Annotated in this window: 97 protein-coding genes, 3 tRNA genes, 1 other RNA gene and 1 pseudogene (2 of these 102 running past the window's edge); 48 read left to right on the top strand and 54 right to left on the bottom strand. The window is 32.5% G+C overall.

Translation table 11 applies throughout. The annotated features are described in order from the left end of the window. A protein-coding gene (locus H3S74_RS03505) for a LysR family transcriptional regulator (RefSeq protein WP_198247226.1) crosses the window boundary here: on the bottom strand, positions 1-128 show its 5' end (the start). Its footprint begins 754 nt before the window's first position; only the first 128 of its 882 coding nucleotides appear in the window; it begins with the start codon at positions 126-128; the stop codon falls past the left edge of the window. Between the two features lie 160 nt (positions 129-288). On the opposite strand from H3S74_RS03505, the gene H3S74_RS03500 reads away from it, so the two are divergent. Next, on the top strand, positions 289-1,251 hold the full coding sequence (locus H3S74_RS03500; RefSeq protein ID WP_198247225.1) for an aldo/keto reductase: 963 nt from the start codon (positions 289-291) through the stop codon (positions 1,249-1,251). 66 nt (positions 1,252-1,317) lie between these two features. Here H3S74_RS03500 and dsdA read toward each other — a convergent pair whose 3' ends face one another. Next, the gene (gene dsdA, locus H3S74_RS03495) at positions 1,318-2,649 is read right to left on the bottom strand and encodes a D-serine ammonia-lyase (protein ID WP_198247224.1); all 1,332 of its coding nucleotides are present in this window, start codon (positions 2,647-2,649) and stop codon (positions 1,318-1,320) included. A 19-nt stretch (positions 2,650-2,668) separates the two neighbouring features. Next, complete coding sequence (gene dsdX, locus H3S74_RS03490) at positions 2,669-4,006, bottom strand: D-serine transporter DsdX (protein WP_198199946.1); 1,338 nt, start codon at positions 4,004-4,006, stop codon at positions 2,669-2,671. 214 nt (positions 4,007-4,220) lie between these two features. On the opposite strand from dsdX, the gene dsdC reads away from it, so the two are divergent. The 5 genes from dsdC (at position 4,221) to H3S74_RS03465 (ending at position 9,570) form a co-directional block, all read left to right on the top strand. Further along, positions 4,221-5,183, top strand: a complete 963-nt coding sequence (dsdC, locus tag H3S74_RS03485) for a DNA-binding transcriptional regulator DsdC (RefSeq protein ID WP_198199938.1) — start codon at positions 4,221-4,223, stop codon at positions 5,181-5,183. Between the two features lie 162 nt (positions 5,184-5,345). After that, positions 5,346-6,170, top strand: a complete 825-nt coding sequence (locus tag H3S74_RS03480) for a MetQ/NlpA family ABC transporter substrate-binding protein (RefSeq protein ID WP_198247223.1) — start codon at positions 5,346-5,348, stop codon at positions 6,168-6,170. A gap of 247 nt (positions 6,171-6,417) precedes the next feature. After that, positions 6,418-7,353 carry a hypothetical protein gene (locus H3S74_RS03475; RefSeq protein WP_198247222.1) on the top strand — a complete coding sequence of 312 codons (936 nt, stop codon included), beginning with the start codon at positions 6,418-6,420 and terminating at the stop codon, positions 7,351-7,353. A gap of 151 nt (positions 7,354-7,504) precedes the next feature. Beyond that, a complete protein-coding gene (locus H3S74_RS03470; protein WP_146208323.1) occupies positions 7,505-8,431 on the top strand; it encodes a hypothetical protein in 927 nt (308 codons plus the stop codon). A 239-nt stretch (positions 8,432-8,670) separates the two neighbouring features. Beyond that, entirely contained in the window at positions 8,671-9,570 is a 900-nt protein-coding gene (locus H3S74_RS03465; RefSeq protein ID WP_198199931.1) for an endonuclease/exonuclease/phosphatase family protein, read from the top strand. Between the two features lie 132 nt (positions 9,571-9,702). Here H3S74_RS03465 and cmoB read toward each other — a convergent pair whose 3' ends face one another. After that, positions 9,703-10,671 carry a tRNA 5-methoxyuridine(34)/uridine 5-oxyacetic acid(34) synthase CmoB gene (gene cmoB, locus H3S74_RS03460; RefSeq protein ID WP_198247221.1) on the bottom strand — a complete coding sequence of 323 codons (969 nt, stop codon included), beginning with the start codon at positions 10,669-10,671 and terminating at the stop codon, positions 9,703-9,705. Positions 10,672-10,706: 35 nt separating this feature from the next. Beyond that, complete coding sequence (gene cmoA / locus H3S74_RS03455) at positions 10,707-11,477, bottom strand: carboxy-S-adenosyl-L-methionine synthase CmoA (RefSeq protein ID WP_232354826.1); 771 nt, start codon at positions 11,475-11,477, stop codon at positions 10,707-10,709. 32 nt (positions 11,478-11,509) lie between these two features. On the opposite strand from cmoA, the gene H3S74_RS03450 reads away from it, so the two are divergent. Both H3S74_RS03450 and rnd read left to right on the top strand, forming a co-directional pair. Continuing rightward, entirely contained in the window at positions 11,510-12,664 is a 1,155-nt protein-coding gene (locus H3S74_RS03450) for a metallophosphoesterase (RefSeq protein ID WP_198247220.1), read from the top strand. Positions 12,665-12,688: 24 nt separating this feature from the next. Continuing rightward, positions 12,689-13,777, top strand: a complete 1,089-nt coding sequence (gene rnd, locus H3S74_RS03445; RefSeq protein WP_198247219.1) for a ribonuclease D — start codon at positions 12,689-12,691, stop codon at positions 13,775-13,777. 71 nt (positions 13,778-13,848) lie between these two features. On the opposite strand, the gene H3S74_RS03440 is transcribed toward rnd, so the two are convergent. Next, positions 13,849-14,541, bottom strand: coding sequence for a 5'-methylthioadenosine/adenosylhomocysteine nucleosidase (locus H3S74_RS03440; RefSeq protein ID WP_198199927.1), 693 nt, complete (start codon positions 14,539-14,541; stop codon positions 13,849-13,851). Between the two features lie 99 nt (positions 14,542-14,640). On the opposite strand from H3S74_RS03440, the gene H3S74_RS03435 reads away from it, so the two are divergent. Next, complete coding sequence (locus H3S74_RS03435) at positions 14,641-15,411, top strand: SDR family oxidoreductase (RefSeq protein ID WP_110447834.1); 771 nt, start codon at positions 14,641-14,643, stop codon at positions 15,409-15,411. A 28-nt stretch (positions 15,412-15,439) separates the two neighbouring features. After that, positions 15,440-16,309, top strand: coding sequence for a co-chaperone YbbN (locus H3S74_RS03430; protein ID WP_198199924.1), 870 nt, complete (start codon positions 15,440-15,442; stop codon positions 16,307-16,309). Positions 16,310-16,512: 203 nt separating this feature from the next. Here H3S74_RS03430 and map read toward each other — a convergent pair whose 3' ends face one another. Beyond that, positions 16,513-17,301, bottom strand: a complete 789-nt coding sequence (gene map, locus H3S74_RS03425) for a type I methionyl aminopeptidase (protein WP_110447836.1) — start codon at positions 17,299-17,301, stop codon at positions 16,513-16,515. Between the two features lie 214 nt (positions 17,302-17,515). On the opposite strand from map, the gene rlmC reads away from it, so the two are divergent. From rlmC to H3S74_RS03395, 6 genes are all read left to right on the top strand, one after another. After that, positions 17,516-18,661, top strand: coding sequence for a 23S rRNA (uracil(747)-C(5))-methyltransferase RlmC (rlmC, locus tag H3S74_RS03420; RefSeq protein ID WP_198199919.1), 1,146 nt, complete (start codon positions 17,516-17,518; stop codon positions 18,659-18,661). A gap of 300 nt (positions 18,662-18,961) precedes the next feature. Further along, complete coding sequence (locus tag H3S74_RS03415; protein ID WP_198247218.1) at positions 18,962-21,157, top strand: TonB-dependent hemoglobin/transferrin/lactoferrin family receptor; 2,196 nt, start codon at positions 18,962-18,964, stop codon at positions 21,155-21,157. A gap of 119 nt (positions 21,158-21,276) precedes the next feature. Continuing rightward, complete coding sequence (locus tag H3S74_RS03410; protein ID WP_232354843.1) at positions 21,277-22,923, top strand: ABC transporter ATP-binding protein/permease; 1,647 nt, start codon at positions 21,277-21,279, stop codon at positions 22,921-22,923. Positions 22,924-22,974: 51 nt separating this feature from the next. After that, positions 22,975-23,499 carry a HugZ family protein gene (locus H3S74_RS03405; protein WP_198247216.1) on the top strand — a complete coding sequence of 175 codons (525 nt, stop codon included), beginning with the start codon at positions 22,975-22,977 and terminating at the stop codon, positions 23,497-23,499. Positions 23,500-23,729: 230 nt separating this feature from the next. Beyond that, on the top strand, positions 23,730-25,292 hold the full coding sequence (gene gshA, locus H3S74_RS03400) for a glutamate--cysteine ligase (RefSeq protein ID WP_198247215.1): 1,563 nt from the start codon (positions 23,730-23,732) through the stop codon (positions 25,290-25,292). 1 nt (position 25,293) lies between these two features. Then, positions 25,294-26,067, top strand: a complete 774-nt coding sequence (locus H3S74_RS03395; RefSeq protein WP_110447842.1) for an endonuclease/exonuclease/phosphatase family protein — start codon at positions 25,294-25,296, stop codon at positions 26,065-26,067. On the opposite strand, the gene H3S74_RS03390 is transcribed toward H3S74_RS03395, so the two are convergent. Genes H3S74_RS03390 through rnhA form a run of 3 tightly spaced genes read right to left on the bottom strand, consistent with a single transcriptional unit; the run spans position 26,054 to position 28,575 of the window. Beyond that, positions 26,054-27,304 carry a transglycosylase SLT domain-containing protein gene (locus H3S74_RS03390; protein WP_198247214.1) on the bottom strand — a complete coding sequence of 417 codons (1,251 nt, stop codon included), beginning with the start codon at positions 27,302-27,304 and terminating at the stop codon, positions 26,054-26,056. The genes H3S74_RS03395 and H3S74_RS03390 overlap by 14 nt on opposite strands. A gap of 42 nt (positions 27,305-27,346) precedes the next feature. Next, positions 27,347-28,075 carry a hydroxyacylglutathione hydrolase gene (gloB, locus tag H3S74_RS03385; protein WP_198247213.1) on the bottom strand — a complete coding sequence of 243 codons (729 nt, stop codon included), beginning with the start codon at positions 28,073-28,075 and terminating at the stop codon, positions 27,347-27,349. Between the two features lie 26 nt (positions 28,076-28,101). Further along, positions 28,102-28,575: a ribonuclease HI gene (gene rnhA / locus H3S74_RS03380; protein WP_110447845.1), complete on the bottom strand. Its 474-nt coding sequence runs from the start codon at positions 28,573-28,575 to the stop codon at positions 28,102-28,104. A 196-nt stretch (positions 28,576-28,771) separates the two neighbouring features. Between rnhA and dnaQ the strand changes: the two genes are divergently transcribed. From dnaQ to H3S74_RS03365, 3 genes are all read left to right on the top strand, one after another. Beyond that, entirely contained in the window at positions 28,772-29,506 is a 735-nt protein-coding gene (gene dnaQ, locus H3S74_RS03375) for a DNA polymerase III subunit epsilon (protein ID WP_086358940.1), read from the top strand. Positions 29,507-29,619: 113 nt separating this feature from the next. Next, positions 29,620-29,696: transfer RNA gene (locus H3S74_RS03370), tRNA-Asp, on the top strand. Between the two features lie 341 nt (positions 29,697-30,037). Then, on the top strand, positions 30,038-30,403 hold the full coding sequence (locus H3S74_RS03365; RefSeq protein ID WP_198247212.1) for a YbaN family protein: 366 nt from the start codon (positions 30,038-30,040) through the stop codon (positions 30,401-30,403). Between the two features lie 84 nt (positions 30,404-30,487). On the opposite strand, the gene H3S74_RS03360 is transcribed toward H3S74_RS03365, so the two are convergent. Then, a complete protein-coding gene (locus H3S74_RS03360; protein ID WP_198247211.1) occupies positions 30,488-31,540 on the bottom strand; it encodes a hypothetical protein in 1,053 nt (350 codons plus the stop codon). A gap of 524 nt (positions 31,541-32,064) precedes the next feature. Between H3S74_RS03360 and H3S74_RS03355 the strand changes: the two genes are divergently transcribed. The 3 genes from H3S74_RS03355 to H3S74_RS03345 all read left to right on the top strand — a co-directional run bounded on the left by H3S74_RS03355 (position 32,065) and on the right by H3S74_RS03345 (position 37,362). After that, a complete protein-coding gene (locus tag H3S74_RS03355) occupies positions 32,065-34,833 on the top strand; it encodes a flavocytochrome c (protein ID WP_110447849.1) in 2,769 nt (922 codons plus the stop codon). A gap of 18 nt (positions 34,834-34,851) precedes the next feature. Beyond that, positions 34,852-35,814 carry an FAD:protein FMN transferase gene (locus H3S74_RS03350; RefSeq protein ID WP_110447850.1) on the top strand — a complete coding sequence of 321 codons (963 nt, stop codon included), beginning with the start codon at positions 34,852-34,854 and terminating at the stop codon, positions 35,812-35,814. An 87-nt stretch (positions 35,815-35,901) separates the two neighbouring features. Further along, positions 35,902-37,362 (top strand): DASS family sodium-coupled anion symporter, encoded by a 1,461-nt coding sequence (locus tag H3S74_RS03345; RefSeq protein ID WP_110447851.1) that lies wholly within the window; start codon positions 35,902-35,904, stop codon positions 37,360-37,362. A gap of 80 nt (positions 37,363-37,442) precedes the next feature. On the opposite strand, the gene H3S74_RS03340 is transcribed toward H3S74_RS03345, so the two are convergent. The 4 genes from H3S74_RS03340 to H3S74_RS03325 all read right to left on the bottom strand — a co-directional run bounded on the left by H3S74_RS03340 (position 37,443) and on the right by H3S74_RS03325 (position 43,307). Next, on the bottom strand, positions 37,443-38,966 hold the full coding sequence (locus H3S74_RS03340; protein WP_198247210.1) for an exopolyphosphatase: 1,524 nt from the start codon (positions 38,964-38,966) through the stop codon (positions 37,443-37,445). 10 nt (positions 38,967-38,976) lie between these two features. Beyond that, the gene (gene ppk1 / locus H3S74_RS03335) at positions 38,977-41,034 is read right to left on the bottom strand and encodes a polyphosphate kinase 1 (RefSeq protein ID WP_110447852.1); all 2,058 of its coding nucleotides are present in this window, start codon (positions 41,032-41,034) and stop codon (positions 38,977-38,979) included. A gap of 111 nt (positions 41,035-41,145) precedes the next feature. Further along, positions 41,146-42,558 (bottom strand): pyruvate kinase PykF, encoded by a 1,413-nt coding sequence (pykF, locus tag H3S74_RS03330; RefSeq protein ID WP_086358947.1) that lies wholly within the window; start codon positions 42,556-42,558, stop codon positions 41,146-41,148. Between the two features lie 332 nt (positions 42,559-42,890). Then, entirely contained in the window at positions 42,891-43,307 is a 417-nt protein-coding gene (locus H3S74_RS03325) for an META domain-containing protein (protein WP_144187794.1), read from the bottom strand. Between the two features lie 75 nt (positions 43,308-43,382). On the opposite strand from H3S74_RS03325, the gene hrpA reads away from it, so the two are divergent. Beyond that, on the top strand, positions 43,383-47,252 hold the full coding sequence (gene hrpA / locus H3S74_RS03320) for an ATP-dependent RNA helicase HrpA (RefSeq protein WP_198247209.1): 3,870 nt from the start codon (positions 43,383-43,385) through the stop codon (positions 47,250-47,252). Between the two features lie 66 nt (positions 47,253-47,318). Here hrpA and H3S74_RS03315 read toward each other — a convergent pair whose 3' ends face one another. The 17 genes from H3S74_RS03315 to H3S74_RS03235 all read right to left on the bottom strand — a co-directional run bounded on the left by H3S74_RS03315 (position 47,319) and on the right by H3S74_RS03235 (position 67,160). Further along, positions 47,319-48,368, bottom strand: coding sequence for a YdgH/BhsA/McbA-like domain containing protein (locus H3S74_RS03315; protein WP_198247208.1), 1,050 nt, complete (start codon positions 48,366-48,368; stop codon positions 47,319-47,321). Positions 48,369-48,414: 46 nt separating this feature from the next. Next, positions 48,415-49,128 carry a helix-turn-helix domain-containing protein gene (locus H3S74_RS03310; protein ID WP_110447856.1) on the bottom strand — a complete coding sequence of 238 codons (714 nt, stop codon included), beginning with the start codon at positions 49,126-49,128 and terminating at the stop codon, positions 48,415-48,417. Between the two features lie 1,454 nt (positions 49,129-50,582). Beyond that, the gene (locus H3S74_RS03305; RefSeq protein ID WP_198247207.1) at positions 50,583-52,523 is read right to left on the bottom strand and encodes a U32 family peptidase; all 1,941 of its coding nucleotides are present in this window, start codon (positions 52,521-52,523) and stop codon (positions 50,583-50,585) included. A gap of 105 nt (positions 52,524-52,628) precedes the next feature. Further along, complete coding sequence (gene htpX / locus H3S74_RS03300) at positions 52,629-53,498, bottom strand: protease HtpX (RefSeq protein WP_198247206.1); 870 nt, start codon at positions 53,496-53,498, stop codon at positions 52,629-52,631. A 201-nt stretch (positions 53,499-53,699) separates the two neighbouring features. After that, positions 53,700-53,795: signal recognition particle sRNA small type (gene ffs / locus H3S74_RS03295), an RNA gene on the bottom strand. 139 nt (positions 53,796-53,934) lie between these two features. Next, positions 53,935-54,228, bottom strand: a complete 294-nt coding sequence (locus tag H3S74_RS03290) for an integration host factor subunit alpha (protein ID WP_034882129.1) — start codon at positions 54,226-54,228, stop codon at positions 53,935-53,937. A 5-nt stretch (positions 54,229-54,233) separates the two neighbouring features. Then, the gene (pheT, locus tag H3S74_RS03285; RefSeq protein ID WP_198247205.1) at positions 54,234-56,621 is read right to left on the bottom strand and encodes a phenylalanine--tRNA ligase subunit beta; all 2,388 of its coding nucleotides are present in this window, start codon (positions 56,619-56,621) and stop codon (positions 54,234-54,236) included. A gap of 16 nt (positions 56,622-56,637) precedes the next feature. Further along, the gene (pheS, locus tag H3S74_RS03280) at positions 56,638-57,621 is read right to left on the bottom strand and encodes a phenylalanine--tRNA ligase subunit alpha (RefSeq protein WP_198247204.1); all 984 of its coding nucleotides are present in this window, start codon (positions 57,619-57,621) and stop codon (positions 56,638-56,640) included. A 204-nt stretch (positions 57,622-57,825) separates the two neighbouring features. Next, complete coding sequence (gene rplT / locus H3S74_RS03275) at positions 57,826-58,179, bottom strand: 50S ribosomal protein L20 (protein WP_024496189.1); 354 nt, start codon at positions 58,177-58,179, stop codon at positions 57,826-57,828. A gap of 32 nt (positions 58,180-58,211) precedes the next feature. Further along, complete coding sequence (gene rpmI / locus H3S74_RS03270; RefSeq protein ID WP_065557738.1) at positions 58,212-58,409, bottom strand: 50S ribosomal protein L35; 198 nt, start codon at positions 58,407-58,409, stop codon at positions 58,212-58,214. An 84-nt stretch (positions 58,410-58,493) separates the two neighbouring features. After that, the gene (gene infC, locus H3S74_RS03265; protein WP_065612958.1) at positions 58,494-59,033 is read right to left on the bottom strand and encodes a translation initiation factor IF-3; all 540 of its coding nucleotides are present in this window, start codon (positions 59,031-59,033) and stop codon (positions 58,494-58,496) included. Positions 59,034-59,060: 27 nt separating this feature from the next. Beyond that, on the bottom strand, positions 59,061-60,986 hold the full coding sequence (thrS, locus tag H3S74_RS03260) for a threonine--tRNA ligase (protein ID WP_198199884.1): 1,926 nt from the start codon (positions 60,984-60,986) through the stop codon (positions 59,061-59,063). A 320-nt stretch (positions 60,987-61,306) separates the two neighbouring features. Further along, positions 61,307-62,194, bottom strand: coding sequence for a carbohydrate kinase (locus H3S74_RS03255; RefSeq protein ID WP_110447864.1), 888 nt, complete (start codon positions 62,192-62,194; stop codon positions 61,307-61,309). After that, positions 62,187-63,593, bottom strand: coding sequence for a hypothetical protein (locus H3S74_RS03250; protein ID WP_198247203.1), 1,407 nt, complete (start codon positions 63,591-63,593; stop codon positions 62,187-62,189). The genes H3S74_RS03255 and H3S74_RS03250 overlap by 8 nt, the downstream gene beginning before the upstream one ends. Before the next feature lie 61 nt (positions 63,594-63,654). Next, complete coding sequence (locus H3S74_RS03245; protein ID WP_370527360.1) at positions 63,655-64,638, bottom strand: ABC transporter permease; 984 nt, start codon at positions 64,636-64,638, stop codon at positions 63,655-63,657. 34 nt (positions 64,639-64,672) lie between these two features. After that, positions 64,673-66,163: a sugar ABC transporter ATP-binding protein gene (locus H3S74_RS03240; protein ID WP_110447866.1), complete on the bottom strand. Its 1,491-nt coding sequence runs from the start codon at positions 66,161-66,163 to the stop codon at positions 64,673-64,675. Positions 66,164-66,215: 52 nt separating this feature from the next. Then, positions 66,216-67,160 (bottom strand): sugar ABC transporter substrate-binding protein, encoded by a 945-nt coding sequence (locus H3S74_RS03235; RefSeq protein ID WP_110447867.1) that lies wholly within the window; start codon positions 67,158-67,160, stop codon positions 66,216-66,218. A 252-nt stretch (positions 67,161-67,412) separates the two neighbouring features. Between H3S74_RS03235 and H3S74_RS03230 the strand changes: the two genes are divergently transcribed. Then, positions 67,413-68,507 (top strand): GntR family transcriptional regulator, encoded by a 1,095-nt coding sequence (locus tag H3S74_RS03230; RefSeq protein WP_181414663.1) that lies wholly within the window; start codon positions 67,413-67,415, stop codon positions 68,505-68,507. A 119-nt stretch (positions 68,508-68,626) separates the two neighbouring features. Further along, on the top strand, positions 68,627-69,364 hold the full coding sequence (locus H3S74_RS03225) for a hypothetical protein (RefSeq protein ID WP_198247202.1): 738 nt from the start codon (positions 68,627-68,629) through the stop codon (positions 69,362-69,364). Positions 69,365-69,437: 73 nt separating this feature from the next. On the opposite strand, the gene recO is transcribed toward H3S74_RS03225, so the two are convergent. Beyond that, a complete protein-coding gene (gene recO, locus H3S74_RS03220) occupies positions 69,438-70,130 on the bottom strand; it encodes a DNA repair protein RecO (RefSeq protein ID WP_198247201.1) in 693 nt (230 codons plus the stop codon). A gap of 151 nt (positions 70,131-70,281) precedes the next feature. Here recO and H3S74_RS03215 point away from each other — a divergent pair, with 151 nt between their 5' ends. The 3 genes from H3S74_RS03215 to H3S74_RS03205 all read left to right on the top strand — a co-directional run bounded on the left by H3S74_RS03215 (position 70,282) and on the right by H3S74_RS03205 (position 73,708). Further along, positions 70,282-71,910: a Na+/H+ antiporter gene (locus tag H3S74_RS03215; RefSeq protein ID WP_198192049.1), complete on the top strand. Its 1,629-nt coding sequence runs from the start codon at positions 70,282-70,284 to the stop codon at positions 71,908-71,910. Beyond that, a complete protein-coding gene (locus tag H3S74_RS03210) occupies positions 71,911-72,417 on the top strand; it encodes an SCP2 domain-containing protein (protein ID WP_110447872.1) in 507 nt (168 codons plus the stop codon). It begins immediately after the preceding gene. Positions 72,418-72,646: 229 nt separating this feature from the next. Next, positions 72,647-73,708, top strand: coding sequence for an alpha/beta fold hydrolase (locus H3S74_RS03205; protein ID WP_198247200.1), 1,062 nt, complete (start codon positions 72,647-72,649; stop codon positions 73,706-73,708). A gap of 312 nt (positions 73,709-74,020) precedes the next feature. Here H3S74_RS03205 and H3S74_RS03200 read toward each other — a convergent pair whose 3' ends face one another. The 3 genes from H3S74_RS03200 to H3S74_RS03190 form a co-directional block, all read right to left on the bottom strand. Then, on the bottom strand, positions 74,021-74,407 hold the full coding sequence (locus tag H3S74_RS03200) for a hypothetical protein (protein ID WP_198247199.1): 387 nt from the start codon (positions 74,405-74,407) through the stop codon (positions 74,021-74,023). Beyond that, positions 74,407-75,273, bottom strand: coding sequence for an endonuclease (locus tag H3S74_RS03195; RefSeq protein ID WP_198247198.1), 867 nt, complete (start codon positions 75,271-75,273; stop codon positions 74,407-74,409). Before H3S74_RS03195 ends, H3S74_RS03200 begins: the two co-directional genes overlap by 1 nt. 540 nt (positions 75,274-75,813) lie before the next feature. Next, complete coding sequence (locus tag H3S74_RS03190; RefSeq protein ID WP_110447876.1) at positions 75,814-76,206, bottom strand: hypothetical protein; 393 nt, start codon at positions 76,204-76,206, stop codon at positions 75,814-75,816. Positions 76,207-76,631: 425 nt separating this feature from the next. On the opposite strand from H3S74_RS03190, the gene sbcB reads away from it, so the two are divergent. From sbcB to H3S74_RS03130, 12 genes are all read left to right on the top strand, one after another. Beyond that, the gene (sbcB, locus tag H3S74_RS03185; protein WP_198247197.1) at positions 76,632-78,065 is read left to right on the top strand and encodes an exodeoxyribonuclease I; all 1,434 of its coding nucleotides are present in this window, start codon (positions 76,632-76,634) and stop codon (positions 78,063-78,065) included. A gap of 106 nt (positions 78,066-78,171) precedes the next feature. After that, positions 78,172-78,615: a CidA/LrgA family protein gene (locus tag H3S74_RS03180; protein WP_110447878.1), complete on the top strand. Its 444-nt coding sequence runs from the start codon at positions 78,172-78,174 to the stop codon at positions 78,613-78,615. Continuing rightward, a complete protein-coding gene (locus tag H3S74_RS03175; protein WP_110447879.1) occupies positions 78,612-79,301 on the top strand; it encodes a CidB/LrgB family autolysis modulator in 690 nt (229 codons plus the stop codon). The genes H3S74_RS03180 and H3S74_RS03175 overlap by 4 nt, the downstream gene beginning before the upstream one ends. Position 79,302: 1 nt before the next feature. Continuing rightward, positions 79,303-79,950, top strand: a complete 648-nt coding sequence (locus H3S74_RS03170) for a vancomycin high temperature exclusion protein (RefSeq protein ID WP_110447880.1) — start codon at positions 79,303-79,305, stop codon at positions 79,948-79,950. A 296-nt stretch (positions 79,951-80,246) separates the two neighbouring features. Beyond that, the gene (gene artP / locus H3S74_RS03165) at positions 80,247-80,975 is read left to right on the top strand and encodes an arginine ABC transporter ATP-binding protein ArtP (RefSeq protein WP_086360008.1); all 729 of its coding nucleotides are present in this window, start codon (positions 80,247-80,249) and stop codon (positions 80,973-80,975) included. A 29-nt stretch (positions 80,976-81,004) separates the two neighbouring features. Then, entirely contained in the window at positions 81,005-81,739 is a 735-nt protein-coding gene (locus H3S74_RS03160) for a transporter substrate-binding domain-containing protein (protein WP_198247196.1), read from the top strand. Positions 81,740-81,822: 83 nt separating this feature from the next. Next, positions 81,823-82,599 carry an arginine ABC transporter permease ArtQ gene (artQ, locus tag H3S74_RS03155; protein ID WP_216819478.1) on the top strand — a complete coding sequence of 259 codons (777 nt, stop codon included), beginning with the start codon at positions 81,823-81,825 and terminating at the stop codon, positions 82,597-82,599. A gap of 9 nt (positions 82,600-82,608) precedes the next feature. Next, positions 82,609-83,286 carry an arginine ABC transporter permease ArtM gene (gene artM, locus H3S74_RS03150; RefSeq protein ID WP_086354161.1) on the top strand — a complete coding sequence of 226 codons (678 nt, stop codon included), beginning with the start codon at positions 82,609-82,611 and terminating at the stop codon, positions 83,284-83,286. 1 nt (position 83,287) lies between these two features. Beyond that, the gene (gene uvrC / locus H3S74_RS03145; protein WP_198247195.1) at positions 83,288-85,123 is read left to right on the top strand and encodes an excinuclease ABC subunit UvrC; all 1,836 of its coding nucleotides are present in this window, start codon (positions 83,288-83,290) and stop codon (positions 85,121-85,123) included. Positions 85,124-85,230: 107 nt separating this feature from the next. Then, a complete protein-coding gene (pgsA, locus tag H3S74_RS03140; RefSeq protein ID WP_198247194.1) occupies positions 85,231-85,785 on the top strand; it encodes a CDP-diacylglycerol--glycerol-3-phosphate 3-phosphatidyltransferase in 555 nt (184 codons plus the stop codon). 213 nt (positions 85,786-85,998) lie between these two features. Then, positions 85,999-86,086 (top strand) — tRNA-Leu (locus H3S74_RS03135). 17 nt (positions 86,087-86,103) lie between these two features. Then, a tRNA-Gly gene (locus H3S74_RS03130) sits at positions 86,104-86,179 on the top strand. A 237-nt stretch (positions 86,180-86,416) separates the two neighbouring features. On the opposite strand, the gene H3S74_RS03125 is transcribed toward H3S74_RS03130, so the two are convergent. From H3S74_RS03125 to H3S74_RS12645, 3 genes and pseudogenes are all read right to left on the bottom strand, one after another. Continuing rightward, positions 86,417-86,647: a LysR substrate-binding domain-containing protein gene (locus tag H3S74_RS03125; RefSeq protein ID WP_198247193.1), complete on the bottom strand. Its 231-nt coding sequence runs from the start codon at positions 86,645-86,647 to the stop codon at positions 86,417-86,419. A gap of 207 nt (positions 86,648-86,854) precedes the next feature. Then, entirely contained in the window at positions 86,855-87,946 is a 1,092-nt protein-coding gene (locus tag H3S74_RS03120; RefSeq protein WP_198247192.1) for a hypothetical protein, read from the bottom strand. A gap of 269 nt (positions 87,947-88,215) precedes the next feature. Then, positions 88,216-88,537 (bottom strand): annotated as a pseudogene (locus H3S74_RS12645) (carboxymuconolactone decarboxylase family protein); the annotation flags it as partial. A gap of 824 nt (positions 88,538-89,361) precedes the next feature. Between H3S74_RS12645 and H3S74_RS03110 the strand changes: the two are divergent. Next, positions 89,362-91,578: a TonB-dependent receptor gene (locus tag H3S74_RS03110; RefSeq protein ID WP_198247191.1), complete on the top strand. Its 2,217-nt coding sequence runs from the start codon at positions 89,362-89,364 to the stop codon at positions 91,576-91,578. Positions 91,579-91,641: 63 nt separating this feature from the next. On the opposite strand, the gene H3S74_RS03105 is transcribed toward H3S74_RS03110, so the two are convergent. Beyond that, positions 91,642-92,553, bottom strand: coding sequence for a helix-turn-helix transcriptional regulator (locus H3S74_RS03105; protein ID WP_110447887.1), 912 nt, complete (start codon positions 92,551-92,553; stop codon positions 91,642-91,644). A gap of 138 nt (positions 92,554-92,691) precedes the next feature. On the opposite strand from H3S74_RS03105, the gene H3S74_RS03100 reads away from it, so the two are divergent. Next, positions 92,692-93,900, top strand: coding sequence for an MFS transporter (locus H3S74_RS03100; protein ID WP_198199855.1), 1,209 nt, complete (start codon positions 92,692-92,694; stop codon positions 93,898-93,900). A 212-nt stretch (positions 93,901-94,112) separates the two neighbouring features. On the opposite strand, the gene H3S74_RS03095 is transcribed toward H3S74_RS03100, so the two are convergent. Continuing rightward, positions 94,113-94,538, bottom strand: coding sequence for a hypothetical protein (locus tag H3S74_RS03095; protein WP_198247190.1), 426 nt, complete (start codon positions 94,536-94,538; stop codon positions 94,113-94,115). Positions 94,539-94,847: 309 nt separating this feature from the next. On the opposite strand from H3S74_RS03095, the gene H3S74_RS03090 reads away from it, so the two are divergent. After that, complete coding sequence (locus H3S74_RS03090; RefSeq protein WP_198247189.1) at positions 94,848-95,669, top strand: DeoR/GlpR family DNA-binding transcription regulator; 822 nt, start codon at positions 94,848-94,850, stop codon at positions 95,667-95,669. A 354-nt stretch (positions 95,670-96,023) separates the two neighbouring features. Here the strand turns inward: H3S74_RS03090 and H3S74_RS03085 are convergent, their stop codons facing one another. From H3S74_RS03085 to H3S74_RS03070, 4 genes are read right to left on the bottom strand one after another with little or no spacing between them, the layout of a single operon-like run. Beyond that, entirely contained in the window at positions 96,024-96,956 is a 933-nt protein-coding gene (locus H3S74_RS03085; protein ID WP_198221360.1) for a sugar kinase, read from the bottom strand. A 16-nt stretch (positions 96,957-96,972) separates the two neighbouring features. After that, positions 96,973-97,956 (bottom strand): ABC transporter permease, encoded by a 984-nt coding sequence (locus H3S74_RS03080; protein WP_198199851.1) that lies wholly within the window; start codon positions 97,954-97,956, stop codon positions 96,973-96,975. Beyond that, positions 97,953-99,446 carry a sugar ABC transporter ATP-binding protein gene (locus H3S74_RS03075; RefSeq protein WP_198247188.1) on the bottom strand — a complete coding sequence of 498 codons (1,494 nt, stop codon included), beginning with the start codon at positions 99,444-99,446 and terminating at the stop codon, positions 97,953-97,955. The genes H3S74_RS03080 and H3S74_RS03075 overlap by 4 nt, the downstream gene beginning before the upstream one ends. A gap of 51 nt (positions 99,447-99,497) precedes the next feature. Further along, the gene (locus tag H3S74_RS03070; protein WP_198247187.1) at positions 99,498-100,385 is read right to left on the bottom strand and encodes a substrate-binding domain-containing protein; all 888 of its coding nucleotides are present in this window, start codon (positions 100,383-100,385) and stop codon (positions 99,498-99,500) included. A 508-nt stretch (positions 100,386-100,893) separates the two neighbouring features. Here H3S74_RS03070 and H3S74_RS03065 point away from each other — a divergent pair. Both H3S74_RS03065 and H3S74_RS03060 read left to right on the top strand, forming a co-directional pair. Next, positions 100,894-101,634, top strand: coding sequence for an Imm52 family immunity protein (locus H3S74_RS03065; RefSeq protein ID WP_198247186.1), 741 nt, complete (start codon positions 100,894-100,896; stop codon positions 101,632-101,634). Between the two features lie 34 nt (positions 101,635-101,668). Further along, positions 101,669-102,247, top strand: a complete 579-nt coding sequence (locus tag H3S74_RS03060) for a hypothetical protein (protein WP_198247185.1) — start codon at positions 101,669-101,671, stop codon at positions 102,245-102,247. Positions 102,248-102,343: 96 nt separating this feature from the next. On the opposite strand, the gene H3S74_RS03055 is transcribed toward H3S74_RS03060, so the two are convergent. From H3S74_RS03055 to H3S74_RS03030, 6 genes are all read right to left on the bottom strand, one after another. After that, a complete protein-coding gene (locus H3S74_RS03055; protein WP_110447896.1) occupies positions 102,344-104,677 on the bottom strand; it encodes a TonB-dependent hemoglobin/transferrin/lactoferrin family receptor in 2,334 nt (777 codons plus the stop codon). Between the two features lie 216 nt (positions 104,678-104,893). After that, a complete protein-coding gene (gene fba, locus H3S74_RS03050) occupies positions 104,894-105,754 on the bottom strand; it encodes a class II fructose-1,6-bisphosphate aldolase (RefSeq protein ID WP_232351527.1) in 861 nt (286 codons plus the stop codon). 33 nt (positions 105,755-105,787) lie between these two features. After that, positions 105,788-106,747 (bottom strand): carbohydrate kinase family protein, encoded by a 960-nt coding sequence (locus H3S74_RS03045; protein ID WP_086358911.1) that lies wholly within the window; start codon positions 106,745-106,747, stop codon positions 105,788-105,790. Positions 106,748-106,863: 116 nt separating this feature from the next. Further along, positions 106,864-108,234 (bottom strand): PTS ascorbate transporter subunit IIC, encoded by a 1,371-nt coding sequence (locus tag H3S74_RS03040; protein WP_198199839.1) that lies wholly within the window; start codon positions 108,232-108,234, stop codon positions 106,864-106,866. A gap of 24 nt (positions 108,235-108,258) precedes the next feature. Then, positions 108,259-108,540: a PTS sugar transporter subunit IIB gene (locus H3S74_RS03035; RefSeq protein ID WP_086358909.1), complete on the bottom strand. Its 282-nt coding sequence runs from the start codon at positions 108,538-108,540 to the stop codon at positions 108,259-108,261. A gap of 512 nt (positions 108,541-109,052) precedes the next feature. Then, a complete protein-coding gene (locus tag H3S74_RS03030; RefSeq protein WP_110447897.1) occupies positions 109,053-109,523 on the bottom strand; it encodes an ester cyclase in 471 nt (156 codons plus the stop codon). A 184-nt stretch (positions 109,524-109,707) separates the two neighbouring features. Between H3S74_RS03030 and H3S74_RS03025 the strand changes: the two genes are divergently transcribed. Further along, positions 109,708-110,073, top strand: a complete 366-nt coding sequence (locus tag H3S74_RS03025; protein WP_086358907.1) for a helix-turn-helix domain-containing protein — start codon at positions 109,708-109,710, stop codon at positions 110,071-110,073. A 71-nt stretch (positions 110,074-110,144) separates the two neighbouring features. Here the strand turns inward: H3S74_RS03025 and H3S74_RS03020 are convergent, their stop codons facing one another. The 3 genes from H3S74_RS03020 to H3S74_RS03010 all read right to left on the bottom strand — a co-directional run bounded on the left by H3S74_RS03020 (position 110,145) and on the right by H3S74_RS03010 (position 113,605). Then, a complete protein-coding gene (locus H3S74_RS03020) occupies positions 110,145-111,674 on the bottom strand; it encodes a tannase/feruloyl esterase family alpha/beta hydrolase (RefSeq protein ID WP_198247184.1) in 1,530 nt (509 codons plus the stop codon). A gap of 222 nt (positions 111,675-111,896) precedes the next feature. After that, positions 111,897-112,517 carry a peptide chain release factor H gene (gene prfH, locus H3S74_RS03015; protein ID WP_110447899.1) on the bottom strand — a complete coding sequence of 207 codons (621 nt, stop codon included), beginning with the start codon at positions 112,515-112,517 and terminating at the stop codon, positions 111,897-111,899. Then, positions 112,517-113,605: an RNA ligase RtcB family protein gene (locus H3S74_RS03010; RefSeq protein WP_110447900.1), complete on the bottom strand. Its 1,089-nt coding sequence runs from the start codon at positions 113,603-113,605 to the stop codon at positions 112,517-112,519. The genes prfH and H3S74_RS03010 overlap by 1 nt, the downstream gene beginning before the upstream one ends. Positions 113,606-114,146: 541 nt before the next feature. Between H3S74_RS03010 and H3S74_RS03005 the strand changes: the two genes are divergently transcribed. Next, a complete protein-coding gene (locus H3S74_RS03005) occupies positions 114,147-114,590 on the top strand; it encodes a LexA family transcriptional regulator (protein WP_173795320.1) in 444 nt (147 codons plus the stop codon). After that, positions 114,590-115,343, top strand: partial view of a Y-family DNA polymerase gene (locus tag H3S74_RS03000; protein ID WP_198247183.1) — the 5' portion only. 512 nt of this gene lie beyond the right edge of the window; only the first 754 of its 1,266 coding nucleotides appear in the window; it begins with the start codon at positions 114,590-114,592; its stop codon lies off the right edge, out of view. Before H3S74_RS03005 ends, H3S74_RS03000 begins: the two co-directional genes overlap by 1 nt.

Here is a 115,343-nt window from a genome sequence, read left to right as displayed (position 1 = left end):
CGTGTTTCTAAGTTTCGCATGCTATGACTGAGTGCTGAGGACGAAACACCTAAAGATTTAGCTGCACCAACAAAGCTTTTTGCTTTAGCTATAGTAATAAAATAGTTTAGTTCATTATAGTTATACATCGGATATAAATAGAAAATTAATGAATTTAATTCATGATACTATAAATGAATAATACGTTTATCTCAATAAAAGTTAACGATAAAATAATCATAATTAAAATTGAATTTTTAAAAATTTATTAAATTATTCAATCTATTATTAACTAGTAAGGTAAAAAGTATGGATTATATAAAATTAGGTAATTCTGATATTGAAGTCTCACGATTTTGTTTAGGATGTATGAGTTTTGGCGATCCTGCTAGTAAAATGCATGATTGGACACTTAATCCAGAACAAAGCGAAACAATTATTAAACATGCCTTAGATCTAGGAATTAATTTTATTGATACAGCAAATACATACTCTAGTGGTACCAGCGAAGAATATGTAGGAAGAGCGATTAAACGAAATATAGCTCGAGACAAAGTAATTCTGGCTACTAAAGTCTATTTTAATGAAGGGCATTTATCTAAAACAGCAATTGAACGAGAAATTGATGGATCCCTGAGACGATTAGGTACTGATTATGTTGATTTATATATTATCCATCGTTTTGATTACAGTACACCAATTGAGAAAACCATGGCTGCGTTACATCATTTAGTTCAGAGTGGTAAAGTACGAGCATTAGGTGCTTCTGCGATGTATGGTTATCAATTTTATAATATGCAATTAGCCGCTAAAAAAAATGGTTGGACGCCGTTTGTTTCGATGCAGAATCACTATAATTTATTATATCGTGAAGATGAAAGAGAATTAATTCCTATCTGTAAGCAATTCAATGTTTCATTAACCCCTTATAGCCCTTTAGCTGCAGGTAGACTCTCCCGGTTAGAATGGCAGACCAATACACTACGTAGTAAAACTGATAAAACGGCTGTTGCTAAATACGATAGTACCCAACAAATCGACATGAATATAGTGAAAAGAGTTAATGAAATTGCGCAAAAATACACTGTAACCATGACTCAAATTGCTCTTGCATGGCAATTTGCCAAAGGCGTTGCTTCACCAATCATTGGGGCAACCAAAACGCAATATTTGGATGATTCGGTAGGGGCATTAAAGGTTTCATTAACTAAAGAAGATATTGCTTATCTTGAAGAACTTTACTTGCCTCATCGTATTGTCGGCGCGCTTTAATTAGTTGCTATGTACAAGATTAAATTTACTGACAAATATCATTGGGATATTTGTCAGTAATTGTCACTAAATTTTTCCTAAATTTAAATATTTTTGCATCTCTTCTTTCGGTACCATTCCGCCGCCAGTTGCCCATACTAAATGAGTTGCATTTTGTAATTGCTGAGGCGTAAATTGCATACGTTCTAAATATTTAGAATTATTAGTAACAATGACGGGACCTTGCATACCAGCTAGGGCAGAAGGTTCAAGTTGCATGTTTTCGGTTTTATCCAGTAATACTAACAAATCATACATATCCTGATCAGACAGGGTGTAATATCCATCTAAGAGACGTTGCATCGCTCGTCCAACAAATCCAGAAGGCCGACCCACAGCCAAACCATCTGCGGCAGTAATATTATCAATGCCGATCTCTTGTACCGAAATTCTGTCATGTAAACCAGTATAAACCCCTAGTAACATACACGGTGAATGGGTCGGTTCAGCAAAAATACAATGTACATTATCACCGAATGCCATTTTTAAACCAAAAGCAACACCGCCAGGGCCACCACCTACACCACATGGTAAATAGACAAAAAGAGGATGATCTTTATCAACTTTAATTCCCAACTCATTGAATTGTTGTTTCGTGCGTTCACCTGCGACTGAATAGCCTAAAAATAGGGTAGTAGAATTTTCATCGTCGATGAAGAAACATTTTGGATCAGATTCTGCTGCTTTACGGCCTTGTTCAACGGCAACACCATAGTCTTGTTCATATTCAATAACATTAACACCATGATCTCGTAATTTCTTTTTTTTCCATTCTCGGGCATCTGCCGACATATGTACGCTAACTTGAAACCCGAGTTTAGCGCTCATTATGCCAATTGATAAACCAAGGTTACCTGTTGAACCTACCGCAATACGATATTGACTAAAAAACTGTTTAAACTTATCGGAATAGAATTTGCTGTAATCATCATGTTCTGATAGTAATCCATTTTCAATAGCTAGTTTTTCAGCATAAGTTAAGACTTCATAAATACCGCCGCGAGCTTTAATTGAGCCAGAAATAGGTAAATGACTATCTTTTTTCAAATAAAGTTGACCGGCGATAGCAACATTATATCTGGCTTCAAGAGCTTTTTTCATATTAGTAATTTCAACTAACTGTGATTCAATAATACCCTTGGTTGTTGCTGTTTCAGGGAAAGCTAATGCTAAGTAAGGTGCAAAACGATTTAAGCGTTCACTCGCTTTTTTTATATCAATTTGATCAAGTCCAACATAAGGAAGGCCTATTGCTAAAGTTGTGGTATCAGGATTAAACCAACTGCATGGTTGAAGCTGAATTAACTTTTTTACTAACGGTTTATCGGCTATAAGTGTTTGTATCTCTATTTGATTCATATCGCTCCTTGAAAGATATCTAAATAAAATTAGATAATAAAAAAGTAACCATTAATGCCACTACTGAAGCAATGAATGTTGCAGAGGTGTAGTATTTCAGCATTTCAGTCATTGTCGCACCACAATATTGCTTAACAAGCCAAAATAACGAATCAGTAACTATGGTACAACCAATAGCACCCGAACCTATAGCCAGTGTAATGATTTCCGGACTGATATCAGGATAAAGGATTAGCATCGGTGATACGATTGCTGTGGCGCCCATCATAGCAACCGTTGCTGAACCTACTGCCGCATGCAAAATTATTGCTACTAGCCATGCCAATAAAATTGGATGCATATCTAAGAGAGATAAAATACTCGCTAAACTATCACTCAAGCCACTCGCTTTTAAAATACCATTAAATGCACCACCAGCGGCGATAATTAACAAAATATTGCCAATTGTTGAAAAACAATCTTCAGTTTTATTGAGTAAGTCAGCCATTTTCATTTCACGTCTTAGACCTAGCATATAATAGGCAACAAATGCAGCAATAAACATAGCGGTAATAGGATTACCGGTAAATTCTAAAACAGTATAAATTGACGTGTTTTTATCCATGTTTAACTCCGCAATTGTTTTAATCAGCATGAGAAAAATGGGTAATAAAATTATAAGTAATGTTGCAGCTAATGAAGGTAATTCTTCTGCAGTTCTTATTTTTAAATCGGAAAATTGTTCCGGTACTGCTTTAAATGGAATTCTATTTTTGATCATTCTTAAAAAAATAGAACCTCCGGCTAATGATGCGATTATTCCAATAATTAATCCATATAAAATTACACTACCAATATCAACGCCTAAAGCATTAGTGACATACAGTGCAGCTGGATGAGGTGGAACAATACAATGAACCGTCATAAGTGCAGTACATAATGGAATTGCTAACATTAACAATGATGTTTTGGTTTTTTTAGCAATTGAAAAGGCTAATGGTATCAAGAGTACAACGCCGACCTCAACAAATAATGTTATACCGCAAATCATGCCAATCAATACCATAATAACATCTGGTGATAACCAGCGGCATTTTTGTAAAGTAATACCAATGCGTTCAGCTGCACCTGATATTTCTATCATTTTACTCAGAATGGTACCTAAACCAATTACTGCAGCTAAAAAACCGAGTGTACCACCAATACCATCTTCAATAGAAGCAATCATATTTAATGGCTTCATTTTCATCAATACACCAACATAAAAGCTGGATAATAATAAAGCTAAAAATGGATGAAGTTTAAATTTGATTATACTTATTACAATTAATAAAATACTTGAAATTAAAACACCTAACTCCCAAATCTGTGAATCCATAATGTTTTCCCATTTCAATGAAAGTAAAAATCAGCGCGTATTAGATTTTATGGGGAGATAACTGACAAATGATAATTAATCATCTTCACATGAGTAATACTCGGTTGAATAAGCATTATGCTGTAAGAAAGTAGTAGTTATTAATTTAATTAATTGTATTTGATTTGTCATTTTTAGTTAAATGTTAAAAAAATTAGGTAAGTAAGGATGTGCAATGTTGGATGATGATCGTTTTATTACCACTAATCGATTGGTATCAGGATATCAATTAGCAAAATTTCACACTTTTGAAGCTGCTGCACGTTATTGTTCTTTTATGCGTGCAGCCGAAGAGTTATGTATTACCCCAAGTGCCGTTAGTCATCAAATTAATAAACTTGAAGAAGAATTAAATTTTAAGTTATTTAACCGGTTTCATCGCCGGATTGAGTTAACTCAAAATGGTAAGAATTTATTTAATATTTTAAAAAAATCTTTGGCGATACTAAATAGAGAAATATTTGAAATAAAGAGTCAAGAATTGATGGGACAACTAACCATTTATTCGCGTCCTTCCTTTGCAAAAGAATGGCTTGTACCGAAAATATCTGAATTTAATAAAAAACATCCTTATATTACCTTGAATATTTTAACCGGCAATGGGGTAGTCAATTTTAATCGGCACTGTGTTGATTTAGCAATTTATTATGATGATTTGCAACATGAAGATTTGGATGTTTATCACATAATGAATGAAACAATTATGCCGATATGTAGTCCTACATATGCTGAACACTATCAACTTAATGAATGTGTTGAAAATCTAAAACATTGTCTAATATTACACGACAATCAAGCTTGGCGATATGATTCTAACTTCGATGAATGGCAATCTTGGGGCAAGCACTTTAATATTGATATTGATTTTGAAGATTTGCCGACGATGTTATTTGATCGATCCGATTTAGCTATCGTCGCTGCAATTAATCATTCGGGTATTGCCATGGGAAGAAAAAACATAATTAACAAATATATTGCTTCAGGCGAGTTAATCACACCATTTCCAAATATGGCTTTAACATGTAAACAGCGTTACTATGTAGTATCTGCTACTAGGCACCGCAATCCAAAAGTGAAGGCTTTTGTTAGATGGTTAAAAGAAAATCTGGCTGAGCAGCCGGTTGAAAATGTTATCTAAAAATTAGTGAAAAATAAAGAGTAATTGTATATATCTATTATGAATATAGATATAATTTTTTCGTATTATCCCAATAGTTAATCACTATCTATAATGTTATCTCTAAATAATAGAATTAGTTGTTCAATTAGATTAACTTACTGATTGAAATAGGGAGTGATAATGAAAAAATATATTTACTTAATTCTGCTGTTGGGTTTGACTCTGATTGGCTGTGACAATAAGTCAGAATCAGCCAAAGAAAGTCAGCAAGACAAAAAAGAGATCATTGTTGGTTTACCGCCAAGTATGCATAACATCATGATGGAGAAAATCGTTAAGCCAGCTTTAGAACAAAAGGGTTATAAAGTTAAATTGGTAAATTTCAGCTCTCTTAGAGACTCAAATACCGCTTTAGTTGAAGGAAGTATTGATCTTAATGCAGCACAGCATCAAGCTTATCTTGATGTATACAATAAAGAAACTAAAAGTGATCTTGTTTCTTTAGTCCATATTCCTTCGATTTCTGCTGCGCTATTTTCTCAACTGCATCATTCGGTTGATGAAATAGCGAATGACCAAACAATTGTCATACCTAATGATCCTTCAAATAAAGCCAGATCACTATTATTTTTGCAAAGCTTAAATTGGATTACTTTAAAACCTGAAAGCAAATCAGGGACATTAGATTTAAATGACATTGCTGACAATAGATATAATTTGAAATTTAAATCGATATTATCGGAATTAATTCCTCGAACTCTTGGTGAAGTTGATTATGCGATAATGCCTGGCGGTGTCGCATGGTTAAGTAAAATTCCAGCTGATAATGTTTTAGTACAAGAAAAGTTAACACCTAATCTAGAATTAATGGTGGTTGTAAAAAAAGAAAATTTGAACAGTAAATGGGCTCAAGAGATAAAACAACTTTACCAATCAGATGTACTTAAAAAATTCATTAGTGAAGATCCTGATGCGAAAGGTCGTTTTATCTGGCCACAACAATAAGCAAACAATTATCTATAAACTATTCTAGTAATAAATTAGGATAGTTTATGTTGTTGTACATAACATTGCATATTTATAAATAATTAAAATAAATTTATTGTGTAGGTTGTTATAGCATCAAAGGTTTGATTTGATTTTAGTATTTCTTAATAAAGAGTTTTAGATTTTGATGATTTACTCTAAAATTCGTTGTGTTAATATTTACGCACTTCGATGTGAAAATTATATAAAAAAGTAGTTAAATGTGATGAAAAAAATAAAATATTCTTTTATATTAGCTTGTAGCATAACGCTTTGTAGCTGCTTTAATGGTCCAACCTCACAAGTTCGTTTAATTGATAATCCTACTGCCAATGAAATTAAGTTAGTTATTGATGGTAAAGATGTTGTCATTCCAGCTAATTCAAATATCAAGTATACTTTTGAATATGGTAAACATAATCTAGCTTATAATAATGAGTCAATTGACTTTGTTGTAAAACCTGTAAAATTCAATGGTCGAGGCTTTATTAATCCAACCCAAAGCAACTATATGTTACACACTTTTATCTATGCAACTGACAACACCAGTGATGAAACGTATGACAAATTATTTGAGAAATCACTTAATAAAGTTGATGTTATCTTAGATGGTGAGCAAGTAGAGATTGATCTTCCTGTGAAAGTGGTTAACGATTTCTTTATTGAAGATCGAGATAATAGATGGGATTACTCTATTGATGAAAATATTCCTGACGAAATTACTGAAAATCTTAATAAAAATCAATCTTATCAATCTCGTAAAATTAAAATGTATCGTGAAAGCGAATATTTGAAGTTTTTACAAGAAGATTGGTTAGAAGAGGAAGATGAGGTTAGTTTTCCTAATAAACCTAAAAAATTGTCTGAAATTAATCAGTATCTATTTCCGAAACTTGATTTGGAAAGTATTACATGTAATGAAGGTAAAAAATATTTACAAGACACATTAGATAAGTGGCAACAACTTTTTAATTTAACAGCAAGTGATTTTGCAAGTAAGTATGAAGGATTAGGGGGATATGATGGTATGCATGCCTTACTTGATTCTAAAAAACTTTGTCCTAACGAAAAAGATCCTGAACAAACTTATTCCAAAGCTATTAGGCCGTTAAAAGACGCTTTAACTAAGGGACGTGATATATACTTTTTTGTAATCAAATAAATCTAAAATCTTTTAAAGATCAAATTATAAAAAATAAAAGGCACTAAATCTTATAATTAGGTTTAGTGCCTTTTAATTTTTCTATTAACAACATCATTTTTTTTATGTTAAGATTTGTACTCTTGTAATATAAACTAAATAAATGGATGTTATGAAAAGATTTAAATATTCTTTGCTTTTGGTATGTAGCCTTTCTTTGGTTGGTTGCTTTGAATCAAGCACTACAGGAAAATCTGTAAAACGTTTGATTGATAACCCAACAGACAAGGAAATAAAAGTAGCAATTGATGGTAATGAGTTAGCTATTCCCGCTAAATCAAGCGTTAAATATGAATTTGAATATGGTAAACATCAGTTGACTTATAATGGCCAATCATTAAACTTTTTAGCTAAACCCTCAACATTTAATAACACTGGATTTATCAATCCAACTCAATCCAATTATTATATGTATCGAACATATTATACGAATAGTCAAGAAAATTACGAAAGTAGAATTAAAGATCATCTTAAAACGTTCGAAGTGACTATCAATGGTGAACCTCATGAGATAGAACTTCCTATTAAAATTATTAATGATGTATTTATTGAAAGAAATGACGATAGATATGAGAATGCATGGGATTATGGCATAAATGATAAGTTACCAGATGAAATAAGAAGTAAAGGTATTACTAAAAAGGATAAATTGTTTCGTGAAGCTGATTTTATTGATTATCTAGCTGAATCTGAAGAAGATCTTAAGACAATACAATTTCCAAACCAACCAAAGAAATATGCTGATTTAACTAAATATATTGTTCCCAATATTAATTTAGATAAAATTAAATGTGATGAGGGGCGAGAATTTGTAAAACAACATTTAGCTGATTGGAATAACCTTTTCACCTTAAAAGGAGATGATTTGACTAAATTATATAATCAAATAAAATCCGATGAAACTTTCAGAACAAAACACGATATCATGAGAAGATGTGTTGGAGATATAGATCCAGAACACACATATATGTATGCTACTAGAGAAATTGAATCGGCATTAGAGGATAGTGATGAATTAAATCTTATTATTATTGAATGATTATTTAATTATTGATTGATAATATATTATATGTGGCACCTAATTGAACAATTAGGTGCTTTTTTCTTGGTAAGTAAAAAATATTATTTAGATAAATATTTTCAGGATTGACAGCAGTTAATTAGCACAATTTTTAAATGATTTTATTGATATAACTCACATAAATTACAAAAAAACTTTTGGTTAAAGTTAAATCGATATAGTATTAATGTGATATTAATAATAGAAAGGAATATCTTATGAATAAAACTAAGTTGAAAATTGTCGCATTGATTAGTGGAATTATTCTTAGTACCTCTAGCGCTTTTGCCTCACTTGATGATGCTAAACAACTAAAAATCATTAGTTATAACGTCTATAATGGTATGAAGTTAGATGAGAGTGAAGGGAAACAGAAATATATTGATTGGGCCAAAGCACAAGATGCCGATATTATTGCTTGGCAAGAAATGAATTTTTTTACTCGTGAAAAACTTGAAAAATTTGCAGCTAGTTATGGTCATAAATATGCGGTTCTTTTAAAAGAATCACCAGAAGATGCTGCTTTTTTCCCTGTAGCTATTACTTCAAAGTATCCAATAATTAATGTTAACAAAGTCGTTGATAATTTGTGGCATGGGGCACTCTATGCAGACATTGGAAATTATCATTTTGTAATTACGCATATGAATCCATTTTGGACGGCTAAACGAATTGATGAGATTAATTTAATTATCGATTCAATCAAATATAGTCGTGATCCTAAAGGGAAATGGATAATTGCCGGAGATTTGAACTCGTTTTCACCGGCAGATAAATCTGACTATGATAAAAGTACCCTTTTAGAGGATATTAAAGAAAAGCAAAAGAAAAGGCCAATTTTAGAAAATCTGGTTGATGGTAAACTAAGTTATACTGTACAACAAAATCTTCTTGATGCTGGTTTTATTGATGCATTAAAAATTAAGCATAAAGAATTTGTCGCAACTGCACCAACTAAAGTATTTTATGATCAAGCATCAGTTCCATTACGCTATGATTATATCTATGTTTCACCACCACTTAAAAATAATGTCATTGATGTTGAAGTAATAAAAGATGATTTTACGGACAAATATTCCGATCATTATCCTGTTCAAATGATCATAAAAAATAATTAATATTAATCGAACTTATTTATATAAAATATATTGATAGATTAAACGGGCAAAAGCCCGTTTTTTTATTGTGTTTATCTATTTTAAAAGACTAGAAAAATAATCGTTACTTTTAATCCCAATAAAATTAAAAAATCATTTTCTAGCAACAAATACTGCCCGCATTGGCGCAGGATAACCTTCTACTGTTTTGGATAAATCGTTCGGATCTAAAAATTCCGCTAATGAATCTGATTCCATCCATTCTGTTTTGCGTTGTTCATCCAAACTGGTTTTGGATATATCAACCATTTTTATATCTTTAAAACCACATTTATGTAACCAATTTATCATGGTTGGTACTGATGGAATAAAATAGACATTTCGCATTTGAGCATAACGTTCACCAGGCATTAATGCTTGATGTTCGGTTCCCTCAATAACCAATGTTTCGAGTACTAATTCGCCACCATCAGCTAATTGATCTTTCAATTGATAAAGATGATCAAGCGGTGAGCGACGATGATATAATACTCCCATTGAAAAAACCGTATCAAATGCGTTTAATTTTGGTAATTCCTCAATGCCTAATGGAAGTAAGTGAGCTCGCTGATCATTGCCTAATAGTTTTCTTATTGCTTCAAATTGGCAAAGGTAAAGAGCCATTGGGTCAATACCAACAGCAAGTTTGGCTCCTGCACCAATCATACGCCATAAATGATAACCACTATTACAACCAACATCGAGAACTGTTTTACCTTCTAAATTATCGATATGATTAATCAATCTTTGCCATTTCCAATCGGAACGCCATTCAGTATCAATATCAACGCCATAAATATGAAAAGGGCCTTTACGCCATGGCATCATGGTTTTTAATAATTGTGTGATACGTTGCTGTTCGCCAGAAGATAATGGTTGCTCTGTTTTTACAGTTACACTATGTAATAGATCAACTTGAAAAGGAGTAATTGCAGGCAAGTGCTTTATACTATTTATCCATTGACTAAAACGGTTATCTAAATTTTGTTTTTGCCAATTAGCCAATTGCGCAGGTAAAACTTCAAGCCAATTTTTAAGCTTATTTTTTGCGATAATTTGGTAAAAATCACCAAAATCAATCATTCTTTTTTCCTTTATAGTCAAATTAAATCTAGAGGTTATTTGATAGCAATAATCGAGCCAAAATTAAAACATTGAAACCAAGTATCAACATGCTCAAACCCTGCTGTTATCAGACGTTGTTTATGGGTCGCAACGGTGTCTGTAAGCATGACATTTTCTAGCATATTACGTTTTTGGCTTATTTCTAGTTCACTATAGCCATTGGCTCTTTTAAAATCATGATGCATATTAAATAATAATTCATCGACAGTTACATCACTAAAACTAAACTTTTCCGATAAGACTAATATGCCATTTGGTCGCAAAGCTTGATAAATATTATTTAAAACCCGTTGTCGATTTTCGGGAGTTAAAAATTGCAAGGTAAAATTAAGAACTACCATTGATGCATTTTGCATATTTACATTACAAATATCTTCACAGATAACATCGACAGGCGTATTTGATTTATAAGCATCAATATGTTTTTTGCATCGCTCTACCATAGGTAATGAGTTATCAATAGCGATAATGTGACAATTTTCGTGTTTGATATTACGGCGAATGGCGAGAGTGGCAGCGCCTAACGAGCAGCCTAAATCATAAATAATGGAGTTAGGTTGTACAAATCGGTCAGCTAACATACCAATCATTGATATTATATTCGAATAACCGGGTACCGATCGTTGCACCATATCAGGGAAAACTTCGGCAACTTTTTCGTCAAAAGTCCAATCACCTAATTTGTCGATCGGAGTTGCAAATAGCTGGTCTTTTTTGGTATCCATAAAAGTTATTGGTACTATAGAATCTAATTCTGTTATCATACCATTTTTTGCGTCCAATTGTTCGAGTAATTATGACTTTTGTTGATTTTATAGCCATTTTTGCAACGATTATTATCACTATTTCGGTCACATTTTTATTAGGAAAACGCTGGCAGTTTTGGTTTAACCTTCAGTTAAGCGGTTATGGTCGAATTATTTATTGGCTGACTATTGGTTTGGCCGGTGGATCGTTAATTCTTGCTAGAGTATTAAATGATATTTTAACCTCGGGATTACATCTGTTTCTGCTAACGATTTCTGGTTTGATGATCTGTAGTGTTTTTATAACACTCATTTTTGAAATTGTTTATCGGTTTTGTAAAAAGCAAATTAAGCCCAATCTTTGGCATAAAATCAGTTTTATTATTGCGGTTGTGGCTTTGTTTTGTTTTGGTCATGAAATGGCGATAAATCCTAAAATAGTTGATTATCAGGTTGTAATTAATAAATCAGCCAACGTTGATCGTCTAAGAATTGTGCAACTTTCTGACATTCATATTAATGAGCATACCTCTGCAAGTATGATTCAAAACATGATTGACAAGGTAAATAACTTAAAGGCTGATTTTATTGTGATAACTGGCGATACATTAGATAAACGATTAAAACCTTTCCTCGAAAATGGATTTATTGAACAGTTCCAACAATTAAAGTCGAAATACGGCAATTATATTATTTTTGGTAATCATGAATATTTAGGTACCCATGATAATAATAATCGTGAAGAAGATATCATTAATGCATTCAAACAGGCGCATTTAAAAGTATTGAAAGATGATATTGTTTATCTTGATGAGGTTGGCATTACGTTGATAGGGCGTGATGACTTTTCATCATATAAGTACGATGTTAAGCGCGCCTCATTATCCGATTTAATTATGTTTTCTGATACTGATAGACCAATAATTTTACTAGATCACCAACCACGAGATATTAAAGATGTAGCAGAACAACAAGTAGATTTAATGTTATCTGGACATACTCATGGTGGTCAAATCTTTCCTATCAATATATTGGTGGCGATGATGTACAAAAATGCCAATGGAATTTATCACGATACTGATCATCATTTCACCAGTATAGTCAATAGCGGTTACGGATTTGGAGGCCCACCAATTCGATTAATGACTCGCTCTGAAATCGTTGTAATCGATGTATCTTTTGTCAACAAAACTACCATTCAATAGATTATCTTAAATAGGAAGCGTATTTTGAATTATCAATTTATTATTAGTAATGATGAATTATCCAATTATTGTCAAAAGATCAAGAATAGTAGTGCTATAGCATTGGATACTGAATTTGTACGAACTAGGACTTTTTATCCTCATTTAGGGCTGTTACAGGTTTTTGATGGTAAACATGCCGCCTTAATTGATCCGCTTAATATTAACGATTGGCAGGAATTCTTAGTGATTTTAACCAATCCTAAAATTGAAAAATATTTCCATTCCTGCAGCGAAGATATTGAAGTGTTTCTACATACATTTAATTGTGTTCCTTCTCCAGTAATTGATAGCCAAATTTTAGCTTCTTTTTTGGATAATCCAATTAGTAGTGGTTATGCAAGTTTAGTTAATAAATATCTTGGCGTTGAGTTAGATAAAAGCGAAACACGAACTGATTGGTTAAAACGCCCTTTGACAGAAAAACAGTGTGATTATGCTATTAATGATGTTTTATATCTGTTTCCATTAATGAATAGTTTAAAATCTCAGCTTATATCGATTGATTATTTAGCGGCTGCTTATCAAGAGTGTCAAAATGCAATTGCACGTAAATGTGAAACATTTGATCCTCAAAAGGCTTACTTAAATATTAAAAATAGCTGGCAATTGAAAGGGGATAGTTTAGGGCAATTAGCTAAACTTGCTTGCTGGCGTTATCAATTTGCCAAAACTCACGATATAGCGTTGAATTTTGTGGTGCACGAAGAGATTTTATGGAAAATTGCGCGTTATCAACCAACCTCCTTAGCAGAACTGGATAAATTGGGTATGAAAGGTAAAGATATCCGTTCATATGGTCAAACAATTTTGGATATATTGCTTCAACCTATACCTATTATTCCGACAATTCAACGTATTAATAGTTATCCAAATTATAAAAATATTGCTGATTTATTGAAACAAATTGCTGAAAAAATAGCATCACAAACAGGACTTAATAGCGAATTAATACTTTCAAGACGATTAATCAATCAGTATGTAAAATGGCAAAATGATAGGAAAGGTGAAATTCCAGAAATTCTGTCAGGATGGCGAAAACCATTATTTGAACAATATGACCTGCCTAATTGATTAAATCATAATGGAAGAATGACAAAATTTTAGTTAAATGGTGTCAAATTACATTGACACCAATCTCTATATTAAGCTAGTTCACTTAGCATCGATTCAACAATTTTTGATGATTGGGCTGCAGCAAGTTTTAAAAATGATTGAAAATCAACTGCCGATTCATCATCTCCATTATCAGAAATTGCTCTCACCACCACAAAAGGTACTTTAAATAACCAACAAACATGGCCAATAGCGGCAGCTTCCATTTCAACGGCGATTGCATCAGGAAAAGTTTGCTTGATCCGTTCTAAATTGCTTTTACCATTGATAAAGGCATCACCACTGCCAATTGAGCCATCAACAGCATTGACCCCATGTTTCTTTATACATTGTTTAGCTAATGATTGATAATTAATATCAGCAGCAAATGAAACAGGGCAACCTGACATTTGACCAGGTTTATATCCAAAGGCGGTTAAATCAACATCATGATAAAATACATCTTTTGATACAATAATATCTCCGATATTCAGTTCCGTTGATAGACCACCCGCTGAACCGGTATTAATAACTGCATCAACTTGATAATTATTTAATAATAATGTTGTTCCTGAGGCTGCAGCAACTTTACCTATGCCTGATTGTAATAATACAATTTCACAATTGGCTATTTTACCAATATGAAAATCACATCCTAAATGACGCTCTAATTGATAATCGGTAATTTTACTCTTTAGTATGGCTACTTCTTCTTCCATAGCAGCGATAATAGCAATTTTCATATGGTCCTCTTGGCTTATTAACCGTATATTTATTTTAAATGTGCTATCATAATTGCTGTAAGTTAACTTGACAATAAATGAATATAACGGAGATAAAATTTGCGTACAATTTTTATAACGGGTTGTTCTAGCGGTATTGGATTGATTTCAGCTATCGCATTGAAAAAACGAGGTTATCGTGTCATTGCATCATGTCGAAAAATAGCAGACCAACAAAAATTAATTGAGCAAGGTTTTGAAACCGTTTTGTTAGACTTAGACGATGCCAATTCAATTAATCAAGCTGCACAACAAGTATTAACCTTGTGTGAGGGTAAATTATATGCATTATTTAACAATGCTGGATTTGGCGTTTACGGCCGTTTAAACACTATTAGTCGATCACAATTAGAATCACAGTTTTCTACTAACTTTTTTGGTGTTCATCAATTGACTCAATTACTATTACCGGCAATGATTGAACAAAATGAAGGTAGAATAATTCAAACTAGCTCGATTGTTGGAATAGTCGCAACACCGGGTAGAGGCGCATATTCTGCCAGCAAATATGCTTTAGAAGCATGGTCTGATGTACTGCGTTTAGAGTTAGCGAACACCAATATTAAAGTTTGCTTAATCGAACCTGGTCCATTGAAAACCTATTTTTCAAACAATGTAAATCAGACCGAAAAAGAAAAAATAGTAAAAAATCCACCTATTGCCAAACGCTTTACGTTAGCTCCTGAAGCGATATTACCCTATCTGTATCACGCATTAGAGCATAACAAACCAAAAATACGTTACAGGGTAACAAAAGTAACTAAACTGGCGGCAATAGCTAAACGTTTGCTTCCTGATAGATTAATGGATAAAATTTTACAAAATAAATAAACAGTTAAACATATTTATAGGATAGATTATGTCAAATCAATTTATTTTTGATGTTAATGAACAGAATATTCAAGAAATTATCGAAAAATCAACCAGTAATCCAGTGTTATTCTATTTTTGGTCACCAAGAAGTCCTAATTATCAAGAAATGACAGATACGTTAACCAAATTAGCAACACAACATCACGGACAATTCATTCTTGCTAGCGTAAATTGTGATGAACAACAAATGTTAGCAGCTCAATTTGGGCTTAGAGCAATTCCAACCGTTTATATGTTTCAAAATGGTCAACCTGTTGATGGTTTTCAGGGGCCACAAAATGAAGAAACTATTAAAACTTTTTTAGATAAAATTTTACCCAATGAAGATGAACTAAAGCTTATTGAAGCACAACAATTATTTAATGAAGGCCAATATGCGCAAGCATTACCTTTATTAAAACAAACTTGGACTGTACTTAAAGATCATTTAGGCAAACCAAGATCAGATATTGCGTTAATGTTAGCGAAAAGCCAAATAGAACAAAAACAACTAGCTGAAGCAAAGGAGGTTTTGACAACTATTCCATTGCAAGATCAGGATACAGCATACCACGGTTTACAAGCCGAAATTGAGTTACTCGAACAAGCAGCGAATTCACCTGAATTACAACAATTACAAGCTGAATTAGCTAAACAGCCAGATAATGTTGAGTTAATGATTCAACTTTCATCGCAATTAATGCAGGTTGGCCGGCACGAAGAAGCCTTAGAACTGTTGTTCAAACCTTTAACAAAAGATCTGAATGCTGGCGAAGGGCAGGTGAAGAAAACTTTACTAGATCTATTAGCAGCTTTAGGAACGAATAACGCACTTGCTAGTAGCTATCGCCGTAAGCTTTATACGTTATTATATTAAAATTGCTAAAACTAAAGTTTGAAGGATTTTGGACGCTTTTTTATGAGCTACTGGATATTAGGGACGAATATCACAACCTAGAAATATATGTCGCAGTAAAGTTAATGAATTCAAAAATCGCGGGAAATTGAATTCTAGATAGTTAGGTTAAGGTATATAAAATGAAGAGATTCAACAATAGAGTATTGTTGAATCTTTTTTATTTAATGTTCGATAACGCGAGGAAAGTTTTCATTACTACGAAGGGTTAGAACTTCAACACCATTATCTGTAACTAAAATCGTGTGTTCATATTGGGCTGACAATCCATGATCTTTGGTTTTAACTGTCCAACCATCTTTCATAGTACGAGTACGCCAATCCCCAGTATTTACCATCGGTTCAATAGTAAAGGTCATACCTGGTTTTAAAATCACACCACCATCGTCAGCATCATAATGTAAAACTTGTGGTTCATCATGATATACTTCACCTATACCATGGCCACAATATTCACGAACAGAAGAAAATCCAAATTTATCAACATATTTTTGAATTGCTTTACCGATTTCTTTTAATCTGATCCCTGGTTTAATTATTTTAATGGCTTCGTATAAACTCTCTTGTGTGACTTGACATAGTTTTTCTCCGGCAACAGTTGGTTTTCCTGCAATGTACATTTTTGATGTATCCCCATGAAAACCATCTTTAATTACCGTCACATCAATATTAAGAATATCACCATCTTTTAACTTTTTATCAAAACTTGGAATACCATGACATACTACATCGTTAATTGAAATGCAGCTGGTATGCTGAAAACCATGATAACCAATGTTGGCAGGAATAGCCTTTTGCACATTAACAATGTGTTCATAACAGATCTTATCTAGCTCACCAGTGCTAATACCTGGTTTGACATAAGGTTCAATCATTTCTAAAACTTCTGCTGCTAATTTGCCAGCGATTCGCATTTTTTCGATTTCAGCGGGGGTTTTTAACTTAATAGACATTAATGAGTTCCTATAATTTGCATGGCAATATCCTATCATATACCGCTATTTCGTCAAATCATAGCTATTGATAAATCAAGTATAACGATTAAATTTAAGATTTTTGTTAAAAAATTTTGAGGAAAGGGGTTTTTGGACATAAAAAAAGAAAACTAATACAGCTTAAAACCATTTAATTATATAATAATGCATTATAAAAAAAGGTTTTCATAAAATGCAATGTAGCTATTATCAAGAAAATAAATGTTTGTCTTGTCATAAAATAAATCAACCATATAAGTCTCAACTAAATGAAAAGCAAAACCAATTAATTGAAACTTTAGCAAAGTTTAATCCTAAAGAAGTTAAAGATCCTTCTGCTAGCCCTGAATTAGGTTTTCGTAATAAAGCTAAAATGGCGGTGCTAGGCACGGTTGAAAAACCCATATTGGGTCTTCAAAATGATAACCAAATTATTGATCTGTGTGATTGCCCGCTTTATAGCGTAAATATGCAAAGTATCCTAAAAATGGTTCGCACCTATATCCGTAAACAAGGATTGGTCCCTTATAATATTAATAAGCGGAAAGGGGAGTTAAAATTTGTCATTATTACCGAAAGTGTTATCGATGATAAAAGCCACTTTATGCTGCGATTTGTGTTGAAATCACATGTATTTGTCGAGAAAATAAGAAATAGTTTGCAAAATTTACTCGATAAGATAAATAATCTACAAGTCGTATCGATTAATATTCAACCTAACCATGCCGCTATATTAGAAGGTAATGAAGAGTTAATTTTAACAGATAATCCTTTTCTAGAATTTAGGTTGAATAGCATACCACTTTATATAAAATCAAAAAGCTTCTTTCAAACAAATAGCTATATTGCTGAAAAACTATATAAAACGGCTAGTGATTGGCTGGCGAATTTAGATGTAAACTCTATATGGGATCTCTTTTGTGGTGTAGGTGGATTTGGTTTGCATTGTGTTCGTCATGCTAATAACGATAATATTCAATTAACAGGAATTGAAATTAGTTCTGATGCTATTGAATGTGCATCAAAATCTGCTAAACAGCTAGGTTATGACAAACTTAATTTTGAATCCTTAGATGCCACTAAATATGCAACCCATCAAAAGCAGACGCCTGATTTAGTTTTACTTAATCCACCAAGACGAGGGGCAGGTAGAGTACTGGTCGAATACTTGGAAAATATACAACCCAACTATATTTTGTATTCAAGTTGTAATTTGTCATCATTAGCACAAGATCTACAATTATTGACTAATTACCAAATGACCAAAGTGCAATTATTTGATATGTTCCCTCATACATCTCATATGGAAGTGCTAGTTTTGTTAGAAAAAATCAGATAAATCATTACTAATATAGGCTAGTTTTTATAATAAATATTAATAAATCTAGCCTAACCAATTTTGTGAATTCTTTTGTTCTTACCTTTTATTTTCATCATATAAAGATTTCTTATCCTGATTCTATTCAATTTTTATAATTACAGCAATAACATTAAATGATAATCATTAACAAATGTTAATAATTATTATTAACATTGATCATGTTTATAATTTTTGCTAGATTAATGGGCCAAAAATGATAATTATCAAATATTGGGGCATTGGTTAAAGCAGTTCATTAATCTAATTTTGTGGTGAAAAATGAAAATAAATAAGATATTTCTAATGATGTTGGCGGCTTCAATACCTTTCCCTGTATTTGCTGATAATGATGATATAGAAATAATTACGGTTACGGCGAGCAGACAAAAGAAAGCTAAATTGGCTATCCCTGAAACGGTTGATGTTGTGACTAAGAAAAATATAGATGATCATCAAATGTCAACGATGGAAGATTTAGTTAGATATATGCCAGGTATATCGGTAAATCGACAAACTTCTGGTACCGATCCTTTTGGGAATCTCGGTGGAATTAGAATACGTGGCATGTCGGGTAACCGTGTTCAGTTACAAGTAGATGGCTCAAGGGTTATTGAAAGTATACAAGACGGAAACAGAAATTTTATTGATTTATCAAATATCAAAACCGTGGAAGTTATTCGTGGACCAGGATCAGTTTTATGGGGAGCCGATGCAGTTGGTGGTGTTGTGGCATTTAAAACATTAGATCCTAGTGATTTACTTAAAGGCAGATCATATGCAGTTAGAGTTAATGGTGGTTATGATAGTTTGAATAAACAAAATACTAAAACCGGTATGTTAGCTGTTGAACTAATGTCTAATTTAGAAGGTTTATTAAGTTTTAGTCGTCGAGATTATCAAGAGGCGAGATTAAGCAAAGCTAAAGCGAATGGTGGTATTTGGGGATGTCCGCGTGGAGAAGATGCCATTCGATGTAATAAATTAAACCCTTTAGATGCGAAAGCAGAAAATATGCTCACTAAACTGGTTTATCATAATGATAATCGGGAAACAAAATTAACATATGAAAATTTTCGATCTAACTCGTTTGTAAAACAGCTATATGATTACGGTTTGCAATCTAATGGATCTTTCAATGGTGATTATCGAAGAACGCAAATACAAACTCGTAAAAGGTTTGCCATCGATGATAGTTGGATGCCATCATTAGGGTTTGTGGATCAAATTAAAACCATGCTCTCTTATTCTCCTCAAGAACGTTATTTAAAATCACATCGTCAGCAAAAAGATAAAAAACAAAATCCGATTTATACCTATACAACTAATGATTATAAAGAAAAATTCTGGCAATTGGATTTACAATTGAACTCAAACTTTGACTTTTTAAACAGTAATCATGATTTAGTTTATGGTTTTCAGGGCGATATTACCCGCAGTTACTATCGTAATGCAAGTACAAAAAATGGTATAAACAGCATTGGTGGAGGGTTTAATTTTGCTAATTCTAAAACACAAAGAGCTGATATCTATTTTCAAGATGAATTTCATTTGATTAGTGAACGATTTAAAATTAAGCCAGGTGTCCGCTATGCAACTTACAAAATCAAACCCAATCCAGATAGCCATTATGCGGTAATCGAAGGAAAAGAACCTCGTGAGGTTACATCACATCGTTTTATTCCTCAATTAGGTGCTTTGTTTAACATTAACGATCAATACTCAGTTTATGCTCGTTATGCTGAAGGTTTTAAAATGCCAACAGCTCAACAGTTATATACTTCTTTGCCATCATTTAGCATGAATCTAATCCCTAATCCTAAATTGAAGCCAGAAAAAGTAAAATCATATGAAACAGGGTTAAGAGGCGATTTTTCTAAAGGCTGGTTTAGTGTAGGCTTTTTTAAAGCTGATTATAGTGATTATATAAAGAATTTTATTCGTGTTGGACCAAAAGATTATACCTATAAAAATTTATCCAAAGTTAATCTTTGGGGTATTGAATCATCGGCTGAATGGCAATTTTATCCAAATTGGACATTAAATGCGTCGACTTCGTATCAATATGGTAAAAAACAAGAATCACCTGGACAGAAAAAATCTTATTTTAATGATGCCATGCCATTACAAGGTAATCTAGGTCTAAAATGGCATCTTCCTGATTTCAATTTTGATACTGAAGTATTAGCTACATTTTCTAAAGCGGTTTCACATGTATCCAAAGATAGCTCGTCTTCAGATGAAGTATTTAAGCCAAGTGGTTATGCCATTTATAATGCTTATTTAAATTGGCATCCAAGCAAGAATATTACTATTAGGGGTTCAGTATTAAATATCTTCGATCGTCGTTATTTTAAATGGCCTATGTTTAGTAGTTATTATAAAAATCCGCAAACTAATGTAAAAGTGACGAATCCTATCGAGTTACAAACAGCGCCAGGAAGAACATTTGCCATAAGTGCGGTTATAAATTTCTAATAATTAAGGATGATTACTACTATCAAAATTTTAATAACGATATTGATGGTAGTAAATAGAAAAAATATTTAGTTTCGAGAATATAAGTTTTGCAAACATTAAAAAATATCATATTGCTTATGAAGCTCTGTTTCAAATCCAAGCAAGGAAAGTTAGGTTTTGGTTATGCTTTTATTATTATAAGTTTAAATATTATTCTAATCAGAATCAGTCTAGAAATGATTAATTGGAATAAAAACTTTTATAACGCATTAGAAAAGTACGATATGCAAGCGGTAATAACGCAATTATTAGTTTTTATCATGTTAACTTTTTTTGGTGCAATTACCTATTTGATCATCGAGTATTTAAGAAAAACATTGGTTATAACTTGGCGTAAAGTTTTAAATGACACGATAATAAATCATTGGCTCAATCATAAAGCCTATTGGTTTATAAATAATAATCAAGCAAACATAGACAATCCAGATCAGCGTATTTCTGAAGATTGCCTTTTATTTATCGAAAGATTAACTAACGAAGGATTTTCATTTATTACACAATTTATAGGTCTTTTTTCATATTTTATGCTTTTATGGCAAATAACCGATAATTTTGTTTTAGAATTTAGCCTATTCAATATTGATATAAGCATTTCACATTATCTAATTTGGTTAGCCCCTATTTATGTCATTTTAACTTCATATGTTGCCCACAAGTTGGGAAGCCCATTAAAAAATTTACTCATTCAGCAACAACATTTAGAAGCAAATTACCGTTTTGTTTTAACTCGATTTAGAGAAGCGAAAGAATCTATTGCATTATTAGATGGAGAACAGGTTGAACAACAACAATTTGATCAACATTTTGATAGCATTGTAAAAAATTGGTATAAACTGATTAAACGACAATTTATTTTAGGTTGTTTTACACGTCCTTACTATTTAACAGTGTTAAGTATTCCGACCTTTTTTTCTCTACCAATCTATTTAATCGGTAAAGTTAGTTTGGGATCATTGATGCAAATTAGTAAATCATTTAGTAATGTAGTGACTAATTTATCTTGGTTTATTTTCAATTATAATAAACTGGCCGAACTGATTGCCTGTAGTTATCGTTTAAGCCAATTTATTCAACAGTCTGAAAAAGTCTCTTACCAGTTTAAACAACTTAATCAAGTTGAAAATGGAGATGAATGTTTATTATTGGAAAATTTAATCATAAACAAACCTGATGGAAAGATTTTACTAAAATTACCTGATCTCCATATTAACAAAGGGGAGTCAGTTGTTTTATCTGGTGCATCGGGTATAGGTAAATCAACACTTTTTAAAATAATATCTGGTCTTTATCCATATTATGATGGAGTGGTCAAGGTTCCTAAATTTAAGAAACTTTTTTTATCACAAAATGCTTACTTTCCTATGGGAGGATTGGCTCATGCAGTAAGTTATCCAGAACCATTGTTTGAGAAGGATCTTACTGTTATTAAACAACTACTATTAGATGTAGGTTTTTCTTCTGAAAATATTGATAAAAATTTACTTAATGATAATTTAAATACACTTTCTGGTGGCGAAAAACAACGTTTAGTTATTGCGAGAATTTTAATGCATAAACCGGATTGGATTTTTATGGATGAAACCACCAATGCTTTAGATAAAGTAGCCGAAATGCAATTGCTAAAATTGTTACAGACTAACTTACCAACAAGTAGTTTTATTATAATTTCTCATAGTGATATATCGAACTACTTTAATAAGTGTTATCAATTAAATTTATCGTGATTTTAAAAACAGATTATTTAACAAAATATTAAAACAAATCAAGGAGAAATTATGGCTGAGTCCAAAAATGATGTTGTGCAAAAAACATTAGATGATTTACATGTAACAATGCAAACTATCATACTTTCAACAATCACCGAAACAGGAGAGGTTGATACTAGCTATTCACCTTATTTCTTTGACGGTAATGACTATTACATCTTAATTTCAGACTTAGCACCACATAGTAAAAATATCAAAGCTAATTCAAACATATCTTTTTTAATTATTGATGATGAATCTAATACTAAGAATATTTATGCTCGTAGAAGATTGTCTTTCCATGCTTCGGCAACTATTGTTGAAAGAGGATCTGAACAATTTGATTCTGTTGTCGATCTGCTAGCTAAAAAAGTGAGCAAAATGGTTTATATGTTAGCTGAAATGAATGATTTTAATTTATTTAAATTAACCCCAAAAGAGGGTAGATTAGTAGTTGGTTTTGGTAAAACCTATATTATCGATCCACAAAATAAAACGGTAATACCAGTAGATGAAGATTATGTCGCTAAGCAAAAACAACAATCTACTAATTAATATCATTATCAAAGCATTATCTATATTATTGCCATTACTTATTAACTCAGTAATGGCTTTTTTCATCACGCCACTTTTTGCTTAAATGTTTTAAATAATAGTTTTTTTATTTTCGATTGAGGATTCATATTCTAAAAATAGCTTCACTCAATCAAGAAAACTGCCTATCTAAAGCAGTAAACTATGTTAAAATTAAACCAACATAAACTGAATTTAGGATAGTTAATATTATGGTTCCTGATGTTTCGAAAGCTCTCAGTTGGTTAGAAAAACATTATACTATTTTACAAGGCATTCAGAGAGGCCTTGAACGTGAGACATTACGGATTTTACCTGATGGTTCGCTGTCAAAAACGCCGTTTCCTGAAAAAATTGGTGCTGCATTAACTCATCCATGGATAACGACTGACTTTGCAGAATCTTTATTAGAGTTTATTACTCCAGTTAATACCAATATCGATTATATGTTAACTTTTTTACGAGATTTACACCGTTATGCCAGTGTAAATATTGATGATGAGTTAATGTGGCCACTGAGCATGCCTTGTTTTGTTGCCAAAGAAGATGACATTATCTTAGCTCAATATGGAAAATCTAATGAAGGACGTTTTAAAACGGTTTATCGTGAAGGTTTAAAAAATCGTTATGGTGCCATGATGCAAACTATTTCAGGGGTTCATTATAACTTTTCATTACCCATGGCATTTTGGCAAGCAAGAGATGGTGTTAAAAACAGTGAAGAGGGTAAGGCTGTTATTTCGGAAGGTTATTTCACTCTAATTCGCAATTACTACCGTTTTGGTTGGGTTATCCCTTATTTATTTGGTGCATCGCCATCAATGTGCTCGTCATTTATTCAAGATCCAGAAAAAGCAAAAGCTTTCATCGAACAAACTAATGGTAACTGCTATTTACCTTATGCCACATCATTACGATTGAGTGATATTGGTTATACTAATAGTGCCCAGAAACAATTAGGGATCACCTTTAATCATCTAGATACTTATGTTGAAGGTTTAAAGCGGGCTACCAAGACAAAATCAGCCGATTTTGGCAAATTAGGCATTAAGGTTGATGGCCATTATCGACAATTGAATGATAATGTATTACAAATTGAGAATGAATTTTATGCACCAATTCGACCGAAACGAGTTCCAAGATCTGGGGAATCACCATCCGATGCTTTACTACGTGGTGGCATAGAATATATAGAAGTTCGAGCACTTGATGTTAATCCATTTTCACCAATTGGTATTACCGAGGAACAAATTCGATTTATCGACCTATTTTTAATTTGGTGTGCTTTAGCGTCTGCTCCTGAAATGAGTAGTGCAGAGCTAGAATGTGCAAAATTAAATTGGAATAGAGTGATTATTGAAGGCCGTAAACCAGGATTAGAAATTGGATTAGGCTGTGATAGCTATCGACAACCGTTAGCTAAAGTAGGGCATGAACTTTTCAAAGATTTACTTCGAGTCGCCGATGTACTTGATCATCAAGACGACAAACAACAATATCGAAAAGTTTGTGAACGGCTTGATCTTATGTTTGATCAACCGGAATTGACACTATCGGCGAGAACTTTAGCCGCTATTAGTGATTTGGGAACAGCCAAATTTGGTTTAGCTTTAGCTACTCAATATAAAAAACAACTTAGCTCAGAACCTTTATCGGTTCTAACTGAAGATGATTTTAATCAGCAACGAATGTTATCGATTGAAAAACAACAGAAACTAGAACAAAATGACACTATGTCCTTTGATGAATTTTTAAAAGAAAAATTGAACAGCTAAAATGTTTAAACATCGCGATTATACATTACGATATCAAGGAAAATGTGATGTTGAATTAATATTACCAAACCATAAAATTATGCATAATGAACCGTTAATTGGCCAACAACCTTTTTCGGTTTTGGTTTGGAATATTTTTAAACAGAAGAGGGCGGATTGTATTAATATCCTCGAGCAATATGCTCATCAAACCAAGTTGATATTATTACAGGAAGCTCAAACCACCTCACAATTATTAAATTTTATTGCTGAAAATAATAAAATTGCTGATCATGTACCAGCCTATAGTTTAAACGATATTTATGCTGGAGTTATGACAATAACTGACACAACACCAACACAAATTTTATCCTTTAGAGAAAGAGAACCATTCATTCGCGTACCAAAATCAGCATTAATTACTCTTTATCCAATAAAAAATTCAACGCAACAACTTTTAGTTGCTAATATTCATGCTATTAATTTTAGTCTAGGGGTGAAAGTTTACCGCCAACAAATTTATATGTTATTAAATTATATCGAACAACATCATGGGCCAGTAATTTTGGCGGGCGACTTTAATGCCTGGAGTCGGCAACGATTAAGCCTACTTTATCATTTAATTCGTTCAATAAATCTTAAACCTGTTAATTTCTCTAATGATATAAGAAAAACATTTTTAGGTAGGCCTCTTGATTTTGTATTTTATCGAGGATTGAAGCTTAATGCGGCTAATATAGTCAATACAGCCGCATCAGATCATAATCCATTATTTGTGAAATTTAAATTGGATTAGAATTGACCAAATTGATCGTTAATATGTCACCTTCTTTAACACGCATATTTTTTAATTTATTCCATTGCAAAAGGTCGGTGATTTTAACTCGGTAATTTTGAGCGATAGTATAAAGGTTATCACCCGCTTTAACTTGATAAGTAATCTGTTTTTTGCCACCATTCAACATTGATTTGGTATCTTTCGCATTGGTACCTGTATATTGAATAGTAGTAGATTTTATTTCAAACGGCATATTGTTATGTGGAACATCTTCTAAAAGTTCAGTCACTTGATTAACAACTAAATTTTCAGATTTTAACTTTTTAAATAATTTATCAGCATGAGAATAAGGTACCAATAGATGGAAAGGGCCATTTACTGTTTGTTGTACATAACCTGCATTGTATGTCATTAAATCGTTAAGTGATAATTCTGAATATTGCGCTATTTTAGCTAGTGATACGTTTTTAGACATATCGATTCTAACTAATGAATTTTCATAATTACAATCAGGTAATTTAATACCATATCGTTTATTATTTTTAACAATATCAATGATAGCTAATATTTTCGGCACATAATGCATTGTTTCTGCCGGTAAATCTAACGACCAATAATCAGTTGATAAACCTTTAGCTTTATTTTTATCAATAGCTCTTTGAATTCTACCTTCACCAGCATTATATGCGGCTAATGTTAACAACCAATCGCCATTAAATCGATTATTAAGGTTTTGTAACAAAGAGATTGCAGAACTTGTTGATGCAATTAGATCTCGACGGCCATCAAAACTGCTACTACGTTTTAAACCATATTCTTTAGCAGTAATAGGTACAAATTGCCATAAACCAGCAGCTTGAGCAGGAGATGTGGCTAAAGGATCGTAAGCACTTTCTATTAATGGGATTAAAGCTAGTTCGACCGGTAATTTATTTTTTCGTAACTGATTAATGATGTAATATACATAAGGCTCAGATCGTAACGCAATATTTTCAAATCCTTTTGGATTACGTAATAAACGTTCGCGTTCGGCAACAACTCGGCTATTATTTGGTACATTAACGTTAATTTGCGTTAACATATAACGCCAAGGATTTTGCGTAACTGAAGCGTAATTAACACCACCACTTTTAACGCTAGAATTAACTATTGATTTAGTATTATATTTTTTTGAGCCAGCGTTGTACCGTGAACCATGATTCTGACACCCGACTAAAAAAGCACATAACACTGTAAATATTAATAATTTTTTCATTAGATTATAAGTTAGGACATTAATTTAAGCTGATTATTATACCTAAAAAATGTCCTTTTGGCTCCTAAAAAAAGCAAACAACTCTAACTCATTGTTACAATTAAATTTATTTTGTAAGTTTTTTTCCTCACAACGTAAAAATAAGTTGATCTGTTTTTCTTTGGTTAAAATAGAAGGCAAAGTAATTTTCTTTTTGCAGATAAAATCATAATACTCATGGATAACATGATCCTCAGGAACCAGCTTTTGAGCAAAATCTAAATTAGTTAAGGTATATTCATGTCCTGCACAAATAAGGGTATCATCAGGTAACTGCTTTAATTTATTCAGCGAACTTAGCATTTGCTTATGATCACCTTCAAAAATTCTTCCACAACCAGCGGAAAACAATGTATCTCCACAAAATAAATATGGCTGACAATAATAAGCTAAATGTCCTAATGTATGTCCCGGTACTGAAATAACCTCATATCGAAAATCAGCAATCAATAATTCATTGATGTTTTCGAGACGGTTAATCTGCAAATTAATTTCACTTGGCCCATAAGCTTCAATATCGGGATAAGCTGCTTTTAGCTCAGTTACCCCACCAGTGTGATCGATATGGTGATGAGTGAGTAAAATTGCAAGGGGTGCTAAGTGATATTTTTTTAGATAACTTAGCACTGGAGCAGCTTCACCAGGATCTATAATAACTACCTGTTTATTAGCATTTTCAAGTAACCAAATATAATTATCTTTTAGAGCCGGGATAATATGTAGCTGATACATTGTTATTATACCTTTATTTTATCGGATTAATCAGTTAATGATGCTTCAAAAATAGTATCATGTAAGGTAGGTGATTCAGCTTGCGTTTTGGCGATAACATCACAGCGTTCGTTCTCAATATGGCCTGCATGGCCTTTTACCCAAATCCATTCGATAGTATGTAGCTTAGCTAATTCATCTAAACGTTGCCATAAATCAACGTTTTTCACTGGTTGTTTTTTAGCGGTTCTCCAGCCGTTTTTTTTCCAACCATGAATCCAATTCGAAATACCATTGCGTAAATATTGGCTGTCAGAATAAAGCTTAATTTGACAGGGTTCTTTCAGTAATGCTAACGCAACAATGGCAGCAAGTAACTCCATACGATTATTAGTGGTGTTGAAATAACCTTGAGCTAGTACTTTTTCATTTTGTTTGTATTTTAAAATCGCTGCATATCCACCAGGTCCTGGATTACCCAAACAAGATCCATCAGTGAATATTTCAATACTTTTTTGCATATTTGGCCTAATTTATAAACTTTTATCGTGATTATTTTTCAAGAAATTTTGGCTTAATATAAATATTAATAAACCATTATTAATGTTGTATCAATCATTGACTAAAACAGTGTAGGTATCAACATCAGAGCGTTTTGGTGTTAGACTATACCACTAATTTGTTAAATTCCCAATTATAGATAAAGAAGAGTATATTGTGATAACACATTCAACCCGCCAAATTGTATTAGATACAGAAACTACAGGTATGAATCAAGACGGTAATAATCATTATGAAGGTCATAAGATTATTGAGATTGGTGCAGTTGAGGTATTAAATCGACGATTAACAGGAAATCATTTCCATGTTTACATCAATCCAGAACGTTTAATTGATGAAGAAGCCTTTAAAGTTCATGGTATCAGTGATGAATTTGTTAAAGACAAACCGATTTTTAAAAATATTGCGCATGATTTTATTAAATTTATAGATGGTGCTGAATTAGTTATTCATAATGCCTCGTTTGACGTTGGCTTTATGGACTATGAGTTTCGCCTTTGTGGGTTAGACTATAAAACAGCTGATCACTGTATTGTTACCGATACATTAGCTATGGCTCGCCGTCTTTTCCCAGGTAAACGTAATAATTTGGATGCATTGTGCGAGCGTTATCAAATTGATAATTCACATCGTACCTTACATGGAGCCTTACTGGATGCTGAAATACTTGCTGAAGTTTATTTAGCAATGACCGGAGGACAAACCACTTTGGCATTTAGTTCAGACGATAATTTATCTTCATCAATGACGAATAATGCCGTGAAAAAAATTGAACGTAGTGGAATACCGCTAACAGTAATTAAAGCTAATGAAGCAGAATTATCTGCGCATGATTCAATTTTAGAAAAAATTAATAAAAAAAGTGGTGGAGCGCTTTGGAAAGTGCATTAATGATTGTTTTCTATTCAATTGAACATAATTTTTAAAATTTATATTGACGAAAATAATAATAATCTTTAATATCACGCCTACTTTAATCTTCTGCATTAAAGAGTCTAAAAAGCGGAGCGGTAGTTCAGTTGGTTAGAATACCTGCCTGTCACGCAGGGGGTCGCGGGTTCGAGCCCCGTCCGTTCCGCCAATTCTTAAAAGTTTTACTCACTTTGAGTATAATTCAAAAACACTCATTCTATATAAAACTCATAACATTTCTGAATTAATTTTAACTATACTTCAATACTATTTTTGTATCCTTTTTTTGTTCCAATTTTAAATATATGAGATATCACGTCAAGAAACTAGCTTAGCCGTAATCTTTTGATTTAAATTTTCTATAGCTACTTATATCTAGTCTTTCTCTAAAGAATATGGTTAGAGCTTAATAGTTCTGTCATTTGATATTTAGTTGTAACTTTCTCTATATATTTATGTTATCTTCAATAATTATTTACACAAATTAAAATTATTTGAATTGATTTAAATATGTTAAAGAAATCGCTATTTATTTTTTTAGGAGGGCTTTCCTTTGTATTAGGAACAGTGGGGATTTTTATTCCTATTTTACCTACTGTACCTTTTTATTTGCTTACTGCATATCTATGGTTAAACAGTTCTGATCGCCTATATAACTTTTTTACCCAAACTCGTTATTATCAGACCTATGTGCAGAAAATGCTTATCGAGAAAAAAGTATCAAAAAAAGGATTGATAAAAATGTTAACCATGGTTTTCATCATTTTATTTATTCCATTTATTTTATTTGATTCTTTGCATGTCAGAATTATTTTAGCAATAGTCTTCTTTGCACATGTTATTTTTGGTGGGTATTATTTTCTCAAGAAGAGATAATATAGTTGTTGGCAGGAATAAAATTACAGGGTAAATAAGTTACCCTGTAACAATCACTTAGTAATATAGTGAGATAACTGATAACTATTTAAGACTTTTTTTAATCTCAATAGCTAATAATGGATTCCACATTGCACCTGTAGCACTCATTACCGCATCAGCGCCATTTTGAATAAATTGATGATAATGTTCACTATTGCTGACACCACCAACGCCAATAATGGAAAAATTTAAATCCAGTTGTTGACGATATTTTGCCAAACGACTCACCATATCAAGTCCAGCCCAACGAATGGCATCACCACATATGCCACCTTCTTTACGGTTTTCACCTAGTGCCGGATGTCCACTTGCATCTACCGGTTTTGCCGAAAGGGTATTAATAGTACTTAATCCGTCAATGATTTTTCCGACACGAGTTAATAGAGATATAATGCGTTCATCATCAGGAAAATAGGCTAATTTTAATATAAGAGGGCGATCTGGTACCGCATTCTTAATTTCATTCACAATTCGTTCTACTTTATCGACATCAAAACAAAGTAGTTTACTTGCTCCTTCGTTTGGACAACTCAAATTAGCTTCTAATATAGGCGCATTAGTTTCTCTCACTAATTTAGCCGCTAAAGCATAATCTTTTTCTATCTCACCATTACCTTGGGTACCTTGGAAACTACCTATTACACATTGTCCAGCGCCAGCCGCATTTACCGCATCAGCCATATCAGGTTGCCAAATATCCGGTGAAAACGATGGCACACCAAAAGAATTAGTAATGGATAAAGGTTGATCATAGTTTCTATCAGCCAACACAGTATCTAGGTTAGGTGATAACTTGCCGTTAGGATGAACAGACAAAACATTCGGTAATGGATGACATTTGTGAAACTTGGTTCTAACCGTTTTATAAACACATAAGTCAAATCCATAAGCAAAAGCAGCTTTGATATAATTAGCATTTAGTAACGGACCTGCAGGCTGACCAAATGGAAGATTAACATCGACATTTAAAAATTTTGTTGGTTTAGTTGCGACCTGTTCAGCCTTATCTAATTCAGCAAAAAGTCCAAAAGGGCCTTGAGCATAATTATCTTCGTAACTTATGCTTGGATTATAAAAAGGGATCAAAGGTTTCATGCTATCTCCTGTCTATGGCTATTTTTGATGTGATTTTGGTTTAAAATTTGATATAAATTCGAAAAGTTAAAGTTGCAGACATAAAAAATCCTCCATAAAGGAGGATCAATATTCAAAAGAAAAAGACAATTCAATTTTATTTTTGCTATTGGTCTGTGTGTTTGAACCACAATCATAATCAAATTCTCTTTTCTAAAATTGCTAAGCATTCTAGCCGAATATAAATAAAGTTCAAGTGCTATATTGATAAAAATATATAAGTAAATGAAATGGTTACAGTGTTTTTTTTTAGACTATCAGCTTTGAAGTTGTTGTATAAGTCAACAAATACCGCAAAAAATGAACAGTCATTTTTTGAGATTTGACAATTTTTGCCATTAAATCTCTAAAAATATTTGATATTTTTCTGTCGAAAAAATGATATTTTTTGACTAATGAAACTTATGTAAGTGGAGAAGAGTAATGTGAAATGGTATTATGCTCGCCAAAATTTTAATTTGAATATTAATGATTAGGTATTAAAAATGAAAAAAGATATTTTCAAGTCAGTAACTTTACCCAATGGAGTGGCATTAAAAAATCGCATTATGATGGCGCCTATGACCACTTGTTCAGGGTTTTATGAAGGATCAGTTACCAATGATTTAATCGAATATTATCGAGCAAGAGCCGGAGAAATAGGCACAATTATTGTTGAATGTGGCTTTGTTGACAATAAAGGATTAGCCTTTCCTGGTGCAATCGGTCTAGATAGCGATGATAAAATTGAAGGTCTTGCTAAAATAGCTCAAGCTATTAAAGAAAAAGGTTCAAAAGCAGTTATTCAAGTTTATCATGGCGGTAGAATGGTTGAACCAAAACTTATTGGCGGTCAAACGCCTGTTGGTCCAAGTGCTATTGCCGCCCCAAGACCGGGAGCTGCTACACCGATAGAATTAACTGCCGATGAAGTTGATCAAATGATTGATAAGTTTGGTCAAGCAGTACGTCGAGCCATTCAAGCTGGTTTTGATGGCGTGGAAATTCATGGTGCTAATACTTATTTGATTCAACAATTTTATTCACCAAATTCAAATCAACGAAATGATAAATGGGGTGGCAGTCGCGATAATCGAGCTCGATTTCCACTAGCGGTTTTAGATATCACCTATAATATGGTCAAACAGTATGCAAATTCAGACTTTATTGTTGGTTACCGATTCTCTCCAGAAGAAATAGAAGAGCCAGGAATTCGTTTTGATGATTCAATGTATTTACTTGAAAAGCTTGCGGAGAAAGGCTTAGATTATATTCACTTTTCAATGGGGGCTATTTTAAGACCTTCGATAGTTGATACTCAAGATCCAACACCATTAATTAATAAATATATAGCAATGCGTTCAGAAACTTTAGCTAAAATTCCAGTTGTTGGGGTGGGTAACGTTGTTAATGAAAGCGATGTTAGAGCTGCATTAGATAATGGATTTGACTTTGTTGCTGTTGGCCGAGCGTGTATTGCTTATCCAGATTGGACTGATCGCATCATGAAAGGTGAAAAATTAGAACTATTCATCAATAGTGATAAACGAGAAGAACTTAATATTCCCGAACCTTTGTGGCATTTTTCACTTGTCGAAAGTTTAATTCGTGATGTGAATTTAAATGTTAAAAAGTTTAAACCTGGTAATTATCAAGAAAAAGTTAATGATGAATCTTATGAATTTGTGATTAATGTTGAGCTTGGTAAAGATTTTATCAAAGATATGCAATTAGTTAATGCCAATAATTTTGATAATGAGGTATTAAATAATTTTTCAGAAATTAAGCATCGCATTATTGAGTCAAATAGTCCTCATGTAGATGCGATTTCTGGTGCTACATCACAAAGTGAAGCCTTCAAAAAAGCAGTTACTAAGGCGATGGCTCAATCAAACAAAGAAGCGATTATTGCTGAAGGTGGTGATCCAAATGCCAAAGCCTATGATGTTGTTGTTGTCGGTAGTGGTGGTGCCGGTCTTGCTGCAGCGATTCAAGCCCATGACCTTGGTGCTAATGTTGTTGTGATTGAAAAAATGTCAGTTATTGGCGGTAATACCAATAAAGCTTCAGCAGGTATGAATGCTGCGGAAACCAAATTCCAAAAACTTAAAGGTATTGTCGATAGTAAAGATCTGTTTTATCAAGAAACCATGATTGGTGGTAAAAACAAAAATAATCCAGAACTATTACGCTATTTTGTTGAGAATGCGCCTGATGCTATTGATTGGTTAGATAATAATGGCATTGAACTCAGCGGTATTACAACTACTGGTGGTATGAGTATTGATCGTACTCATCGTCCTGCAAGTGGTGCTGCAGTCGGCGGTTTTTTAATTAGTGGTTTAGTTAAAAATATTAACCGACGTGGCATTGAAGTAATGCTTGATTGTAATGTTACTGAAATTATTACTGAAAATCATAAAGTTGTTGGTGTTAAAGTGACTGAAGAAGATGGTTCAATACAAACCATAAAAGCTAAAGCAGTTATAATTGCTACCGGTGGTTTTAGTGCCAATCATGAAATGGTTGAAAAATATCGTCCAGATCTTAAAGGATTTGTCACCACCAATCACAAAGGAGCAACTGGCTCTGGTATTATGATTTTAGAAAAATTAGGTGCCGGAACAGTGGATATGAAAGAAATTCAAATTCATCCGACTGTTGAGCAGACTACATCTTACTTAATTTCTGAATCAATTCGTGGTGGTGGTGCGATTTTAGTATCACAAAAAGGTGAACGTTTTGTTAATGAATTAAATACACGTGATAAAGTTTCTGCCGAAATCATTAAGTTGCCTGAACATTATTCGTATATTTTATTTGATCAACAAATTCGCGATGAAAATAAATCTGTTGAGGAATATGTATCGCAAGATCTAACTGTACAAGCTGATTCAATTAATGAGTTAGCACAAAAACTGTCAATTGATGCGAATACCTTACATAAAACCATTGAACGATATAATCATTTTGTTAATAACAAACAAGATGAAGATTTTGGCCGAACTACTGGTTTACGTCATCCAATTGATAAAGCACCTTTTTATGCGATCAAAATTGCTCCAGGTATTCATCATACTATGGGTGGGGTAACGATTAATACTGAAACCCAAGTTCTTGATACCGAGAAAAATGTTATCAGTGGGGTATTTGCGGCTGGTGAAGTTGTTGGTGGTGTACATGGCGCCAATCGTATCGGTGGTAACGCCGTAGCTGATATTATCATTTTTGGTATGCAAGCAGGTAAACAAGCTACAGATTATATTCATCAATAACTGAATAGCAATTTTTGAATGCATCATTCACGCTATGAATATACTCAAGCTATGATGGGAACAACGGTATCATTAATGCTTTTTGAGCCTAATGAAACCGTTGTGCAACATGTTTTTAATACCATTAATCAGCTTGAAAATAAATTAACGGTTAATAGACCCGTATCGGAAGTTATGTCAATCAACAATGCGGCAGGAAAGCATCCGATAAGAGTTAGTCATGCCGTTTATTCGCTTATTGAGCAAGCTTGGAAAGTCAGTTTAATGCCAGATAGTTGCTTTAATGTTGCTATTGGCCCCTTAGTTAAACTTTGGAAAATTGGTTTTTCTGGACATCAGGTCCCCGATCCCGAGCAAATTGTTGAAAAAAAATCTTTGATTGATCCTAATGATATTGAATTAGATCCTAATTCTTGTTCGGTATTTTTAAAAAAAGTAGGCATGGAGATTGATTTAGGCGCAATAGCCAAAGGTTATATTGCCGATGTGATTAAACTAGTTTTGCAACAGCACAAAGTTTATCAGGCAATAATAAACTTAGGTGGTAATGTGCTAACTATAGGCGACTCACCCATTGATGCTGAAGGTTATTGGCATATAGGGTTAAAAAAACCCTTTTCCTCAGTCGAAAATGAGTTAGTCGGTCTTATTAAAGTAAAAAATAAATCTGTTGTTACATCGGGAATTTACGAACGTTACTTTATTGAAAATCAACATGTTTATCATCACATTCTGGATTCTAAAACGGGTTATCCCTTAGATAATGAGTTAGAAAGTATTACCGTTATTTCGGATACATCCCTTGAAGGTGATATTTATTCAACAATCTTATATGGATTTGGTATTGAAAAGACTAAACAATTATTGAAAAATCAGCAAAATTTATCTGCTATATTTTTATTGAAGGATAAAACAATAAAGATAGTCAATCCTGATAATTTTGCTTTTGAACTGCTCAATAGAGAATATCAAGTAATCTAAATATTGCGAATAAAATAAAGATTTTACAAATTATATCATTTCATTATCAATTTGATTAAATTGATATTTAATTTAAAAGGAAATATTATGAATACAGTAAAAAAACCGCCAGTTAAATGGCTTCCTCTTATTATTATTGCAGGGATATCGGCAATATTATGGCTTTTTATATCTCCACCAGAAGGTATTAGTTTAGAAGGTTGGCGAACAAGTATTATATTTGTGGCAACTATCGCCTGTATCGTGGCAGAAATCATGCCTATAGGCGCAATTGGATTATTAGCTATTACGGTATTTGCTGTTCTAAGACCATCAGGGGCGACAACCGCTGCTGAATCAGTCAAAATATCATTAAGTGAATTAAACAGTAGTTTAATTTGGTTGATTGTTATTGCGTTTATGATAGCTCGAGGGTTTATTAAAACTGGTTTAAGTAAACGTATGGCTTATTTTTTAGTAAAAATTTTAGGCAAAAATACCTTAGGTTTAGCCTATGGATTATCAGTAACGGATGTTGCATTAGCACCAGCGATTCCAAGTACTACGGCTCGAGCTGGTGGTGTAATTTATCCAATTGCTGAAGCATTAGCAATCAACTTTAATTCAAATCCTAAAGATGAATCAAGAAATCGTATTGGTACTTTTTTAATGCTAACCATAAGTCACGTTAACGACATTACTTCGGCAATGTTTTTAACTGCTTTTACTGGTAATTTATTAGCGGCAAAATTAGTGACTTCATCACTTGGCATTACTTTGGGTTGGGGACAATGGTTTATTGCTGCAATTGTTCCTTGTTTAGTGTCATTTGTTGTTATTCCTTTAGTTATTTATTTCTTAACTAATCCAGAATTGAAAAAAACACCTGAAGCACCAAAATTAGCTGCTGAAGAACTTAAGAAAATGGGTTCAATTACCTTAAAAGAAATCATTATGGGTTCTACAGTCGTTTTATTATTAGCACTTTGGATTTTTGGTAAAAATATTGGTATCGATTCAACTACAACTGCATTTATTGGTTTAACTATTTTAATTTTAACTGGTGTATTAAGTTGGGATGATATTAAAGGTGAAAAAGCTGCTTGGGATACATTAATCTGGTTTGCGGCTTTATTAATGATGGCAGGTCAAGTCAACAAACTTGGTGTCACTAAATGGTTAGGCGATACCATTGGCTCTGCAGTGAAAGGGCATTTAGGGGATAGTAGTTGGATTTTTGTTATCATTATTTTATGCGTTGCTTATGTTTATTTACACTATTTCTTTGCCAGTGGTAATGCACATATTGCAGCTCTGTTCCCAGTGTTCTTATCCGTTGCTATTGCCTTAGGTGTACCACAATTAATTGCTATTTTTGCTTTAGTCATTTGTACCAATTACTTTGGTTCACTTACCCAATTTGCTAATGCTCGAAATCCATTATTATTTGCTGAAGGCTTCGTACCTGTAAAAACTTGGTGGAAAGTAGGCTTTATTTGTAGTGTAGTTAATCTAATTATTGTTTTCACCATTGGTATTTTATGGTGGAAAATTATTGGATTAGGTTAAAACCTCTATAATCTACTTTTATCGACAAATAAAAACCGCCATTTTTAGGCGGTTTTTTTATTGTAATCAATTGGTAAATCTCAAAAAGTTTCAATTGATAATTTCCAATTATTAACCGCTTTCCAATATTTTTGCTCTTGTTCCAAATCTAATAGAATCAACCTATTATTTTCAACAAACAGCTTATCTATTGCTAGTGTCACTTTGGTGAACTTTTCTTGCGACAAAATTAACTTGAAAGCATCAAGATCTAGATAGTTACTGCGTTGATTATTTATGAGTATTGATAATCTGAGAATTTGTAACATTGCTATAATATGTTTAAATTCAAACAAACTAAAATAAGGAAACTCTTCTATATTAATCGATTTTCGATGGTAACGAACCAACGTTGATAACAATAATTGTTGTTCTTCATTAAATCCAGGTAAATTACTATTCTTTAGAATATAACTAGAATGTTTATGGATAGAAGAAAAGTTAATTTTTAAACCTACCTCATGCAATTGCGCAGCCCAATATAAAATGGATTCAACACTTTGAGGTATGATCATGGATGATTGTGCTTTCCATTGAGAAAAAAAGTATTTTGCCGTTTTTACAATTTGTTTAGCATGGCGCTCATCAATATTATAGTGTTGCGATAGCGATTCAGCTGTTGTTTGTCTGATATCTCGATAGTTCGGCCCATCAATAAGTTCGTAAAGAACACCTTCACGTAAAGCACTCGGACTAAATTGTAATTCTTTTAAACCTAATGCATTAAAGACGCCACTGAATATGGCTAGCCCACTGACAAAAACATTTTTTCTTTCCTCGGATAGAGATGGGAAATCAATTTCATGAAAATCATTAAATTCTAATACATAACTGATTAAATCATCCAAACGTTTAGGGGTGATAATTCCGTCACTAACGCCAATATCGAGTAAAATTTTATAAATGCTTTTAATGGTACCGGAGGTACCGAAAGCAGCACTAATATTATGTTTTTTTATTAAGTTAATTAAATTTTCAATTTGTTGTTCTGCAGCTAGTTTTGCTTGTTGAAATGAATGGTAATCGATTTTCTTTTGCGGAAAGAATTGTTTAGTATAAGTGACACACCCCATTGGTCTGCTAGCTACTAGTATTGGTTTTAAATCATTACCTTTACCAATAGCAATTTCAGTAGAGCCACCACCAATATCAACCACGAATTTGCTATCATTTTCATTGGTTGACTCTGCAGTCATTGTACCTAGATAAATAAGTCTGGCTTCCTCTTGACCAGAAATGATTTCAATAGGGTAAGGTAATATTTTAGCTGCTTCGTTTAAAAATTTAAGTCTATTTTTCGCAATTCGTAAAGTATAAGTAGCGACAATTCTTACATTTTCGGCTGGAAATCCATTTAATCGTTCAGCAAATAAAGCTAAACATTCAATACCGCGATTAATACTTGATTCACTTAATTCGTTATATTCATTTAACCCAGTAGCAAGATGAATATTCTTTTTATGTTTATATATGATTTGTCTAGCCCCATCGATATTGCGAGCGATGATCATATGAAAACTATTAGAGCCTAAATCGACGACAGCATATTCATTAAATTTATTCACGTTAAAATCCTTATACCGATGATTCCATGTGTTTTAAATAGTCATAAATGGCATGTTGTGCTCTTATTTTTTTCTTATTGCCTCGTTGTACATAATTATTCATATTATCTTTATCGATGATTCTTGCTTTGACATTATCATTGCATTGCAAGTTAAAGATATCATGTATAGTAGATTTTAATACTGGATCAAAAATTTTAACGCCAACTTCAATTCGATTATCTAAGTTACGAGGCATCCAGTCTGCTGATGAAATATAAGTGTCTTTTTTACCATCGTTTTCAAAAATATATACGCGAGCGTGCTCTAAATATTGATCGACAATACTAGTTACATAGATGTTTTCACTTAAATTAGGGATTTGAGGAACTAACACACAAGTCCCCCTAACAATCATTCTAATATTTACACCTGCACAGGAAGCTCGATAAAGTTGGTCAATCATCTCTTTATCGGTGATCGCATTCAATTTTAAATAAATACCAGAAGGTTTTCCTGCTTTGGCATTATTAATTTCACGTTCAATAAACTCATAAAAACGTTGGCGAGTATTTTGTGGAGATACCAGTAAGTGATTAAACGAAACAGGTTTAAATGGATTTTCAATGAAATTAAATACTTTAATAACTTCATCGGTAATGGCTGGATCAGAAGTTAATAGGGAAAAATCAGTATATACTCGTGCTGTTTTTTCATTAAAGTTACCTGAGCCAATATGTGCATAGCGAACAATTCTATCTTCTTCTCGTCGATCAATTAAAAATAATTTAGCATGGATCTTGAGTTTTGGTTGTGAATAGATAACTTTAATACCACTACGAATTAATCTTTTAGCCCATTTTATATTTGCTTCTTCATCAAAGCGAGCCTGAAGTTCAACCACTACTGTAACTTTTTTACCATTATTGGCGGCATTAATTGCTGCGTGTATAAATCGTGAATCTTTCGCAACCCGATAAATATTCATGCGAATATGGGTCACAGCTGGATCGAAAGAGGCTTGACGCATGATCTCAAGTACATGACCAAATGAATAATAAGGATAGTAGAGCAATACATCTCGATCCTTAATTGTCGCAAAAGCATTCCTAAATTTTTTAAATCGATTATAAGCAAGACTAGGTAAACGTTTATTAAGTAAATTTTTAACGCCTAAATCAGGAAAATTAGCTAAATCTTTAAAATTAGGATAACGTCCGCCCGGCATTGCATCTTGTTCTGTTAATCTTAATTTATTAATCAATAATTCAAATAATGCTTTAGGCATATCTTTTTGATAGGTAAAGCGCACTGGTTGTGCGGTTAAACGTTGTTTCAAACCTTGTGACATTAATTCTAGTAAACTATCGAGTTCACTATTTAATTCATATTCAGCATCACGATTAATGTTGATTGAATAAGCATTTAATTCAACAGCATCAAAAAAGACTTTGAAAATATCGTCTAAACAGTAACGTAAAATATTATCTAAAAATATGATTGATTTGTTTTTGGTTGAGAATTCCGATGGTAATAATACAAAACGAGGAGCATTGTCGGTAGGTAGCTCCAATAAGGCATAACTAATATTGTCTTTACAAATAATTTCCACCGCCAAATAAGCATGATCATCTTTGAGAAATTGGATCAATTCGGTATGACTATCAAGAAGAATAGGGGTGATATATTGTCTTAAATTTTGTTTATAGTAATTTTTTATCCAATTTTCTTGATAACTGGTAAGTTGCCTTTCATTTATTAGAAAAATCTGGTTTCTGGCCATTTCTAATAAGAGTTCGTTATAGAGCTGATCAAATTGTAACTCAAGTTGAATAACCTTTTGGTTAACTTGTCTTAATAAATGTTTCGCATTGGAGGTAGATTGAGATTGTTCTTGCTCAATAAGAACATATTTTTTTAAGTTTGCAAATTGAACTTTATAAAATTCATCTAGATTACTGGAGTAAATACCTAAAAAACGGATTCGTTCTATAAGAGGATTACTTTCGTCAGCTGCCTCTTGTAGTACACGTTGATTAAAGGATAACCAACTGAGTTCTTTGGGTAAATATACTTTTTCTATAATCATGTCTTATTTGGTCCATTCCACAAATTGAATATCTAACAGCATAACGGAAGTTAAAAAAAAAGCTAGCATATCGCTAGCTTTTTATCATTCATTTAAACAAATTTAAAATGATTAGATGCGGTGTACCGAAGTTGTATTAGTAGTACCACTTGGAACCAATGCACCTGATACCATAACAATAGTATCGCCTTGTTTTGCGTTACAAACTTTAACCGCCATTTCTTTACCTAAACGGTAGAAATCATCAGTTGAATTAATCGCATCAATTAAAATTGGTTCAACACCTTTAGATAATGCTAATTGATTAACTGTTTTTTGACTTGAAGATAGCGCTAAAATACGAGCTGTCGGGAAGTAATGACGAAGTTCACGAGCAGATTTACCACTACGAGTAGCAACAACAATTAATGGCACATTTAAACGTTCAGCAATTTCAACTGCACCACAACATACTGCAGCAGTAATACGTAATGTTTCTTCTTTGGTTGTTAATTCAAGTTTAGCTGGAATAGTACCATCAGTACGTTTACAAATAGTAGCCATCACATTTACTGCTTCAAATGGATATTTACCTTTAGCACTTTCACCTGATAACATAACTGCGTCAGTTCCATCAATGATTGCATTAGCAACGTCACCAGCTTCAGCACGAGTAGGACGAGGGTTTTTAATCATTGAGTCTAACATTTGTGTTGCAGTAATAACTGGTTTTGACGCTTTATTACATTTTTTGATCATCATTTTTTGAGCAAAAATAACTTCTTCAACAGCGATTTCCACACCTAAGTCACCACGAGCAACCATGATACCGTCAGAAGCTTCTAAAATTTCATCAAAATTATCTAAACCTTCTTGGTTTTCAATTTTAGAAATAATTTTGATTTCTTCACCACCGTGAGCTTTAAGATGAGCACGGATATCTTCAACGTCAGAACGTTTACGAATAAAAGATGCAGCAATAAAGTCAACGCCTTGCTCACAACCAAAAATTAAATCATTTTTATCTTTTTCAGCAAGTGCCGGTAATTTAATAGAAACACCCGGTAAGTTAATACCTTTATTTTCACCTAAATCACCATTATTTAATACTTTACAAACAACTTCATTACCGTTAATTTCGACAACGTCCATAGCGATTAAACCATCATCAACTAATACACGATTGCCTGGTTTAAGATCTTGAGCAAAACCTTTATAAGTAACCGCAACACGTTCTGAATTACCAACTACGGTTTCATCGGTAGTAAAAGTGAAAGTTTGACCAGCAACAAGTGATACATCATTACCGCCTTCTAACTTAATAGTACGGATTTCTGGACCTTTAGTATCCAACATAATTGCCGCTTTTAAGCCTGTTTCTTGCATTACTTCACGTAAATTTTTGATTCGATTACCGTGTTCTTCATAATCACCATGAGAGAAGTTTAAACGCATTACATTCATGCCTGCATTTAATAATTTGGTTAACATCTCTTTTGATTCTGATTTTGGTCCTATAGTACAAACGATTTTTGTCTTTTTCATAATATTATCACTACTTGTTAAGGTTAATGTTTAAATTTCATATAAACTGGGTATATGTCTAAATGCAAAATATTCTTATTGGATTGAAAGGGATATAAGAAGGATCGAGTAACTGAAAAATAGTTACTTAATTTTATTTCAGTATCTGAAAAATTGACTATTTTCATTAAAATATAGACCCTCAAAAAACTGGCTTCATTATAGACTTAACTCTATTTTAAATAAAGTTTTTTTATCATCAAATCTGTTTTAAGTTTATACAATTAGTAAAGATAACAGATTGGATAATAACAATAGATTTTATAAAAATTTTGAGGAAAGGGGTTTTTTAGTTACATATAATCTTTTAATTGAAAGATAAGTGTGTCTTGGTTATTTTTTAGCACTAATTTAGTGTCAATTAATTGAATATTTGCCCCATCAATAATCAGTTTTTTAATCACATTATCGAGTAAATCTAATTGTTTGTTCTGACATTTAATGTTGGTCATATTGATTATCTGGCCTTTGATCATATTATTTTCAAGTTTGATTTGAGCTGAAAATTCACTACACATTTTTCCAATCATAATCATATTTTCGCCAAATTCTAAATCAGCATTTTTGAAAACAGGCAAGCTCAAACCATTATTTTCCATCAGGACATAATGATGATGCATAAGATCCTGTTCTGTGATGCTATTAGACGAAGTGCACCCACTTAAGTTAAATATTACCGAAACTGATAATAGTAATAGTGATTTCTTCATTTAATCTCCTATAAATAAAGAATATTTGCTATAATTTACAATAATTATAATTGTAAATAATATACTCAACGCCTTATGGTATCTCAACAACAATTAAACAAATTGTCGTCAATGACTTTCTTAGATCAACTAAAAATAAGAAAGCTTATTAATAAAAAACAAAATATTGCTGAAATCGAATCAGCAATAAATTTAGCTATTGAACATTATAATATTCGATTACAATCTTTACCTAATCATATTGATTTTCCTAGTAATTTACCTGTAGTTGAAAAAAAACAGGCTATTTATGAAGCAATTAAACATCATCAAGTAGTCATCATTGCTGGCGAAACAGGCTCAGGTAAGACCACACAAATTCCCAAAATATGTCTAGAATTAGGGCTAGGTGTTAAAGGCTATATTGGTCATACTCAACCTAGAAGATTAGCCGCTCGTTCGGTAGCTAACCGTATTGCTGAAGAATTAAAGACGGAAATAGGGCAATTAGTCGGCTACAAAGTTAGATTTTCAGACCATGTAAGTGATAGTACATTGGTTAAATTGATGACTGATGGAATTTTATTAGCAGAAATTCAACAAGATAAGCTCTTACTGCAATATGATACTATCATTATTGATGAGGCCCATGAACGTAGTTTAAATATAGATTTCATTTTAGGATATTTAAAACAACTATTACCTAAGCGTCCTGATTTAAAAGTTATTATTACTTCGGCAACAATAGATGTTGAACGTTTCTCTAATCATTTCAATCATGCTCCGATAATTGAAGTATCTGGCAGAACCTATCCGGTTGAAGTTAGGTATCGGCCAGTGATTTTTAGTGAGGATTCTGAAAGTGATAAAAACAATGATTTTCAACCGATCATTAATGCTATTGATGAGCTTTCATTGGAAAGTGCTGGTGATATACTCATTTTTCTAACGGGAGAACGTGAAATACGAGATCTTGCCGATACATTAAGAAAATTAGAATTGAAACATACTGAAATTCTACCTTTATACGCAAGACTATCGGCATCAGAACAAAATCGCATTTTCCAACCGCATAATGGACGACGGATTGTATTAGCAACTAATGTTGCTGAAACGTCGTTAACTGTTCCAGGCATTAAATATGTTATTGACCCCGGTTTAGCCAGAATTAGTCGTTATAGCTATCGTACTAAAGTACAACGATTACCAATTGAACCAATTTCTCAAGCATCGGCAAATCAAAGAAAAGGGCGTTGTGGTAGAACATCGGACGGTATTTGTATTCGGCTTTATGATGAACAAGATTTTTTATCAAGACCTGAATTTACAGAACCAGAAATATTACGAACAAATTTAGCTTCAGTTATATTACAAATGACATCATTAGGATTAGGTGATATTGCTGCTTTTCCGTTTGTGGAATCACCTGATTCTAGGTATATTCGTGATGGTATACGACTATTAGAAGAACTTGGAGCTATTTATACTAAACATCATCATTATCACTTAACTAATATAGGTCGAATTTTATCTCAGTTGCCTATAGATCCTCGATTAGCGAGAATGTTAGTTGAAGCAAGGCAATTAGGTTGTATAAAAGAAGTGATGATTATTACTGCCGCACTATCAATACAAGATCCTCGAGAGCGTCCATTTGATAAACAGCAAGCTTCTGATGAAAAACATCGACGATTTGCCGATAAAGAATCAGACTTTATCTCTTTTATTAATTTATGGAATTATATTGCCAGTCAACAAGCAGAATTATCGGGTAATCAATTTAGACGTTTATGCCAAAAAGAATACCTCAATTATCTGCGTATTCGTGAATGGCAAGATGTTTATACGCAAATTAGGCAAACAGTTAAACAACTAGCATTTCCGATCAATAGCCAATTAGCGGATTATCGTTCATTACACATTGCACTATTAAGTGGTTTATTATCGCATGTTGGGATGAAAGAAATCGAAAAACATGAATATATTGGTGCCCGTAATATCAAATTTGCTATTTTCCCTAATTCAGCGATTTTTAAAAATCAACCAAAATGGTGTATAGCTAGTGAATTAGTTGAAACCAGCCGATTATGGGGGAGAACGGCAGCCAAAATTGAAGCTGAATGGGTCGAACCAATAGCCAAACATCTAGTCAAATACAGTTACAGTGAACCTAGATGGTCTAAGAAGCAAGGAACAACCATTGCTAACGAAAAAGTCACTTTATACGGATTACCTATTGTTGCTAGTCGTACGGTTAATTACAGTAAAATTGATCCAATATTAAGTCGCTCTTTATTTATTCGCCATGCGTTAGTGGAAGGTGATTGGCAAACTAACTACAGTTTTTATAAGCAAAATCAAAAATTAATCAATGAAGTTGAGGATCTTGAACATAAGTCTCGACGTCAAGATATTCTGATTGATGATGATGACTTATATAACTTTTACGATGAACGAATAGATAAATCAGTCATTTCTGCAAAACATTTTGATACATGGTGGAAAACAAAACAAAAAATTGATCCAGAATTTCTTAATGTCAAAAAAAATATGTTGATTAAACAGTCAGCACAACCGGTGAAAGTGAATGATTATCCAGATTTTTGGTATCAAAACAACTTAAAGCTACCTTTGAGTTATCAGTTTGATCTTGGTAACGTGCGTGACGGCGTCACAATCACTATTCCACTAAACATCCTTAATCAGATAAAAAATAGTGGTTTTGATTGGCAAGTTCCTGGTTTTCGTTATGATTTAATTATTTCATTAATCAAATCATTACCTAAATCATTACGTAAAAGTTTGGTACCTGCACCTAACTATGCTGAAGCTTTTTTAAGTAGAGTCAATTCAACATCATCGCCGTTACTTGAAACGCTGCAAAATGAATTTAGAAAAATGACAGGTACTAAGATTGAGCCATCAGATTGGCAACTTGATCAGGTACCTAGTTACTTAAAGATGAATTTCAGTATTGTTGATCATAATCGTGAAATAGCTTTCGGTAAAGATTTAGTTAAGATTCAAGAACAACTTAAAACAGAAGTTCAACAAGCGTTATCATCTTTAACCCAGAAAAAATCGGTTAAAATAGAAAAGAACAACATTATTGATTGGGATTTTGGTTCTTTACCAACAATCTATGAAGAAAAACAAAACAATTACATAATTAAAGCTTATCCAGCGATTATTGATAATCAACATTCAGTTAGTATCAAACTTGTTGATTCGTTGGAAGAACAAAAGCGATTAAGTAAATTAGGTATTCGTCGATTATTAATCCTCAATATTCCATCACCAATAAAATATTTACATGAAAAACTGCCAAACAAATCTAAGTTAGGCTTATATTTTAATTCATTTGGCACAGTACTTAATCTTATTGATGATTGTATTGCTTGTGGCGTTGATCATTTAATAGAAAAAAACAACCAACTTATTGATAATCAACAACAATATCAACTACTTCTAACTTATACGAAAAGCCATATCAATGAAACTGTTGTTGATATTGCTAAACAAGTAGAATCAATATTAACGTTACACTTTAATATTAATAAAAAATTAAAAGGTCGAGTAGATCTATCCCTTGCTTTTGCTTTATCTGATATAAAACAGCAAGTCAGCGAATTAGTCTATAAAGGGTTTGTTGCACAAACCGGTTATGACAAGCTTTCTGATATTTATCGCTATTTATCTGCGATTGAAAAACGTTTAGAAAAGCTTGGTTCGAATATGGCTAAAGATAGACAAGCAATGAATATAATAGAAGAAGTTAAGAATGAATATCAAACTTGGCTAAATAGTTTGCCAGAAAATCAAAAATCATTAAGTAAAGTGACTAACATTAAATGGATGATTGAAGAACTAAGAGTTAATCTTTTTGCCCAACAATTAGGAACGCCATACCCAATTTCTGCAAAACGCATAAGACAACAAATAGAGACTGTATCGACAGAGTTATAATTTTAGAATCTATAATCTGATAAGTTATGATAATAAAAAGAAGGGCGCTTAGGCGCCCATTTTTTATTATCGATAAAGATCAATAAACACCGTAATATTTGGACCTTTAGTATCATGTGCTACACGAGCAATATGGTAATATTTTGCGCCAGCCTCAATCGCACGTTTACCTGCTTGATAAGAAATTTCTTGATCAGTGACATAATAGCCTCTAAATTTCAATGTATCAAATGCAACCATTTTAGCTGCTGTAGCATCATTAAGTTCTTGAATTTTTCTTCCATCCGGTAATGTTACAGTGTAACGAGTTACTCTTTGAGGTTCTGTAACAACAGAAGTCGTTGTTTCAGTACTTGATGATGTTGCAACTTTAGCTGTAGTAGCAGTTGTTGTAGTGGTAGTCGTTTTATCGATAACTTTATTATTAAACTTATCGGCATAATATTTTTCATTGAATGCTGAAGGAGAATAATAACCCGGTTTTTCAACCTGCATTGCAGCATCACCACCTTTAGCTAAAGCTAATTGCCCCGCTTCAGAATCATAAGGAATAGCATCTTCTGGTTGTAATTTACGTTCTGGTGCATCTTTTTTGAATATATAAGCTGCAATTTGTAAATTACTACCTATTTCTGAACGTGAATCAATATAAAATCCATAAGCCCCTTGAGCTGATGCTTCTTTAGCAATTGCTTGATTAATATCATAATCGGTTGGGAAATAACCACGAATACGGACAATATTAAATGGTTCTAAACGAACTGCTTTTGATTTTGGATACTCATAAACACCTTCAAACTTACGTAAACTTTCCGCTTGTTCAACAGCTTTAGGAGCGTCTGATTTATACAATTTAGCATAAACAATTCGTAAAGTATCATTAGAAGGACTAATATTGGTAGTAGTAATATAGAAAGAAGCCGCACCTTCATTATCAGCAGCTTTTGACATAGCCATAACGTAATCGCTATCAGTATAAAAAGCACCTCGAATAGTAATGCTTTTGTAAGATTGCATGCTATTAGCTTGTTCTTCAGTTAATTGTTGTGCAGCAAATGAAGAACAGGGAATAAGAGCAATAGTCGCAGCGATAAATGTTTTCTTTAAACTTGTCATATAAAAAACCTTACAGTAAATTTTAATTAATTTAGCACAGATAAATTTAGTTACATATTTCTATTAAAGCTTCTAACTTATTAATATATATGAATTTTCCTTTGGCTGTTAAAATATTTTGTTCTTGTAATTTTGTTAAATTTCGGCTGACTGTTTCAATCGTTAATCCTAAGTAATTGGCTATATCAGCACGGCTCATTGCTAGTTTAATATTTAAAGAGGTATGTCCTCTTTGCTGATATCTAAGATAAAGAGAATAGATAAAAGTAGCAAGACGTTCTTCAGATTTTTTTTGCGAATAACATAGAATTAATTTTTGATAATTATAAATATCTGTGCTTAATAACTTAAATATCAAATCACGAACATCTTTGTTACTATCAATTAATGACATTAATTCATCATAGTAAAGTTCACAAAGCAAGGTATTACCTAATGTTTGAATATTACTATTATAGACTTTAGTCGAAATAGAGTCTAAACCAACGATATCTCCAGGTAAATAAAATCCATTAATTTGTTCAGTATTTTCCGGAGTAGTAACAAACGTCTTTAATGCGCCAGAATGAACAATATAAAACTTCTTAAATGGAGTTTTTGATTTAACAACGATTTCATCTTTTAAATATGATTTTTTCCGTTCTAAAACATCACTTAGTGAATTATTAAGTAACATTGGGATACACAATCCACCAATGCTACATAATTCACAAGGAACGGAATAACTATTGCTGCGCAATGTTTTATAAATAGTATGCATATAAACCTAAATAGAACCGTTAAAGATTTTGATTGTTAAGATTACCATATTTTATGATAAAACAAAAACTAACTATATAGTTTATATTCTATTATTCAATAAATAGAAAGGGAATAGAAAATTATTATTAAATAATTAAATTACCATTTTTTGGTAAATTATTTTGATTTTTAATTTACTAAAAATCAAAATAAGTCGAGTAGGATAGAGAGATTATAGAAGATATATTTCATATTATGTTATTTAACATAATATACATTATGCGAACTAAATATAATCAATATTTAACTTAATATTATTTTTTATTTTCTAGATGACAATTTTATAAATACTTCTATTAGTAATATATCAGTTAAGCGTATAAATGTACTTAATTGTTGTGATACTAGGCTTGCGCTCATAAATCATAAATTCTAAACAGGAAATATCACAATGAAAAAACTGGTTTTACTAATAGTATTATAGTTCATTGCTATATGCTAATCCATCTCCATTTGGTCTCGAAATTAATAAAACAACATTAAAAGAAGCTAAAGAAAAATATACTTTAAACTTTGATGATACTAATTTATATTCCAACGGACCTATGTTACATCAAAAACAATGAATTAGATATTGACGGCTTAGAAAGCGTTTTACTCATTCTCTCAAAAGATGAAAAATTATTAGCTATTAGTACTACATTCGGTAAATATAAATTTTAATCCGTTATTTTTGATACTGATAGAGCAACTAAAATATTTGTCTTACTTTTTTCATTAGAATTACTACCAAGAAAAGATTGTAAAAAGCTATTTTGTGTAATTAATGGTTTTACAGTAAATATCACACCACTTGATCGATATTCTATCGATTGTACGGATTTCGTATTGTTATCATTATATGTGACTTAAATCCATGGAATGAAATAATAATATTAAAGGATTTGAAACCATACTAGATATAACTAGATACTTAAAAGAACTATTTGCGGGTCTATTCCAAAGATTTTTAGAGCAACAGACAATAATTGAAGAATATAACGTTATTAAAAGTTTAAAAAATATCTCTGATACTTTAGAACGTTTAGTTGAATTAATGTGTAAAGAAAACAAAAATAAACAATCTGAAGTAGACTTAATATTGCAACTACATCATCCTATTATTGATTTTTTAAGAGAAGTTTGCGATATAAAATACAATTTTTATATAACATCCTTTAACGATTTGAAGGTTTTATTAAATGCTAGGAGCTTTGAACCTATAAATTCTAAAAAAGAAGTTGTTCAAATGTAAGTTTGCATTATTAAAGGAATAATGTAACCGCCCTTTTCTTTTGAGGTAATTTTATTATAAATCAGATATTTAAAGTTAAAATAATGTATATTATGTTAAATATAGTTCATTATTACGAACTCAATTCTTCTTTTAAAAAGAACTGAGTTATTCATTAAATTTCGATTCTTTGACTGTAATTATTTATTGGTCAATAAAATCAATTCACTTCCTGGTAATGGCATTTTTAAAATATGATTTTTAATTTTACCCCAAACTTGCATTTCACAGGCTTTACAATTAAATTTCAGTATTAATTCTTCATTATTATTTTGTACTAATTTCATTGGTGTTACTTTTGTTTTCACACCTTGAATACCTCTAGCTTGTTTAGGACATAAATTAAACGCAAATCTCAAACAATGTTTTGTAATCATTAATGGCGCATCATCTTTAACTTCATGTGCTTCAAAAGCACTTTCAATTAGTTTAACGCCATGCTGTGCATAAAATTCTCTAGCCTTATGATTATAAATATTTGCTAAGAAGCTTAAATGCTCTTCTGGATAAATTGGCGCAGGTTCCGTTTGTGGTTTACGTAACTTTCTTTGGTAATGAGTTAGCCGTTCCAATGTTAACTTATCAATAATATCACGTCGTAATTGATTTAATTGGCTACTTGGAATAAAAAATATCTCGGTCAAATTAACCTCTAAATCAGTAAGGTAATATATCGTTTGACCAAGTTTTGATAAGCTATCTTTTATATTTTTGAGAGCTTTATCAGATTGTTCAGCTAATTCAAACTCACCTTTTAAAGCAATTTTTACACTACAGCCCTCTTCACTCGTTGCTATCAATTGAACAACATTTGATTGATTTATCAATTCAAATGCTACACCAATTCGACGACTACTCGATTCTTTTAATAAAACTTGTTGCCAATTATGATCTAGGTTACGGTTAATTTGATAAGGTAATTTTAAGGAATGAAATACCTTAGGTAATTCATTAGGAAACACTCTATAATGATTATTAGCAATTTTTTCAACTTTATCAGCCCTGAATCCTACGATTTCACGCTTTACCAAAACGTTTAATCCATCACCATTAGTTAAAACTTTTTCAGATTTAATATCAATTGCTTGGTTAGTAACTTTCGTCATCTCACCGATAGGTAAGCCAATAAATTTAGGTGAATCAAAAGCGCCAATATTGGATTGTCTACCCCGAACAAAATAATCAGTAGCACCTCGATGAAATGTTTTATTTGGGTCTGGAGTGAATGAGTGTTGAGTTCTACCACTTGATGCACTTACAAAATCATCCGATTTTTCTAAAATTTCATCTAGTTTTTTACGGTAAAAAGCAGTTATATTTTTTACATAACTTAAATCTTTATAACGTCCTTCTATTTTAAATGACCTAACTCCAGCTTGTATCAATTCGATTAAGTTTTCGGATTGATTATTATCTTTCATTGATAAAAGATGTTTTTCATAAGCAACAACACGACCTTGATCATCCTTTAATGTAAATGGTAAACGGCATGCTTGCGAACAATCACCTCGATTTGCACTTCTGCCCGTTTGAGCATGAGAAATATAACATTGACCTGAAAATGCAACACATAAAGCACCATGAATAAAAAATTCTATATTGGCATCTATTTGTTGATAAATATTCGCTATTTCAGTTAAGTTTAATTCTCGAGCTAAAACTATTTGTGAAAAACCAACATCAGAAAGAAATTTAGCTTTTTCTGGGGTTCGAATATCCATTTGCGTGCTAGCATGTAAATCTATCGGCGGAATATCCATGGCTAATATGCCCATATCTTGAACAATTAAGGCATCAACTCCCGCATCATATAATTGCCAGATCAATTGCTGAGCCAGCTCAAGTTCATTATCGTGCAAAATAGTATTTAATGTGACAAAAACTTTGGCATAAAAACGATGCGCAAACTCAACTAATTCGGCTATATCACTGACTGAATTACCGGCATTATGACGGGCACCGAAATGCGGGCCTCCAATATAAACTGCATCAGCCCCATGTAAGATTGCTTGTTTGGCAATGTCTATGTTTTTCGCAGGACTAAGTAATTCAAGTTTATTATTGTTGGTTTGCTGGTACATATTAAATCTCTAGGAATATTATCGATTGATAAAATAAATGGCAAATATTATTACTATTTGCCATTAAAGTTTCATTTGTTTATTAAACCAATATTTAAAGTTTAATTAACCAATAATTGATTGGTTTTTTAAAGCTTCAATTCGTTTTTCTAAAGGTGGATGTGATAAGAATAGTTGCGAAAGTTTGGCTTTCTTCTCACCATTAATGCAAAAAGCTAAAATTGACGCTTCTTCATTTGGTTCATGGCTTACTTTTAGTTTTTCTAATGCGGCAATCATTTTTGCAGAACCTACCAATTTTGCAGAACCTGCATCGGCATGAAATTCGCGGTAACGCGAGAACCACATGGCAACCATACTTGCTAAGATTCCAAAGATAGTTTCGAATATCATTGCTATTACATAATAGGCTATATCTGCTAATGCTTCACTACGATCTTCAATCACTTTAGCAAACATTGACGCTATAATTCGTGAAATAAAGATAACAAAGGTATTTAATACACCTTGTAGTAGTGCCATTGTAACCATATCACCATTTGCTACGTGACTCATTTCATGACCAATTACCGCTTCTGCTTCATCTTGAGTCATTGCTGATAATAATCCAGTACTTACCGCAACTAAAGAACGGTTTTTGGTCGCCCCTGTTGCAAAAGCATTAATATCATCTGCTTTATAAATAGCTACCGCCGGCATCTTTAATTTAAGTTGATCTGATTGGCGACGCACAACATCAAGTAACCACTGTTCTTGATCATTACGAGGCTCCTTGATCACTTCACCACCAACAGAACGTAATGCCGTTCGTTTAGATAAAAGAAGAGAAATAAATGAACCACCAAAACCAAAAATAGCGGCAAAAATAAGTAATCCTAAGGTACTATGGGCGTTAACCCCTAAAATACTCAGAATTATACCAAATACAAACATAACCGCTAAGTTAGTTAGAAGAAATAATCCAACTCGCATCATATACAAATTCCTTATTACTATACTTAATATAAATAATTTTATTTAAAAAACTAAATAAAATTTGATATATGATCGCAAATAAGCTGTTTTCCTACAACTTATTTACGTTCAAAATTAGAAAAAGAAAATTCAATTGATTAATAAATCAACAGAAATAGACTTAATGAGTTTATATATTGAAGGAAAATATTTTGGAGGAGACCCTATCAGCCACATCCCACACACATATTTTTTACTTTGGCTGCTTCCTTCCGGACCTGACCTGATAAGCAAAAAAATGTTGCAAGAGGACCCATAGAGCCTCCATTGAGGAGGTGTATTATGCTTGATTCAGCAATTAATTACAATAATTTTTTACAAAAAAGTAAACAACCTTTTTGCGTTGTAATAACAACAAAAAGGCTATTACTTACAAAAGCAAATTCAAAAAATTTAATTATAAAGTTAAATTTTTCTCAATTCGTTCTCTAAATTTAATACCTGGTCTAAATGTGACAACTCGTCGAGCTGAGATATCAACACTCTCACCTGTTTTAGGATTACGACCTGGGCGTGAATTTTTATCACGAACAGCAAAATTGCCGAATCCAGAAAGTTTAACAGGTTCACCTTTTTCTAAAGCAACGCGAATCTCTTCAAAAAAGAGTTCAACAAGGACTTTAGCTTCTTGACGATCAATATCAAATTTATCGGCAAGACGATCTGCAATATCAGCTTTAGTTAATGTCATAATTATCATTCTCTTAATAAGGCATTGAAACGATTCTGTAAAGCAATAACACAATTGCTTACAATGTTTGTTATATCTTCTTCTTCCAGTGTACGTGATTTGTCTTGTAAAATCAAACTGATAGCAAGACTTTTTTGATCTTTGTCAATTTTATCACCTTGATAAACATCAAACAAGTTAACTTTTACTAGTTGCTCACCACCAGCACGCTTACACTCAGAGATAATATCCGCTGCTGGAATTGTATTTGATACGACGACAGCTATATCACGTTTATTTGATGGATATTTAGATAGCTCTTGAGCAACAGGCACTTTTTTATCATTAATTTTAGCTAAATTTATTTCAAAAACAAGCGTTTTACTGTTTAAAGATAATTTTTTTTCAATTTCAGGGTGTAAAACACCAAAATTGCCGATAACTTCGCCATTAAAAAGAATTGCTGCACTTTGTCCTGGATGTAATGCATCAAGTTCCGAACGTTGATATTCAATATCATCAGAACAACCTAAAAGAATAAATAACTGCTCTAAATCACCTTTTACATCATAAAAATCGACATTTTGTTTAGGTAATGTCCAATGCTCTTCATATAAATTTCCTGTAATAACGCCGGATAACATTAATTCTTGGCGAACACCAAATTCACAGCTTTCATCAGGTATAAATCGTAATCCAGTTTCAAATAATCGCATACGAGATTGTTGGCGATTTTGGTTATATAAAACTGCTTCTAATAAACCAGACCATAATGACAAACGCATAACCGACATTTCACTCGAAATTGGGTTCGGTAATGTAATCTGTGGTTGTTGTGGATGTAATGTTTGCTGAATTTTAGGATCAACAAAACTATAAGTAACGGCCTCTTGATAACCTTTGTCCACTAGTAGATTTTTTACTCTAGATAAAGAAATTTTATTTTCCGGTTTTGGCTTCATCACAGATTCAATTTTCATATTCACATTAGGAATATTGTTATAACCATAAATCCGTGCAACCTCTTCAACTAGATCTTCTTCGAGTTGTAAATCAAATCGCCAGCTAGGTGATTTAACCTTCCAACTATCATCATTATAAATAACTTCACAACCTAATCTTACAAGAATATCGGTAATCTTTTGAGTTTCAATGTGATAACCAATAATGCGATCAATTCTGTTGCGACGTAATTCAATTGTTGCTTGAACTGGAAGCTCATTTTCATTCACAACTTCAGTAATAGGCCCTACTTCACCGCCACAGATTTCAACAATCAATTGAGTTGCTCTTTCGATTGCAGCTGATTGTAAATAAGGATCAACCCCTCTTTCATAACGATGAGAAGCTTCAGTATGTAAACCATATTCACGTGCTTTACCCGTTATCGCTAATGGAGAAAAGAACGCAGATTCAAGGAAAATATTTTTCGTTGATGTAGTTACACCTGATTTTTCACCGCCCATAATACCGGCGATTGCTAATATTTTTTGCTGATCAGCTATGACTAATGTTTTTTCATCAAGCTTAACCTCATTGCCATTAAGTAAGACAAGCTTTTCATCTTTATTGGCATAACGCACAACAATACCCTTGTCAATCTCAGCTAAGTCAAAAGCGTGCATTGGATGACCGAGTTCTAATAAAACGTAATTAGTAACATCGACAATGGCATCAACAGAACGAATACCACCTCTACGTAACTTTTCTTTCATCCATAGCGGAGTTAAAGCATCAACTTTAACATTTTTGATAATACGACCTAAATAACGAGGGGCTGCTTTAGCTGCATCAACCTGAATAGGTAAAGTATCATTAATTGTATGAGTGATATTTTCAACTTTTAGTTCTTTCATTGGGATATTGTTTACAGCAGAAATATCTCTCGCGACACCAATGATACCAAAACAATCGGCACGATTTGGTGTAACGCTAATATCAATCATTACATCATCTAAATTTAAATATTGTCTTATATCTTGTCCTAAAGGGGCATCCTCTGGTAATTCAATAATTCCATTATGATCATCAGAAATGCCTAACTCAGAATAAGAACACAACATCCCTTCCGATGGTTCACCACGAAGTTTTGCTGCTTTGATTTTAAAATCACCAGGTAATACAGCACCAATTGTGGCACAAGCTACAGTTAAACCTTGACGGCAATTAGGTGCACCACAAACAATATCCAATAATTCAGGTTTACCAATATCTACTTTGGTCACTCGTAATTTGTCAGCATTTGGATGTTGTTTACATTCAACAACTTTACCCACCACAACACCGGTAAAATCACCAGCAACTTTTTCAATATCATCTACTTCTAAACCAGCCATAGTTAACTGATCTGATAATTTATCGCTACTTATTTCTGGATTGATCCATTCACGTAGCCAACTTTCACTAAATTTCATGTTTTGATCTCCAGAACTAATTAAATTGCTTTAAAAAACGTAAATCATTTTCAAAGAAAGAACGTAAATCTGTGACACCGTAACGTAACATGGTTAATCTTTCGATTCCCATTCCAAATGCAAAACCACAATACTCTTCAGGATCAATACCTACGTTACGTAACACATTAGGATGAACCATGCCACAGCCTAACACTTCTAACCATTTACCATTTTTAGCTTTAATATCAACTTCTGCTGAAGGTTCAGTAAATGGAAAATATGCAGGTCTAAATCTTATTTCCATATTATCTTCAAAGAAACAGTGAAGAAAATCATGTAATAAACCTTTTAAATGCGTAAAACTAATATCTTTATCTACCAACAACCCTTCCATTTGATGGAACATCGGAGTATGGGTTTGATCATAATCGTTTCGGTAGGTTCTGCCTGGAGCAATAATTCGAATTGGTGGTTTTTGATTTTCCATAGTTCGAATTTGAACTGTTGAAGTTTGGGTACGTAATAACCGTTTTGCATCAAACCAGAATGTATCATGATCAGCACGAGCAGGATGATGTGCAGGAATATTTAAAGCATCGAAGTTATGATAATCATCTTCTATTTCGGGGCCTGTTTCAACAGCAAAACCTAATTGCCCAAAAAACTCAACCAAACGGTTAATAGTTTTAGTTACTGGATGCAATCCACCTAATTCAAGTGATTTACCAGGAAGAGTAATATCAATGGTTTCATTTGCTAATTTTGCATTAAGAGTCTGACGCTCTAAAAAGTTACGTTTTTGGTTTAATAACTCAACAACTTCTTGCTTTGCATCATTAATTTTCTGACCTACGGCTGGCCGTTGATCAGCTGGAACATCACGTAAAGACGCCATTTGCATGGTAAAATAGCCCTTTTTACCAAAATACTCCACTCGAATCTGTTCGATAGTATTAATATCATTAGCACTTTCAATAGTGGATTTGGCATTGCTTACCAGTTCAACTAATTGAGACATACAGTTCTCCTGCTTATTGTTTATTACATAAAAAAAGCCTCTCCTGAGGCTTTTATAATTATTTTTCGTTTCTCATTTGCCTCACAAACGAATAAGCTTAGCGAAGCTAAAAAAGAAACGAAAAACAACTAAATTCATAATCGATCAACTCTTAAATATTGTTAAAACAATAAAAGCCGAGATAACTCGGCTCTTATAAAGCTATTAAAGTGCAGCTTTTGCTTTTTCAACTAATGCAGCGAATGCATTTTTATCGAATACTGCGATATCTGCAAGGATCTTACGATCGATTTCAATTGAAGCTTTCTTTAAACCATTAATAAAACGGCTATAAGATAAACCACATTGACGAGCAGCAGCATTGATACGAACAATCCATAATTGACGGAATTGACGTTTACGTTGACGACGGTCACGATACGCATATTGTCCAGCTTTAATTACTGCTTGGAAAGCAACACGATATACGCGTGAACGAGCACCATAATACCCTTTTGCTTGTTTTAAAATTTTCTTGTGACGTGCACGAGCAATAACACCACGTTTAACACGAGCCATAAACTATATCCTCTAAATAATTAATCAATAAATTAAGCGTATGGAACACACGCCACTACTAAACCTAAATCGCCTTTTGACACAGTTGTCAAACCACGTAAATGACGTTTACGTTTAGTTGATTTTTTAGTTAGGATATGGCTCTTGTTAGCTTGCTTATGCTTAAAGCCACCAGATGCTGTTTTTTTAAAGCGCTTTGCTGCGCCTTTTACAGTTTTAATTTTAGGCATTTTATAAATTTCCACTTCGCATTGTTAATAAAAATAAAATAATGGTGTAATTTTTAATAAACTAAAAATTAGCTTGTTGAACCACTATTTCTTCTTCGGCGCTAACACCATAATCATTTGACGACCTTCAATCTTAGTTGGATAAGATTCAATGATAGCCAAATCAGCTAAGTCTTCTTTAATGCGATCAAGCATTTCAGTACCTAACTGTTGGTGAGCCATTTCACGTCCACGAAAACGTAACGTAACTTTAGCTTTATCGCCATCTTCAAGAAAGCGTATCAGGCTGCGGAGTTTTACCTGATAGTCGCCTTCGTCTGTACCAGGTCGGAACTTAATTTCCTTAACCTGAACAACCTTTTGCTTCTTCTTCTGTTCTTTTGTTGCTTTACTCTTTTCATAGAGGAACTTGCCATAATCCATAATTCGACAAACAGGTGGCTCTGCATTAGGACTTATTTCAACTAAATCTAATGTTGCTTCCTCAGCTTGTTTTAAAGCTTCGTCTAAGCTAACAATGCCGAGCTGTTCACCATCGACGCCGGTTAACCTCACCTCACGAGCAGTAATCTCATCATTGATTTTGTGCGCGCGTGTTGACTGAATTCGTTTACTGACTTTAATATCTCATTCCTCCAAATTAATTTATCATTAATTCATTTGTTCTAATGAACGACTATGAATTTCATTTAGCAATAATTCTATAACATGTTTCACTTCAAAGCTACCAAGATCTTTACCTTGGCGAGTTCGAACTGAAATTGTTCCTGATTCCATCTCTTTGTCTCCACAGACAAACATATAAGGAACGCGTTTTAGAGTATGCTCACGGATTTTAAACCCTATTTTCTCATTTCTCAAGTCCGCTTTTGCTCTAATGCCAACTTTTTGTAGTTGCTCGGTTAATTGTTTGGCATAATCGGCTTGATTATCAGTAATATTAATAACCGCTACTTGTAATGGTGCTAACCAAGTTGGGAAGAATCCAGCACAATCTTCGGTCAATATGCCCATGAAGCGTTCCATTGAACCAAGTATAGCTCGGTGAATCATAACAGGAACATGGCGTTCATTATCTTCACCAACATAAGTTGCATCTAATCGTTCTGGTAACATAAAGTCAAGTTGAACTGTACCGCATTGCCATGCTCGACCTAAGCAATCATGTAAAGTAAATTCAATTTTTGGACCATAGAATGCCCCTTCACCAGGTAAATATTCAAATTCAATGCCATTTTCTTGCAAACATTCAGCTAAATCTTTTTCTGCTAAATCCCAAGTTTCATCTTTACCAATACGTTTTTCTGGACGAGTCGATAATTTAACCGTGATATCTTTAAAGCCAAACGTACTATAAGTATCATAGACCATTTTGATACAGCTATTTACTTCACTTCGAATTTGCCCTTCGGTACAAAAGATATGCGCATCATCTTGAGTAAAACCACGCACACGCATTAATCCGTGCAAAGAACCTGAAGGTTCATTTCGATGACAACTACCAAATTCCGCCATACGTAATGGAAGATCACGATAAGATTTAAGACCTTGATTAAAAATTTGCACATGGCCAGGACAGTTCATTGGCTTAATACAATATTCTCGGTTTTCTGATGAAGTAACAAACATTAATTCTTTATAGTTACCCCAATGCCCTGTTTTCTCCCAAAGTACACGATCCATCATAAATGGACCTTTCACTTCTTGATAATCATATTCTTTCAGTTTGGTACGAACAAAAACTTCCAATTCACGGAAAATAATCCAACCATCATTATGCCAAAATACCATACCTGGTGCTTCTTCTTGCATATGATAAAGATCAAGTTGTTTACCAATTTTACGATGATCGCGTTTTGCCGCTTCTTCTAGAAATTGTAAATAACTGTCGAGTTGTTTTTTATCTGCCCATGCAGTTCCATAGATGCGTTGTAACATTTTGTTATCACTATTACCACGCCAATAAGCGCCAGCAACTTTTTGTAATTTAAAATGGTGACAAAAACGCATATTAGGAACATGAGGCCCACGACACATATCAATATATTCTTCATGATGATAAAGTGCTGGTGTAGAATCTTTAGGAATGTTTTCATCTAAAATAGCAATTTTATAAGGTTCGTGACGTTCCCAAAACACTTCTCTTGCACGTTCCCAACTCACTACTTCTTTTTTAACTTCATAATCTTTTTTAGCCAATTCATGCATGCGTTTTTCTAAAGCATCAAGATCTTCCTGAGTTAGAGAGTGATCTAAATCGACATCATAATAAAAGCCATTATCAATGGTAGGCCCGATAGCCATCTGAGTATTAGGCCATAATTGTTTGATAGCATGTCCTAATAAATGTGCACAAGAATGACGAATAATTTCAAGTCCATCTTCATCTTTGGCGGTAATAATAGATAACGTTGCATCATGCTCGATAACATCACACGCATCTTTACGTTCACCATTAACACGGCCTGCGATACAGGCTTTAGCAAGTCCTGCACCAATACTTTGTGCAACTTCTAATACAGTAACAGGTTTATCAAATTGACGTTGACTTCCATCAGGAAGAGTAATAATTGGCATAATAAATCCTTATAACAGTGGTGCGCCACACGAAAGCGCACATGCGTACATAAATAAATAGACGGAGTATACTATCACTTATCATAAGGATTTTAAATAGGCTTGAACTTGATTTAAAAATAGATTTATCTCTAGCGATTAAACTCATCCTGTTTTAGTAACCACTAAAAACAAACAGTACCCTATTTTTAATTATTAATAGCTTTTTTAGTGGTTATATTTGATTAGGAATTAATAAAACAATGGTGTAATCAAATATGACAAGAATAGTTATGACCTAGCTATTATTCATTAATTAAAAAGCTAGGCCTGAAAAGAGATTATAATTCGGCTATATATGCTTGCGGTAAAATAGGCATAGGTCCGCTTTGAGTACAAACATATGCTGCAATATGATTTGCTTTACTATTAATTTCCTGTAATTGTTTACCTTTTAAATATAACACGCTACTTATTGCCATAAATGAATCACCAGCACCAACAGTATCAATTGGGGTGATTTTTTCAGCAGGACAATGATTCTGTTCATTTTGGGTAATAAGATGACTACCTTCACTACCACAGGTATAAATTAATAATTCAAGTTGATAATGTTGATTTAGATAATTGAAAAGCGCTTGTGGATCTGCCTTTATCTTTAATAAATCAGCAACAATTGGTAATTCTTCATCATTTAACTTCAAAATATTGGCATGTTCAATACAAAGAAGTAAAGTTGCGTGGTTATAATGATTTTGACGTAAATTAATATCAACAATAATTTTGCTTTTTTGAGACCTGTGGTTAATAATCTTTTGCAATAATTCATGATTATGTATATTACGTTGAATTAAACTGCCGAAATAGATTGCATCTAAATCATCTTGCTGGATAAGTTCTAATAGTTGATTTGTTAATTGAATATCATCCCAAGCTACAGGATTAACAATATCATAAGTGGGTTTACCAGCTGAATCTAATTTAACTAATACCGTTCCAGTTGGATAATTTGCAGATATTTGAATTTGTTGTGGGATTTGCAGTTTTTCAATCTGTTCACGTAATTCTCTACCATTGTCGTCATCGCCAATTGCAGAAACTAATATTGCATTTGCTCCAGCTGATTTAGCATGATAACAAAAGTTGGCGGCAGCTCCGCCAATCTTTTTCCCATTAGGTAAACAATCCCATAAAAATTCACCTATTGCAACAATCTTTATGTCATTCATCTTCGATTAACCCTTGTTTGACATCAATATTTTTTTCCATACTATCGGCTTGCTTCTGCCAATCATCAAATTGACCATATGCAGTATAAATCGTTGAACCGGTAGGTAATTCTGGATACTCATTTTCACCATTAGTACCCCAATTAACCCAACCTGAATCTTTACGTTGAACAATTTGATAACGTCCGACAATATTACTCGTATACCAAACCATAGCATAACCTGATTCGGGATTTATTTCAGCCGTTTTATTTGCAGCAAGTGGAAAAATCGTTTGTTCTGGGACACTATTAACATCCACATCTTTAGCAAATAATACTTCTTTGTTTCGAGAGCTATTATGCACAACATGATGAGCTTTACGCAGAATGGTTTTGACATGTGATTTTATTTCTTCATCACTTAAAATGCCTTCTTTAACACAAAATAGTCTCCAGAAAAAATCCCAAGAAACTGCATTAATATTATCACCAATAGACTCTCGATAAAGTCTTGCATTCAGAGGAAGTTGATCTAGTGGTTGCGATAAAATTCGATTAACTTCATCAGCTAGAATATTGGCATAAAGATCGCCTTGTCGATAATAAGTACCACCATAACTAGCAAAACGTGAAAATACCACATTATTTTGACCACTTTCATACTCATCACCAACGGTGATCTTATTTATGACCGGCATACCATCAACAGAAGTTTCAAAATCATCAACATAATAAGTACGTCTAAACCATGGTGATTGATAGAAAAATTCCCACACAATTGAGAATGATTTATCATGCAAAGCTGGATCTAAGCCATTGGGAATTTTTCCATTGAAACGATATCGACAATAGATTGGCCCTTCGACCTCTGTTTGGCACTCTACGATGGTATGCTCCGGTGGATTAATTAAACCATTAGCAGGAGTAAAAAAGGGGCCATAAAAACCACCTATAGCATTAGAGCAATCCTTAATCAAATTCCGACCTTCAGCTTTAGCAGAAAAGTAACGAATACCCCATTTCCCATATGATGTTCCGTCAGCAGTACCACGACATAATTCTAAAATATAATGCCCTGTATCAAGTCGTTTTACACCATCATTTAAAGTTGGCGCTAGTTGTTTTATGCCACTTACATTGCTTATTGACGTTTTTTCATCAAGAAACAAAGTATAATTTTCAACTAACTGCTCTAAATTAGTTACTATAAAGGCGATTGAGCAAACAGAGATTAATGTATTAGTATCATCATAAACGATATCAAACAATTGATGTGGTATAACTTTTCCTTGCTCATTAACTAGTTTTAATTTAGACGGATCTATTGGCTGTTCTTTGAAAAAAAGACGCGCGATTACCGGTTCATTATATCGAGTAATACCATCTGGGTTATTTAACATCAAAGTACATTTTTTCATTCTATTATCCTATTAATTAAATTGGTTATTATTAATATATTAAAAAACAAATTAGCCTAAATTAGTTAGCTTTCTTGCGTTTCAGCATATCGACATAGACGGCTAAAAAGATGATTACGCCTTTTGCAACTAATTGCCAAAATGAATTAACACCTAATAAATTCAAACCATTATTAATAATGCCGATAACAATCACGCCTAAAATAGTGCCACTAATGCGACCTATTCCACCTGACATCGAAATACCTCCAAGCACACAAGCAGCTATGGCATCCATTTCATAACCTTGTGCAACTGATGGTTGTCCTGAATACATTCTTGCTGCAAGCACTATTCCTGCGAAAGCAGCTAAAAAACCAGCAATGGTATATACAATGATTTCAACACGTTTAATGGCTATACCTGATAACCTTGCAGCCTCACGGTTACCTCCGAGAGCATAAATATAGGTACCTAAACGAGTTCGATTAACAACTACCAACATAACAACAATAAATACCAACATATAGATAACTGGATATGGAATCATGCCTAAGTAACCAGTACCTATACTGGTAAAACTCTCATCAAAAATACGAATTGATTGGCCGCCACTATAAATATAACCTACGCCACGAGCGATCATCATCATAGCTAATGTAACGATGAATGGTGGGATACCGGTATAAGCAATAGCAACACCATTTGCCGCACCGCATAAAGTACCGATAAACAAACCTAACAGAATAGCTGGAACAATGCCCATTTCACCAATTGAAATAAATCCAACTGTGAGTGTACCCGCCATAGCGACTATCGATCCAACAGATAAATCAATTCCTCCCAATATGATAATTAATGTCATACCTAAGGCTAAACACATATTAGTGGATACTTGTCTTAACACTGAGAGCATATTTTCTTGGGAAAGAAATACCGGACTGGCAAAACTTAAAATGATACTAATTAATAGAAGCGCAATTAAAATCCCTATATTATTAGTAATAAAATTTTTGAAACTTCTAATAATGATATTATTGGTTATTGTAGTGTGATGATAGCTCATATCATCTGATTGTTTCATAGATTGGCTAGCCATTTTAAGCTCTCCCTGTTGCTAATTTCATAATTTTTTCCTGTGTTAATTCTGATTGCGATAATTCACCTTGAATTTGTCCATTCGCAACAACACAAACACGATCACACATATTGATAATTTCTGGTAATTCTGAGGAAATCATAATAATAGCCATGCCGCTTGCGCAAAGTTCATCAATAATTTGATATATTTCGGCTTTAGCACCAATATCAATTCCTCGAGTAGGCTCGTCTAAAATGATGATTTTCGGTTTAGTTGCTAACCACTTAGCTATTACAACTTTTTGTTGATTTCCACCACTAAGCTGACCAACAATTTTGTCAGCATTTGGCGTTTTTATATTGAGCTTATTAATATAGTATTGAATGATATCTTTTTGTTTTTGCTGATTAACTAAACAACCATGCATAAATTGTTTCAATACTGTTAATGTTAAATTGAACGCAATACTATTACCTAAAATAAGACCTTGTTTTTTCCTATCTTCTGGAACTAAGGCTATTCCTATATCAATAGCATCTTGTGGCGATTTGAGCTTAACAAGCTGATTGTCAAAATAAATTTCACCACTATCATATTGGTCTGCTCCAAAAACTGCTTGCATGATTTCGCTCCTACCAGCCCCCATAAGACCGGCAAAACCTAAAATCTCTCCTTTCTTTAAATGAAAATTAACGTTATTAAATACTCCTTTTTTCGAAAGATTTTTTACTTCTAATAAACGTTCTCCATTTTCTTGATAATGACGTTGATAATAATTATTTAAGTTACGCCCAACCATCAATTTAACTAATTCATCAATATTGGTTTGTTTAGTATTGACGGTATCTATATAACTACCATCTCTAATTACAGTTATTCTGTCAGTGATAGTAAATAACTCATCCATGCGATGAGAAATATAAATAATACTAACGTTATGTTCGGTTAGTTTTTTAATCATAATAAAAAGCTGTTCAACTTCTTTATCAGTTAAAGAAGATGTTGGCTCATCCATGATCAAGATTCGAACGTTAAATGAAATAGCTTTGACGATTTCGATAAGTTGTTGTTGTGCAATGGTTAACTCATGTACGGGCCGTAACACATCGATCGTTAACCCCATACTTTCCATCATTATTTTGGCTTTGGCGATCATTTGACGATGATCTTTAAAGCCTAAGCGTGTTCTCGGTTCACGACCTAAGAAAATATTTTCATATACACTAATATAAGGAACTAAGACAATTTCCTGATGAATAACATTAATTCCTCTTGCTTGAGCATCTTTAATACCATTAATTATCTCAGTCTTACCATTAATCTTAATTTCACCGGCATCTGGTTTATAGATGCCGCCGATAATTTTGATTAAGGTTGATTTGCCAGCACCATTTTCACCCAATAATCCATGAACTTCACATTGTTTAAGATTAAAGTGCATATCTTTTAACGCATGGACACCAGCAAATTTTTTTTCTATATGAGATAGTTGTAATGCAACTTGTTCCATATAAATATCACCTTATTGATTTCAATAGATATAACTTGATTAAAGTCAATGATTACTGCCAGACTTTTACTCCATATTGATCAATCATTTCTTTGGTAATTGGAAAAGTTGGCACTAATATTTCTTTAGCAACGCTTTCTCCAGCTAGAACCTGTTTACCGACTTTATAGGTTTCTTTAGCTAATTGAATTGGAGCTTGAGCTACAGTTAACGTTATATCGCCATCGCTAAATGCTTTTTTACCATCAGGTGAACCATCAACAGTATAGACCTTAACATTTTTAAGTTTATTTGATGCTTTCAAAGCAACAACAACACCTAAAGCAGAGGGATCATTTACGGCGAAAAATGCTTGTAAATCAGGATGAGCTTGAATAATATCTTCGGCAATTGGCATGGTGACTTCTAAAGCACATTTACCATTTTGTTGAGAAACTACTTCAAACTTACTTCTGTTTTCACCTAATCCGGCATAAAAACCATCAGCTCTTAGAACACTAGCACGATTAAAAGGACAATCAATAACAGCAATTTTGGCGCCATTAGGATAATCTTTAGCCATTTGTTCGCCATTAATTTTACCGGCTAAGAAATTATCTGAAGCCACAGTGCTAACCACTAAATCATCATCACTAATAGGATTATCAATCACTACCACTGGAATCTGTTTTTGTTTTGCTGCCAATAATCCTTGGCGAATACCTTCTGAATCAACAGCGATTAAGTAAATAATGTCAACTTTTTGATTAATGACATCTTCCATCATTGAAATTTGTTTAGCTTGATCATATTGAGGATCGACAAGAATGTATTGATCACCATTTTGTTTGGCAATTTCAGAAAATGTATCGGATATTGCAGTAAAAAATGAATTGTTTAAAGTTGAAGTAATAAAAGCAAATTTAATAGGCTTTTTTTCATCAGCATTTACAAGTTGAAAGAAACTTGTAAAGATAATAAATGTAATTGTTAAAAACGATGTTATGAATTTTTTCATAAACCCACCTCAGATAATCAAATGATTTGTAATAATAATTTCCTTAAAAACTAAAACCCAAAAATATTTTGTAATATATTTTGAGTAAATTCAGTCTAATTATCTGCACCAAACTTAACAATATTAATCTATTTCTTTTTATTATTTATGATATCAAAGTCACTTTTTTTGAAAACTTGTAAAATTTAATTTATCAAGTTTGATGGTTATGTCATACTAGGAATATTCAATTAATGTTCTATAGGTAATATGATGGCAAATAAATGTGAGCAGATTTATCAGGAAATATTATTGCAGATCAAAAGTGGAATTTTAGATTGTAATAGTGCCCTTCCCTCTTCATCTAATTTAAGCACAATATATAAGACTTCCCGACCAACAATAAGTAAAGTATTTTCAAGATTAAAAACGGAAGGTTACATTGAAGGTAAACAAGGTGGTAAGTTTTATGTTAGACAACCTAAAGATCAACAAGTAAGCAAATATATTTTTGGAATATTAGCTCCTCGTTTAGAACAAGATGAAAGTAGAATGATTCTTGATAGTTTATATTCTGAGATAGCAAGTTTAGCCAATAATTATCAGTTTTCTCTTTTATGGGCTGGGATGCTGACCAAAAGTCAGGATATACAATCTATTTTAAATGACGTAGAAAGAGTCATCATAAATTATACAAAAAATAATATTAACGGAATATTTTTCACGCCTTTAGAGTTTCACCCTTACGCAAATATCATTAATAAAAGAATAATGGATTATCTGACACTCTACAATATTCCTTGTATATTGTTAGAGAGAGACTATTGTGTTTTCCCTTCTCGAGGTAAAGCTGACTTAGTCAGTATTGATAATATTGCTGCAGGTTACGTTGTCACAAATCATTTCATTGAACAGAAAAATACTCGAATAGCATTTGTATCAAAAAGTGATTCAGCTAATACTGTTGCTTTAAGAACAATTGGTTATAAACAAGCATTATATGATGCAGGAATTACAAAAATTAACGATTGGATAATTCAAGTGCCACAAATTGATGAAAAAGTAATTAATCAATTGGCAAAATTGAACATTAAACATGTAGTTTGTGGTAATGACTTTACGGCAATGCAATTAATCTCATTGAATCAAAGAATAAATCCAAAACAAAAATTATTTACCATTAGCTTTGATGATGCTGATTATGCAGGTCATCTATCTACCCCACTGTCTACTTATAAACAACCGTTAGCAAGTATAGCTTTGACTGCAGTAGAAACTTTAATCCAAAGGATAAATAATTCAACCTTACCAATTCGTACTATATACGTAAATGGCGAATTAGTTATCCGTGCATCAAGTGGAGCATAATAAAGAACTCAATAATCAATCGATAAAATACAGCCTACAAAATTATTATATATTTATATAATATTCAAATATATAATAATATATATAATTACTGAACATAATTAGAAAAGGAAATCTTAATGAATAAATTTTATAACATATATAATGTATTAGTGATTGGCTTAATCAGTTTATTTTTAAGTGGATGTCAACAGGCAATCAATACAAATAATACTTTAAATAATACTTCAAATGATAGAGGTATTGGAACGCAATGGGGCGATGGGGTCGAATCTCATGTTCGAGAAGTTAAATTAGCACGTATTAATAACACACCAATAGACGTTGCAGTAATTCATTATTCTAAGAAAGCATTTGTGCATGGAAAAAAAGTTCAAGAACTTATGCTTAATGGCGATGTTGGTATGTCAATAATTGATGATAACAATAATAAATGGTCGCTTTTTAAACAGGATGATGAAATCAATATGTCTGGTGAAGCGGGCAAAAATTATCAACTTTATTATGTCAATTATTCAAGAAATACTTATGAAATTGTAGCAACTGTTGATGGATTAGATGTTATCAACGGAAAAGCAGGTTCATTGAACAATAATGGTTATATTTTAAGACCGTATAGTACGCTATCAATTAAAGGATTTCGAAAAAATGAGCGTGAAGTTGCCTCATTTACATTTTCGCAAGCATCTAAAGCTTATGCGAATCATACTGATGAAGGTTCAGCGAACAATATTGGGGTGATTGGTACAGCAATTTTCCAATTGGAAAATGGTAATCAATATAAGAAATCACCGAATTCTAACGCTTTCCCTGCCGATAGTTATAATAGCAAATATGCTAAACCACCAAGATACTAAGTTTAATCGAATAAATTAAAGTTAATAAACTATTCCACCAATAATCATTGGTGGAATAGTGAAATAAAAAAAGCTAAATTTTCATGAATAATTCTCTACTCTTAAAAGGTTTTGAACCTACATAAGGTTTTAAAGCCATTCGAGTAAAACGTTTAGCAGCTTTAAGTGTATCAATAGTTAGAAACTCTCTTTTACCCAAAGCTAAGACTTGTTCGCCTGTGAAACTGGTACTATTTTGTAGCAAACTACTAATAAAACCTTTTTCTGATTGATATTGATAATGCATGGTTTCAACAATATCATCGCCCGTTGCACTGCAATGAAAAAAGTCAACGTGATAGCCTAAATTCTCAAGTAATGCCAATTCAAATGCACGCAACACATTTTCAGCCGGCACTTGTTGTGCCAATTGTTGTAGGCTTATCAAATAATCATCAAATAGCGTGTTAGTTTCGGTTTCAACCAATAAGACTCTATGTAATAGCTCATTTAAATAAAAAGCGCTGTATAGAAAAACTGATACAAGTGGTAATGTCAGAGATATTGCTTCAACCTGACGTAAATTCTTAATTTCCCCTTGACCTGAATACTGAACAATCAATGGTGTAAAAGGTTGTAAAATTCCCTTCAATACTGATTTTTTACGTCTAGCCCCTTTAGCTAGGATAGTTACTTTTCCTACATTCTCAACAAATAAGTCAACTAATAAGCTACTTTCGCTATAGGTACGTGTATGAAGAACAAATGCTCTTTGCCAGTTTTCCATCAATAATTTCCGTCAATTAAAATGCTTGTTTTTTTATTCAAAAAACGAGAGTGATTAAAAATTGTGTGATTTAGGCAATTTTAATCTGAAATTTTGTTAAAAATCCGATATAATCAATAGTTAATTATAGGATAATAACAAAAGAGTAACTATGGAACTATTTTCAACAATATTACTTCTGGTCTTAATTGTATCACTTTCTGGTGTTGTTATAAAAATGTTGCCGATCCAAATTCCTTTGCCGTTAATGCAAATACTATTGGGTTGTCTCTTAGCTGCTTTGGGTGTGTATTTGAAATTCGATCCAGAACTCTTTCTCGTATTATTCATACCTCCCTTACTATTTGCTGATGGTCGAAAAACTTCGGTGAAAGATTTTGTCTACAATTTTAGAGAAATTGTCGGACTAGCGCTGGTGTTAGTCGTAATTTCTATTATTGCATTAGGATATCTGCTTTATTGGATGCTTCCAAATGTTGAATTACCAGCAGCTTTAGCATTAGCAGCAGTACTATCTCCTACTGACGCCGTTGCTCTTAGTGGAATTGTTGGTAAAGGAAGAATTGAAAAAGAAAAAATGGAAATCATTGAAGGAGAAGCATTAATGAACGATGCTTCTGGCCTTGTTTCATTAAAATTTGCCATCGCAATAGCCGCAGGCGCTTTGCAATTTAACCTATTACAAATCAGTATTTCTTTTTTCGTTGTTGCAATTGGTGGACTTGCGGTTGGGGTTTTATTTACTTGGTTATATGCACGTATCTTACGTAAAATAAACCAATTAACTCATAATGATCCCGCTATTCAAATTGTATTACTATTCTTACTACCATTTGCGGCTTATATCATAGCAGAAGAATGTCATTGTTCTGGAATTTTAGCTGCTGTTAGTGCAGGTATGACAGTAAACCAATCAGGCATGATGCGCAATGCACCATTAACTGCTCGCCTACAATCTGATAGCACATGGTCAATGTTAACCTTCGTTTTTAATGGTTTTGTATTCCTTTTATTAGGTATTCAATTACCAAGTATCTTATCAACTACCTTTACTGAAAATCAGACCGATGCTTCAATTGAACTATGGCAATTATGTTTGATTGTTTTATTTGTTTTTGTAGTCTTAATGGGTACTCGATTCGCATGGTTATGGGCAATGAAACATATGCCAACAATGCCTTTCGGCACAAAACGCCCATTAGCATTCAGAGCCTACACCAATCGTGATCTTTGGATTTCCACCTTTGCTGGTGTCCGTGGGGCAATAACTTTAGCTGGTGTATTATCAATTCCAATGACTATCGGTGGTCGTTACCAATTAGTATTTATTGCTGCAGGGATTATATTAGTATCATTAATTTCAGCTGTAATCATATTACCTATCCTATTACGTGGTAGTGTTATTTTGGACAATTCCGAACAAGATAATGAGATTTTAACAGTTAAAGGACAAATGGCAGAAGAAGCTATCGTTAGCCTAGAAAAAATGCAAACTAGTCTTTTACAAGAAACCTCAGAAGAAGGTTTAGATCAAGAGATTATTCATGAAGTCGGATCGAGGGTAATTGGTTCATTAAGACGTAGAACAGGACTTAAAGATTTAGAACAAAAAGCACTTGAGGCTGAAAACCTAGAAAGACGTATGCGTTTGGTGGCGATTGGAGCTGAACGTACAGCATTACTTCAAATGAAAATTCGCAATGAAGTAAGTGAAGAAACATATGAACATCTGAACACTGATTTAGATATTTATGAGAAGATGATTTCTGGAGATGCATAAATGATTGGCAATAAACACCAATTACTTGGCAAAATTCATTCTCAATTTGTCGATAAAGCACCACAAGTGTTAGGTTTAACTTTACGCTGTATACCTTTCGATTTGAAAAAACGAACGATTGAACAATTGTTGCAATTACAGTTCAAAAATTCGCTTGATGATGGTGATCTCGACTTTTTAGAAAATCGTTGGCTTAAAATACAAGTAACAGATCTGCAATTAGTTTGGTTTGTGAGTTTAATTGATAACAAACTAGTTGTGAGTCGTGAAGAAATTCCTGATGTTAGTTTCATTGGTAATGCTAACGATTTGATTATGATTGCGACTAGAAGACAAGATCCTGACACACTATTTTTCCAACGTCGACTAATTGTTGAAGGTGATACAGAATTAGGCCTTTATGTAAAAAACCTAATGGATTCAATTGAAATAGAAGCTATGCCAAAGTTTTTGAGAATAACACTGGAAAAATTAGCAGATATTATTGAAAGTGCACCTAAAAACTGAATCACACTAAAAAGGGAATAATAAATTCCCTTTTTTATTAACTGATATTATTCAGATATTAATTATTTTGAGTAAATAGTAATCATTTTTTTATTGAAAAATTAGTATTGATTAAACTAATATGCATATTAACGATGGATCAATACTTCGTTAATTATTATCTACCTGCCCCATCTCTTACCGTTAAAACAATGTTAGCTTTGCATAAGTATAATGGAGAGAACCAATTATGAATAATATAACAAAAGCACTATTATTTTTTATTTCCTTTATCATTGTTCCGCAAGGGTTTTGTACTGATTTTTACAATAGAAATGAAGGTGATTATATTATTAAAAACTTTCGATTTAATGATGGTAATACGGTCAAAAATTTAAAAATTCATTATGTCACACTTGGAAATCCTAAGGGCAAACCAGTTTTAATTTTACATGGTACAACTGGTGATGGTAATTCTATGCTTAATGATAGTTTCGGGCATGCATTATTTGATAAAGGAAAACCGTTAGACGCTGAAAAATATTTTATTATATTACCTGATGCAATTGGTACGGGAAAATCATCAAAACCTTCTGATGAACTAAAAGGAAATTTTCCTCATTATGATTATGGTGACATGGTTAATGCTCAATACCAACTATTGAAAAATGGATTAGGCATAAATCACCTTGAACTTATTATTGGTAACTCAATGGGAGGCATGAACACCTGGTTATGGATAACTAAATATCCTGACTATATGACAGCTGCAATTCCAATGGCAGCAACCCCTGCCCCAATGTCTAGTCGAAATTGGATTATGAGAAAAATGCTTATCAATTCAATTAAAGAAGATCCTGATTGGAACAATGGTTTTTATACTAAACAACCAGAAAAATTTCAAACTGTTTATCATTATTATGACATAGCAACTAATGGTGGCGATATTGCTTGGCAAAATAAAGCCTATAATACGGCAAAAACAGAAGAAATATTATCAGATAAGTTAAAAGAACGTGTTAGCATGGATGCTAATGACTTTTTATATCAATGGGATGCGGCAAGAAACTTTGATCCAACTCAAGATTTAACTAAGATAAAAGCTTTTATTTTAGTCATTAATTCAGAAGATGATGAAAGAAATCCTCCAAATACAGGAGTAATGCAGAAAGCGTTAAAAGATATTGTAGCAGCAAAATATTATCTAATTCCTGCCAGTAACAAAACAAGTGGTCATAGTACAACGATGAATGCAAACTTTTGGATTGAGGAATTAAAAATATTTTTAAAAGAAATTGAAACTTATTACTAAATTAAAACAACGATTAAAGGTGAATATTATATCCCTATATTCACTTTTAATATTCTGATTAGTAATGCAAAGATAATATAACTCTTCAAAAACAAACATAATAAAGTAACAATATAAATTTCATCACGTTTTAACTATATCAAATATAGTCTTATTGAAAGATCAAACAATACCTTTTGCTATAGATAATTTAAAATAAAATATAAAGTGATTTTATTCAAGTTACAGTTATCAGACATAATGTCGAATAAAAGCATATAGCGATTTATTAGCTAATAATGACCTTAAAACATCAATAGTAATCAAGACATTTTATCTTTTTTTTCTATATTTCTTAAGTTTATACACTTCGACTTTAGGAGCCATCGCTTTTTTAATTGCTCTAGCTTCCTCTAATTTTATTCGCTCAAGTTCATTACGCTTTTCTTTCTCTTCTGCTAATAATTTATCTTTAGCTTCTTTACACTCTTGAATTACCGATATTGCTGATAGAAAAAATATACCAAGAAAGAAAATGATAAAAATACTTAAAAAAATATTATCTAACGGTGTTTCGTTGCCCGTTCCTCTACTAGAATGGAAAGTATGAAAAGAATAGGTACGAACCCGAGGAACATATGTTCTATAATGAGCAGCACCATAAGCATTTTGTATAACTGTAATAAAAAAGACCAAAACTAAGATAATTTTTGTTTTCATTATTTACACTGTTCACTAATAAACTTGTTGTCATTACCCTGAATTTTTTCTATTTGTCGATTTCTATCACATTCCCATTGTTTAGGTGGATACATCTCATTCCACGCTAGCATCAACTTATTATCAGAATCAGATAAATTTATATTGTATTTATTCTGCATGTAGAAATATGTTCGTGCTATTACGCCTCGAATTTGTTGTCTAGGTTGAAAAACTCGTGCTTTAAAATCAACTGCAGATTGACATTGGCCATATTGACTAAATTCTTTAGTAAATTGTGAATATCTATAATTAGATCGGTCACCATTCACCTCACCAATAGCTGGTTGTAAATTATGCAAATCACCTTCCATTGCATTAAATATAGTATCCTGCTTACACCCTTTACGCCCCCCTTCTTGCCAACATTGCAAATGACGACCAAAATTTTCAGCAGGCATAACATGCTCCCATTCGATACGAGATGCTCTTTGTTCATTTTTTCTTGGTTTATAACCACATTGACTAAAATCTATAGAACCTTTTTTACCGTCAAATGAAAAGTTACATCCGCAATAAAATGTTGTTTGCTCAGGGTTTTCTTTATAGATTTTAACTAAATGAGTTTTGGCGGTGTTAAAATTTTGCTTACTAATTGCAACTATTGAAGATTCAACTTCAGCAGAAGTTGAAGTTGAAGTTGAAGTTGAAGCAGATTTTGGTTGCGATTTACCAGAAACAGGATAAGAATCAATCCTACATGTTTTGTTGGCTGATATACATGAGTTACCACAAGGTATACCCTTTTTACAGTTTTTAGCATAACAATTTGCGGTCAAAACGAAACAAATAGCTAAAGCTAGACTAATTTTTTTTGCGAAATCCATTTCAAAATACCAATGTTAAAATAATAAATTATTTACATTCCATGTAAGCTAGCTCAAAAGCATAATCATCAACAAGATGGCTGATAACATCACACTATTTTTTAGATAACGACTTAAGAAGAATTACAGTGAAATAGTTATTTTAATTCTGCTACTACTGCTACTAATAGTAAGCTTGATAGCTTACAATATAGTCAAAGGTTATTTTTATAAATTTAATTATAACAATAATTTAACTAAAAAATCAAGATAGTTTAATTGGTTTTAATTAGAGCTGAAATAAATCTACATAGTAGCGAAAATTGTAGTATAAAAATAAAAGATTTAAATTAAGTATCGATAAAATAGCGGTGATCAAACAAACAGCTATTGATATTGATATGTCAGGAGCCGACCAAGTCGGTAGAAGCGAATAATTTCTTTAAAGACAATAAAAAACCTTATAAAAGGCTTTTCTGATAATTCAATATCGAACGTTGTTCTTGCTGTCGTCCTTAGCTTTTAGTTTTCATACAATTTTTATATAAAATAATGATAAATCTATTTTTTGATATGTGTTATTTTTATATTAAATCCATCTTCAGCTAAATCAACAAGATTAACATCATTTCCTTTATAGTGCTCAATCATAAACGGTCTTAAACGTATAAATATATCATAAAAACTTCTATCAACATGTGCTTCTATAGCTGAATCAAAATAAGTATGTATTAATTCCTTATCATCATCTTCTTCGAAATAAAAACCAAAGTAGTGAGCTATACCTTTATTTCGCTTATCAATATCTGAAGTTTGTTCATTTTTTTCAATAAGATCAGGAACAAACTCGATACTGACAACATCATCTGATACTTTAATCTCGGTAAAAATAAAATGAAATAATTTTATATTTCCATCAATCACTACATCATCTCGAAGATAAACTAATAACATAATTATTCATCCAAATTAACTGTTCTTACGATTCTAAACTCTTTGTTCAATACTAATACAAATAAAATAAATTTAGATGATTAGTTAATAACAACAAATATTATATAAAATAAGATAAGATAAAAAGCACATTAGCTATTTATTAACCTATCAATCTTTCGATTAGTAATGATTAAAACATTATATTTGTGACAGGGTAACAAATTAATTATTCTAATAAAATTATCACAAAACCTTTGTTTTGAATATTATTATAAATAAAGTTAATTAAAATAAATTTTTATCGTTCACAGTAAAGTCAGTTTAAAGATTAACTATTGGAATTTATCTATTCTTACATCATTGTAATGTTCATAAATAAGATTAGCTAAATAATGATATAATCAATTGAAATTAAAATGAAAACTTAAGAGCAAAATAACGGAATGAAAAACGATCAAATACAGCCTACTTTTTACTTCCATGATTACGAAACTTTTGGTATCAACCCCGCTTTAGATCGTCCAGCACAATTTGCCGGCATTCGAACAGATAGCGATTTTAATATTATTGAAAAACCATTAGTCATTTATAGCCAAATTGCGCAAGATTATTTACCCAATCCTGAAGCTGTACTTATTACCGGCATCACACCACAAAAAGCAAATCAAAATGGGTTATGTGAAGCTGAATTCAGCAAACTAATTCATCAAGAATTTAGTCGACCGAATACTTGCATCTTAGGTTATAACAACATTCGTTTTGATGATGAAGTGACTCGCAATATTTTATATCGTAATTTTTATGATCCTTACTCTTATAGTTGGCGTAATGGTAATTCACGGTGGGATCTGCTTGATGTCGTTAGAGCATGTTATGCATTAAGACCCGAAGGTATTAACTGGCCAACTAATGATGCTGGTTTACCGAGTTTTCGTTTAGAAGATTTAACTAAAGCAAATAATATAGCCCACGAGCATGCCCATGATGCAATGTCAGATGTTTATGCAACTATAGCTATGGCAAAACTTATCAAACACGCCCAACCAAAGTTATTCAATTATTTCTATACATTACGTAATAAAAACAGAGTTGCCGAGCTTATTGACGTTGTAAATATGACACCTATTGTTCATGTATCTGGAATGTTAGGTAGCCATAGAGGCAATATGTCATTAGTCTGCCCTATTGCATGGCATCCAACGCAAAATAATGCAGTTATAGTCTGTGATCTAACTGGAGATATTGATTCAATTATTGATTTACCAGTCGAGACTATTCAGGAAAAACTTTACACCAAAACAGCCGATCTTGAGTTAGACGAACAGCGTATTCCATTAAAACTGATTCATATAAATAAATGTCCAATTATTGCGCCATTAAGCACATTATTAGCTGATAACGCAAAGCGTTTTAATTTAGATAAACAACAATGTTTAATTAATCAACAAAAACTACTACAAAACCAAAATAAATTACAGGATAAAATGCGTGAGCTATTTAGTATCAATAATGATTATCCAGTTAACAGTGATGTTGATGCACAAATTTATAGTGGATTTTTAAATGGTCAAGATCTATTACGTTGTGAAACTATAAGAACCACGCCAGTTCATTTATTAGAAACTTTATCAATCACTTTCGATGATCCACGATTAACCACATTATTCTTTCGCTACAAAGCGAGAAATTATCCGCAAGCATTAACCGAACAAGAACAACGCATTTGGCAAGATCACTGTCGAGATAAACTCAATACCATTGAGATACAAAATTATTTACAATCACTTGAACAACTAGCCGAAATTTATATACAGAAACCGGAAAAGCTCACTTTATTAAAGCAACTTTACCAATATTGTCATTATTTAGTTGGATAATTGAATTACAGGGGCGTATTATATGTTTCTGATTTTAGTTCTCCGCCCTTTCTAAACGACGGACATACCGTCAATATTTAATTTTAAGACAATTAGTATATAAACTATGAAACATTTTTTAGCCAAACATGCAACAATTAAGCATCGACTTTATTCTTTATATTACACACTATTTAGTTATGGTCGGGGCTTAATTATTTTAACCCTCTGTTTATGGGCTGGTAATATTGTTTCGGCAATCTTACCAATCATGATCCCTGGTAGTATTATTGGTCTATTAATCTTGTTTTTTTTATTAGCATTTCAACTTATACCAACGCGTTGGATCAAAAACAGTTGCAATCTTTTTATGCGCTATATGACTGTGCTATTTATTCCTGCTGCAATGGGGATCATGGATAATTATTCACTACTTTTAGCTAATTGGGTACCGATTATTTTTGCCAGTGTTGGCGGTTCAATTATTGTCTTATTTTTAACCGGATATCTTACAGAGCATTTGCATAAACCAGCGGTAAAATCGTCTGATAATAAGGGGAAACAATCATGATATGGATGTTACCATTAACTGTTTTAGTTTTTCTTGTGATTCGTAAAATTTCCTTTAAAATCAAAAATCCACTATTTAATCCATTAGTGATTTCGGTTATTGTTTTAATTCCTATTTTATTAATTACACAGACTAGTTATATTGAATATGTAAAAAACGTCAAAATTATTAATGACTTACTCCCTTATTCAGTTGTTGCTTTGGCTTACCCTTTGTATGAATTAATCCCACAAATAAAAGCCCGTTGGAAATCTATCATGATAATCACCTTTACCGCTTCAATTGCTTCTATGGTGACAGGTGTTTGTATTGCATTTTGGTTAGGAGGTAGTAATGAAATTGCCGCCTCGGTACTGCCTAAATCAGTTACCACTGCCATAGCGGTAACTATCGCAGAAAATCAAGGTGGTGTTCCATCTATTGCCGCATTATGTGTAATACTTGTTGGAACTTTAGGAGGAATTTTTGCTCATCAATTGCTAAATTGGGCTAAAATCAAAACAGCCTCTGCCAGAGGTTTATCAATCGGTGCTGTATCACACGCTGTTGGTACAGCTCGCTGTATTGAAGTAGATTATAATGAAGGAGCTTATAGCTCTTTATCACTGGTACTATGTGGTATTATGACTTCATTGACAGCACCATTTTTATTTCCAATAATGGTATTTATTTTAAATTGGTTTTAGCATGATATTAAAAAAGTTAATAACTTATTTAATTACCTTCCTATTGTTTTTAATAACGGTAATACTTAGTCTCGACTATTGGATAAGCTATAAAACGGCCCCCTACATTTATCATGATGAAAATAAACTTCCCTATCGAACAATTGGTGTAGTATTAGGTACATCTAAATATGTAAAAGGTGGTGGTATAAACGGCTTTTATCGTAATCGTATCGATGGCGCTATTGATCTATATTGGCAAGGAAAAGTCGATTATTTATTAGTCAGTGGTGATAATGCACATTTAAATTATAATGAACCAATCACGATGCAAAAAGATCTGATTAAAGCAGGTATTCCTAGAGAATCAATTGTATTAGATTATGCTGGTTTTAGAACCTTCGATTCAGTTGTTCGGGCTAATAAAGTTTTTAATGCTGATGATTTTACTATTATTACACAAGAATTCCATTGTGAACGAGCTATTTTTATTGCTCTTGCGCAAGATATTCAAGCACAGTGTTTTGCCGTTCCTGCCCCAAAGAGTATGAAGTTAGTTCGTATCCGCGAGATGTTCGCTCGTGTTAGTGCTTTTATTGATTTGTATATAATGAATAAAAAACCTAAATATCTTGGACCTATTATCCCTATCATAAGTAATAATGATTAAGTTTGATTAAAACCTATAAAATTTTGAGGAAAGGGGTTTTTTAAGATATTAATTCATAAGAATTGGTTAAATTATTACTGAGTGTCGCATTTTCCAAACATAAAATATCAGCCTAGTAGATATTTTTAATTATAACGCTGTGATTGAATATGAAACTAAGCAGTAAAAATTTAAAACTAATATTTTTTGGCTAACAATCTATCATAAAATTGATTGTCTAATAATTTAGATTGCATTTTTATGCAAAAAAAAGTAATATTTAGTCAATTAAAATTTAAATAATTTATCTAATACTAATGAATATTGAATTAAGCCATATTAACTGTTTTTATGGTACTCATCAGGCATTGAATGACGTCTCGTTATGTTACCCTTTGGGTGAAACAATTGTTTTACTTGGTCAAAGTGGTGCAGGCAAAAGTTCTTTGTTGAAAGTATTTAATTTACTTGAAATTCCCACATCAGGTGAAATGACGATTGCCGATTCACATTTCGATTTTTCGCAAAAGATAAGTGAATCCACTATTCGAACATTACGCAAAAATGTTGGCATGGTTTTTCAAAATTACAACCTATGGCCACATTTAACTGTTTTGGAAAATTTAATTGAAGCACCATGCCAAGTATTAAAATTATCGAAAAAAGAAGCTAGTGATAAAGCAATGTCAATTTTAGCTCGTTTACAAATTGATGAAATGGCGCATCGCTACCCTCTCCATCTTTCTGGTGGTCAACAGCAACGTGTTGCTATTGCCAGAGCATTAATGATGGAACCGAAAATTTTGTTATTTGATGAACCAACAGCGGCATTAGATCCAGCAATTACATCACAAATTGCTGAGATTATTAATGAACTGTCACAAACCGGAATTACACAAATTATTGTTACTCATGAAGTCGATTTTGCGCGTAAAGTTGCTTCACAAGTGATTTACATGGAACAAGGTAAGATTATTGAGCAGGGACAACTTGAGTGTTTTGCTCATCCAAAAACCGAAGAGTTTAAAGCTTATCTATCACACTAACATTAATTAAAACCAGATTGGGTGGAAATATGAAAAAAACATTACTAGCGATTTTATTTGCTGGATCTGCTTTTGCAGCTCAAGCAGCAGAAACATTAACTATTGGTACCGAAGCAACTTATGCGCCATTCGAATTTACTAACGATAAAAATGAAATTGTTGGTTTCGATATCGATGTTATGAATAAACTTTGTGAAGAAATGAAAGTATCTTGCAAAATTGTTAACCAATCATTCGATGGTTTAATTCCTAGCCTTAAAACTCGCCGAATTGATGCAGCAATTGCAGGTATTGATGTTACTCCAGAGCGTCAAAAACAAGTTGCATTTACTAAAATCTACTACGACGACAGCTCAATCCAATTCATTACTTTAAAAGACTCTTTAACCAGTCTTGATCAATTGAAAGGTAAAAAAGTTGGCATCCAGAAAGGTACGACTTATTCAAAATACTTAAATGAAAAGTACCCTGATGTTAAAGCAGTCAGTTATGACAGCTATCAATTTGCTTTTCTAGATTTAAAAGCAAAACGTATTGATGCCATTGTCTCAAGCTCATTTGTTGCTGGAGAATGGTTAGGTAAAGATGCTGACATTGTTGCTTTAGGTGACAAAATTACCGATCATGAATTTTTTGGTGAAGGCTTAGGTATCGCTTTACGTCAAGGAAATGATCAATTACTTGAACAATTCAACCAAGCAATTAATAAATTAAAAGCAAATGGTGAATTAGATATTATCTATAAAAAATGGTTTAGTAAATAATATTATTTACTAAAATCTGTATTTTGAGATCTCGCCGCATACTCTGCGGCGAGTTTATTTTTTAAATTAATTACGGTTTTTTTATGTCAGACTTTTTTGCACACGGTATCGACTGGTTACTCTCTTCTATGGATGGGTATATTTTGCCGCTAACTAAAGCAACCACAATAACGTTATCACTAGCTTTTGTATCGTTAATTGTCGGCATGTTTTTTGCGTTCATTTTTACTATTTTAGAATCAGTTCCTTTCAAACCTGTTGCATGGTTAATGTCACTATTTAATTTAACTATTCGAGCTTTACCCGAATTATTAATTGTGGTGGCAATCTATACAGGTTTACCGCTGTTATTGATGGCATTAGATGATGGTTTTACCATTCCACTTGGTTTTACATCATTTACCGTAAAAATGAATATTGAAAATACTCAGCCAGATCCATTTTTATGCGGTGTTTTTGCTTTATCCTTACTTTATGCTGTTTATGCATCTCAAACTTTACGTGGAGCATTTAAAGCGATTCCAAGTGGGCAAAAACAAGCAGCTCAAGTATTAGGCCTTAGTAAATCTCGTACTTTTTTTCGCATAATAATGCCGCAAATGTGGCGCCATGCATTACCTGGTTTGAGTAATCAATGGTTAATTTTATTAAAAGATACCGCCCTTGTATCTGCGATAGCGATTGATGATTTAATGATGCAAACCAAAACAATTGTTGCAAGAACCAACCAACCTTTCTTATGGTATTTTATTGCTATGCTTGTTTATTTAGTGATATCAGTTTTAAGTCAACGAGTTATTTCTCGTATTGAAAAACGCTCTACCAAATTTGAACAACCGTCATCAGCTAATAGTCAGTAAGGTCATTTTATGTCTGATAATTTTATTTACTATCTAAAAATCATTCTTCAAGGTCTACCTGATACTTTAAGCTTAAGTATTGCAGGCATATTATCAGCTGGTTTTTTAGCTATCGTTTTTTCTTGTCTTTTATCTTTAAATTCGAAGTTTTTAACTAAAACGATACGTGGTTATATTGTTATTTTTACTGGTTCACCTTTATTGGTACAACTTTTTTTAATCTATTATGGACCTTCACAATTTGGCGAAATTTTAAGTAAAGTACCCGCTTTTTATGAATTTATTTCATCGCCATGGTTTTGCGCTTATTTAGCTTTAACGCTTAATAGTGCAGCTTACACTACTCAAATTTTCTATGGAGCTTTAAAAGCTGTTCCACAAGGACAATGGCAAGCATGTAGTGCATTAGGCATGAATAAAAGACAAACACTTAAAATTGTAATGCCATATGCATTAAAACGAGCACTGTCTACTTACTCTAATGAAGTTGTCTTCGTAGTTAAAGGAACTGCACTAGCATCAATGATTCCTGTTATGGATCTTATGGGATATAGTAATACACTAAATGGTGAATACTATGACTTCTCAATTTTTGTTGTTGCAGGGCTTATCTACCTCTTGATAAATGGTATTTTAAGCACCATTATGAGGATAATAGAGAAAAAAGCCCTCACCTTTGAAAACTAATATGAGCCAATTTGATTCTGTATCTTTCTTAAAAACTGTCCCACATAAACCAGGTATCTATCAAATGTTTAATGATAAAGATACCATCATTTATGTGGGAAAAGCGAAAGACCTCAATAATCGTTTAAAAAGTTACTTTAATAGTAGTAAAAAAACCATCAAAACCGATCGATTGGTGAGTCATATTCATCGCGTAGAATTTACCATCACCAATACCGAAACAGAAGCACTTTTACTTGAACAGACTTATATCAAAAAATATCAACCACGATATAATGTTTTACTTAAAGATGACAAAAGCTATCCGTTTATTAAATTAAGTAAAGAACGCCATCCACAATTATCTTTATACCGCGGAGCAGTTAATCGTAAAAAAGATGAGTTTTTTGGCCCTTACCCTAGTGGCTATGCAGTTAAACAAATTCTTGCATTATTACAAAAAACCTTTCCGATAAGGCAATGTCTTAATAGTACTTATCGTAATCGAACACGTCCTTGTTTGCAGTACCAAATTAAACGTTGTTTAGGCCCTTGTGTACCGGGTTTAGTCAGCGATGAAGATTACAATGAACAAGTGAATTATGTTAGATTATTTTTATCTGGACAGTCAGATGAAATCTTAAAAAAAATCACTGCTGATATGTTGAAAGCTAGTAGTGAGCTTAATTTTGAAAAAGCAGCAGCACTACGTGATCAGTTACAAGCAATCAAACACATTAATGAAAAACAAGCTATCTACAATAATAATGATAATATGGATGTAATCGGTTTTCATTATGAACTCGGCCTAGCTTGTATTTATGTACTTTTTATCCGTAATGGACAAACATTTGGCCATCGTTCTTATTTTCCTAAAGTTCCCTCTAACACTGAACTTGAAGAAGTTATTGAGACATTTTTAGGTCAATTTTATCTACAAGGTAATCAAAACAGGAATATTCCAAAGAAAATTCTTCTGAATTTTTCGTTGTCAGATAAACAAGCGATGGAAGAAACTTTATCAATCGTCGCCGAACATCAAGTTAAATTAGTTGATGAACCAAAAGGTGATAATCTTAAATTATTAAATATTGCAACAGTTAACGCTCAAACGGAAGTTAAAAATAAACTATTAGAAAACTCAACCATTAAACAAAGATATGATGCTTTAAAAGCCTTTTTGGGTATTGAAAAAATCAATAGAATGGAATGTTTTGATATCAGCCATTTTATGGGCAAAAACACTATCGCTTCTTGTGTTGTGTTTGATGATAAAGGACCGGTTAAATCTGAATTCCGTCGCTATAATATTAGCGGTATCAACCCAGGTGATGACTATGCAGCAATGGAACAGGTATTAACTCGCCGTTATAGTAAAAAAGATCTCCCTGAAGATAAAATCCCTGATATTATCTTTATTGATGGTGGTAAAGGACAACTTAATCAAGCTTTACAAGTATTTGAGAAGTTACAAGTAAACTGGGATAAACATCATCCTATTTTAATCGGGGTGGCTAAAGGTGCTGAGCGTAAAGAAGGTTTAGAAACACTCTTCTTTGAAGCCCATGGTAAAGGTTATTATTTAGATGATCATTCCCCTGCTCTATTATTAATTCAACAAATCCGTAACGCATCACATGACCATGCGATTGTAGGTCAGCGTAAAAAAGGTGTTAAACAATTAACTGATAGTGCATTAGAACATATAGAAGGCGTTGGCGGAAAAAGACGCCAAGCATTATTAAAACATTTTGGCGGACTCAGAGAGCTAAAAAATGCTAGTATAGATGAAATAGCCCAAGTACAAGGCATATCCAAATCGCTAGCTGAAAAAATTTATCTAAATTTACAGCAATAACACATTGAAAAATTAACATTTTTCAGGCAACATAATCAGTAAGAAAACACTGTTTTTTTAATTATCACTAACCAATTGATTAATAAAACAAAATGAGCTAATGTCACATGAAAATCAACTTACCTACATTTTTAACATTATTTCGAGTAATACTTATTCCTTTTTTTGTGTTGGCATTTTATCTATTTCCTCATGAATGGTCTGGCTTTTTTTCATCATTAATATTCTTAATAGCTGCAGTAACAGATGTTTTTGATGGTTACCTCGCTCGTCGATTAGGCCAAACTACTAAATTTGGTGCCTTTTTAGATCCTGTTGCCGATAAAATTATGGTCACTATCGCTTTAGTTTTAATAACCCAATATTATCAAACATGGTGGATTTCTATTCCAGCAATCATCATCGTCTCTCGAGAGATCATCATTTCAGCATTAAGAGAGTGGATGGCTGAAATTGGTAAACGAAATAATGTTGCCGTCTCATCAATTGGTAAAATAAAAACTATTGCTCAAATGACTGCATTAACATGGTTACTTTGGAGACCTTGCGATCTAGTTATTTATGCCGGACTTGCAGCCTTGTTTATTGCTACAGTATTAACCCTATTATCGATGATTCAATATTTATGGATTGCTCAAGTCGATTTATTAGATAACGATTAACATAATAAATTTGATGTGTAATGTCTAAATATTCAAATTGAAAAAATAGCATTGCACTTTAGTTAAAAACGAAAAAATAGAGCAATTTAACCTCGAATCAGTCAAACATTGAGCAATCAAACGATTAATTTAAAATTTTTATTGACTGAAATGATAAGATAGGTAAAATGCACAGCATCCAAAGCGCAGTTACCCTTCGGTACTAAGTTTTGAGCCCGGGTGGTGAAATCGGTAGACACAAGGGATTTAAAATCCCTCGGCCTTTTTGGCCGTGCGAGTTCAAGTCTCGCCCCGGGCACCATTTAAAACACTTCTCATGCGGGAATAGCTCAGTTGGTAGAGCGCAACCTTGCCAAGGTTGAGGTCGCGAGTTCGAACCTCGTTTCCCGCTCCAATTTAAATTCAATCGATAACCATAGCAAACTATTATCTACAATAAACTATATGTTTTCACTTAGTAGTATAAAATCATATAGAGCCACAAAAAAATACAGTTATATCTATTGCTTTATAGACATTGTATTTATAAATATCTTTATACTATGAAAGCATACAATGTCCACCTAGATAATAAATAACATACTGCAATTAACCTTTATAATTAAAGTGTCAGATGGATATATTTAAGATGTTAAATTTGATAATTAACATTTTCATCTTTAATGTATTGCTCTATATATTGTTTAAATATTTTTACTCTATTAGGGATATAGCATCTATCTCTAACCATCACATAAACTGGACGAGGGATACCAACCCACTCGGTTAAAATTGGAATTAACTCTCCATTCTGAATCTCATCATGAACAAATTGCTCAGAAAAAAAACAAATACCTAAATCCTGCTTAGAAGCATTTATCATCAACTGTGTTTTATGTAATCAAAGAACCACATTAGTATTTATTCTTATAATTCACTGTTTTCAAGAATTATTTTGCCCATATACAGCGTTTTACAGATATGACTATAACCTTAGCATACATGAAGTATATAATTTTTGAATAATGGTAGACCATGCCGAAAATTATAGATTAATTCATCTTAACTATATTGGCTTAGTTGTTGTTATTCAGAGCTCTTTCGGCCAATGTCCTGTGGTTTGATATAACCATTTTAAAACTCGTTTGGCATAGGAACGATCATTAAGATATGAAAATAGTGTATAAAATAGTAACAGGAGTAAAGGAATAATTTGTGCTCCGGATATTATCCATAAAAAACCATTCATTATAAAATCAAACTCTTTAATTGGATATATAATTATCTGTAATAATAAAAATGCAATTGGGGCAAAAATAGTATAAAAATACCAATTACGTAATAACGTTTTCGCTTTTTGTTTACTTATCCAAATACAATGAGGAATTAAATAGCTTGAACCATCGGTATGATTAATAATCCCATGTATTTTATTATTTTCAAATATTAAACTGAGTTTATCTCCTGATGCAATAAACGTCGGATGGCCAAAAGAATAAACAACCGGTATATGATCATTATCTAAAGCAAGTTCATCGAAAAATAGTCTAACACCGCTAAGATCAAATAATATTTTCCTTCGTTCCGATCGATAAATTAATTGTCTATCTATATTAGTTGCAATTCCTTCATATACAGGTAAGTCTGTTGATGAACAATTAACGGTTTTACGATGTTCTAAAAACGAGGTTTTCATAAAACTAAGATCGCCTTTTTTTAATTTATGATATCGCTGACGTAAAAAAAATTGTTTAGGTAAAACCAAATTTATTAAACGAAATAGCGTTGAACAAATACACCATATCAAAATTAGAAACAACCCAGTGGCTAAAAATAGTGTTATAAATTGAAGATCCAGCCAAAATCCTATCAAGATCAAAAATGGTAAAATTAATGTAGAAGGATGAGGGAAAGCACAATGTAATTTATTACGAATAGCCAAGTCTCCTTTCCATGAAACTAACCAGTGGAGCCAAAAAGTGCCATCATTAAGTGCGTGAGAAGCAATATGGATAACATCGCCTTCATTTAATTTATCTAAGACACTTACATCGATAAATTGGTTTTTATAAAAAAAATAAACTCCCTCATTGGTAATAATACGATAACAATCAGTATGTCCATAGGGAATGTAGTCATATCGATAAAATTTATTAGTAATAAATTGGCAATTATCTTTCATTTTGTGTTCTTAGTCTTTTAGAACGCAATCCACTTATTCGTTGGTATATCAATGTATCAGCATTGTTTAATTTGTGGCATTACATAATTTCATAGTAAATATTATTTGCTATTTTAACCTTTTATTTCAAATTTAACAGGTCAGTAATGATATAAATACGAATAGTATTCAATACATATTAATTCAATACTATCTTTTCTAAAAAATGGATTTAATTATCTTATTCAAGTTTATTTTACAATTTCTTTGTAATTCAGTAGTAAAAACTAATCTTTCCAAATCTCTTTTGCTATACGAAACGCAGCCCATGCTTTAGGCCAACCAACGTAAAATGCTACATGAGTTAAAATTTCTGCTATTTTTTGCTTAGTGATACCGTTATTTTTTTGCAATCTGCAAATGAAATTGTAAAGAACTATCTAAGATACTACTGGCAAGTAATGCCGTAACTGTGACTAAACTTCTATCTCTTGCTGAGAGCTCTTTTTCTCTAGACCAAACTTCGCCAAATAATATAACATCATTAAGCTCAGCAAACTTAGGAACGAATTCGCCTAGTACATCTCTTCCCGCTGTTACTTTGTTCTTAATTTTTTCTTTTATTTTGTATTATGAAAAAATCAAATTAAAAAATCTAACAAATTTGGAGATTTCAATAAGATATTGTTCTCTTTTAATCATAATGAATAATTATCTTAATGAAGAAATAACTGAGGAAAACAATTATTATCAATAAATCTTTTCAGTTAATTACAGTTTGTTCATTTTCTCTCTTCGGTCTTTAATCGCCTAATTTCGTATTCTGCCTAACTATCAATATCTAATTTCTTGAAAAAATTATGGATTAATTAAGTTATATTCTCGCTATCCATGGTTAGGATTTTCATCTTTTTATTAACACAAAAATATTAAAACATTATCTTCAATTATAAGTAAATTGAAAATAACGGGTAGCCATATTCCACTCTCTATAAAAATAGACTAATAGAACACTAGAACTCAAACTAACTTATTCCCCAACCAATTTCATTGCAAATTAATTAGCAAAATTATCCACTATCCGCCATTTATAGTGAATACAAATCACTTACTTTACAATATTACCTAATACGAATTAGTTAAATAATATTCTTAATATCGTTAAATATTTAAAGAGTATCAAATATATTTTCCCTTAAAAATTAATTTATTAATTAAAAAAAAATTAAATTTAAAAGAATTTAGAACTGATTCGGTTATTTTTGCCCAATATGGGGAGTCCTTTGCTAGCAAAACATTTACATTATAAATGATAATCATTCTTAATTAAATATGTTAATGATGCTACTAGCTAGCACATTTAATAATCATTTATTAATTTACCAAAAGTATTCCCTATTGATTATGTAGGTTATGGTTGAATTTAGGAAAATAATATGAGATACAAATTAGTTTTTACCAATAAAATAACTAATAAAGCATTAGTTTGTTCTAACAAAAGCATTATTGGTTCACCGTGGTTAATGGCCGGTATTTTATGTTTATCGTTTAACGCAATGGCAGATACAGCTGAAAAAAAAGACGATAGTGATCAAGTAGAACAATTAATAGTTACTGCTAGGCATGTAAAAGAGTCAGCCAAGGATATACCATTTACGGTCAATATTGTTGACGATAAAAAACTGGTTGACCGACGAGAGACGACTTTAGAAAAAGCTTTAAATGATACTGTCGGTGTACAAGTAATTAGTAATATGGGGGCAGCGAAATCTATTCGAATGCGTGGTGTCGGTTCTGTATTACCTATGAGTGGCGATGACAGCTCGGTTAGTATTAACGTGGATGGGATGCCTCAATCAAAAAGTAATACGACCTTAAATTTACTTGATGTTCAGCGTGTCGAAGTATTAAAAGGCCCGCAGGGGACATTATTTGGCCGAAATAGCGAGGCTGGTGCTATCAACGTTATTTCGAAAAAACCAACTCGCTATTTTGAATCAGCTTTTAGAACCGAATTCGGACAAAATAATCAAATATTAACCGAAGGCGTCATCAGTGGCCCTTTATCCGATCAATTAAGTGCTCGATTTGCTGTCCGTTATGATGAAGCAGATAGCATTCTAGAAAATGTTAATGACCATAAACCGGTGAGTATTCTTAGAAATAAAATCGCTAGAGGCACATTATTATGGGAAGCTTCAGAACTCACTTCTATCTCATTTATTACCGAAATAGAAGAAGCTATGGGTATGGACGATATGTATATGATGCGCCCATACGGACATCACCCTAAGATTGACATTCCAAATAGCAGTGACAAGAATGACAAAAATATTTATCGTTTCAATTTAAAAGTGGAACATGAGTTGGATAATAGCTTATTGAGTTCTATTACCGGTTATTCGTATAGCAAAAGTGACAGAAGATCACCAATTTATGAAGGTAGCTTATACCACCATTTGAGCGGTATGTCACCACCATCTAATTGGTCTTATTTAACCAAAGAAGATCTTTTCACTCAAGAATTTAGAATTTCATCTAAACCTGAAGCACCAATATTTTGGGTAGCAGGTATAAACTACTATACTAATGATCGTCATAGAAATACTTATGATGTTATGGATGTGTTTTATCCAAGTAATGCATTGAATGCTAACATTAGAAGACAGTTCGAAACAGATAATGTCGGAGTGTTTGGTGAAGTCACCTACCCTGTTACCGAAAAACTCAAATTAACAGCAGGTCTTCGTCAATCTTACGAAAAGAAGAATTATCATGCAAAATGGCTAGCTAACTCAATTTATGCTGAAAATAATAAAGATAAACCAACCTTGGCTTTTGATAAGCAAAAGATAACCGATAACTTTACTACTGGCCGATTAGGTTTGAATTTTTTACTTAATGATTATGCTACCCTATATGGTCTTTACTCAAGAGGATATAAAACAGGTGGTTTCAATGATGAAGGTACGGATTTTGCTACTATTGGTCGTTCAGATCAAGCCTATAAATCAGCGTATGTAAACGCTTATGAAATAGGGTTAAAAACTGAAAATAATACGGTAGGATTAAACACGGCATTCTTTTATAACGATACTAAACGTGAACATCTAATGGCTTATAATCCAGCGACGTTTGTTTCTGTGGTTGAAAATTATGATATCCGAAGTTATGGTGTAGAGCTAGATGGTTTTTGGAAGGCACCAGGAAATTTAGACTTTTCAGGCGGCATAGGTTACACCAATGCTAAAATAGTCGGTACGCCTAACAAAAGTTTAGCTCATGTAAAAAAACATAACGAAGTGCCGGATACATCTCATTGGAATGCTAACTTAACCATTCTACACTCTATACCACTAAATTTAGCTTCAGGAATATCATTAGAAACGCAAATAACTGATCGTTATATTGGTTCTCGCCAAGCTGATGTGCAAAATAAATTTGGCTTAAAAGCTTATAACAAACTTGATGCTCGAATTGCTGTCAAAACAGAAAATGCTGAGTTTTATGTGTGGGGTGACAATCTACTAAATAAATCCTACGATTTATGGGGATATCATATTCCAGCACTGTCTCATGATGGCCCTGATGCAACAATTGGTTCGCCTGGTAGAGGCCGAACTTTAGGAGTTGGTTTTATTTATAACTATTAACAATACTTAATTTTAAAGGGATACACTTTAAATCAGTTAAATAATAGCTTAACCATGCCGTCATTATTCGAGAAACTTAGACGAATACTGGCGGCGTATCTCTTTAGGTAATACCCCAAACTGTTTTCTAAATGCTGAACTAAAATGACTAATATTGCTATAACCCATCATAATTGCCGTTTCTGTAACACTATATTCGGCTAATAACTGTTTAGCTTTATGCATCCTTTCTGCCAAAAAATAAGCATAAATACTTTTACCAAAAATCTGCTTGAAACCTTTTTTTAACTTACTCTGATTGAGACCTGTTTGTTTAGCTAAACAATTGATAGTAGGAGGACAGGTTAAATCACTTATTAAACAATTACGAGCATGGTTAAGTTGTTGATATTCCCATTGCGTAAATTCATGTTTAGTAGATTGTTGTTCAAAAGACTTAAAATACCAATTTAAGTACTTTAAAACATGGGCATATAACAATAGACGGTTGGTGATTTTACAATCAGTGTTTTGCATTAAATAAAATAGTTGTCGAGCACAAGATAATACATTTTTGTTTTGCTGTATCTGATAATGCTGCAAAAAGAAATTGATCTTTTCATCTAAACAAGAAAATTGAAAATCCATATCACCAATTAAAACATCCAATAATTTTGGCATTATCATAACCTCAATATTGCAAAAATCCTTGGAATGTTGTAAATGAAAAATCTCACCATCAGCGAAACCAAAGGTTAAATCGCCTTCTTTACTTACAAATTTCTTATCTTTAATCTGTACACTCAATTTACCTTGTAACTGGCAATTAAAGCATAAGCAATTTTCACTACTCGAAAACGTTTTACTAACATCCACAGCATTTAGATCTGCAGCACTGTTAATACATATAGCTAAGCCTGGTTGTAACTCAATATATGATAGACCTTTACCGCTATAATTTAGATTTTTATTGGTTAATTGATTATCAAAACACATACATCCTCCAAACAATGCAAACGATAACAAATATCATTTGCATTTACAACATAATAAAGCTACTATTTATAAGTTGTAATGCTTAGGAGTATAGAATATGTAATAAGATAATTATTATATATACATATAGAAATTTTCATGGATAATAAAACCATTCCTTATTATAAGCAGAAAAGTTATTTTTTATTTATTATTGCGCAACTCTATATCATACAAGGTATTCCCGTTGGATTAGCTTTTGACGCCTACCCTATCTTATTACGTGATTCAGGTGTTTCGTTAGCCGTGATAGCAATGATTCCACTAGCGGGTTTGCCTTGGGTTATCAAATTTATATGGGCTCCGTTAGTCGAAAATCACTGGATAACTAAAATAGGTTATCGAAAAAGTTGGTTACTACCAATGCAATGTCTATTAGCAATTTTGATAACCATTATTGCTTTCACCCCTTTCACATCAGAAACCACTACTTATCTTCTACTAGTTATTATTTTATCCTGTATCGTTTCTGCAACACTCGATATTGCAACTGACGGGCTTGCAGCAGATTTATCGCAAAACAACACTATTAGCCAGATAAATAGTATTCAAGTAATGGGCAATATTACTGGTATGCTTATTGGCGGGGCTGGAGTAACCGTTTGTTATGATTATTTAGGAAAAACCTATAGTATTTTACTGTTAGTTGTAATTATTTTTGTATCGATTATACAACTCACTATATGGACAGAGCCTAATTTAGGCCACAATTCGCGATCCAATTCCAGAGCAAGAATCCACAATTTTTTTAAACGAAAAAATGCTTACCATATGCTATTTCTTGCAATCATGATACCTTTTGCTGGTTCGGTAATTTTAACCACAACTAAATTTATTTTACTGGATCATGGGTTCTCTGTGAGTGATGTTGGTATTTATACAGGTATTGGTGGTTATTTAACCATGCTTTTAGGTTGTGCCATTGCAGCCTATTTATTAAAAACTAAACAACCTTATCAAACACTAAAAATTGGTTTTGCTCTACTCTTTTTTCTAATTCTGTTTTGGTGTTTACTTTACAATATGCCTGACTATATTAATCCTATTACGACTACCATTATGATGACTATTTTAGGTATTGGTATTGGTACGATTAATGTTAGTATTTATACCATTACAATGATTTTTGCCAAACAAGGAAAGCAAACCGCTACAGATTATGCTATTTTTCAAAGTAGCTTATTATTCTCTGAAATAATCGGTTCCTCAATTTCAATGACAATCGCTGAATACTTTAATTATCTCATTGCCTTTTTATTGGCGCTAATAAGTATAATTGTTATTAACTTAATGATTAGAAATAAATAATAAGTTGTAATTTTTTGATATCTTTGTACAGTCTCTTGAGTATAACAGTACGTTTTAATCTATTGATACATAACTTTAAATTATTGTTTGATTAACTATAAAAATGTATTACAACTTACTCTACTAATTTTTACACCAAAATAATTAATAAATTGATTTAATTAAAATATTAGTTAAATGACGATATCAATCATATAAAGTTTTGAATCGTATTAAACATTATTTTTTATACTAAAGTATCTCGTTAATGAAAATGGTCGCTTCACCAATAATGTTGGAAATAAATACGTTAGCGATCTTTTCGGTTTATCAAATAACTCTAATGTCCAACCACCTTCGATCAGAAAATCAAAAGAAATCCTATTTTCTGAAAGAATCACTAAATCACTGAAAAAATCTGTATAATACATTCGATATATTTTCGCTTTATCAATTATTCTATTTTGTTGTAAATCTAATAAATAAATAGCTAAAATTTCTTCAAATGGACAATCAAAAGTAACAAATAACAAAATATAATTGTCATCCACTAATAGAGCAGCCTCTAAGCAAGTTCCATCAACACGAACTTTACTTTCATGGCCATCTATGATGATTGTATTGTTATGAATTTGTATATTGGTTAATTTTTTGATCATAACGTATTCACTTTTATTAGTTTCTAACTAATGTTAGCTCACCATTTATACAAAATAAAGCAGATAATAAAGCTAAATATATATTTAATCTTTCAATTTAGTAATAATATAAGTGAAATAATCTGCTTTATATTATTTTTATGTATGCATCATTATAATCAACAAATTCATTATACTGATATTAATAAAGATTATTTCTGATTTAGTAACGTGCAAGATATCTCAACTTTAAATTTTATTTGCACAAGTATTTAATCATCTGTTTTTGTATAGTTCATTAACACATAATTTTTAAAGAGGTAAATAAAATTGGCTAAAGGAAATACTTCACTGTTAAAAAGACGATTAGATATTGCCGAAATAGTTAGAAAGCAAGGCGAAGTGAAAGTTGATGAATTATCTGAATTATTAAATGTATCTGGTGTCACTATACGACAAGATTTAAATTATTTAGAACAACAAGGTTATCTTAAACGATCCTTTGGTGGAGCCATATATTTACAACCTAAAGATAGTTTTGATAAATCTCATCAAGAATCAAACAATGAAGCCCAAAACGCTTACTCTGATATTAGTTTGATTATGCGATGTTTATCATTCATCAATGATGGCGATACGCTATGTTTGTTAAATGGTAAAATAACTAGAAAACTCATACCATATTTATATAATAAAAAAAATCTCACTCTGATCGTTAATGATTTAAGCTTTGCTATGTTAGCAAAAGATTATATTCAGGGTGAAATCGTGTTAATTGGTGGAGTATTTAATCAAAAATATACTAATTTTGATAAAAATGATGTGCAAACTCTATTAGCAAAATATGAATTATCTACCGTTATATTTGAAATAGAGGCAATCAATACCGATGATGAAATTGCCATATCGAATAGTCAATTGATGGAAGGTTATCAGTTATTATTAAGCAACGCTAATTGTTGCATCGCACTTCTCCCCAGTCGAATTGAAGAAAATGATACTTTTGGATTTGCTTCACTTCAGCAAATTGATGTCATCATTCTTTCTAACTCAACAATGGCAGAATATCATCAGCAGATAACTAATTGTTCATTTAAACAATCTAGTGTTAATAAAGATAGCGTTATTTATCAAAACTCAATGAAAAAATAAAATTAATTCACAATTTATGTTTATAAATATTTACCAAATAAATAGTTAGAATAAAACTATACTATTGATTTTTCTATAATTAACAACACTTTGAATAGTATAATATCAACTATTATTTAACTAGATTTTTTATTTAATATTGTAAGCTAATTCTAGTTAAGATTTGCCTTAAAATTAGTGACAACGTCACACAAATAAGCAAAAATTTAAATCGCTATTTTCAATATTATTGATTTCTGAAGGCATAAAACAATATATAAAAAATTATTGAAAATTTTAAATAATGTAATGTTTTTTATGGCAAATTTAATAAAAAAAGCCCCTAATTAGGGGCTTAATCATGATTGAAATCAACTATTTTTGTAGGAATTTTTCAATCTGCTCTAATGTTGACGTACCTTGCATTGGTCCTTGTTTTGTCACCGCCAACGCACCGCAAGCATTAGCATAAGTTAAGGCTTTTTTGGCTGAAAACCCTTTATGAATTAAAGCGACATATGCACCACCAAAACAATCCCCTGCACCAGTCGGATCTATTTCGGTAACTAAATGAGGTTGCACATCAAAAGATTCATTTGCCGAATAATAACTCGCGCCCTTGTTACCTTTTTTTATAACAATAGAAGATATACCATTATTTAAAAAATAATCGATCGCTTGCTTCTCATTATCCGTATCGGCTAACAGTGTGACTTCACTTTCACTTGGTAAGTAAATATCGGTTTGCTGTAATATTGCTAACAGCGCCTCTTTAACGCCTGGCAGATTTAACATTTCCTTACGGATATTAGGATCAAAGGAAATGATACCTTTATTTTGTTTAACTATTGCTATAGCTTTCTTAGCGGTATCAAGAATTTGTTTAGAAAACAGCGAAGATCCCATTATATGTAGATGATCGCAATCTTCTAAAATCTTTTGACTAACCATGTCTTCATTAATCAGAGCACAAGCAGCATTTTTTATATTAAAAATAAAATCCCGACTACCATCCTCATGATAAGTTACAAATGCGCTTCCCGTAGTTTGGTCATCCATAACTTTAATATGAGAGATATCAACACCATCATCAGCCAGTTTTTTTATATTTAACTCACCAAAGCCATCATTACCAACACAACTTATCATCGCCGCTGGTTCATCTAATTTCGCCACTTGATCGATAAAAATTGCTGGAGCACCACTGGCAAATGGGCCCTTCCATAGTCCATCATGTGTAAATAATTGCCCTTTTTGGTTAGCCATAATTTCGACAACAATTTCACCTAGTGTAAATATTTTTTTCATATTAATTCAACTCCATTTAAACTCTGTTTTTCTTATTACGAACATCAATATATACAGCTAATAGAATGACTAATCCTTTAACAACTAGTTGATAAAAATAAGGAATGTTCATCAAGTTCATGCCGTTATTAATAACACCGATGATTAGAGCGCCTATCATTGTTCCAATAATTGTGCCGTGACCGCCATTTAAGCTTGTTCCTCCTAAAACTGCTGAAGCAATAGCATCTAATTCATAACCTTGCGCAGTACTTGGTTGGCCTGAATAAAGTCTTGATGCTAACAATAATCCACTGATCCCTGCCATTAATGCAGTTATCATGAAAACTTGTATTTTTAATTTTTTAACATTAATTCCAGAATAAACAGCGGCTTCTTTGTTGCCACCAGTAATATAAATTTTTCGACCAAAAGTCGTTTTAGATAAGATGAAATGATTGACTAATAACAATATTAATAGCACCCATATTGGATTAGGAATTGAAAAAATATCACCATTACCTAATTCAAGAAATACATCATCCATAATCATTTCAGGTTTACCATCTGTAATGATATAAGCAATCCCACGGAAAATCCCCATAGTTGCTACAGTCACAATAAACGATGGAATACCAGCAAGTGCCGTTAAACTACCATTGATAAAACCAACCGCAATTGAAAGTAACAAAGCTATAACTATGGCAAGATAAAATGGCAATCCCCAAAGTAAAGCAAGTGCCGCTAATGTGCCAGTTAACGCTATAGTTGAACCGACGGATAAATCGATATCGCCAAGCAACAATACATATGTCATACCAAATGCCGTAATCGCAATAATCGATACTTGCAAGACGATATTCATAATATTGGTACTAGTTAAAAAGTTTCTATTCATAAATGAAAACAGAATGAATAAAGCAATTAGCCCGATAACAATTCCACCATATTGACGGAATACTTTAAAAAAAGATTCTTTAAAATTACTATTATTCATCGAGGTATTTTCTTTTGTATTCATGCACATGCTCCTGTTGCTATATTCATTACTTCTGGTTGAGTTAACCCTTCAGTATTAAATTCCTTTACAATTTTTTTATTACGCATAACAAATAAACGATCACTAATAGACATCACCTCGGGTAGTTCTGATGAGATCATAATGATTGCAGTACCTTTTGATGATAGTTCTCTTATTAATTTATAAATTTCCAATTTGGCACCGATATCAATTCCCCGAGTGGGTTCGTCTAAAATCAAAATTTTAGGTGGCTTCACTAACCATTTGGCAATAACGATTTTTTGTTGGTTACCACCACTTAAACTACCGGTTACTTGGAATGGATTATTGGTTTTGATAGCCATCTTCTTTATATATTTAGTCGAATTTAATAATTCTTTTCTATTATTGATGATAAATGATGGCTCATATTGAAAGGCAATATGATTAATATTTGAATGAACATCATGCATCAAAACCAAGCCTTCTTCTTTACGATTTTCGGTAACAAAAGCAAGGCCATGTTCAATGGCTTGAGTTGGTGAATTAATATTGACTTTTTTACCTGAAATAAAAATTTCACCTTGGTATTTAGTTACCCCAAACAATGCTTTCATCACTTCTGAACGACCAGCACCAACTAAACCAAAAAAACCAACTACTTCACCAGAATGCACCTTAAAACTAATATTTTTGAATTCTCTAAAATGATCTAAGTTTCTAACTTCTAATAAAGGCGGATCTTCCTGAATTTGATGAGGTAATTTCGGTGGATAAATATTTTGTACTTCACGGCCAACCATTTCAGCAATGAGCTGATCTATGGTGGTTTCGGTTTTTTGGTGGGTGGCAATATACTCGCCATCACGCATAACAGAAATATCATCAGAGATACGCATGATCTCATCCATTCGGTGCGAAATATATATAATGGCAACATCTTTTTGTTTAAGTTTTTCTATTATATTGAAGAGTAGTTCTGCTTCATTATCACTTAATGATGAAGTCGGTTCATCCATGATTAATACTTTCGCGTCATAACTAAGTGCTTTTGCAATTTCAACCAATTGCCGTTGCGCCATAGACATGGTTCCAACAATTTGTGCTGGATTTAATTTGATTCCATACTCCGCAAATAATGCATTACAATTTTTAATCATTTGATTATCAGAAATAATGCCATATTTATTTGGTTCATTATTTGCATAAATATTCTGAGCAATCGTTAGGTTATTACTTAAACTCAATTCTTGGAAAACTATAGCAATCCCTATCTTTCTTGATTCTGTTGGATTCTTTATAGTGATAACATTGCCTTGATAGGTAATTGTTCCACTACTTGGCGGATAAATTCCGGCTAGAATTTTCATTAATGTAGATTTTCCTGCGCCATTTTCGCCCAATAGCGTATGAACTCTACCTTGGTAGATGTCTAAACTAACATTTTTCAAAGCTTGAATCGGACCAAAATTTTTGGCAATAGAATCCACAGATAATATGATATTATTCATTAGTTGATTCCTTGTGGAAGGGATAGATATTACCCTATCCCTTATTGTGAATTATTTTTTTCCTGTATATACGCCAGGAGTGACTGGGATTACTTCATCGACTTTTTTACCATTTAAGTAGTCAATTGCAGTAGCTACAGCGATTTCACCTAACTTATTTGGATATTGTTGGATTACAGCTACGAATGTTTTTTCTTTATCTACAGCTTTTCTGGCTTCATCCATGCCATCAAAACCAATGATTTTTATATTATTATTTTTAACAGATTTCGCCGCGATAACCGCTGATAATGCAGCATCATCACCAAAACCAAAAATTCCATTTAAGTCTGGGTATGCTTGTAACATATTTTGTGCAACAACAAGAGCTTCTGCACGGGTAATTCCGGTTTGAATAGACACTATTTTCACGTCTGGAGTTTTAGACAATCCTTCTTTAAATCCATCAACACGATCAACAACTGATTGCACCATAGGATAATCAATAACACCAACCGTTCCTTTACCGTTTAATAATTGCCCCATTAACTCACCGGCAGTAACACCACCAGCATAATTGTTGGTCGCAATATGACTAACGACTTTGACGCCAACGGCAGGAACATCAACAGTAATAACTGGAATATTCGCCTTTTCAGCTTTCATAATCGCAGCTTGTACACCTTTTGAATCAACTGGTGATAAAATAATTAAATCCACTTTTTTAATAATAAAATCTTCAATGTCTGAAATTTGTTTATTAAGATCTTGGCTAGCGATAGATAGTGATAAATCAACATTTTCCTGTTGAGCTTTTTGTTTTATAGCATCTGCTAATGAGATATAAAAAGGATGTTGTTGGGTTAATAATGAAACACCTATATGATATTGCTTAGCATGTGCGCCGAAAGTGAAAAAAAATAGAAAACACACAAAAAAGAGTTTAGATATTTTTTTCATAGAAAGAGCTCCTTAATTTTAAGCATGATAATTAACCTTATAGGAAAGAAAGAATAAATCATCCAATCTTTTATTCTTTATCATCATGCAACTATCAAAATACAATACAAAGAAAAATATTTTTAAAAAGATTTGAAACCATAATTTTTCTCTATTTACTGCAATATTCGTAACTTTACGCTACGTATTATTAGTATAGTTTTTGAAACAAATTTTATTGTGACGAAGCTCTCAAATTTTCAAAATAAAAGCAAAAATATAAAAATATATTTTCATTTTAAAAGTTAAATATTATTTATAGAGGATTTAAAAGTAAGCTAGCAACATCAATATTGACTACGACAAACTCAATTCGAAACAGACAAATTAACCTAGTTAGACCGATTTAATCGTCAAATCTTAGTTTATTTAAATAAAAAAATAATAAGTAAAACTACTTTCATTTTTAATGATAAATAATGTTATGATTAATTTGTAAAAATGAAAGATAAAAAATAAGGATGTTTACATGGAAATAAACAAGACGCAATTTGATATTAAAATTCATCTTCCCAGAATGCAGCAAATTGTATTTACCGATCTTAATCAACAACTACATGACATATTAAATACTTATCAATACTGTATAGATGACAATGCCCATTGGTACCCAGATCGAAGTACAGCCAAAGGTAAGCCCAAAGCTTTAATTTATAGTCCTGAAGGATTTACCGAATATGGATTAAAAAAACTATCGCGTGCTTGTAAACAAATCGACACAAGAGGCAGTGTTTTATTTTTTTTTGCCGATAGTCAAAAATTATCTAATTGTAATCTGATGTCCTATTCCGGATACAAAGCTATCGAAGGTTTTCAGGCGGGTGAATCTTCCGTTAGTTTCTATTTTAATTTACCTGAAAGTAAACAAATTATTGATAAAATGGCATCGTTTATAACTGGATTAGCGCAAAAATTTAGCCATAACTTTATTACTATGAATAGTAGAGAAATTCCTAGTTCAATTTATATCTTTCCTCCACGCATAAACTTATCTTTAATGGCTTACATACCTAGTCCACTACAACATAAGGATTATCCAGAAGTTTATCAATTAATACCAATTATAAAAGAGAATACCCATGTTGGTACTGTCATTGTTTTATTCGATCATTTTCCTAATAGACAAAATATTAATGATATTAAAACTATGTATAGTGTGGAATTGAAATTGCGAGAAGCAGATCTTTTACCAATGAAACACGATTTATAATCTATGACATTAATATAAAAATTTGAGAATTAAAATGGTTAAAATTATAAACAATAAATCTACTTTGTTAGATGCAACTAAAATTCTAGTTAATACTGCGGCAATTATTGCTGTAATAAAATATGATCCTGATCTCAACCCTTCACGCAGTGATATTGAAGCGATGAAAGCGATCGAAAACGGACAGAAAACAATTAATAGCAACTCAAGATTAACGGTAGAACAAAAAGCTAAAATAACTCAAGACTTTGCTGAAAAATTAGCCGAAGAAATACTTTTAAACAGAACAATTTATCATGTTGATGAAAATAGTTATATCAATGAATTAATTACCAATATGCAACGTGAACATATTTCATTACCTAATGAAAAATCAGCGCAATTATTTCAGCGATTATTGGCTGCTTATCATTATTTAGTCGATTTAAAATTTACTGAAATTAAAATCATTGAAACTTATTTATACGCCTATGCTTCTGATCCAACTTTTAAAGATAACCCTATTATTAAAGCGTGGATTGAAAAAACGGATCAATCAGCCCAACAACAATTTCAAGATATGATTTATGTAGCTCGTAAATTCAATTTTATTAAAAATTATCTTAACCAATAATAAAATATATAAAACAAAGCCCTTCTTTATAAGGGCTTTTATGAGTCTTGAATAAAAAACAATTAATCAATATCGCAAAAAACGATATCTTAATTATCAGAATCGATAAGAAAAACTGGCTTTAAAGTTACGTGCCATACCATAAGTATTTTCACCAAGATAGAGTCTATAATCCTTGTTAAATAAATTATCTACAGATAGTTTAACTTCTGCTTTTGGTAAAAAGGTTGGTTGCCAACTAGCAAATAAGTTATGTAATGAATACCCTGATGAAGGTCCTAATGAATAAGCACCAAGATCAGGTAAACCATCATGATTTCTATCTTCATGCCCGGTTCGATCCTGTTTTCTGACAAATTGAGCATTCCATCCGGCTCTTATATTCCATTCTGGTATTTTAAATCCGGCAGTTAACGTGGCTGTACGAGGAGCAATAGTCGCTACATAGGTTTTGTTATGCATCCAAGGTGCTTGAGGTGCGGTATCTCGTTCCCCTTTCTGTATAGAATATGTCGCACTTGAAAACCAATATTTACTATCATAATATGCTTCAAGTTCAAAGCCTTTCACAATTAATTTACCCGGAAGATTTCGATAATTAGATTGGCCTAAAGGACATGATTTATTGGGCCCACAAATCGATCCATTAAAGCCACGAGTAACAAATATTTCATTAGTGACACGTTGCCTAAATAGCGTACTACGAACCTGTATTTTATCGTTTTCCAATATTAAATTATTAAAATCTAAAATATTACCAATTCGAATTGATAAATCGCGTTCTTTATCTAAATTACGGCTCGTCGCAGTAATCTTACCACTTCCGCCATTTTTAGGCGTAAATTGCACTTCATAAGTTTGATCTATGGTTGGCGCTTGCCATGCGTAACTGATGTCACCAAAAAAGCCAATATTATTGGTTGCTTGCCAATAAGTACCAAATCGTGGCGTCCAACCACTATATGTCACCGGAGAATAATCATGTCCAAAACGTGGATCAGGATCATTATAAGCGGAGGCATAATTTTTTGTGCCATGATTTCTTACATAATCATATCGTAGGCTAGGCGTTAAAACAAAATTGCTAACCGAAATTTCATCTTGTACATAAAAACTATAAGTTTGCTGTTTACCCGATGGCATATATGCTGGTTGAAAATAACCATGATGATAGTTTGGTTTTTTTTCATAATTCTTATAATACATTAATGTATCACGATCATGTAAATGAGCTTGTGTGCCAATCTTTAATGCGTTCTTCACATCACCAATATTAATTAAACTTACATTTTCCAATTCAATCGTTTTATCAGTATAACTGACCCAACTTTCATTACCCATGGTTCCTAACGAAGAAACTGGATTATATTTAGCTGGGCGCTTATCATGTTGTTTAGTTTTAGAGTATGTAGTATGTAGTGTTAAATCAATGAGCGGATTATAAGTTGGTTGGTAATTCCATTTAAATTGGGCTGAATCATCTGTTTGGTATCTTTTTACCAATTTCCTTAACCATGCAGCTTTATAACCATATTTTTTTATCTGTGCTGCTGTAGGAGGCGTCATTTTTTCGACATATTTTGCCGCCCACGGTTGCCAAGAATCACGTTTAGAGTGAATACCTGATAACGTAAAAGTGTGCTCTTCATTAGGTCTAATATTCAACTTACCCATGTAGCTATCCATATCATCCTCAGAAAAAACAAACCTTGATCCATCTGGCCGTTTAAAATTACCGCTATTTCGCTTGGTATAGTATACTAAACCATCAAAAAAATTATTCTTAGTACGACCATAGACAGCGCCTGTTTCCATATTTTGATGATTATTAGAATGAAAACTATATTTAAGCAATCCTCCCACATATTTATCTGGATCAAGTAAATCAATGGCATCTTTAGTTTCCATTTTAACCACACCACCAAATCCACCATTACCAAATTTGACATCATGTGGACCTTTATTAACTTCAACTTGTTTCAATAATTCTGGTTCCACAAAAACCGAACCTTGTTGATATTTTTGGAAACCTTTTTGAGCACCGTCAACAATTATTTTGACATCTTCAACTTTACCAAATCCCCAAATATTTAATGTTTGTCCTCCCGGCCTTACCGAACCAGCAGAACTTACACCAGGTAAGGTATTAAGTAATTCGGCGACATTATCTGCTTGCTTTTGTTCAATTAAACCAGAAGAAAGTGTAGAACGACCAGCAATCACACTATTGATTTTTTTTAATTCATCCTGCGATGACGAACGAGCAATAACTGTCATGACATCATCAATATCTTCATTAACTGTTTTGCTTTTATTATTTTTTTGTTGTTCTGTTATATTGTTAGACAATTTATTCTCTTCAGGCTGTGGTGCAGCTTGAAGAGAAAAACTCATAAAGAGCATTATGGTACTCACCTTCTTATAATTCATATTTCATTCCTTCATAAAATGCATTTTTAAATTAAATTAACCACACAAATAATAATGATAATGATTATCATTACCATGTGAGAGGGATGGCAAGTATATTGGGTTTAACAAAAAATAAACAGCAAAATATAAAATTTATTTAATTTCCAATATTATTTTTAATAAAAAAAGCCATCATGATAGATGGCTTTATTTTTCGTTAAATAAAAGGAATGATTAATATCGATTAACTGATCCAAATAATTTCATTCGTTCTGTTATTTTTTCTGCTACCGGACTTAATCCATGATTAATCACTTTACGAGGGTCATTAATGTCATGATCTTTTTGTTCAGCAAATAATTTTCCAATAGCAACACACCACGTATACATATTTTCAGTATTAACATTAATTTTTGCTGTCCCTAAAGAAATCGCATGTAACATATCTTCATCACAAATTCCTGTTCCACCATGAAGCACTAATGGTATTTTTATTAAATTAGAAATATGCTGCATTTCATTAAATCCTAATTTAGCTTTTCCTTTATATAGACCGTGAGTAGAGCCCAATGCTGCAGCTAAACAATCAACATTAGTTTCTTTTACCATGGTTAAACATTGATGTGGATCTGCATAAATTACTTGAGAATTAACTATTCCATCTTCACTTCCTGCAATAGTCCCTAATTCAGCTTCTACCGAAACCCCTCTTTTGTGCGCATAATCTACTATACGTTTGGTAATTTCGAGATTTTCTGCAAATGGTAAATGCGAACCATCAAACATTACTGAACTGAATCCTGCATTAATTGCGGCAAAACAAGATTCATAACTTTGACCATGATCCAAATGTAAAGCAATAGGTACATCAATATCTAAATAATCCATTGCATTTTTGACAATAGCATGGATAGTATTAAAGCCCAACATATGCTTTATTGTACCGCCTGATACACCAAGAATTGCTGGCGATCGATTCTCTTTTGCTGTTTTTAAAACTGTAGCTACCCATTCCAAATTATTGATATTAAATTGTCCTACAGCATAATGTTCATGATAAGCATTATTTAACATATCTTTCATTGAAACTAACATAATCTACCTCTTAATCCTTTATTTATTAATTAGTTATTTAAAATATTCAGTCAAATTTCTTTCAAATCTACGTTGCGCTTTATTGACTTCAGATAAATTAGGCATCGCTTTACGAACACCTTTACGTTCAATCGAAATTGCTGCGGTTAAACTTGCAAATGAAATAATCTCTTCAATGTTCCAACCATAACTTACCCCATAGGAAAATGCCCCATGAAATATGTCTCCAGCACCTGTCGTATCAATTGATTGACAAAGAAAGCTTGGGCTAACTTTAACTTTTTTATCTTCCATATAAGCACATCCCTTTTCGCCTAATGTTATAAAAGCCGAACCTCTAGCTATTGATGTTAGTTTTTTCAATGCACTCTCTAATGACTTTTTATTTGTAAATTCATCTAAATGGGCATAAGCAAGTGCAAAATTTTCACTTGCAACTAGATAATCCGTATATTTGGCTAAATAGAGATTACTATCTCGTAACGATCCAGCATCCATGACAACTTTGACATTAGGTAATTGTTTAATGACATATTCACTTAATTCTGGTTCATGACCATCGATGAGAATAACTAAATCACGCTTATTTTCTTGTAAATATCGAATAAACTGATTCAATTTATTTTTTTCGGTAGTCGTTATTGATGGTGGAGTATTTAATTTTCGCGTAATAATAGTTCGCGAGCCATTTTCTTTATTGACGGTAATAGCAGCAAGTGGCGTAATCATCTCATCTGAAAAAATAATTTGATCAGTTTTCACGCCAATTTGTTTAAATTCAGAGACAATTTTGTTACCGTATATATCATCATGCAAATGTCCTAAATGGTAAATATCTTCTCCCCATAGCCCCAATAAATAAGCGGCATTTGCACACGGACCACCACCGCTTTCAATAAAATCATAAGCGAATGATTTACTGTTCTCTTTTGGATAACTAGTTGTAAAATAAAACTGATCATAACAAGCTAGTCCAATTGTCAGTATTGCCATAATTAATCCTTAATTATTCATTTAACTATAAAAATTGTTTTTACTAAGATTCATTAATTGCAAATAATGAGTAACTCATGGTTGAGAATAAAATTACTCGACCATGAAGTCGCAAATTATGATTGGTCTATATTTCTTGAATCACCAACAACTTTGATAGATTTAAAGAAGAATGGCACACAAAGAACAATGATTAAAATTAAACAGATAAAATAGATAGCAGTTTGACCGAAAATATTAAATAGTTTACCAATGATGATCCCCCAAACTGCAAAATCAAAATCAGCAAAAGTTGAGTTTTGGAAACCTAAATCGCCTAATGTAGGTAATAATAATGCTGGCAAGAACGCTAATAATATTCCACCGATAAAAGATGCGATAATACAACCGCGTTTGCCACCTAATTTATCCGCAAATACACCTGAGGTACCGCCACAGAAGAAATGAGGCACCATACCTGGAATAATTAATGCCATCCCCATTCCACCTAAAATAAACATACCAATTAATCCACCGATAAATGAACAAATAAAACCAACGACAACAGCGGTAGGACTAAAGGTAAAAAATACAGCACAATCGACTGCCGGTATTGAATTAGGAATAAGTTTTTGACTAATACCTTGGAAAGCAGGGACAAGATCACCTAGAATTAATCTAACACCGTTATAAACAATGGCCACACCAACTGCAAATTGTAAACCACTCAGAATAGAAAAGATGATTGGGCTTTGTTCGGTAATAGTAGCCATATATTCACTTCCGGCAACTAAGCTACAAAACATATATATGATTACCATTACGATACCCGTTGTTACAGTTGTATCTCGTAAAAACCCCCATTTTTCAGATATTTCGGTATCGGCAAAGGAATTATTTTTATCTCCGACTCTTTTAGCAATAAACGCAGATAAATAATAACCAATCGAACCAAAATGCCCCATGGCAATCCCGCCATCATCTGTCACTTGTTTTGTGTAATTTTGACCAATTGCAGGTGAAATCGCTGACCATGAACCTAATAAAAAACCACCAATAATAATGAGTTCCCAACCATCAAATTTAGCCGCGCGTAGAACAGCTGAAAATAAACAGGCAAGAAAGAATGAATGGTGACCAGTTAAAAATATATATTTATATTTAGTAAACCGAGCAATAATTAAATTTATAATAAAGCCCAGCAACAAAATACTCATGGTTTCAACACCTAAAACTTTTTGTGCTACCGATACTATTGCTTCATTATTAGGAATAACACCGCGAATACCAAATCCAGCTTCAATAATGCTACCCAATGGATTTAAGTTGCTAATAATTACACCAGCACCAGCACTTAACATTAAGTAACCTAAAATTGGTTTTAAAGTTCCTGTCAAAAGTTTATTTAATGGAGAACGCAAACAAACTAATCCTACAAAAGCAATAATTCCCATTAAAAAAGCTGGTTGACTAAAAATCTCCGTTAAAAATGAAAGTAACAATTGCATAAGAATATCTCCTTTGAAAAAACATCAAATTTCAGCTAATTGCTGTAATTTTTCACTAATGTCTTCCTCAATTTGCTTTTTATTGACATAACTACGAATAATGACAACTTTTGATTGATCAGAAAATTGTTTAGCTAAATCTTTAATGGTCACATATAGATCTGCTTTTTCACCTTCGGCATTAGCAAAATCTATTGACGCCACATCAGCCTTGATATTCAAAGTAGCACAGATATTCTTTACGTGATTAGCCGCCATTAATGAACTACCAATACCATTTCCACATACTGTCCGAATTTTTAACATTGCTAATCTCCTTTTTTCGATTTTTGCCTAACATTGAGTTTTTACTAAAAAAGTAAAATATAAATTTCTTACAAATTTCTTATTTATTAAGTTATTTGCTGATTTTTATATTAAATAATGAAAATTTACTGATTCGTGATACATATCACACTGTTTGATACGGCGAGTGATTCAAGTCACAAAATAATAATAAAATCGAAGCTAAAATAAATTTCTGAAAGGACAACACAAAAGATTAACATTATGATTATTTTGAATAAATTAAAAATTCATTTAAACTAATAGAAAAGTGATAAATTGAATTATTCAATGTTAAAACGCTTATTTTTGTGATCTAGTTCAAAAAAGACACCATCAAAAGCACAAAAAAACAGCGATTTTTATATAAAATACAAATAGCTGGATCGTAAATAGAAATGACAAATAAATTTTTACTTAATATTTAAAGTTAAAAAAATTAAAAAGAACGAAAAAAGCGCCATTAAGGCGCTTATAAGTTATCGAATCAATCATTAAAACATCGTATTATTATTTTCTGCCTGCTCTGGTACATTTTGGATCACATCCCAATGTTCCACTATTTTTCCATCTTTAACTCGGAATATATCAACTACCGCTTTACCAAGATCATCATTATTGATTTTAGAATGGACATGTAACCACACAATATCGCCTTCTACTGATGAACGAACTATAGTAGCACTTGACTGCGGATTTTGTTTGAAGAAGCCTTCGAAATACGTAATCGCAGGTGTTCTACCATTAGCGACATAAGGATTATGTTGTTTATAATCTTCAGCCAGCGTTTTAGTTGCCTCCGTCACTTGATGCTTATTAAAGAAGTTATTATAAAAATTGATAACCAGTGTACGATTTTCTTCCTCTTGAGCGAGATTTCTTTGCTTTAGATCTTTTGCAACCGCAATACCAGTAAAACTCAACAAACAAATACCAATAACAAAGCTTTTTTTAATTACATTCATACCAACTCCAATTTCTATTTTAATTTAGATAAACTCTATCTATAATGCGTTATTAGTCTATAATGTAGACCGCTTGAATGGTAACAATAAAAACCAAATAAAACAATAAGTAACATAAACATGACTAGGTCAGCTCAATGTGACTTAATCTGTTTAGGGAAACTAGATAACGAAAATTATGACAATGACTAAAACGACAAGAAGTGAACTATTTGAATTTGACCATCCATGTCCTATTCGTGATGTTCTCGATAGAATTGGCGATCAATGGAGTCTGTTAATTCTAAAATCATTAGAACATAATGCGATGCGATTCAATTCTTTACATAGAGAAATTGGCGATATATCACGACAAATGCTGTCACGGACATTAAAAAGACTAGAAAAAGATGGTTATATCACTCGAACCGTTTATGCACAAGTCCCAGCTCGTGTAGAGTACGCTCTAGCTGAACTTGGTATATCATTTCTTAAACCAATGAATACATTAATACAGTGGGCCGATGAAAATCATCAAGCGATTTGTCGAGCGAGAAAACGACAAAATTAGTCATTATTTGAACAGTTATTTTTGAAAGGATAAAAAAGCTAACCAAATATATTGGTTAGCTAATGATTTAATTACTGACAAACAAAGTTTTCAGGATTATTAGTATCCCCTTTACCTTGATAAATCGTTTTTTGTGGATATTGGCATAAAGGACGTTGTAGGGTAACCTGACCATTTTCAATTTTTTGGGCAATTAATCTGTTTGGCGCTTGTTTTTTCTCAACCCAATTAACGAGCGACTCAAAACCATTAATTTTATCTGGGCCATCGCCTCCATTACAATGGTCAACACCAGGAGCGAGGTAGAATTTTGCAAAATCATCTACTGAATCTTTACCGCCCATAATCTTCAATACATTATTATAATATTGAATTGTTCCTTTTGGTGCGATCAGGCGATCATTCAAGCCATGCCAAATAATCATTTTACCACCCAATTTTTTAAATTGACTCAAATCGGCATTATCAGTTCCCATTATTGGACGGAATAACTCTACTGATTCATTAAAATAGTTATCAAAACCGCTGTAACCTAAGGTTTTCCAGTCAAAATTAGGATCTTGTTTAATCCAATACTTTAAATAATCCTCTGGAATAGGAAAAGGTCCTTTATTACTAGCTAAAACATCAAGTGGTGCAGTCGGTTCAATGCTAAACCATAAAGATTTGCCATTTTGATCTGTTGGTCCTTGCCAAATTTTTCTTAATGTGCGAACTTCGTCCTTATCAAGTCCTGCTTTATATAGCAATTCATCACTGATATCTACTGCTGCTGGATCACTAACTAGACCATCTTTAATACCATCTTTTTCATCAGCCAGTTCAATAATCGCTTTTCTAACTTTTTCCAGTTTATCACTATCGATCGGTTTACCTAGCTCTTGTTGCATAACAATTTGAGGCCATATTTCTGCTGGTATAAATTTATCCCAATGGATCGCTGGTGCTGCAATATACAAACCATCATAATCCGCCGGATACCTTTGTGCTTCCATTAGTCCTTGTCTTCCACCCGTTGAACAACCATTCCAATATGCATAATTAGCAGCTTGACCATAATATGACACTATGACTTGTTTGGTTTTTACTGTCATCTCGTGTACACTGCGATAAGCAAAATCAGTTACCGAATCGGCCTGTAATTTGCCATCTTTAAAGACAAATTTGCCTTCAACTAAATTACCGGTATGTCCAGTATCTGTAGCAGCTGCAACATAACCATTTTTAGCAGCTACGGCTAATTTATCAAATGGTATAAATCCTGCATATCCACCGCCACCTATTGCTTGTAATCGTTGATTCCAATTAGTCGGCAACCAAACTTCGACATTAATAGCCGGTTCTATGGATAATTCGACGCGACAAATCTGCGGTAAATCAACAATTTCTTTAGCTTTAGCGCCTCTTAAAGTATCAGCTAATTTAGAACTTGGTGAAAAACGATCGGCAATTAATTCGCTACTTACTACTTTAGCATTCTCTAATTTCAAATTTGCCAATGCGTGACAACGCTCTTCGACATTAGCTTTCGCGGAAGTCGCATAAGCAGAAGATGCTAAACAACTTAACACCGATAAAAACAATAAACTGTATTTCATCATATCCTCATTCCTATCCTCAAAAAATATAATTTATAAAACTAGTTATCATTAATATTAGTCATTAGCCGTATAAATAACAACATTAATCATGATTATTTCTATCAGTGAATATCTCTTATCGATATTAATTTAATACCTAAGATTATTTATAGAGATTAACTTAAATTAAAACAATAATTAAACAAAATTATCCGCCGTTATAGAACCGACGGATTTATTTTTTCAGTCTTTTCTCTGCTGAAACTTTTCACCGTAAAAGACCAATTGGCTATTACCTCTCAATATAGAATAGTGAAATTGTTGACGGATATTTTTTTGCTGCTGGGTTTGTTCAGCTGCATATTCAGCTAATTTATGAGCCAATAACAATTTAGCTAACCGTTTATTTGCATGTTGACTACGTTCGGTTTGTACTTTAACACTAATTCCGGTTGCTAAATGTGTTGCTCGTACCGCTGATTCGGTTTTATTCACATGTTGACCACCTGCTCCAGATGATTTCATAGTGGTAAATTCAATGGTATTGTCATTTAACTCCATAGGGTTTGCTAAACAAGTTACGCCAAAAAACCAATTTTTTCGCTTATGGTGTGGGCGATAAGGACTTTGACAGATCCATTGTATTGTCCCTAACCAACGTTGAATTAATTGGTCACATTCAACACCTTCGATCGATAATAATACTGATCGAAAAGTATTGGGTTTATCACCCAATACGCTTTCGATAATTTCAGTGGTTAGTGACTGTTGCTCAGCCTCTTTTAAAAATTGCGTTACTGCTTTAGCAACTGCTAAAGTACACTCATCGGGCCCTCTAGCAGAAGAGAAAAACAACAAAGCCATCAGTGACCTCCCTGTGTTTTATAGTTCAATATTGGTGTCAATTGTGCAATGACAGTAACAATATTAGCTTGCTGCATTGATTCAATTACACTATCAATTGATTTATAAGCTTGCGGCGCTTCTTCAAAAATAAGGCTACTATCTTCACAAATAACACGACTACCTAGTTTAGTCCGTTTGAGTTCTTGCATTGAATAGCGATTATCCAACTTACCTTTACAGTCAGCTCGACGCCATTTACGCCCAGCACCATGTGCTAATGACATAAGTAGATCATCTCGTTGAATCGGTTTGACAAGATAGCTGTAATCACCTCGTGAACCTGGCACAATCACCAGTTCATCCATTGCCGACGATGCACCTTTTCGATGTAACCAATAGCTCTGTTTATCTATGGTGACTTTTTGTAAAAAATTGTGACAAACATTAAGTACTTCATGGCCTTGAGTATTCAAATTGGTCATTAATCTTTCCGCCACAACTTGACGATTTAATCTTGCAAAAGCAACTGCATTATCATGTTTTTCAAGATAACTTAATGCATCATCACTATCATCTGCTAAGCCTTGATAACCAAAGCGTGATAATTGATTTTGCAAAATAGCATGTCCTAAACCTCTTGAGCCACTATGCACTAATAAAAAAAGTTTTTTGGCATTAAGTTGGTATTGATTAAATAATGTTGCATCAAAAATCTTACTGACTTTTTGAATTTCAGCAAAATGATTACCGCCACCAATAGTACCTAAATTATATTTGTGACGAGTATCAGGCAAATCAATATTCCCTATTTGCTTTTCTAACTTATCAATACTCAATTTGGCAAGGTTAATGTCAGTTTGCCAAAATCCCATGCCACAGCCGATATCACTACCAATTAATGCCGGATAAATTATTTCACGACTTAAATATGCTGCGCCTATTGGATAGCCTGTGCCGGGATGAAGATCGGGCATCCCCATTACTTTAACCATATTAGGTAAATTAGCTGTTGTCAGTAATTGTTGTATTGCTAAACCTTCGATCCAGGTATTTTTAGATGCTATTAACCACGTTTTATCTGATAGCACCTGTATAGAATTGTCCATATATCAATCCATTTAAATAAATATTATTGTTATTTTTTTCAATACTGTTTAAAGACAAATTTTTAAATGAACCCATCAAATAAAACGCATACGCAACTTAACATTAATCGTTAAGAAATGTTTAATTTTATCCAGTGACAATACGATCACTCTCAATACGATTTATCAATAATTGGTTTTACTTGAACGATATCAAGTTATCTTTAAACAATGGGTATAAATTAATTGGCAGGCAAAGATCAGCTAAGTGAATTGAAGTAAGAATAGAAAAAGTTACTTAATTATTGGCGGATCAACCTGCAAAGGTTTGTTAAACAAATCATAATAAAAATCTCCTTTGCTATTTATAATGGCGCGTATGCTAATTAAATTTTAGTCAGTTGTAAAGTAACAAATTATCTTTTTTTAATCATCTATTTTTATTTTTTTACACTCGTTTTTATTGAATTAAGTATTTTATACTGTATATTTATACATATAATTATTTTTAATACGAATCATCTGGCACTATTCGTTTTTATTAATTTTTCGGAGTCTTTTCTTGAATAAATATTGTGTTGTCCTTGGGCAAGCTAATAGTTCGCTCACTGCTTATTTACCTTTAGTTGATACACCAGTAAGAGCTGGATTTCCATCTCCTGCTGATGATTATTTAGAAACAAAACTAGATCTAACAAGTCATTTAGTGAAGCATCCTAGTGCAACTTACTATATTAAAGCAATTGGTGACTCAATGATTGATTATGGCATTTATAGTGGTGATCTCCTTGTTGTCGACCGATCTTTACAACCAAAAATAGATGATATTGTTGTTGCTGCTGTGGATGGTGAATTAACCTGTAAATGTTTAAGTTTTATCAATGGCGAACATCATTTATTGTCTGGCAATAAACTTTACCCTCCAATTTCATTAGTGGGCAAAGACGTACATATTTGGGGAGTGGTAATACATACCATTCATTCCCTACGTAAACGGGGACACTGATGATTGGCTTAATTGATTGTAATAATTTTTACGCATCTTGTGAACGGGTATTTAATCCCAAATTAGAAGGAAAACCAATTGGTATTCTTTCTAATAATGATGGTTGTGTAATAGCTCGCTCTAATGAACTCAAACCGTTAGTCGCGATGGGCATGCCGGCCTATCAAATCCCCTCCCATATTCAAAAAAAAATTACCTTATTAAGCTCTAATTATGAACTTTATGGTGATATGAGTCAGCGAGTATTTGATACCGTTCGCCATTATACTGCGGATATCGAGCTCTATTCGATCGATGAGGCTTTCATTCATCTAAACGGATTTAGCCATGCTTTAAATCATTGTCAAAATTTAAAAGCAATAGTAAAACGAGATACGGGTATCCCTGTCAGTATCGGGATTGCCGCAACTCGCACGCTAGCAAAATTAGCTAACCATATCGCCAAAAAATACCCTATTCATCAGGGTGTTTATTATTTTCCGACAAATCAGGAAGAAAAAATAACTATCTTAAAGCAATTCTCAGTTGCAGATATATGGGGCGTTGGTTGGCGAATTGCGCAAAGATTAAAAGAACTAGGTATTCATACCGCTTGGGATTTACATCAAACAAATTTAAAACAAATTAGGCAGTCATTTTCAGTTGTCCTTGAACGTACCGTACTTGAGCTACGTGGTATAAATTGTATTGAATTAGATGATCTGCATACAGCTAAAAAAAATATTATGACATCACGTAGTTTTGGTCATTTAA

The sequence above is a fragment of the Gilliamella sp. W8126 genome (assembly GCF_016102185.1).
Lineage (GTDB): Bacteria > Pseudomonadota > Gammaproteobacteria > Enterobacterales > Orbaceae > Gilliamella > Gilliamella apis_A.
The sequence above is the reverse complement of the archived record's forward strand: the minus strand, read 5'-3'. Positions and strand labels throughout refer to the sequence as shown.

Coding starts and splice junctions, on each gene's coding strand:
- H3S74_RS03450 (WP_198247220.1), top strand. CDS start 11,510: ATGACTTTTGTTGATTTTATAGCCATTTTTGCAACGATTATTATCACT.
- H3S74_RS03470 (WP_146208323.1), top strand. CDS start 7,505: ATGAAAAGATTTAAATATTCTTTGCTTTTGGTATGTAGCCTTTCTTTG.
- thrS (WP_198199884.1), bottom strand. CDS start 60,986: ATGCCAATTATTACTCTTCCTGATGGAAGTCAACGTCAATTTGATAAA.
- H3S74_RS03045 (WP_086358911.1), bottom strand. CDS start 106,747: ATGGCAATACTGACAATTGGACTAGCTTGTTATGATCAGTTTTATTTT.
- H3S74_RS03190 (WP_110447876.1), bottom strand. CDS start 76,206: ATGTTATTAGTTTATCTTCGAGATGATGTAGTGATTGATGGAAATATA.
- H3S74_RS03325 (WP_144187794.1), bottom strand. CDS start 43,307: ATGAAGAAATCACTATTACTATTATCAGTTTCGGTAATATTTAACTTA.
- H3S74_RS03245 (WP_370527360.1), bottom strand. CDS start 64,638: ATGAGCTATCATCACACTACAATAACCAATAATATCATTATTAGAAGT.
- H3S74_RS03465 (WP_198199931.1), top strand. CDS start 8,671: ATGAATAAAACTAAGTTGAAAATTGTCGCATTGATTAGTGGAATTATT.
- H3S74_RS03225 (WP_198247202.1), top strand. CDS start 68,627: ATGAATAAATTTTATAACATATATAATGTATTAGTGATTGGCTTAATC.
- H3S74_RS03105 (WP_110447887.1), bottom strand. CDS start 92,553: ATGTGTTTTGATAATCAATTAACCAATAAAAATCTAAATTATAGCGGT.
- uvrC (WP_198247195.1), top strand. CDS start 83,288: ATGAGCCAATTTGATTCTGTATCTTTCTTAAAAACTGTCCCACATAAA.
- H3S74_RS03360 (WP_198247211.1), bottom strand. CDS start 31,540: ATGAAACCTTTGATCCCTTTTTATAATCCAAGCATAAGTTACGAAGAT.
- gloB (WP_198247213.1), bottom strand. CDS start 28,075: ATGTATCAGCTACATATTATCCCGGCTCTAAAAGATAATTATATTTGG.
- H3S74_RS03240 (WP_110447866.1), bottom strand. CDS start 66,163: ATGGAACAAGTTGCATTACAACTATCTCATATAGAAAAAAAATTTGCT.
- H3S74_RS03125 (WP_198247193.1), bottom strand. CDS start 86,647: ATGATAAATGCTTCTAAGCAGGATTTAGGTATTTGTTTTTTTTCTGAG.
- rplT (WP_024496189.1), bottom strand. CDS start 58,179: ATGGCTCGTGTTAAACGTGGTGTTATTGCTCGTGCACGTCACAAGAAA.
- H3S74_RS03110 (WP_198247191.1), top strand. CDS start 89,362: ATGAGATACAAATTAGTTTTTACCAATAAAATAACTAATAAAGCATTA.
- H3S74_RS03475 (WP_198247222.1), top strand. CDS start 6,418: ATGAAAAAAATAAAATATTCTTTTATATTAGCTTGTAGCATAACGCTT.
- H3S74_RS03070 (WP_198247187.1), bottom strand. CDS start 100,385: ATGAAAAAAATATCTAAACTCTTTTTTGTGTGTTTTCTATTTTTTTTC.
- H3S74_RS03215 (WP_198192049.1), top strand. CDS start 70,282: ATGGAACTATTTTCAACAATATTACTTCTGGTCTTAATTGTATCACTT.
- map (WP_110447836.1), bottom strand. CDS start 17,301: ATGTCTATTAAGTTAAAAACCCCCGCTGAAATCGAAAAAATGCGAATC.
- dsdA (WP_198247224.1), bottom strand. CDS start 2,649: ATGAATCAAATAGAGATACAAACACTTATAGCCGATAAACCGTTAGTA.
- dsdC (WP_198199938.1), top strand. CDS start 4,221: ATGTTGGATGATGATCGTTTTATTACCACTAATCGATTGGTATCAGGA.
- prfH (WP_110447899.1), bottom strand. CDS start 112,517: ATGGCTTTGTTGTTTTTCTCTTCTGCTAGAGGGCCCGATGAGTGTACT.
- fba (WP_232351527.1), bottom strand. CDS start 105,754: ATGTTAGTTTCAATGAAAGATATGTTAAATAATGCTTATCATGAACAT.
- H3S74_RS03180 (WP_110447878.1), top strand. CDS start 78,172: ATGAAACATTTTTTAGCCAAACATGCAACAATTAAGCATCGACTTTAT.
- H3S74_RS03500 (WP_198247225.1), top strand. CDS start 289: ATGGATTATATAAAATTAGGTAATTCTGATATTGAAGTCTCACGATTT.
- pykF (WP_086358947.1), bottom strand. CDS start 42,558: ATGAAAAAGACAAAAATCGTTTGTACTATAGGACCAAAATCAGAATCA.
- H3S74_RS03440 (WP_198199927.1), bottom strand. CDS start 14,541: ATGAAAATTGCTATTATCGCTGCTATGGAAGAAGAAGTAGCCATACTA.
- artM (WP_086354161.1), top strand. CDS start 82,609: ATGTCTGATAATTTTATTTACTATCTAAAAATCATTCTTCAAGGTCTA.
- H3S74_RS03305 (WP_198247207.1), bottom strand. CDS start 52,523: ATGTACCAGCAAACCAACAATAATAAACTTGAATTACTTAGTCCTGCG.
- H3S74_RS03075 (WP_198247188.1), bottom strand. CDS start 99,446: ATGAATAATATCATATTATCTGTGGATTCTATTGCCAAAAATTTTGGT.
- H3S74_RS03210 (WP_110447872.1), top strand. CDS start 71,911: ATGATTGGCAATAAACACCAATTACTTGGCAAAATTCATTCTCAATTT.
- H3S74_RS03080 (WP_198199851.1), bottom strand. CDS start 97,956: ATGAATACAAAAGAAAATACCTCGATGAATAATAGTAATTTTAAAGAA.
- H3S74_RS03020 (WP_198247184.1), bottom strand. CDS start 111,674: ATGATGAAATACAGTTTATTGTTTTTATCGGTGTTAAGTTGTTTAGCA.
- H3S74_RS03365 (WP_198247212.1), top strand. CDS start 30,038: ATGTTAAAGAAATCGCTATTTATTTTTTTAGGAGGGCTTTCCTTTGTA.
- H3S74_RS03200 (WP_198247199.1), bottom strand. CDS start 74,407: ATGAAAACAAAAATTATCTTAGTTTTGGTCTTTTTTATTACAGTTATA.
- H3S74_RS03405 (WP_198247216.1), top strand. CDS start 22,975: ATGGCTGAGTCCAAAAATGATGTTGTGCAAAAAACATTAGATGATTTA.
- H3S74_RS03480 (WP_198247223.1), top strand. CDS start 5,346: ATGAAAAAATATATTTACTTAATTCTGCTGTTGGGTTTGACTCTGATT.
- H3S74_RS03175 (WP_110447879.1), top strand. CDS start 78,612: ATGATATGGATGTTACCATTAACTGTTTTAGTTTTTCTTGTGATTCGT.
- rlmC (WP_198199919.1), top strand. CDS start 17,516: ATGCAATGTAGCTATTATCAAGAAAATAAATGTTTGTCTTGTCATAAA.
- H3S74_RS03030 (WP_110447897.1), bottom strand. CDS start 109,523: ATGAATGTAATTAAAAAAAGCTTTGTTATTGGTATTTGTTTGTTGAGT.
- H3S74_RS03040 (WP_198199839.1), bottom strand. CDS start 108,234: ATGCAATTGTTACTTTCATTTTTAACGGAGATTTTTAGTCAACCAGCT.
- H3S74_RS03310 (WP_110447856.1), bottom strand. CDS start 49,128: ATGCATACTATTTATAAAACATTGCGCAGCAATAGTTATTCCGTTCCT.
- cmoB (WP_198247221.1), bottom strand. CDS start 10,671: ATGATTGATTTTGGTGATTTTTACCAAATTATCGCAAAAAATAAGCTT.
- artQ (WP_216819478.1), top strand. CDS start 81,823: ATGTCAGACTTTTTTGCACACGGTATCGACTGGTTACTCTCTTCTATG.
- H3S74_RS03355 (WP_110447849.1), top strand. CDS start 32,065: ATGAAAAAAGATATTTTCAAGTCAGTAACTTTACCCAATGGAGTGGCA.
- H3S74_RS03035 (WP_086358909.1), bottom strand. CDS start 108,540: ATGTTAAAAATTCGGACAGTATGTGGAAATGGTATTGGTAGTTCATTA.
- H3S74_RS03395 (WP_110447842.1), top strand. CDS start 25,294: ATGTTTAAACATCGCGATTATACATTACGATATCAAGGAAAATGTGAT.
- ppk1 (WP_110447852.1), bottom strand. CDS start 41,034: ATGATTATAGAAAAAGTATATTTACCCAAAGAACTCAGTTGGTTATCC.
- H3S74_RS03230 (WP_181414663.1), top strand. CDS start 67,413: ATGGCAAATAAATGTGAGCAGATTTATCAGGAAATATTATTGCAGATC.
- pheS (WP_198247204.1), bottom strand. CDS start 57,621: ATGTCTCAATTAGTTGAACTGGTAAGCAATGCCAAATCCACTATTGAA.
- rnhA (WP_110447845.1), bottom strand. CDS start 28,575: ATGCAAAAAAGTATTGAAATATTCACTGATGGATCTTGTTTGGGTAAT.
- H3S74_RS03160 (WP_198247196.1), top strand. CDS start 81,005: ATGAAAAAAACATTACTAGCGATTTTATTTGCTGGATCTGCTTTTGCA.
- pheT (WP_198247205.1), bottom strand. CDS start 56,621: ATGAAATTTAGTGAAAGTTGGCTACGTGAATGGATCAATCCAGAAATA.
- H3S74_RS03065 (WP_198247186.1), top strand. CDS start 100,894: ATGGAAATAAACAAGACGCAATTTGATATTAAAATTCATCTTCCCAGA.
- H3S74_RS03350 (WP_110447850.1), top strand. CDS start 34,852: ATGCATCATTCACGCTATGAATATACTCAAGCTATGATGGGAACAACG.
- H3S74_RS03025 (WP_086358907.1), top strand. CDS start 109,708: ATGACTAAAACGACAAGAAGTGAACTATTTGAATTTGACCATCCATGT.
- H3S74_RS03085 (WP_198221360.1), bottom strand. CDS start 96,956: ATGAAAAAAATATTTACACTAGGTGAAATTGTTGTCGAAATTATGGCT.
- rpmI (WP_065557738.1), bottom strand. CDS start 58,409: ATGCCTAAAATTAAAACTGTAAAAGGCGCAGCAAAGCGCTTTAAAAAA.
- pgsA (WP_198247194.1), top strand. CDS start 85,231: ATGAAAATCAACTTACCTACATTTTTAACATTATTTCGAGTAATACTT.
- H3S74_RS03060 (WP_198247185.1), top strand. CDS start 101,669: ATGGTTAAAATTATAAACAATAAATCTACTTTGTTAGATGCAACTAAA.
- hrpA (WP_198247209.1), top strand. CDS start 43,383: ATGGTATCTCAACAACAATTAAACAAATTGTCGTCAATGACTTTCTTA.
- H3S74_RS03095 (WP_198247190.1), bottom strand. CDS start 94,538: ATGATCAAAAAATTAACCAATATACAAATTCATAACAATACAATCATC.
- H3S74_RS03415 (WP_198247218.1), top strand. CDS start 18,962: ATGAAAATAAATAAGATATTTCTAATGATGTTGGCGGCTTCAATACCT.
- sbcB (WP_198247197.1), top strand. CDS start 76,632: ATGAAAAACGATCAAATACAGCCTACTTTTTACTTCCATGATTACGAA.
- artP (WP_086360008.1), top strand. CDS start 80,247: ATGAATATTGAATTAAGCCATATTAACTGTTTTTATGGTACTCATCAG.
- H3S74_RS03205 (WP_198247200.1), top strand. CDS start 72,647: ATGAATAATATAACAAAAGCACTATTATTTTTTATTTCCTTTATCATT.
- H3S74_RS03055 (WP_110447896.1), bottom strand. CDS start 104,677: ATGAATTATAAGAAGGTGAGTACCATAATGCTCTTTATGAGTTTTTCT.
- htpX (WP_198247206.1), bottom strand. CDS start 53,498: ATGATGCGAGTTGGATTATTTCTTCTAACTAACTTAGCGGTTATGTTT.
- H3S74_RS03290 (WP_034882129.1), bottom strand. CDS start 54,228: ATGACATTAACTAAAGCTGATATTGCAGATCGTCTTGCCGATAAATTT.
- H3S74_RS03235 (WP_110447867.1), bottom strand. CDS start 67,160: ATGAAAAAATTCATAACATCGTTTTTAACAATTACATTTATTATCTTT.
- H3S74_RS03410 (WP_232354843.1), top strand. CDS start 21,277: ATGAAGCTCTGTTTCAAATCCAAGCAAGGAAAGTTAGGTTTTGGTTAT.
- H3S74_RS03430 (WP_198199924.1), top strand. CDS start 15,440: ATGTCAAATCAATTTATTTTTGATGTTAATGAACAGAATATTCAAGAA.
- H3S74_RS03195 (WP_198247198.1), bottom strand. CDS start 75,273: ATGGATTTCGCAAAAAAAATTAGTCTAGCTTTAGCTATTTGTTTCGTT.
- H3S74_RS03315 (WP_198247208.1), bottom strand. CDS start 48,368: ATGACAAGTTTAAAGAAAACATTTATCGCTGCGACTATTGCTCTTATT.
- H3S74_RS03390 (WP_198247214.1), bottom strand. CDS start 27,304: ATGAAAAAATTATTAATATTTACAGTGTTATGTGCTTTTTTAGTCGGG.
- H3S74_RS03170 (WP_110447880.1), top strand. CDS start 79,303: ATGATATTAAAAAAGTTAATAACTTATTTAATTACCTTCCTATTGTTT.
- H3S74_RS03345 (WP_110447851.1), top strand. CDS start 35,902: ATGAATACAGTAAAAAAACCGCCAGTTAAATGGCTTCCTCTTATTATT.
- H3S74_RS03010 (WP_110447900.1), bottom strand. CDS start 113,605: ATGGACAATTCTATACAGGTGCTATCAGATAAAACGTGGTTAATAGCA.
- gshA (WP_198247215.1), top strand. CDS start 23,730: ATGGTTCCTGATGTTTCGAAAGCTCTCAGTTGGTTAGAAAAACATTAT.
- H3S74_RS03255 (WP_110447864.1), bottom strand. CDS start 62,194: ATGAATGACATAAAGATTGTTGCAATAGGTGAATTTTTATGGGATTGT.
- dsdX (WP_198199946.1), bottom strand. CDS start 4,006: ATGGATTCACAGATTTGGGAGTTAGGTGTTTTAATTTCAAGTATTTTA.
- recO (WP_198247201.1), bottom strand. CDS start 70,130: ATGGAAAACTGGCAAAGAGCATTTGTTCTTCATACACGTACCTATAGC.
- H3S74_RS03100 (WP_198199855.1), top strand. CDS start 92,692: ATGGATAATAAAACCATTCCTTATTATAAGCAGAAAAGTTATTTTTTA.
- H3S74_RS03250 (WP_198247203.1), bottom strand. CDS start 63,593: ATGAAAAAATGTACTTTGATGTTAAATAACCCAGATGGTATTACTCGA.
- H3S74_RS03120 (WP_198247192.1), bottom strand. CDS start 87,946: ATGAAAGATAATTGCCAATTTATTACTAATAAATTTTATCGATATGAC.
- cmoA (WP_232354826.1), bottom strand. CDS start 11,477: ATGATAACAGAATTAGATTCTATAGTACCAATAACTTTTATGGATACC.